Origin of the sequence: Methyloversatilis sp. RAC08 (genome assembly GCF_001713355.1) — a bacterium.
GTDB lineage: Bacteria > Pseudomonadota > Gammaproteobacteria > Burkholderiales > Rhodocyclaceae > Methyloversatilis.
Genome location: NZ_CP016448.1, coordinates 3068502 through 3183844, shown reverse-complemented (window position 1 = coordinate 3183844; position 115343 = coordinate 3068502). Strand labels below are relative to the sequence as shown.

The 115343-nt window shown below is 65.4% G+C and carries 99 protein-coding genes and 1 tRNA gene (2 of these 100 cut by a window edge); 53 read left to right on the top strand and 47 right to left on the bottom strand.

Going from position 1 to position 115343, the window contains the following annotated elements:
- The 3 genes from dnaQ to BSY238_RS14535 form a co-directional block, all read right to left on the bottom strand.
- A protein-coding gene (dnaQ, locus tag BSY238_RS14545; RefSeq protein WP_069039771.1) for a DNA polymerase III subunit epsilon crosses the window boundary here: on the bottom strand, positions 1-405 show its 5' portion. It extends 315 nt beyond the left edge of the window; only the first 405 of its 720 coding nucleotides appear in the window; the start codon lies at positions 403-405; the stop codon falls past the left edge of the window.
- 64 nt (positions 406-469) lie between these two features.
- Positions 470-907, bottom strand: coding sequence for a ribonuclease HI (rnhA, locus tag BSY238_RS14540; protein ID WP_069039770.1), 438 nt, complete (start codon positions 905-907; stop codon positions 470-472).
- A 14-nt stretch (positions 908-921) separates the two neighbouring features.
- Complete coding sequence (locus tag BSY238_RS14535) at positions 922-1668, bottom strand: class I SAM-dependent methyltransferase (protein WP_069039769.1); 747 nt, start codon at positions 1666-1668, stop codon at positions 922-924.
- A 77-nt stretch (positions 1669-1745) separates the two neighbouring features.
- On the opposite strand from BSY238_RS14535, the gene gloB reads away from it, so the two are divergent.
- The gene (gloB, locus tag BSY238_RS14530) at positions 1746-2507 is read left to right on the top strand and encodes a hydroxyacylglutathione hydrolase (RefSeq protein ID WP_069039768.1); all 762 of its coding nucleotides are present in this window, start codon (positions 1746-1748) and stop codon (positions 2505-2507) included.
- Positions 2508-2527: 20 nt separating this feature from the next.
- Here the strand turns inward: gloB and BSY238_RS14525 are convergent, their stop codons facing one another.
- Positions 2528-3490, bottom strand: a complete 963-nt coding sequence (locus BSY238_RS14525) for a GGDEF domain-containing response regulator (RefSeq protein WP_223300151.1) — start codon at positions 3488-3490, stop codon at positions 2528-2530.
- 191 nt (positions 3491-3681) lie between these two features.
- Here BSY238_RS14525 and BSY238_RS14520 point away from each other — a divergent pair, with 191 nt between their 5' ends.
- Positions 3682-5184 (top strand): transglycosylase SLT domain-containing protein, encoded by a 1503-nt coding sequence (locus BSY238_RS14520; protein ID WP_069039767.1) that lies wholly within the window; start codon positions 3682-3684, stop codon positions 5182-5184.
- Positions 5185-5488: 304 nt separating this feature from the next.
- On the opposite strand, the gene BSY238_RS14515 is transcribed toward BSY238_RS14520, so the two are convergent.
- The 4 genes from BSY238_RS14515 to BSY238_RS14500 form a co-directional block, all read right to left on the bottom strand.
- Complete coding sequence (locus BSY238_RS14515; protein WP_069040717.1) at positions 5489-7513, bottom strand: ABC transporter ATP-binding protein; 2025 nt, start codon at positions 7511-7513, stop codon at positions 5489-5491.
- The gene (locus BSY238_RS14510; RefSeq protein WP_069039766.1) at positions 7510-8958 is read right to left on the bottom strand and encodes an ABC transporter permease; all 1449 of its coding nucleotides are present in this window, start codon (positions 8956-8958) and stop codon (positions 7510-7512) included. The genes BSY238_RS14515 and BSY238_RS14510 overlap by 4 nt, the downstream gene beginning before the upstream one ends.
- Before the next feature lie 69 nt (positions 8959-9027).
- Positions 9028-10005 (bottom strand): ABC transporter permease, encoded by a 978-nt coding sequence (locus BSY238_RS14505; RefSeq protein ID WP_069039765.1) that lies wholly within the window; start codon positions 10003-10005, stop codon positions 9028-9030.
- A gap of 394 nt (positions 10006-10399) precedes the next feature.
- Positions 10400-12580 carry an ABC transporter substrate-binding protein gene (locus tag BSY238_RS14500; RefSeq protein WP_069039764.1) on the bottom strand — a complete coding sequence of 727 codons (2181 nt, stop codon included), beginning with the start codon at positions 12578-12580 and terminating at the stop codon, positions 10400-10402.
- A 135-nt stretch (positions 12581-12715) separates the two neighbouring features.
- Between BSY238_RS14500 and BSY238_RS14495 the strand changes: the two genes are divergently transcribed.
- From BSY238_RS14495 to BSY238_RS14480, 4 genes are all read left to right on the top strand, one after another.
- Complete coding sequence (locus tag BSY238_RS14495; protein ID WP_223300150.1) at positions 12716-13639, top strand: DUF6279 family lipoprotein; 924 nt, start codon at positions 12716-12718, stop codon at positions 13637-13639.
- Positions 13636-14262 (top strand): LON peptidase substrate-binding domain-containing protein, encoded by a 627-nt coding sequence (locus BSY238_RS14490; protein ID WP_069039763.1) that lies wholly within the window; start codon positions 13636-13638, stop codon positions 14260-14262. Before BSY238_RS14495 ends, BSY238_RS14490 begins: the two co-directional genes overlap by 4 nt.
- Positions 14263-14438: 176 nt before the next feature.
- Positions 14439-15578: a rhomboid family intramembrane serine protease gene (locus BSY238_RS14485; RefSeq protein WP_069039762.1), complete on the top strand. Its 1140-nt coding sequence runs from the start codon at positions 14439-14441 to the stop codon at positions 15576-15578.
- A 10-nt stretch (positions 15579-15588) separates the two neighbouring features.
- Positions 15589-16782 carry a Y-family DNA polymerase gene (locus BSY238_RS14480; protein WP_069039761.1) on the top strand — a complete coding sequence of 398 codons (1194 nt, stop codon included), beginning with the start codon at positions 15589-15591 and terminating at the stop codon, positions 16780-16782.
- Between the two features lie 169 nt (positions 16783-16951).
- Here BSY238_RS14480 and BSY238_RS14475 read toward each other — a convergent pair whose 3' ends face one another.
- The gene (locus tag BSY238_RS14475; protein WP_442922952.1) at positions 16952-17569 is read right to left on the bottom strand and encodes a PEP-CTERM sorting domain-containing protein; all 618 of its coding nucleotides are present in this window, start codon (positions 17567-17569) and stop codon (positions 16952-16954) included.
- A 263-nt stretch (positions 17570-17832) separates the two neighbouring features.
- On the opposite strand from BSY238_RS14475, the gene BSY238_RS14470 reads away from it, so the two are divergent.
- The 4 genes from BSY238_RS14470 (at position 17833) to BSY238_RS14460 (ending at position 22165) form a co-directional block, all read left to right on the top strand.
- Positions 17833-18168, top strand: a complete 336-nt coding sequence (locus BSY238_RS14470; RefSeq protein WP_190295027.1) for an HNH endonuclease — start codon at positions 17833-17835, stop codon at positions 18166-18168.
- 96 nt (positions 18169-18264) lie between these two features.
- On the top strand, positions 18265-18426 hold the full coding sequence (locus BSY238_RS18560) for a hypothetical protein (protein WP_190295026.1): 162 nt from the start codon (positions 18265-18267) through the stop codon (positions 18424-18426).
- 145 nt (positions 18427-18571) lie between these two features.
- Positions 18572-20743: a catalase/peroxidase HPI gene (gene katG / locus BSY238_RS14465; protein ID WP_069039760.1), complete on the top strand. Its 2172-nt coding sequence runs from the start codon at positions 18572-18574 to the stop codon at positions 20741-20743.
- Positions 20744-21271: 528 nt separating this feature from the next.
- Positions 21272-22165, top strand: coding sequence for a PEP-CTERM sorting domain-containing protein (locus tag BSY238_RS14460; RefSeq protein ID WP_150123952.1), 894 nt, complete (start codon positions 21272-21274; stop codon positions 22163-22165).
- A 900-nt stretch (positions 22166-23065) separates the two neighbouring features.
- On the opposite strand, the gene BSY238_RS14455 is transcribed toward BSY238_RS14460, so the two are convergent.
- Positions 23066-23947, bottom strand: coding sequence for a LysR family transcriptional regulator (locus BSY238_RS14455; RefSeq protein WP_069039758.1), 882 nt, complete (start codon positions 23945-23947; stop codon positions 23066-23068).
- 89 nt (positions 23948-24036) lie between these two features.
- Here BSY238_RS14455 and BSY238_RS14450 point away from each other — a divergent pair, with 89 nt between their 5' ends.
- Complete coding sequence (locus BSY238_RS14450; RefSeq protein WP_069039757.1) at positions 24037-25047, top strand: sodium-dependent bicarbonate transport family permease; 1011 nt, start codon at positions 24037-24039, stop codon at positions 25045-25047.
- Positions 25048-25078: 31 nt separating this feature from the next.
- On the opposite strand, the gene BSY238_RS14445 is transcribed toward BSY238_RS14450, so the two are convergent.
- Positions 25079-25549: a ribonuclease HI family protein gene (locus BSY238_RS14445; protein ID WP_069039756.1), complete on the bottom strand. Its 471-nt coding sequence runs from the start codon at positions 25547-25549 to the stop codon at positions 25079-25081.
- 172 nt (positions 25550-25721) lie between these two features.
- Here BSY238_RS14445 and BSY238_RS14440 point away from each other — a divergent pair, with 172 nt between their 5' ends.
- Together BSY238_RS14440 and fabI are read left to right on the top strand one after the other, a co-directional pair.
- On the top strand, positions 25722-26387 hold the full coding sequence (locus tag BSY238_RS14440; protein ID WP_069039755.1) for a laminin B domain-containing protein: 666 nt from the start codon (positions 25722-25724) through the stop codon (positions 26385-26387).
- 101 nt (positions 26388-26488) lie between these two features.
- The gene (fabI, locus tag BSY238_RS14435) at positions 26489-27274 is read left to right on the top strand and encodes an enoyl-ACP reductase FabI (RefSeq protein ID WP_069039754.1); all 786 of its coding nucleotides are present in this window, start codon (positions 26489-26491) and stop codon (positions 27272-27274) included.
- A 77-nt stretch (positions 27275-27351) separates the two neighbouring features.
- On the opposite strand, the gene BSY238_RS14430 is transcribed toward fabI, so the two are convergent.
- Complete coding sequence (locus BSY238_RS14430) at positions 27352-28317, bottom strand: IS110 family transposase (RefSeq protein ID WP_069037672.1); 966 nt, start codon at positions 28315-28317, stop codon at positions 27352-27354.
- Positions 28318-28802: 485 nt separating this feature from the next.
- Here BSY238_RS14430 and BSY238_RS14425 point away from each other — a divergent pair, with 485 nt between their 5' ends.
- From BSY238_RS14425 to BSY238_RS14410, 4 genes are all read left to right on the top strand, one after another.
- Positions 28803-29426: a LemA family protein gene (locus BSY238_RS14425; RefSeq protein ID WP_069039753.1), complete on the top strand. Its 624-nt coding sequence runs from the start codon at positions 28803-28805 to the stop codon at positions 29424-29426.
- A 7-nt stretch (positions 29427-29433) separates the two neighbouring features.
- Positions 29434-30276, top strand: coding sequence for a TPM domain-containing protein (locus BSY238_RS14420; protein WP_069039752.1), 843 nt, complete (start codon positions 29434-29436; stop codon positions 30274-30276).
- 64 nt (positions 30277-30340) lie between these two features.
- Entirely contained in the window at positions 30341-30838 is a 498-nt protein-coding gene (locus tag BSY238_RS14415) for a TPM domain-containing protein (protein WP_069040713.1), read from the top strand.
- 120 nt (positions 30839-30958) lie between these two features.
- Positions 30959-32836 (top strand): ABC transporter ATP-binding protein, encoded by a 1878-nt coding sequence (locus BSY238_RS14410; RefSeq protein ID WP_069039751.1) that lies wholly within the window; start codon positions 30959-30961, stop codon positions 32834-32836.
- 37 nt (positions 32837-32873) lie between these two features.
- On the opposite strand, the gene BSY238_RS14405 is transcribed toward BSY238_RS14410, so the two are convergent.
- A complete protein-coding gene (locus BSY238_RS14405; protein WP_150123951.1) occupies positions 32874-33506 on the bottom strand; it encodes a hypothetical protein in 633 nt (210 codons plus the stop codon).
- Positions 33507-33844: 338 nt separating this feature from the next.
- On the opposite strand from BSY238_RS14405, the gene BSY238_RS14400 reads away from it, so the two are divergent.
- Positions 33845-34477: a class I SAM-dependent methyltransferase gene (locus tag BSY238_RS14400; RefSeq protein WP_083224160.1), complete on the top strand. Its 633-nt coding sequence runs from the start codon at positions 33845-33847 to the stop codon at positions 34475-34477.
- Positions 34478-34663: 186 nt separating this feature from the next.
- Here the strand turns inward: BSY238_RS14400 and BSY238_RS14395 are convergent, their stop codons facing one another.
- A complete protein-coding gene (locus tag BSY238_RS14395; protein ID WP_069039748.1) occupies positions 34664-35425 on the bottom strand; it encodes a hypothetical protein in 762 nt (253 codons plus the stop codon).
- Complete coding sequence (locus BSY238_RS14390) at positions 35422-36216, bottom strand: zinc-dependent peptidase (RefSeq protein ID WP_069039747.1); 795 nt, start codon at positions 36214-36216, stop codon at positions 35422-35424. The genes BSY238_RS14395 and BSY238_RS14390 overlap by 4 nt, the downstream gene beginning before the upstream one ends.
- Before the next feature lie 78 nt (positions 36217-36294).
- On the opposite strand from BSY238_RS14390, the gene BSY238_RS18940 reads away from it, so the two are divergent.
- Positions 36295-36426, top strand: a complete 132-nt coding sequence (locus BSY238_RS18940) for a hypothetical protein (RefSeq protein ID WP_257784847.1) — start codon at positions 36295-36297, stop codon at positions 36424-36426.
- Positions 36427-36573: 147 nt separating this feature from the next.
- Positions 36574-38772: a RelA/SpoT family protein gene (locus tag BSY238_RS14385; RefSeq protein WP_069039746.1), complete on the top strand. Its 2199-nt coding sequence runs from the start codon at positions 36574-36576 to the stop codon at positions 38770-38772.
- Between the two features lie 39 nt (positions 38773-38811).
- Here the strand turns inward: BSY238_RS14385 and BSY238_RS14380 are convergent, their stop codons facing one another.
- Positions 38812-40020 carry a methyl-accepting chemotaxis protein gene (locus BSY238_RS14380; protein ID WP_190295024.1) on the bottom strand — a complete coding sequence of 403 codons (1209 nt, stop codon included), beginning with the start codon at positions 40018-40020 and terminating at the stop codon, positions 38812-38814.
- 148 nt (positions 40021-40168) lie between these two features.
- A tRNA-Arg gene (locus BSY238_RS14375) sits at positions 40169-40243 on the bottom strand.
- 82 nt (positions 40244-40325) lie between these two features.
- Between BSY238_RS14375 and BSY238_RS14370 the strand changes: the two genes are divergently transcribed.
- Together BSY238_RS14370 and BSY238_RS14365 are read left to right on the top strand one after the other, a co-directional pair.
- Positions 40326-42209 carry an ATP-binding cassette domain-containing protein gene (locus BSY238_RS14370; protein ID WP_069039744.1) on the top strand — a complete coding sequence of 628 codons (1884 nt, stop codon included), beginning with the start codon at positions 40326-40328 and terminating at the stop codon, positions 42207-42209.
- 185 nt (positions 42210-42394) lie between these two features.
- A complete protein-coding gene (locus BSY238_RS14365) occupies positions 42395-43498 on the top strand; it encodes a PEP-CTERM sorting domain-containing protein (RefSeq protein ID WP_069039743.1) in 1104 nt (367 codons plus the stop codon).
- A gap of 62 nt (positions 43499-43560) precedes the next feature.
- Here the strand turns inward: BSY238_RS14365 and BSY238_RS14360 are convergent, their stop codons facing one another.
- Together BSY238_RS14360 and BSY238_RS14355 are read right to left on the bottom strand one after the other, a co-directional pair.
- A complete protein-coding gene (locus BSY238_RS14360) occupies positions 43561-44421 on the bottom strand; it encodes an HDOD domain-containing protein (RefSeq protein ID WP_069039742.1) in 861 nt (286 codons plus the stop codon).
- A 76-nt stretch (positions 44422-44497) separates the two neighbouring features.
- Positions 44498-44719 carry a hypothetical protein gene (locus BSY238_RS14355; protein ID WP_069039741.1) on the bottom strand — a complete coding sequence of 74 codons (222 nt, stop codon included), beginning with the start codon at positions 44717-44719 and terminating at the stop codon, positions 44498-44500.
- A gap of 85 nt (positions 44720-44804) precedes the next feature.
- Between BSY238_RS14355 and earP the strand changes: the two genes are divergently transcribed.
- The 10 genes from earP (at position 44805) to BSY238_RS14305 (ending at position 57469) form a co-directional block, all read left to right on the top strand.
- Positions 44805-45965 carry an elongation factor P maturation arginine rhamnosyltransferase EarP gene (gene earP / locus BSY238_RS14350; protein WP_069039740.1) on the top strand — a complete coding sequence of 387 codons (1161 nt, stop codon included), beginning with the start codon at positions 44805-44807 and terminating at the stop codon, positions 45963-45965.
- A 102-nt stretch (positions 45966-46067) separates the two neighbouring features.
- Positions 46068-46625 carry an elongation factor P gene (gene efp / locus BSY238_RS14345; RefSeq protein ID WP_069039739.1) on the top strand — a complete coding sequence of 186 codons (558 nt, stop codon included), beginning with the start codon at positions 46068-46070 and terminating at the stop codon, positions 46623-46625.
- A 323-nt stretch (positions 46626-46948) separates the two neighbouring features.
- Positions 46949-47953: a hypothetical protein gene (locus BSY238_RS14340; RefSeq protein ID WP_069039738.1), complete on the top strand. Its 1005-nt coding sequence runs from the start codon at positions 46949-46951 to the stop codon at positions 47951-47953.
- 27 nt (positions 47954-47980) lie between these two features.
- The gene (gene recJ, locus BSY238_RS14335) at positions 47981-49672 is read left to right on the top strand and encodes a single-stranded-DNA-specific exonuclease RecJ (protein WP_069039737.1); all 1692 of its coding nucleotides are present in this window, start codon (positions 47981-47983) and stop codon (positions 49670-49672) included.
- A gap of 113 nt (positions 49673-49785) precedes the next feature.
- Positions 49786-51129, top strand: coding sequence for a M48 family metalloprotease (locus BSY238_RS14330; RefSeq protein WP_069040712.1), 1344 nt, complete (start codon positions 49786-49788; stop codon positions 51127-51129).
- Positions 51130-51309: 180 nt separating this feature from the next.
- Positions 51310-52437, top strand: coding sequence for a TRAP transporter substrate-binding protein (locus BSY238_RS14325; RefSeq protein ID WP_069039736.1), 1128 nt, complete (start codon positions 51310-51312; stop codon positions 52435-52437).
- Between the two features lie 97 nt (positions 52438-52534).
- Entirely contained in the window at positions 52535-53137 is a 603-nt protein-coding gene (locus BSY238_RS14320; RefSeq protein WP_069039735.1) for a TRAP transporter small permease subunit, read from the top strand.
- Positions 53134-55140, top strand: a complete 2007-nt coding sequence (locus BSY238_RS14315) for a TRAP transporter large permease (protein WP_069039734.1) — start codon at positions 53134-53136, stop codon at positions 55138-55140. The genes BSY238_RS14320 and BSY238_RS14315 overlap by 4 nt, the downstream gene beginning before the upstream one ends.
- Positions 55141-55214: 74 nt before the next feature.
- The gene (locus tag BSY238_RS14310) at positions 55215-56510 is read left to right on the top strand and encodes an MFS transporter (protein ID WP_069039733.1); all 1296 of its coding nucleotides are present in this window, start codon (positions 55215-55217) and stop codon (positions 56508-56510) included.
- On the top strand, positions 56507-57469 hold the full coding sequence (locus BSY238_RS14305; protein ID WP_223300148.1) for an AEC family transporter: 963 nt from the start codon (positions 56507-56509) through the stop codon (positions 57467-57469). Before BSY238_RS14310 ends, BSY238_RS14305 begins: the two co-directional genes overlap by 4 nt.
- An 84-nt stretch (positions 57470-57553) precedes the next feature.
- Here BSY238_RS14305 and BSY238_RS18555 read toward each other — a convergent pair whose 3' ends face one another.
- On the bottom strand, positions 57554-58564 hold the full coding sequence (locus BSY238_RS18555; RefSeq protein WP_190295023.1) for a PEP-CTERM sorting domain-containing protein: 1011 nt from the start codon (positions 58562-58564) through the stop codon (positions 57554-57556).
- 432 nt (positions 58565-58996) lie between these two features.
- On the opposite strand from BSY238_RS18555, the gene BSY238_RS14295 reads away from it, so the two are divergent.
- From BSY238_RS14295 to BSY238_RS14270, 6 genes are all read left to right on the top strand, one after another.
- Positions 58997-59341, top strand: coding sequence for an STAS domain-containing protein (locus BSY238_RS14295; RefSeq protein WP_069039731.1), 345 nt, complete (start codon positions 58997-58999; stop codon positions 59339-59341).
- The gene (locus BSY238_RS14290) at positions 59341-59817 is read left to right on the top strand and encodes an ATP-binding protein (RefSeq protein WP_069039730.1); all 477 of its coding nucleotides are present in this window, start codon (positions 59341-59343) and stop codon (positions 59815-59817) included. The genes BSY238_RS14295 and BSY238_RS14290 overlap by 1 nt, the downstream gene beginning before the upstream one ends.
- A 5-nt stretch (positions 59818-59822) precedes the next feature.
- Positions 59823-61118, top strand: coding sequence for a PP2C family protein-serine/threonine phosphatase (locus BSY238_RS14285; protein ID WP_150123949.1), 1296 nt, complete (start codon positions 59823-59825; stop codon positions 61116-61118).
- Positions 61119-61791: 673 nt separating this feature from the next.
- A complete protein-coding gene (locus BSY238_RS14280; RefSeq protein ID WP_190295022.1) occupies positions 61792-64860 on the top strand; it encodes a TonB-dependent receptor domain-containing protein in 3069 nt (1022 codons plus the stop codon).
- Between the two features lie 68 nt (positions 64861-64928).
- On the top strand, positions 64929-65735 hold the full coding sequence (locus tag BSY238_RS14275; RefSeq protein WP_069039727.1) for a hypothetical protein: 807 nt from the start codon (positions 64929-64931) through the stop codon (positions 65733-65735).
- A gap of 57 nt (positions 65736-65792) precedes the next feature.
- Complete coding sequence (locus BSY238_RS14270; RefSeq protein WP_190295021.1) at positions 65793-66437, top strand: HD domain-containing protein; 645 nt, start codon at positions 65793-65795, stop codon at positions 66435-66437.
- A gap of 24 nt (positions 66438-66461) precedes the next feature.
- Here BSY238_RS14270 and BSY238_RS14265 read toward each other — a convergent pair whose 3' ends face one another.
- Complete coding sequence (locus BSY238_RS14265; RefSeq protein ID WP_069039725.1) at positions 66462-68723, bottom strand: CHASE2 domain-containing protein; 2262 nt, start codon at positions 68721-68723, stop codon at positions 66462-66464.
- A 139-nt stretch (positions 68724-68862) separates the two neighbouring features.
- On the opposite strand from BSY238_RS14265, the gene glsA reads away from it, so the two are divergent.
- From glsA to BSY238_RS14250, 3 genes are all read left to right on the top strand, one after another.
- A complete protein-coding gene (gene glsA / locus BSY238_RS14260) occupies positions 68863-70743 on the top strand; it encodes a glutaminase A (protein WP_150123948.1) in 1881 nt (626 codons plus the stop codon).
- A 127-nt stretch (positions 70744-70870) separates the two neighbouring features.
- The gene (locus tag BSY238_RS14255) at positions 70871-72340 is read left to right on the top strand and encodes an NAD-dependent succinate-semialdehyde dehydrogenase (RefSeq protein WP_083224158.1); all 1470 of its coding nucleotides are present in this window, start codon (positions 70871-70873) and stop codon (positions 72338-72340) included.
- Positions 72341-72347: 7 nt separating this feature from the next.
- Positions 72348-73106, top strand: a complete 759-nt coding sequence (locus BSY238_RS14250; RefSeq protein ID WP_069039722.1) for a class I SAM-dependent methyltransferase — start codon at positions 72348-72350, stop codon at positions 73104-73106.
- 53 nt (positions 73107-73159) lie between these two features.
- Here the strand turns inward: BSY238_RS14250 and BSY238_RS14245 are convergent, their stop codons facing one another.
- The 6 genes from BSY238_RS14245 to BSY238_RS14220 form a co-directional block, all read right to left on the bottom strand.
- A complete protein-coding gene (locus BSY238_RS14245; RefSeq protein ID WP_069039721.1) occupies positions 73160-73549 on the bottom strand; it encodes a hypothetical protein in 390 nt (129 codons plus the stop codon).
- A gap of 79 nt (positions 73550-73628) precedes the next feature.
- Positions 73629-74027, bottom strand: coding sequence for an alternative ribosome rescue aminoacyl-tRNA hydrolase ArfB (gene arfB, locus BSY238_RS14240; protein ID WP_223300147.1), 399 nt, complete (start codon positions 74025-74027; stop codon positions 73629-73631).
- A 61-nt stretch (positions 74028-74088) separates the two neighbouring features.
- The gene (locus BSY238_RS14235; RefSeq protein WP_069039719.1) at positions 74089-74832 is read right to left on the bottom strand and encodes a Crp/Fnr family transcriptional regulator; all 744 of its coding nucleotides are present in this window, start codon (positions 74830-74832) and stop codon (positions 74089-74091) included.
- Positions 74833-75148: 316 nt separating this feature from the next.
- The gene (locus tag BSY238_RS14230; protein ID WP_069039718.1) at positions 75149-76522 is read right to left on the bottom strand and encodes an NAD(P)(+) transhydrogenase (Re/Si-specific) subunit beta; all 1374 of its coding nucleotides are present in this window, start codon (positions 76520-76522) and stop codon (positions 75149-75151) included.
- Positions 76523-76535: 13 nt separating this feature from the next.
- Positions 76536-76814, bottom strand: a complete 279-nt coding sequence (locus BSY238_RS14225) for an NAD(P) transhydrogenase subunit alpha (protein ID WP_223300146.1) — start codon at positions 76812-76814, stop codon at positions 76536-76538.
- Between the two features lie 24 nt (positions 76815-76838).
- A complete protein-coding gene (locus tag BSY238_RS14220) occupies positions 76839-77969 on the bottom strand; it encodes a Re/Si-specific NAD(P)(+) transhydrogenase subunit alpha (RefSeq protein WP_069039717.1) in 1131 nt (376 codons plus the stop codon).
- Between the two features lie 184 nt (positions 77970-78153).
- Between BSY238_RS14220 and corA the strand changes: the two genes are divergently transcribed.
- On the top strand, positions 78154-79245 hold the full coding sequence (gene corA / locus BSY238_RS14215) for a magnesium/cobalt transporter CorA (RefSeq protein ID WP_069039716.1): 1092 nt from the start codon (positions 78154-78156) through the stop codon (positions 79243-79245).
- Positions 79246-79269: 24 nt separating this feature from the next.
- Here corA and BSY238_RS14210 read toward each other — a convergent pair whose 3' ends face one another.
- From BSY238_RS14210 to BSY238_RS14185, 6 genes are all read right to left on the bottom strand, one after another.
- Positions 79270-80085, bottom strand: coding sequence for a PP2C family protein-serine/threonine phosphatase (locus BSY238_RS14210; RefSeq protein WP_069039715.1), 816 nt, complete (start codon positions 80083-80085; stop codon positions 79270-79272).
- Between the two features lie 100 nt (positions 80086-80185).
- Positions 80186-81040 carry an HDOD domain-containing protein gene (locus BSY238_RS14205; RefSeq protein WP_069039714.1) on the bottom strand — a complete coding sequence of 285 codons (855 nt, stop codon included), beginning with the start codon at positions 81038-81040 and terminating at the stop codon, positions 80186-80188.
- Between the two features lie 85 nt (positions 81041-81125).
- Positions 81126-82367: a glycolate oxidase subunit GlcF gene (gene glcF / locus BSY238_RS14200; protein WP_069039713.1), complete on the bottom strand. Its 1242-nt coding sequence runs from the start codon at positions 82365-82367 to the stop codon at positions 81126-81128.
- 11 nt (positions 82368-82378) lie between these two features.
- Entirely contained in the window at positions 82379-83455 is a 1077-nt protein-coding gene (gene glcE / locus BSY238_RS14195; protein WP_069039712.1) for a glycolate oxidase subunit GlcE, read from the bottom strand.
- Positions 83456-83457: 2 nt separating this feature from the next.
- Entirely contained in the window at positions 83458-84972 is a 1515-nt protein-coding gene (locus BSY238_RS14190; protein WP_069039711.1) for an FAD-linked oxidase C-terminal domain-containing protein, read from the bottom strand.
- 423 nt (positions 84973-85395) lie between these two features.
- The gene (locus tag BSY238_RS14185; RefSeq protein ID WP_069039710.1) at positions 85396-86688 is read right to left on the bottom strand and encodes a glycerate kinase type-2 family protein; all 1293 of its coding nucleotides are present in this window, start codon (positions 86686-86688) and stop codon (positions 85396-85398) included.
- Between the two features lie 143 nt (positions 86689-86831).
- Here BSY238_RS14185 and BSY238_RS14180 point away from each other — a divergent pair, with 143 nt between their 5' ends.
- From BSY238_RS14180 to BSY238_RS14170, 3 genes are all read left to right on the top strand, one after another.
- A complete protein-coding gene (locus tag BSY238_RS14180) occupies positions 86832-87398 on the top strand; it encodes a cob(I)yrinic acid a,c-diamide adenosyltransferase (protein WP_069039709.1) in 567 nt (188 codons plus the stop codon).
- 77 nt (positions 87399-87475) lie between these two features.
- Positions 87476-88279, top strand: a complete 804-nt coding sequence (gene murI / locus BSY238_RS14175) for a glutamate racemase (RefSeq protein WP_150123947.1) — start codon at positions 87476-87478, stop codon at positions 88277-88279.
- A 497-nt stretch (positions 88280-88776) separates the two neighbouring features.
- On the top strand, positions 88777-89697 hold the full coding sequence (locus tag BSY238_RS14170; RefSeq protein ID WP_069039708.1) for a LysR family transcriptional regulator: 921 nt from the start codon (positions 88777-88779) through the stop codon (positions 89695-89697).
- A 186-nt stretch (positions 89698-89883) separates the two neighbouring features.
- Here BSY238_RS14170 and BSY238_RS14165 read toward each other — a convergent pair whose 3' ends face one another.
- From BSY238_RS14165 to BSY238_RS14130, 8 genes are all read right to left on the bottom strand, one after another.
- Entirely contained in the window at positions 89884-90750 is an 867-nt protein-coding gene (locus BSY238_RS14165) for a decaprenyl-phosphate phosphoribosyltransferase (protein ID WP_069039707.1), read from the bottom strand.
- A gap of 32 nt (positions 90751-90782) precedes the next feature.
- Positions 90783-92288, bottom strand: a complete 1506-nt coding sequence (locus BSY238_RS14160; protein WP_069039706.1) for an ArnT family glycosyltransferase — start codon at positions 92286-92288, stop codon at positions 90783-90785.
- Positions 92289-92291: 3 nt separating this feature from the next.
- On the bottom strand, positions 92292-93362 hold the full coding sequence (gene aroG / locus BSY238_RS14155; RefSeq protein WP_083224053.1) for a 3-deoxy-7-phosphoheptulonate synthase AroG: 1071 nt from the start codon (positions 93360-93362) through the stop codon (positions 92292-92294).
- Positions 93363-93475: 113 nt separating this feature from the next.
- On the bottom strand, positions 93476-94021 hold the full coding sequence (locus BSY238_RS14150; RefSeq protein WP_069039705.1) for a DUF2062 domain-containing protein: 546 nt from the start codon (positions 94019-94021) through the stop codon (positions 93476-93478).
- Between the two features lie 59 nt (positions 94022-94080).
- Positions 94081-95568, bottom strand: a complete 1488-nt coding sequence (gene tldD, locus BSY238_RS14145; RefSeq protein WP_442922951.1) for a metalloprotease TldD — start codon at positions 95566-95568, stop codon at positions 94081-94083.
- Between the two features lie 48 nt (positions 95569-95616).
- Positions 95617-96387, bottom strand: coding sequence for an N-acyl amino acid synthase FeeM domain-containing protein (locus BSY238_RS14140; RefSeq protein ID WP_069039704.1), 771 nt, complete (start codon positions 96385-96387; stop codon positions 95617-95619).
- Between the two features lie 21 nt (positions 96388-96408).
- Positions 96409-97227: a carbon-nitrogen hydrolase family protein gene (locus BSY238_RS14135; RefSeq protein ID WP_069039703.1), complete on the bottom strand. Its 819-nt coding sequence runs from the start codon at positions 97225-97227 to the stop codon at positions 96409-96411.
- 84 nt (positions 97228-97311) lie between these two features.
- Positions 97312-101262 carry a YhdP family protein gene (locus tag BSY238_RS14130; RefSeq protein WP_069039702.1) on the bottom strand — a complete coding sequence of 1317 codons (3951 nt, stop codon included), beginning with the start codon at positions 101260-101262 and terminating at the stop codon, positions 97312-97314.
- A gap of 183 nt (positions 101263-101445) precedes the next feature.
- On the opposite strand from BSY238_RS14130, the gene glnE reads away from it, so the two are divergent.
- The 3 genes from glnE to BSY238_RS14115 all read left to right on the top strand — a co-directional run bounded on the left by glnE (position 101446) and on the right by BSY238_RS14115 (position 105658).
- On the top strand, positions 101446-104181 hold the full coding sequence (glnE, locus tag BSY238_RS14125) for a bifunctional [glutamate--ammonia ligase]-adenylyl-L-tyrosine phosphorylase/[glutamate--ammonia-ligase] adenylyltransferase (protein ID WP_069039701.1): 2736 nt from the start codon (positions 101446-101448) through the stop codon (positions 104179-104181).
- Between the two features lie 36 nt (positions 104182-104217).
- Positions 104218-104586, top strand: a complete 369-nt coding sequence (locus BSY238_RS14120) for a hypothetical protein (RefSeq protein WP_069039700.1) — start codon at positions 104218-104220, stop codon at positions 104584-104586.
- 97 nt (positions 104587-104683) lie between these two features.
- Complete coding sequence (locus BSY238_RS14115; RefSeq protein WP_069039699.1) at positions 104684-105658, top strand: sulfite exporter TauE/SafE family protein; 975 nt, start codon at positions 104684-104686, stop codon at positions 105656-105658.
- A gap of 138 nt (positions 105659-105796) precedes the next feature.
- Here BSY238_RS14115 and BSY238_RS14110 read toward each other — a convergent pair whose 3' ends face one another.
- Complete coding sequence (locus BSY238_RS14110) at positions 105797-106495, bottom strand: VIT1/CCC1 transporter family protein (RefSeq protein WP_150124018.1); 699 nt, start codon at positions 106493-106495, stop codon at positions 105797-105799.
- Between the two features lie 70 nt (positions 106496-106565).
- Here BSY238_RS14110 and trhO point away from each other — a divergent pair, with 70 nt between their 5' ends.
- Positions 106566-107282, top strand: a complete 717-nt coding sequence (gene trhO / locus BSY238_RS14105; RefSeq protein ID WP_069040706.1) for an oxygen-dependent tRNA uridine(34) hydroxylase TrhO — start codon at positions 106566-106568, stop codon at positions 107280-107282.
- An 18-nt stretch (positions 107283-107300) separates the two neighbouring features.
- Here trhO and BSY238_RS14100 read toward each other — a convergent pair whose 3' ends face one another.
- The gene (locus BSY238_RS14100) at positions 107301-108230 is read right to left on the bottom strand and encodes a DUF808 domain-containing protein (RefSeq protein ID WP_069039697.1); all 930 of its coding nucleotides are present in this window, start codon (positions 108228-108230) and stop codon (positions 107301-107303) included.
- A 226-nt stretch (positions 108231-108456) separates the two neighbouring features.
- Here BSY238_RS14100 and BSY238_RS18550 point away from each other — a divergent pair, with 226 nt between their 5' ends.
- Both BSY238_RS18550 and BSY238_RS14095 read left to right on the top strand, forming a co-directional pair.
- Entirely contained in the window at positions 108457-108606 is a 150-nt protein-coding gene (locus BSY238_RS18550) for a hypothetical protein (protein WP_190295020.1), read from the top strand.
- A 23-nt stretch (positions 108607-108629) separates the two neighbouring features.
- On the top strand, positions 108630-109169 hold the full coding sequence (locus BSY238_RS14095) for a glycine zipper 2TM domain-containing protein (protein WP_069039696.1): 540 nt from the start codon (positions 108630-108632) through the stop codon (positions 109167-109169).
- Positions 109170-109206: 37 nt separating this feature from the next.
- On the opposite strand, the gene BSY238_RS14090 is transcribed toward BSY238_RS14095, so the two are convergent.
- Together BSY238_RS14090 and BSY238_RS14085 are read right to left on the bottom strand one after the other, a co-directional pair.
- Complete coding sequence (locus tag BSY238_RS14090; protein WP_069039695.1) at positions 109207-109836, bottom strand: trimeric intracellular cation channel family protein; 630 nt, start codon at positions 109834-109836, stop codon at positions 109207-109209.
- Positions 109837-109966: 130 nt separating this feature from the next.
- Positions 109967-110389: a CBS domain-containing protein gene (locus BSY238_RS14085; protein WP_069039694.1), complete on the bottom strand. Its 423-nt coding sequence runs from the start codon at positions 110387-110389 to the stop codon at positions 109967-109969.
- Positions 110390-110534: 145 nt separating this feature from the next.
- Between BSY238_RS14085 and BSY238_RS14080 the strand changes: the two genes are divergently transcribed.
- Complete coding sequence (locus tag BSY238_RS14080; protein WP_069039693.1) at positions 110535-111452, top strand: DMT family transporter; 918 nt, start codon at positions 110535-110537, stop codon at positions 111450-111452.
- A gap of 34 nt (positions 111453-111486) precedes the next feature.
- On the opposite strand, the gene ssb is transcribed toward BSY238_RS14080, so the two are convergent.
- Positions 111487-112014, bottom strand: a complete 528-nt coding sequence (ssb, locus tag BSY238_RS14075; protein WP_069039692.1) for a single-stranded DNA-binding protein — start codon at positions 112012-112014, stop codon at positions 111487-111489.
- A gap of 121 nt (positions 112015-112135) precedes the next feature.
- Positions 112136-113485, bottom strand: coding sequence for an MFS transporter (locus BSY238_RS14070; protein WP_069039691.1), 1350 nt, complete (start codon positions 113483-113485; stop codon positions 112136-112138).
- Positions 113486-113720: 235 nt separating this feature from the next.
- Here BSY238_RS14070 and uvrA point away from each other — a divergent pair, with 235 nt between their 5' ends.
- Positions 113721-115343, top strand: the 5' portion of a protein-coding gene (gene uvrA / locus BSY238_RS14065) for an excinuclease ABC subunit UvrA (RefSeq protein ID WP_069040705.1). Its footprint extends 1227 nt past the window's final position; the window shows 1623 of its 2850 coding nt (coding positions 1-1623); its start codon is at positions 113721-113723; its stop codon lies beyond the right edge, outside the window.

Below are 115343 nucleotides of genomic sequence, written 5' to 3'. Positions count from 1 at the left end.
GGCCCGCTTGCCGGGGAACATGTCGCGCGCCATGCGCACGGTGTCGATCGGCGGGCCGCTGGTGATCGTGCGCAGCAGCGGCAGCCCGATCAGATTCAGTTCGTTGTCGATGAATCCGACGTCGAAGGCGGCGTTGTGGATGACCAGTTCGGCATCGCGCACGAAATCGACGAATTCGGCCGCCACGTCGCGGAATTTCGGCTTGTCGGCAAGAAATTCGGTCGTGATGCCGTGAATGGCGACGGCCCCCTCCGGCACCTCGCGTTCCGGATTGACGAAACGATGAAACTGCCGGCCGGTACGCTTGCGGCCGACCATTTCGACGCAGCCGATTTCGATCAGCCGGTCGCCGTTCTGCCATTCCAGCCCGGTCGTTTCGGTATCGAGGATGATCTGGCGCTTCATGGGAAGGGGAATCTGGAAACAGGTCGGACTGCAGCGCCGCGCATTCTACAGCCAGCCGTCGCGCTTACGCGCCGCGCGCGGGAATCGCGTCGCGCGCGAGCCGGTCGACGCGCTCGTTTTCAGGGTGACCTGCGTGGCCCTTGACCCACTTCCACTCGACTTCATGCACGCGCGCCGCCGCGTCGAGCGCCTGCCACAGGTCGACGTTCTTGACCGGATCGCCGCCAGCCGTCCTCCAGCCCTTGCGCTTCCAGCCGTGTATCCACTCGCTGATGCCCTTCTGCACGTATTGCGAATCGGTGTAGACCACGGCACGCACCGGCTTCTTCAGTGCGTTGAGCGCCTCGATCACCGCCATCAGTTCCATGCGGTTGTTCGTGGTCGCGCGCTCGCCACCCGACAGTTCGCGCTCGACGCCGCCGCACTTGAGCAGCGCGCCCCAGCCGCCCGGGCCCGGGTTGCCGCTGCAGGCACCGTCGGTGTAAATGATCACATCGTCCAAAATCTGCTCCAGGTTCAGGTACCGAACTTGCGGTCCGGCACGGTATTGCGACGGGCGCTGCCGACGCTGGCCACGGCCCGCGCGGCAGCGCGGCGGTCGCTCCATTGCGGCGTGATGAGGCGCATGCCATGCACCCGCTTGACACCCTGCAGCACATAGGCGCCACCCAGAAACGGCCACCAGCGGTCTCCGGCTGATTCGATGAAACTCCAGCGCGCCAGCCATTTTTCGCTGCGTACCGGCGGACGGTAGCAGCCGAAACAGCCCGCCTGCGTGTCCAGGTTGAGCAGCTTGAACCAGTCGCGCAGGCGCGGCACCGACAGCCAGTCGCCATTCCATGGAAAGGGATCGCGTTCCTGCAGGCGCCGCCGTGCGCCCCACAGGCTGAACGGATTGAAGCCGGTCACCAGCACCTGGCCTTCCGGCACCAGCACGCGCTCCACCTCTCGCAGCACAGCGTGCGGGTCGGCAGCAAATTCGAGCACATGCGGCAGCACCACCAGATCGATGCTGGTGGCCGGAAACGGCAGATGCACGGGATCACACACCAGCGCCGGCAACGGGCCGGGGCGCGCATCGTCGCTGTACAGCTTGAACGGCATCCGGTTTGCGCGCAGGTAGTCGTGCTGCAGCAGGCCGATCTGTACCGCGTTGTAACCGAACACATCGGCCACCATTTCGTCGACCTGCGCGTGCTCCCAACGCTGGACATACTGTCCCTGCGGGGTATCCAGCCATTCGTGCAAACCAGGAATCGACATGTTTTACGGGGCGGTGGATCGTCATGCGTGACGCCGACACATTGTCATTGCGTCAGCGTCACGCCAGAATCGGGCGCATGAAGATATATCCGATACCCGCGTTTGGCGACAATTATCTTTGGCTGGTCGCAAACGGAACGCGCGCGCTGGCGGTCGACCCGGGTGACGCCAACCCGGTGCTCGCCGCACTCGAACGCCACCGCCTCACGCTGGACACCATTCTGATCACCCACCACCACGACGACCACATCGGCGGCGTCGCCGAACTGGTGCGCCGCAGCGGTGCGCGCGTCTATGGCCCGGCCGACGCGCGCATCGCAGACGTGACCGATCCCGTGACCGAAGGCCGGCGCCTGGACCTGCCCTGGCTCGGTACGGCCCTCAGCGTGCTCGAAGTGCCGGGCCACACGCGCAGCCACATCGCCTGGTATGGCGGCGATGCGCTGTTCTGCGGCGACACGCTGTTCGCCGCCGGCTGCGGGCGGCTGTTCGAAGGCACGGCGGAACAGATGTGGCACTCGCTGTCGCGCATCGCCTCGCTGCCACTGCACACGCGCATCTACTGTGCGCACGAGTACACCGAATCCAATCTGCGCTTCGCGCTGGCGGTCGAACCGGACAACCAGGCGCTGATCGCCCGCGCACGGCGCGTCGCGAAACTCAGAGCCGCCGATCAGCCCAGCGTACCGTTCGCACTGGCCGAAGAACTGGCGACCAACCCCTTCCTGCGCGTGCGCGAAGCGGCAGTCATCCGCGCGGCCGAAGCACACGCCGGCCGCAGATTGAACAGTCCGGTCGAGGTGTTCGCGATACTTCGGGAGTGGAAAAACGCTTTTTGACGAGGCGTCGTCGCCGCAAATCACTCCACGGCGACTTCCGGCACCTTGTAGCCGACGCGGTCACGACCGCCGGCCTTGGCGGAATAGAGCGCGAAGTCGGCCTCTGCGAGCAGGCTTTGCGGACCGCCGCTTTCCTGCCCGGGTGTCGTGCTGGCGACGCCGACACTGATGGTCAGCTTGCCGCCCGGCACCGCACGATGTTCGATGCCGAGCGCGCGGATCGAGTCGCACAAACCCTCGCCGACCCGGCGCGCACCGCTCAGATCCGTTTCCGGCAGCACCAGCGCGAATTCCTCGCCACCGTAGCGCGCCACCAGATCACTCGGTCGGCGCGACACCGCGAGCAAGGCATTGGCGACGCTTTTCAGGCATTCGTCGCCGGCGATGTGACCGTAGGTGTCGTTGTACTGCTTGAAGTTGTCCACATCGACCAGTGCCAGCGCGATCGGCCGCTTGTAGCGTGCCGCGCGCCGCCATTCGCGCATGATGGTTTCGTCGAGCTGGCGGCGGTTGGCCAGCCCGGTCAGGCCGTCGAGCGAACTCAGCCGGGTCAATTCCTGATTGGCGGCATCGAGCTTGCGCGTCAGCACCACCAGCGAATAGCGCATCTGAAGGATGCGCTGCATCGCACGTACCTTTGCCGCCAGCACCACTTCGCTGACCGGCTTGAACAGGTAGTCATCTCCGCCGGCGGTGATGCCCTGCACCAGATCGGTATCGGCGGTACGCGCGGTCAGGAAGAGGATGGGCGTCCATTCGCCGGACTGCTCGATGGCGCGGATGCGTCGCGCGACCTCGTAGCCGTCGATGCCCGGCAGCACCACGTCGAGCAGCACGATGTCCGGGTTGTGTTCACGGAAAGCGGCAATGCCGGCTTCGCCGTCGGTGGCGGCAATAGGCAGAATGCCCATTCGTTCGAGATGCTGACTGATGACGGCGAGCCCCGTCTGGGAATCTTCAATGATCAGCGCTTTCATGGACATACCCTTTTTTCCGCATCATAAGCCACGGGCGCGCCGCGCGTGCGGGTGTCTGACGAAACGAAACTATGTGCAACCCATGCGGTCCGTCCGGGGTCTCTTCATCGGTTCTTCAATGCCGGCAGCGTCCGCAATCGGGTTTGACGCTGCATGCTCCGGGTGGCTAGCATTCGGGGTTTGGCTCTTTCGCAGCAATGCCGCTTCTCATCGACTCCCTCCTGCGCCGCGCCGCACTCCTGCTGTCGGGCCTGCTGCTCGCCGGCTGCGCGGCCACCAGCGTGGTCAGCGAGAATTCCGGCGACGCGCCCGTTGCACGGTCATCAGTCAGCACGCCGGATCGCAGCCGGGTGACGAAAAAACCGGGTGACACCAGCCGCACACCGGGCATCAAACCGGGCAAGGCCGAACCCATCCCCTTCCCCGAACCGACCGAAATCGTCCGGGCACCGGAAGATGAAATCAAGCCGGTCGACCTCACCCTGCCGCCGGACGACCTGTGGGAACGCATCCGCAAGGGCTTCGGCATGGCCGACCTCGACCACCCGCTGGTCGCAGAGCACCAGGCCTGGTATCTGAACCGACCCGACTACTTCCGCCGCATGTCCGAACGGGGCCGGCGCTACATGTTCCACATCGTCGAAGAGATCGAGAAGCGCGGTCTGCCGACCGAACTGGCGCTGCTGCCCATGGTGGAAAGCGCCTACAACCCCGAGGCACTGTCGGTGGCCAAGGCGTCCGGTCTGTGGCAGTTCATCCCGTCCACCGGCAAGCTGTACGGACTCGAACAGAACGCGCAGCGCGACGACCGGCGCGACATCGTCGCCTCAACCCAGGCAGCGCTCGAATACCTGCAGAAGATTTACGAAATGCACGGCGACTGGCATCTGGCGCTGGCGTCGTACAACTGGGGCGAAGGTGCGGTCGGGCGCGCCGTGCTGCGCAACCAGGCGGCCGGCCTGCCGACCGACTACGCCTCGCTGAACATGCCGGCCGAAACGCGCCATTACGTACCCAAGCTGCAGGCGCTGAAGAACATCATCGCGCAGCCCGAACTGTTCGGCATCGAACTCGAATCGGTCGAGAACAAACCCTATTTCGCCCAGGTGGCCGAAGCGCCGTCGATGGATCTGGCGACTGCCGCCCGGCTGGCAGACGTGCCATTGGCCGAAATCAAGGCGCTCAATCCGCAGCACAAGCGGCCAGTCATCCGTACCGGCAAGGGCGGCGCGCAGCTGGTGCTGCCGGCGCACGCGGTCGATACCTTCATGGCCAATCTGGACAACCGCAACCCGTCCGCCGCGCCGACCGCCGGCGCGCCCTGGCGCACCTATACGCTGGGGCCGAAGGAAACGCTGGCCACGGTGATCCGCCGCTTCGGCGTCAGCGAATGGCGGCTACGCCGTTTCAACGGCCTGTCACCGACCGTGCGCATCGGCCCGGGCAGCACTTTGCTGGTGCCGGACGAGAACAGCAGCCTGTCGCTGGACGGAGGCAGCGCCGAAGAAGCGCCGCGCCTGGGCGTCGACAAGCCCAAGTACAAGCGCGTGAAGCGCAACGGTCGCTGGGTGAATGTACCGGTCACGCCCGCCACAGGCAGCAAAGCGGTGAAGCCGGCGGTGCAGAAGAAGAAGGTCAGCACCCCGCCAGCACGGAAGACTACGGTGATCCCAGCTGGAAAATCAACGACCGGAAAGTAGCGGTCGGGCTTGCGGCAAGCCGGCGCGGCGACCTGTGGTGGCTGCCCTGTGGTGGCTGCCCTGTGGTGGCTGCCCTGTGGTGGCTGCCCTGTGGTGGCTGCCCTGTGGTGGCTGCCCTGTGGGAGCGGCGGCCTCGCCGCGATACGCACTTTGCATAAAGATAGTCGCGACACAGTCGCGGCGAGGCCGCCGCTCCCACAGGCCGCCGCTCCCACAGGCCTTCGCTCCCGCAGGGCCGCTTGCATGGCTGCTTCAGCGCGCTGCTCACCTGCCGATCTTCACCGCCCGGTTCGCCAATCCGCATTCAGTCCGCGAACCAGCACGCAACGGCCTGACGTCCGTCACGGCTTTCGAGCACCGGCGCATCGGTCTGACAGCGCGCCTGCGCGCGCGGGCAGCGCGGGTGGAAATGGCAGCCTGACGGCGGATCGGCCGGCGACGGCAGGTCGCCCGTCAGCTTCTGCGGCAGGGTTGCGGCGTCGAGGTCGGCACGCGGCACGGCCGAGAGCAAAGCCTTCGTGTAGGGATGGCGCGGCGCGCCGAGCACCTGGTCCACGCTGCCGATCTCGACGATGCGCCCGAGGTACATCACCGCCACCTCGTGCGCGAGGTGTTCGACCACCGCGATGTTGTGCGTGATGAACAGATAGGCCAGCCCCATGTCACGCTGCAGCCGGCCCAGCAGGTTAAGGATCTGCGCCTGCACCGACACGTCGAGCGCCGACGTGGGTTCGTCGCACACGATCAGCGCGGGCTGCACCGCCAGCGAGCGCGCGATGGCGATGCGCTGGCGCTGGCCGCCGGAAAACTCGTGCGGATAACGATCGGCCATGTCGGCACGCAGGCCGACCTGTTCGAGCAGGCGCGTCACCGCCACGCCGTCACCGCGCTGCTGCAGCGCGCCCATGCCTTCACCGATGATTTCGCCGACCCGCATGCGCGGGTTAAGCGACCCGTACGGGTCCTGGAACACCATCTGCATGCGCGCACGCAGGCTGCGCAGCGCGCTTCTCGAAAGGCTGCCGACGTCCTGACCATCGAGGCTCACCGTACCGCCGGTCGGTTCGATCAGACGCAGGATGGCCTTGCCCACCGTGGTCTTGCCGCAGCCGGATTCACCGACCAGCGCCAGCGTGCGACCCGGGCGGATATCGAGCGACACGCCATCGACCGCCCGCACCTGACCGACCACCCGCTGCAGCACGCCGCGACGGATCGGGAAATGCACTTTCAGATCGCGCACCGACAGCAAGGGCGTCTGCCCTGCCTCGATGCCGCCATCGGCCACGACTGGCGTCGCCGCCGTCTCCATCGGCGCAGCGCGCGCCGCCTCCGCCGGGTCGTACAGATGGCAGCGCACGCGCTGGGCCTCGCCCGCCACATGCCAGGCCGGCGCTTCGTCGTGGCAGCGCGACCAGGCCAGCGGGCAGCGGTCGGCGAAACGGCAGCCGGTAAAGACGGTGGTCAGCGGCGGCACCGAACCGGGAATGGTCGCCAGTTCGCCGCGACCGTGGCGCGCGGCATCCGGCAGCGCATCGAACAGCAGTTTCGAGTACGGATGCGCGGGCCGCGTGAAGAAAGCCGCACGCGGTGCCTGTTCGATCAGCTGACCGGCGTACATCACACCGATCTGGTGCGCCATGCGCGCCACCACGCCGAGGTCGTGCGTGATCAGCAGCACCGCCATGCCGCGCTCGCGCTGCAGCCGCGCCAGCAGGTCGAGCACCTGCGCCTGTATCGTCACGTCGAGCGCGGTGGTCGGCTCGTCGGCGATCAACAGGCGCGGCTCGCCAGCCAGCGCCATTGCGATCATCACGCGCTGCTTCATGCCGCCGGAAAACTGGAACGGGTATTCGTCGAGCCGGCGCGCCGCATCGGGAATGCCGACCGCGTCCAGCAGTTCGAGCGCCCGGGCGCGCGCCGGTGCGCCGCGCAGGCCGCGATGGGTGGCCAGCACCTCACCGATCTGCTGCAGCACGGTGAGTACCGGGTTCAGGCTGGTTGCCGGCTCCTGGAAGATCATGGCCATGTCGCTGCCGCGACTTTCGCGCATCTGCGCCTCGGTCAACGTGGTCAGCTCGCGCCCGGCCAGCTTGACCGAACCGCCGGCGATGTAACCGACGTCGGGCAGCAGGCGCATCAGCGCGCCGGCCGTCATCGACTTGCCGCAGCCGGATTCGCCCAGCAGCGCCATGGTTTCGCCGGCACGCACCTCGAAGTCGAGGCCGTCGACCGCGCGCGCAATGCCGGCCGGCGTATCCAGCTCCGCAATCAGGCCGCGCACATCGAGCAGCGGCTCGACCGCCTGTCTCACGTCGGGTCCGCTCATGCTGTCACCTTCTTCACGATGCGCCGCGCGCGCCACTGGAAGCGCGGATCGAAGGCGTCGCGCACTGCATCGGCGAACAGATTGGCCGCCAGCACCAACGCCAGCATCAGCACGAAGGCGGCTGCGAGCGACCACCACACGACCGGCTCGCGCGACAGCTCCAGACGTGCCGCATTGATCATGGTGCCGAAGCTGTTCATCGAACTGTCGACGCCGATGCCGATGTAGGACAGCACCGCTTCCGACAGCACCAGGCCGGAGAAATCCATCACCAGCGCAATCAGCACGATGTGCATCAGGTTGGGCAGGATATGGCGCGCCATGATGCGCGCGTCGCCGACGCCGAAGGCGCGCGCCGCCTGCACGTAATCGAGTTCGCGCAGCTTCAGCGTTTCCGCACGCAGCAGCCGGCACAGGCCGGTCCATGAGGTGAGGCCCAGAATGAAGCAGAGCGCCAGCAGCCGCGCGTCCGCGCGCTCGGCGGCGGTTTCGAACCATTCAGGGTGGGTATCGATGATGACCTGCATCATCAGCACCATGGCAGCGATCAGAAGCACGCCGGGGATGGAGTTCAGCACCGTGTAGAGGTACTGGATCGCGTCGTCCCACCAGCCGCCGCGGAAGCCCGCGATCAGGCCGAGCGCGACCGCCAGCGGCAGCGTCACCAGCGTGGTCAGCGTGCCGATCAGCAGCGCGGTGCGCACCGATTTGAGCGACAGATAGAGCACGTCCTGCCCGACCTTGTCGGTGCCGAACACGTGGTACCCCCCGGACCAGGCCGCGGTGATGCCGCCGATCACGCACAGCACTGCAAGCGTCGCGAACACCGCGCGCCAGGCGATCGGCCGGGTCGCCGCGGTGTCGGGCCGCCATACGGTGCGACACGTGGCGCCGTAGGCGGCGCCGCGCGCGAGCGCCATGCACCCGACTGCCACGCCGACCACCGCCGCCCATAACAGCAGACCGTAAAACGCACCGCTCAGCGCACGGCGCGCGAGATCGCTGTCGCGCCCGGCCACATCGTCAAGGTGCGCACCGCCCCACTTCAGCCGCGGGTAGTCGCGCGTCTGCACGCCGTCGCGCTCCATCGTTTCCTTCGCGAAGGCGTGCGTGGCCAGTGGCGCCGAGTAGGTCTTTTCCTTGTTGAGGCGCAGGTCCGCGACCAGCGCGTCGAGCACCGACAGCACCTCGGGCGCATATTGCGCTTCGGTGCTGCCTTCCTGCGCCGGCAGTCGCGGCTGGTAGTGCAGCGAATCGAGCAGGCCTACGCTGACGAAGGCCGCCAGTATCGTCGCCGACGCCATCGCCACACCGGACTCGCCGACCCGCCGCCACGCGCGGCGCAGGTAGTCCTGCCGCCGGCAGTAGACGGCGAGCGCGATGCAGCCGGCGACCATGGCCCACAGCAGAATGTCGGACCACAACAGGAGCGGTTTGAAATCCATGTCAGCCGTGCCTCGCGGTGCGCCGCGTCACGCAGGCGTCGGGCAGCAGACGGAATGCGCAGGTCGACATCAGTTCAGCCTCACCCGCGGATCGACCAGCGTGTAGGAAATGTCGGTCAGCAGCAGACCGACGATGTAGAGCACCGAGCCGATGAACACCATGGAGCGCACCACGGCGAAGTCCTGCGAGCCGATGGCGTCGATGGTGTAGCTGCCGAGCCCCGGGATGCCGAAGAAGCTTTCGAGCAGCAGCGAACCCATGAACAGCAGCGGAATGACCACCACCACACCGGTCAGGATGGGGATCATCGCGTTCTTCAGCACATGGCGGAACAGCACGCGCAGCTCCGACAGGCCCTTGGCGCGCGCCGTGCGCACGTAGTCCTTGTTGATCTCTTCGAGGAACAGCGTGCGGTACCAGCGTGCCGACGCGCCGATGCCGCCGATCACGCTGATCAGCACCGGAAGGACGAGGAATTTGCCTGCATCCAGCCCGCCGCTGTAGCCGGAGATGGGCACCAGATTCCACACCTTGCTGACCAGATACTGGCCGCCGATGATGTAGAACAAGCCGGATATGGACATCGCCGCCACGCACAGGACGACACCGCCGACATCGAGCGCGGTGTTGCGGAAGAACACCAGCAGCAGCGCAAAACTGACGGTGACGAACAGCCCGAGGATGAAGGTCGGAATCGCGATGGCGAGGCTGGGCCCCATGCGGCTCTTGATTTCGAGGGCGATGTCGCGGCCGTCGTCGGCGCGGCCGAAGTCGAGCGCAAACATGCGCACCGACTTGTCGAACAGGATGGTGTCGGTTGCCTTCGCCACACCCGGCGCGTCAGCGTTCCACACCAGCGGCTTGTCGTAGCCGCGCTCCGCCTTCCACTTCTCGATCGCCTCCGGCGTCACGCGCTTCGCGCCCAGTTGCATGCGCGCGATGTCGTCCGGCGAATTGACGACGAAGAACAGCAGGAAGGTAATCAGATTGACCCCGATCAGGATCGGAATGGCATAGAGCAGCCGGCGGATGATGTAGGCGATCACCGCGCGGCGCCTTCGACTGTGCACCGAAAGCACGCCTGATCAGCGACGTGCCTGAGGGACCGGTGATGGTGGGAGCTGTCCCTGTGGGAGCGGCGGCCTCGCCGCGATCGTGCAGCGATGGTCGCATTGCAAAGTGCGTATCGCGGCGAGGCCGCCGCTCCCACAGGCCGCCGCGCCCACAGGGTCGGTGCCGATCGCGGCGAGGGCGGAGCGGGGGTTTCGGCGAGCACTGCTCGCCGCCCGCGAAGCCGGCTGGCCATGTAGGGCCAGCCGTGGAACGGAGCGGGGGTTTCGGCGAGCACTGCTCGCCGCCCGCGAAGCCTGCAATGGATCGCCGCTCCCACAGGGGCCCGTGACAGTGCCACATCAATGAATGCCAGCGATGGCAGCAGGTTCATGCGGTCGCTCCCACAGCGCGCGCCTGTTCCGAGCGCTTCCAGTGACGCCACGCGGGCCACACCAGCGCGAGCAGCAGCAGTGCGCCAGCGACCAGCGGCCAGCGCACCGGGTGGTTCCATTCGGCGCGCTTCGCTTCACGTAGCGCCGGGTCGATGCGGGTGTACTTCATCGTGTTGTTGGCCACGGTCGACGGTTTGCGGTTGAACACCCAGCTGTGTTCCAGGCCATAGCTCTTCGGGTGGAAGCCCCACACCCAGGGCGCGTCGTGCTGCAGGATGGCCAGCATGCGGTCGAGGATGGCCTGCCGCTCCGGGCTGTTGTCCATCGCCTTCATCCGCTCGAACAGACGGTCGAACTCGGCGTTTTCGTAGTTTGCCGCGTTCTCGCCCTGCACCTTCACCTTGGACTGCGGGCCGTAGAGCAGGAACAGGAAGTTTTCCGGGTCCGGATAGTCGGCGTTCCAGCCCCAGAAAAAAAGCTGCGCGGCGCCCTTGCGCACCTTTTCCTGGAAGCGGTTGTAGTCGGTGCTGCGCACCACCAGTTGCACGCCGAGCTGATCGAACTGCTTGGTCAGCCAGTCGATGCGCGCCTTGCTGCCGAGACCGGTGCCCGTGGTGTCGAGATTGACCACCAGCGCCTCGCCGGTTTTCGCATCACGACCGTTCGGCCAGCCCGCTTCGGCCAGCAGCTTCCTGGCCTCGTCGATGTGCTTGCGCTGCGGCTGATCATTCACCCAGTCGTACATATTGGGGTTGGTGCCTGCACGGCCGTCGCGATAGCCGAAGATGCCCGGCGGCAGCGGCGACTGCGCCGGCAGACCGCGGCCGTTCTGGAAGATGGAGATGAACTCTTCCTGGTCGAGCGCGATGCCGATCGCCTGACGCAGCTTGCGGCCGCGCTCTTCCATGCCGCCGACCACCGGGTCGAGCATGTTGAAGCCCATGTACATGGTGGACGTCGACACTGAGGTCTGCAGCCGGATGCCCTGCGCCTGCATGCCGTCGCTCAGGCTCACTTCGCCGGTCTGGCCGAACTGCACCGCTTGGTCGAAAGAGTCGGAGCTGATGCCGGACGCGTCGTAGTAGCCCTGCAGGAACTTGTTCCAGTAGGGGATCTGTTCCTTCTCGCGCGTGAACACGATCTGTTCGACCAGTGGCAGGCGCTTGCCGCAGTCGGCCAGCAGACCGGCTGCACGGTCACCCTCCTCGCCTTCGCACGGATAGGTTTCTTCGCGGAAGTTCGGATTGCGCGTCAGCACCATGCGCGCGTTCGGATTGTTTTCGCTGAGCATGTAGGGGCCGGTGCCGATCGGGTACCAGTCGAGCGTGAGGTTGCGCTCCGCCATGCCGGGCTGGGCGTGGAACAGATCGGCTTCCCACGGCACCGGCGCGAAGAAGGGCATGGCGAGCCAATACAGGAACTGCGGATACTTGCCTTTCAGGCGGATGCGGTAGGTGTGGCGGTCGATCACCTCGACGCCAGGCAAGGCGTGCTGGCGCAGATCCAGCCAGGCGCCCGGCGGCAGGGTCTTCGCGGCATCCTTCAGCGTGTCGCCGAATTCCTTCAGACCGACGATGTAGTCGCTCATCAGGCCGAAGATCGGCGAATGCAGACCCGGGTGCGCCAGCCGCTTGATCTGGTAGGCGTAGTCGGCGGCTTCGAGCTCGCGCGAGCCGGTCTGTTCGAAGTCGTACAGCGTCAGCCGCTCGCCCGGGCCACCCGAGTGGTAGCGGTAATTGCCGGCTTCGTCGCGCGCCAGCGCCGGATGCGGCTGATAGCGGATGCCCGGCTTGATGCGGATGTCGTACACCGACTCGGCGATGTCGGCGGCCGGGGCATCAGCCGCCAGCTCACGGCCATCACGGTCATAGAAGCGCGGCTGAGGTATCGCCTCGGCCGTCGCCGTCGTCAGTTCGAACGGTCGCTTGAGATAATGGTACTGCAGCGGCGCCTCATAGATCTGCGCCGTGAAGGTGATTTCGTTTTCGCTGTACGACTGCACCGGGTCGAGGTGCTTCGGACGATCGGTGAACGCTGTGTAGAGAATGTTGCGACCGCGTTCCGCCGCCGGATACGGGTTGTTCCAGACCTCGCCGCAGCCACTGAGCAGCACGGAGGCACAGGATGCGGCCAGCAGTCGGCACAGGGTGCGGTGCAACGGTCGCAGTCGGATCATGGGCGGATTGTAGGCGGCGAGGTCCGATCTGTGAGCGGGCGAGCGGAAAAAGGTTTCCGGTGAAGCCCGGCTTACAGGCCTGGCGGTCCACTCGGCGAACCGACGGTGCGACGATCGGTCTAGGATGGAGACGATGTGTCACCTCTGCGCCCGCCGATGAACCTGTTCCGTTTCCGTGTCCACGCCCTGAAAGCGATGCTGCCCGCGCTCGCCGTCGCGCTCGCGCTCGCCGGCTGCAGCTTCGTGCAGATGGGCTACAACCAGCTCGACCGCCTGATCGCCTGGCGACTCGATGACTACCTTCCGATGTATTCGGCGCAACGTGCGGAGGTCGAGCCGGCGGTCACTCGGCTCGTAGATTGGCACTGCGCAACCCAGCTTCCTGCATACTCGGCCTGGCTGCGCACGGTCGATGCCGACATGCGCGCCGGCCTGAGCGTGGCGCGCGCCAATGTGCACATCGACCAGGCCCTGGGATTCGGCCACGACATCGCTCGCCGCGCGGCGCGTGAAGTCGGGCCGCTGATGGTGGGCGCCACGCCGGCGCAGATCGAGACATTCAACAAGCGGATGAAAAAGAGCAACCGTGACTATGTTGAAGATTGGGTCGAGCCACCGCGCGATGAGTTGGTGCGCGAGCGCGCAAAGCGCATGAAAAAGCGCAGTGAGGCATGGCTGGGCAAACTCACGCCGGCGCAGCTGGCGCTGATAGACGACTGGGCACGCGACGTACGCAGCAATGGCGAGGACGGCATGGAAAGCCGCCGTCGCTGGCAAACTGCACTGGCCGACGTGCTGGCGCGCCGCAATGCCGATCGCGGCGCCGTGATCAGCGACCTCGAAACCCTGTTCGTGTCGCCCGGCAACGTCTTCACGCCGGGCTATTCCGCCGCCTTCGACGCCAATCGTGCCCGCGCGGCCGAGGCGCTGTCGGCGCTGTCGGCCTCGCTCACGCCGACTCAGCGCAAGCACCTGCAGCGCGAAGCCGCCTCGCTCATCGCCGATATCGAACAGATCGCCTGCCGCCGCAGCGAATTCAGCCTACAGGCCCGCTCATGACGACCTCACTTTCTCCCGACGCCATTCCGCTGTTTCCGCTCGGCGTCGTGCTTTTTCCCGACGGTATGCTGCCGCTGCGCATCTTCGAGGTGCGCTATCTGACGATGATCAAGCAGTGCCACAAGAGCGGCAAGCCGTTCGGCGTGGTGGCGCTGACCCAGGGCCAGGACGTGCAGCGCCCCGGGCCGACGCCGGGCGAGCGTTTTCACGCCATCGGCACGCTGGCCGAAATCATCGACTACCAGACCCCGCAACCCGGGCTGATCGAAATCGTCACCCGCGGCACCTCGCGCTTCAAGGTGACGGCCAGCGAACAGACGCCGCATGGTCTGTGGATGGCCGACATCGAAGTGCTGCCGGACGACCCGCATGTCAAGGTACCGTCGGATCTGGCCTATGTCGCGGCCAATCTGGTGCGCATGCTCGAAGTGTTCGAATCGGCCGAGGTGTCGCCCATCCTCGAACCCCGTCGCTTCGACGCCGCCGGCTGGGTGGCCAACCGTTGGTGCGAACTTCTGCCGGTACCGGCCGAAGACCGCCAGCGCATGATGGAAATGACCGATCCGCTGCTCCGTCTCGAGCTGATCAGCGACCTGCTGGACATGACCGAATTCGGTCGCTGACTCAGCGGCGCGGCCAATCGGCTTCAGCGGTCTACGCACGCGCCGTGGTCGATGTCATTGCTGCGTACCTCTGCGACTTCCGCCCGGACAGGTCGCAAACGGATACACGATGGTGATCATCGGCGCCGGACTGGAGTGCTACGCTCGGTTCAATCCTGCATGACGCAACACCGCACGTGACCCCCACCCCCCTGCCCTTGCTCGACCAGCTGATCCGGCGCCGCCGGCATATTCCGGTCACGCTCACGCTGGTCGTGCTCAATGTCGGTGTTTTCGTGCTGATGCTGCTGTATGGCGCCGGCCTGTGGCATTCGTCGAGCGACGTGCAGTTCGCCTGGGGTGCCAATTTCGGCCCGGCGACCAAGGACGGCGAATGGTGGCGGCTGGGCAGCGCGCTGTTCCTGCACTTCGGGCTGTTCCATCTGGGCATGAACATGCTGTCGCTGTGGGATGGCGGCCGGCTGGTAGAACGCATGTTCGGTCCGGCGCGCTTCATCACGATCTATCTGGCGAGCGGTCTGGCCGGCAATCTGCTTTCACTGATTTCGCAGGGCGATCGCGCAGTGTCGGGCGGCGCATCGGGCGCCATCTTCGGCGTGTATGGCGCGCTGCTGAGCTTTCTGTGGCAGCAGCGCGATACGCTGGACCGACGCGAATTCACCCGTCTGTTCTGGGGTGCCAGCCTGTTCGCGGCCATCACCATCTTCCTCGGCTTCCAGATCCCCGGCATCGACAACGGTGCACACATCGGCGGCTTCATCGCCGGCCTGCTGGCCGGTGCGGCGCTGGCACAACCGCTGGGCGAGGGCGCAAAGCCGCTGCTTGGCCGCTATCGCACACATACCGCGTCGGCCGGGCAATGGCTGGCCGGCTTCACGCTGGTCACTGCGCTGGTGCTGATGATCATCGGCATTCCGTCGCCGCGTTATCGCTGGAGCGAAGAGGTGATGGCACGCGGCGAAATCCGCGAATTCATCGGTGAGGACAAGCGCATCGCCGACCGCTGGACGCAGCTGCTCGGCGATGCGCAGTCGTCCGGCGCGTCGTTCGACGAACTGGCCGGGCGCATCGAATCCGAAGTGGCCGACGCCTACCAGCAGCGCTTTGACGAATTGACCGACCTGCGCCTCAGTCCGGAAGCACCGTCGGCACCGACGCTGGAAAGCCTGCGTCGCTATGCCGAACGTCGGCTCGATGCCTCGCGCGCGCTGGTCGATGGCCTGCGCGCGCATGACATCGAGCGCGTACGCGAGGCGCTGGAACAGGCCAGCCAGCCGCCACCGCAGGTGGCGCCGCGAAGCGGCAAGCCGAATTGATCCGGCCGCCATGACCCGCCGCTGGATCGCCCATCTCGACATGGACGCCTTCTTCGCCTCGGTCGAGTTGCTGCGCTACCCCGAGCTGCGCGGCCTGCCGATGGTGGTGGGCGGCGGCGCCCGCCATCAGCCCGAACGGTTGCCCGATGGCACGCGCCGCTTCGCCCGTCTGCGCGACTACGCCGGCCGCGGCGTCGCCACAACCGCCACCTATGAAGCGCGCGCTTTCGGCGTGCATTCCGGCATCGGACTGATGAAAGCCGCCGCGCTGGCGCCGGATACCGTGTTGCTGCCGGTCGATTTCGACGCCTACCGACATTACTCGCGGCTGTTCAAGGCAACCGTGTCCGAGCATGCCCCGCTGATCGAGGACCGCGGCATCGACGAGATCTACATGGACCTGACCGACCTGCCGGGCGCGCAGGATGCCATTGGCGAGGACATGCACGGCGGTGTGCGCGCCATCGCGCTGCGCATCCAGCAGGCAGTGCTCGCGGCAACCGGGCTCAGCTGCTCGATCGGCATCACGCCGAACAAGCTGCTGTCCAAGCTGGCGTCCGATCTGCACAAGCCGCAAGGCATCACGCTGCTGACCGAAGCCGATGTGCCATCCGTCATCTGGCCGCTGCCGGCCAGACGGATCAACGGCATCGGCCCGAAAGCCAGTGCGAAGCTCGAAGCGCTGGGCATCGGCAGCATCGCCGAACTGGCGGCCGCCGAACCGCTCTGGCTGATCGAACAGTTCGGCCAGAGCTACGGCCGCTGGCTGACCGCCGCTGCGCACGGCCGCGACGACCGGCCGCTGGTGACCGAGCGCGAGGCGAAGTCGCTCAGCCGCGAAACCACCTTCGAGCGTGATCTGCATGCGCGCCATGACCGTGCCGAACTGGGCGAGATCTTCACCGGTCTGTGCGAGCGCCTGGCGGAAGACCTTCAGCGCAAGGGCTATGTCGCGAAATCCATCGGAGCGAAGATGCGGCTCGATGACTTCAGCATCCTGACTCGCGAACTGACGCTGCCTGTATACATATGCGATGCGCCTGCGATCCGTCATCACGCAGGACTTTGCGTCAAGCGCATGCCACTCGACCGGCGCTTCCGCCTGCTCGGTGTGCGGGCCGGCCACCTGATGCGTGCCGACGCACTGCCCCCGCCAGGTGCTGCGCCCGACAAGAAAGAAGGGCAGCTCGCGCTGCCCTTCTGAACGTAAGGCGCGGGAAGACGAGCTGGCGACGTGTTCCTGAGGGAGCAGCGGCCTGTGGGAGCGGCGGCCTCGCCGCGATACGCACTCTGATCAATGGCCGTCGCGGAATTGATCGCGGCGAGGCCGCCGCTCCCACAAGAACTTCACTGCTCGCCGTCCGCGCGCGCGATCAACCTTTCTGCGTACGCCGGCGCGCGGCTAGCGTGATCAGGCCTAGGCCGGCCAGCAGCATGGCGTAGGTTTCGGGCTCGGGCACGGCGGCGACCGGGCTGGTCAGTGCGAAGCCAACCTGGGCACCTCCGAGGTCGGGGATGCCCAGAAAGGCCGCCAGCGCGTCGCCGGCCGGGTCGGTCACCACCAGGTTCAGGCCGGACAGCGAAAACAGCGGCGCAAGCGGGATGAAGGTTGCACCCGACGTGACGCTGCCGAAAATGGTATCAACCGCAAGCGTGGTGTCGATCAGGAAGTTCTGCAGATCGACATCGACGCCGCCGCGCGACAGGCGCAAGCCGCTGCCGACATGTTCCACGGTGGCGTTCGAAAGATCGGGGTCGAGCAGCCCCCCGGTGATCGGAAACAGACCGACCAGATTGCCCGACGCATCGCTTGTCAGCGAAGCCAGGCCGAGAGCACTCACCGACACACCCGCACCGACGAGTGTGGGGGTGGCGGTAAATACGGTTACCGTAGGTCCGATGGGTTCGATCGGAAACGCCGCGCTGACCGTCATCGGGGAAGCGGCCAGGGCCGCGAGTGCTGCACTTGCTGCAATATTCCTGATCATCATGGATACGCTCCTGAATGGATAGAAGGGTCATGGGCCGGTGGGCCGGCCGCTTGTCGATGTGGTGTCGATCCTGCGTCTATCCTCCCTGCGCGTGCGGACCGGATGCGTTGCGTCACGCGCGCGGCTTCGTCCGAAGACGCAGCGTCGGATAGAAGCTTCGTGCGCTATGAAGTTCCCGTTGTCACGCGAACATCACGCAATCGTCACGCGGACGCGCCGCGCGGCCGGAACCGCGAGCGGTCCGGGTCGGTCACTGGTTCGACATGACACGCAAACCGGACCCGACCGCACACGATGGCGCCAGTAAGCGCCTGCGCGAAGACGCACCCTGCCCGCTGTGCGGACGGCCGATGCGCGCCGGATCGGTGGTGGACCAGCACCATCTGGTGCCGAAATCGAAGGGCGGACGCGTCACGGTGCTGATGCATCGCATCTGCCACCGCAAGCTGCACGCCGTGCTGAGCGAGGACGAACTGGCGCGTGACTACGCCACGCCCGAGCGCCTGCGCGAACAGCCGGACATCGCCGCCTTCATCCGCTGGATACGCCGCCGACCGCCGGAATTCGACGACCGGCATAGACCGCCGACACGCGCCTGATCGCGCGCTCCGTTGCCGCCGGCAAAAGGCGCAGGATCCGGGATACCCTCATGACTGGAGGGGCAGGACAGCGGGCTGAAACGCGCACGAATAAACATGCCGAAGCGGCACAGGGTCGAACGCCGGCATCTCGCGGTGATTGTTGAAGCCCTTCTGCAGAAAATAGCGATCGCAATCCCGAAGGCATCGACGAAGATCCGTTTGCTGCGCAATGTCTCAAACCTTATGCGCTGCACGGTGCGGGCGGCAGCGGACTGATGCAAGCCTTGTCAGAACTTTCTGGCGCCGCGATTGATCTGTCCTGATTGATCCCGATCAGAAATCACCCGAGCCATCGGCACGGGTTGTGTGCAAGGCCTCAGCCGGAGCGAACGTGCCGGGGTCACTACCAAAGGAGAGCACGATGAATGCACGAGACGAGTCCGCCGGCAAATGTCCGGTCATGCACGGCGGCGCCACATCGGCCGACATATCCGTGATGGAGTGGTGGCCCAAGTCGCTGAACCTGGACATCCTGCACCAGCACGATCGAAAGACGAATCCGATGGGCGATTCGTTCAACTATCGGGAACAGGTGAAGAAGCTCGATTTCGCAGCGCTCAAGAAGGACGTCACGGCGCTGATGACAGACAGCCAGGACTGGTGGCCGGCCGACTGGGGTCATTACGGCGGCCTGATGATCCGCATGGCCTGGCACGCGGCAGGGACCTATCGCGTCGCAGATGGCCGCGGCGGCGGCGGTACCGGCAACCAGCGCTTCGCACCGCTCAACTCGTGGCCCGACAACGGCAACCTCGACAAGGCACGCCGCCTGCTGTGGCCGATCAAGAAGAAGTACGGCAGCAAGCTGTCGTGGGCCGACCTCATCCTGTACGCCGGCACGGTGGCTTATGAATCGATGGGCCTGAAAACCTTCGGCTTCGGCTTCGGCCGTGCCGACATCTGGCACCCGGAAAAGGACATCTACTGGGGCTCCGAGAAGGAATGGCTGGCACCCAGCGACAATCCGAACAGCCGCTATTCCGGCCAGCGCGACCTCGACAACCCGCTGGCCGCCGTGATGATGGGGCTGATCTACGTGAATCCTGAAGGAGTCGACGGCCAGCCCGACCCATTGAAGACCGCACACGATGTGCGCATCACCTTCGCCCGCATGGCGATGGATGACGAGGAAACCTGCGCCCTGACGGCAGGCGGCCACACCGTCGGCAAATGCCACGGCAATGGCGATGCTTCACTGCTCGGCCCCGCACCCGAAGGCGCACCACTCGAGGAACAGGGCTTCGGCTGGATGAACCACAGCACGCGCGGCGTCGGCAGCAACGCCGTCACCAGCGGTCTGGAGGGGGCTTGGACCACCCACCCGACGCAGTGGGACAACGGCTATTTCAAGCTGCTGCTCGGCTACGACTGGGAGCTGAAGAAGAGCCCCGCCGGTGCCTGGCAGTGGGAACCGGTCAACATCCGCGAAGAAGACAAGCCCGTCGACGCGGAAAACCCGGCCATCCGCCGCAACCCCATCATGACCGACGCCGATATGGCGATGAAGGTGGACCCGGCCTACCGCAAGATTTCCGAGCGCTTCCATGCCGACCCGGCCTACTTCTCGGAGGTGTTTGCGCGCGCCTGGTTCAAGCTCACCCACCGCGACATGGGTGCGAAGGCCCGCTACATCGGCCCGCACGTGCCGCAGGAAGACCTGATCTGGCAAGACCCGGTACCCGCCGGCAACACCGGCTACGACGTCGCCGCGGTCAAGGCGAAGATTGCCGCCAGCGGCCTGTCGATCGGCGACATGGTGGCCACCGCGTGGGACAGCGCCCGCACCTTCCGTGGCTCGGACCTGCGCGGCGGCGCCAATGGCGCGCGCATCCGCCTCGCGCCGCAGAAAGACTGGGAGGGCAACGAGCCGGCCCGCCTCGCCCGCGTGCTCGGCGTACTGGAGCCCATCGCGTCGTCTGCCGGCGCCAGCCTGGCCGACGTGATCGTGCTCGCCGGCAATGTCGGCGTGGAACAGGCCATCAAGGCGGCCGGCTTCGGCATCCCGGTGCCGTTCGCGCCGGGTCGCGGCGATGCGACGCAGTCGCAGACCGACGTCGAATCCTTCGAAGTGCTCGAACCGGTGGCCGATGGCTTCCGCAACTGGCAGAAGCGTGACTACGTGGTCACCGCCGAGGAACTGCTGCTCGACCGCGCCCAGCTCATGGGCCTCACGGCGCCGGAAATGACCGTGCTGATCGGCGGCATGCGGGTGCTCGGCACCAACCACGGCGGCAGCATGCACGGCGTATTCACCGACCGCGTCGGCGCGCTGACGAACGACTTCTTCGTGAATCTCACGGACATGGCGTACATGTGGAAGCCAGCCGGCAGCAACCTGTACGAAATCCGTGACCGCAAGACCGGCCAGGTGAAATGGACCGCCACCCGGGTCGACCTGGTATTCGGCTCCAATTCCATCCTGCGCGCCTGCGCAGAGGTCTATGCGCAGGACGACAGCAAGGAAAAGGTGGTGCGCGACTTCGTCGCCGCCTGGACCAAGGTGATGAACGCCGACCGCTTCGATCTGGCCTGACGTCCGCGGCCACGGCCCAGATGCTGCTCCTGGGGGAGCGCACCCTGTGCGCGACCCGGTCGCCAAACACGCGCAGTTACATGCTCAGTGTCCGGAACGCCGACAGGTGCGCAGCAGCGAGTTGGGCGAGCATCGCTCGACGCCTGCGCAGCCGGTCGGCCGCGCAGGGCCGACCCTGGAACTGAACTGTTTTGGAACGGCATCGCGGTCAGGCGCAGCAGTGCCGTCTCAGCAGGGGCGCACCCTGTACGCGACCGGATCTCGAATGTCGCGGCGTCAGCCGAACAACGTGAGCAGGGACGTCGGCGGGCACCGCGCGCTGCCTGCATGGCCGGCTGGTGTTGCCGGGACGGACGTGGACCGACTCCTGCGCAGATCGTCGCTGTTTGCCCGTGTTCCGCACCTGCCGGGTGCCAACGTGATTTGTTGCAGTTTTGTGTTGTTCTTCATTCCCCGTGAATATATGCACACACACCCTTTCGGGTACATGGCGATCAACATGTCGATCGCCCAGGATGGACGAGTAACGTGGTCAGACCGATCGCGTTTCATCCTTTCCCGCGGAGGCAGGACATGAAAGTTTCTCGCACCCTCACAGGTATCGCTCTGGCGGCGATGGCATCGCTGCACAGTGGCACCGCGTCTGCAGTGCTGGTCAACAATGTGGGTCTGGAGGTGCGGGCGCTCATCGACACCGACGCCTTCGGCGGCAATGCACCACTGGTCAACTTGACCGAATCCGAGATCGACCTGCCGTATGACCGCTCGGTGGTGAATATTTCCGGTGGCACGGCGGGCAGCTTCTCCTACACGGCGGACGCCGACATCGGCAATCAGCTCCTGAAGATCGGCGGCAGTCTGACGAATTCAACCGGCACCGACATGTTCGGCTTCGGAGTGCCGCTGATCAACGTCTATGCCCAGGCGAAGGACGTGTTGACGCTCAGCTCGGCAGTGGCCGGCACCTACGCCGTGACGCTTGAACTCGTGGTGCATGGAAATCTGGAAACCACCGGAGTGTCGGGTGAGGTGAGTGCCAACAGCCTGCTGTCGTTCGGCCCGGTCGTCGGACTCAATACCACCGACTCCGCCCGCTACACACAGCAAGGTGCAATCGATGACACACTCAGTGTCACTCGCCAGGTGACGTTCGCATCCCCCGGTGCTGCGATAGACATGGAGTTCGAGGCCTTCATCAGCTTCACGGCAACTCGGGTGCCGGCAGGCTTCACCGTGTCGGGAGATCTGAGCAACACTGCCTTTCTGAATCTCATCCTGCCGCAGGGTCTGTCTGTGGTCGAATCGGGCTCCGGAACGTTCGGGGTGCCAATCGTCCCGATACCCGAACCAACGATCAACGCCCTCATGCTGGCCGGGCTCGCACTGGTCGGCACCGTCGCGCGGCGACGCAAGGGTTTCTGAACTGCTGCCGTCCTCGTTCCAGCTTGCGCAGGGGAATGGGGGTGCGCGCTTGATCGAACACAGCGGCCGGTGCCTGAAGTGTCACCCCTTGGTGAAGCAAGCCGCCGCTTCGGCGCAACATACAGCCGGTACTTGTTGCGTGAATGCCGTTTCGGGTAGGGATGCGCCCGCGTAACCCGATGAACCTTCCTTTTCGATCGCCAGTCAGCTGACTGCACGGCGCCAACCGCTTGATCTGCATGGGCATCGTTCACTCCGGTGGCAGTTGGATTCCAGACGACGGCAGCGCGGGCGGCGAAACATCCGGTCGTCAGGCCAGTTGAAGACGAAGGCAAAGATCAGGCAGAACACCACCAGCCCCAGATCGACGATCAGGGCCCCGAGCAGGCTGACCGCTTCGGTCTGGCCTGAGGCCAACCGCCACGCCCGCGCAACTGCAACGGATCGCTCGGGCGTGGCGCCCGATCCGGTCACGGGTCAGGCCCTTTGATCGGAGCTTGTCCCTGTGGGAGCTTGTCCCTGTGGGAGCTTGTCCCTGTGGGAGCTTGTCCCTGTGGGAGCTTGTCCCTGTGGGAGCTTGTCCCTGTGGGAGCTTGTCCCTGTGGGAGCTTGTCCCTGTGGGAGCTTGTCCCTGTGGGAGCTTGTCCCTGTGGGAGCTTGTCCCTGTGGGAGCTTGTCCCTGTGGGAGCTTGTCCCTGTGGGAGCTTGTCCCTGTGGGAGCTTGTCCCTGTGGGAGCTTGTCCCTGTGGGAGCGGCGGCCTCGCCGCGATACGCGTGCTGCAAGGTGGCCATCGCTGCACGGATCGCGGCGAGGCCGCCGCTCCCACAGGGACGCCGCGTCTGCAGTCGCCGATCGCGGGTGGTTCTACCGCACAGCGTATCCGGTCGCCAGACGCCCGCTCAAGTAGCCAGCAGATGCGCCTTGAACGCACGCGCCAGCGGCGACAGCTTCTTGCCGCCCGGATGCACGATGTGCCAGTTCGACAGCACCGGAAACCCGTCGACGTCGATCACGCTCACGCCGTGTTCGCCGTCCAGTCCGTGCAGCGCATGGCGCGACAGCACGGCGATGCCGAGGCCGCCGGCGACGGCTTCCTTGATCGCCTCGTTGCTGCCCAGTTCGAGCCGGATGTCAGGACGGAAGCGGTGGCTGCGGAAATGCTGGTCGGCCGCCATGCGTGTGCCGGAGCCGCGTTCGCGCAGGATGAAGCGGCGGCTGCGCAGCGCGTCCAGCGGCACTGAAGATGAGCTGGCGAGCGCATCGTCGGCGGGTGCCACGACGACGATGGGATTGGTCATGAAGATGTCGTCGCTCAGATCCATGTCGGCCGGCGGCATCGACATGATGTAGAGGTCATCCATGTTTTCGCGCAGGCGCTGCACCACACCGTCGCGGTTGAGCACTTCGAGCGACACGTCGATCGCCGGGTGCCGGGCGCAGAAACTGCCGAGCAGGCGCGGCATGAAGTACTGCGCGGTGCTGACCACCGCCACCCTGAGCTTGCCCCGCGTGAGGCCGCGGGCGCCGTCCGCTTCCTGCTCGAAGGCGTCCCACGACTGGGCGATGGCGCGCGCCGTCTTGGCCAGTTCCTGACCGATGTCGGTCAGATAGACCTTCTTCGCCACCACTTCGTACAACGGCAGCCCCACGGATTCACTCATGTCCTTCAACTGCATGGACGCGGTGGGCTGCGTCACATGCAGCGCCCGCGCCGCCGCGCTCACGCTGCCGGTTTCGGCCAGCGCCAGAAAAAGACGCAATTGCCTGAAGGTGATATTCATAGGGTTTTACCTATGTTGCGGAACACAAAAATCGATTTTACTCGATGACTCTTACACCCTAGCATCCGGGGCGAAAGGAGATTGCCCCCATGCACACACTGCTCGATCCCGCGATCCTGTTCTTCGTGTTCGGCGTTCTGGCCGGCGCGCTGCGTTCCAACCTCGACATTCCGGAGCCGATCAAGAAATTCCTGTCGCTCTACCTGCTGATGGCGCTCGGGCTGAAGGGCGGCTTCGCTCTGGCGCAGTCCGGCATGAATCCGGGCGTGGCGGCCGGCCTGGCTGCCGCAGTCTTCATGGCTTTCCTGGTGCCGGCGATCGGCTACCTGCTCCTGCGCCGGGTGGCGTCGCGCTTCGACGCAGCGGCCGTGGCCGCCTCCTACGGCTCGGTCAGCGCCGTCACATTCGTCACCGCCACGCAGTATCTGGACAATACCGGCACCGCTTTCGGCGGCCACATGACTGCAGCGATGGTGCTGATGGAATCACCCGCCATCATCATGGCGGTGCTGCTGGCGAACGCGGCGCGGCAGGCCGTGAGCGCGCCCGCCGTGGTGGCCACCAACGGCGGAGCGGCAGTGATGACGGCAGGCGCTGGCGCACCGGGCACACCGATCGGCCGCATCCTGCACGAGTCCTTCACCGACGGCGCGCAGCTGCTGCTGATCGGCGCAATGGTCATCGGCTACTTCAGCGGCGAAGCCGGCAAGGCCGTGATGCAGCCGTTCGCCGGCGACCTGTTCAAGGGCATGCTGGCCTTCTTCCTGCTGGACATGGGTCTGATGGTGGCGCGCAATTTCGACCTGGCGCGCAGGGCCTCACGCTGGCTGCTGGTCTATGCCACCGTGGCTCCGGTTGTGCATGCATCCATTGCCCTGGCGCTCGCTGCCGCGCTGGGCATGGGCGCAGGCGACGCCACGCTGCTGATGGTGCTGTCGGCCAGTGCGTCCTACATCGTGGTGCCCGCCGTGCTGCGTACCGCGATACCGGAAGCCAACCCGGCCCTCTATTTCGGGCTCAGTCTGGGCGTCACCTTCCCTCTCAACCTGCTCATCGGTATCCCGGTGTATGCGGCTGCGGCGGCATGGGCGCTGGGCTGAGGTCTGTTGGCATTGACCCGCAGCCCCTCGATCAACGGTGACGCGCGCGCCGACGCCCGGGTACCGGCGCAGGCTTGTCCGGCAGGCCGAGCGCGGCGCGCGACAGGCGGTCGGCGTCGCGGTTGCGGTGGCGCGGCACCCATTCCAGGCTGACCGATTCGAAGCGGGCGAGCAGCGCTTCGATGTGCACGACCCGTTCCAGCAGCGGAACGATGGCGGTGCGCTGTTCGCCGCGCAGGTGGCGGACTACGAAGTCGCTGTCGCCTGTCACGGTGAGCCGCCGCGCCCCTTCGGCGTGGGCGCGATCGAGCGCCGCCCCGAGCGCCTCGAGTTCGGCTTCATTGCTGCAACCGTGACGGCTGCCGGCCAGCGACAGCTCGATGCGCCGGCCTTCCGGCGACACCAGCAGCGCGCCCAGGCCGAGGCGGCCCGGATTGGGCAGCGCACAGCCGTCGAACCACAGTTGCCAGGCGGCGGATGCCCGGGCCGGATCCACTGACATGAGGGCGAAGCCTGAAATGCGAAAGCGCCATGATCGCACAGGGCTGGGTGTCGCCCTGCTTTACATCCTGCCTCAATGACAAAGGCAAGCAATTGAATCAAATAATTTTTTACTCAAATGGTCCGACACTTGCATGTTGTTCCGCCCACCCTGGAACGGAGGCTGAAAACCGATGACACCCACCATCCGCACACTGTACGCATTTGTTCTGCCGGCCCTGCTGGCGGTCAGCTTCACCGCAAGAGCCGACGTGCTCGCGTCAAGCACCTTCGACACCGATGCCGAAGGCTGGACCTTCATCAATGACGCCCGCAACTTCGGCTGGTCCGGCTCCAATGGCAATCCAGGCGGCAACATCGGCGCGGTTGACATCGGCAGCGGCGAAACCTGGTATTACGTTGCACCTGCGACCTTTCTCGGCGACAAGTCAGCGGCAGTCGGCGGCACGCTGAGCTATGACCTGCGCCAGGAGAGGGCGACCGGGCAGTACGACGACAGCGATGTCATTCTGGTCGGCGGCGGGCTGACGCTGGTGCTCGAATTCGACTACAACCCGGGTACCGACTGGACTTCCTACAGCGTCACGCTGGCCAGTGGTGCAGGCTGGCGTGTGGGCGATGCGTTCGGCGCGAACGCCGATGCGAACGACTTCGCGACCGTACTTGGCAATCTGACGGCGCTCTACATTCGCGGCGAATATCGCAATGTGAGTGCTTTTGACAACAGCCGCCTCGATAACGTGTTCCTGACCGCCGCACCGGTGCCGGAACCGGCGTCGGCCGCGCTGCTGCTGGCCGGTCTGGCATTGATCGGCGCTGCCGCGCGCCGCCGCAGCTGAATCCACCGTCCCCCGCCGTGCGCCACGTCGGCGCACGGGCCGGCTTCCCCTATAATCCGCCCTCCCCCAACCGGCCCGAAGCCGGAATTCTGGAGACGCACATGGGCTTTCTCGCCGGCAAGAAAATTCTGATCACCGGACTGTTGTCCAACCGCTCGATCGCCTATGGCATCGCCCAGGCCTGTCACCGCGAAGGCGCCGAGCTGGCATTCACCTACCAGAACGAGCGCTTCACCGATCGAGTCACCAAGATGGCGGGGGATTTCGGCTCGTCGATGGTGTTCGCCTGCGACGTGGCGGACGACGCGCAGATCGCCGCGCTGTTCGAACAACTTGCCGCGAAGTGGGACGGACTGGACGGGCTGGTGCATTCGATCGCTTTCGCGCCGGGCGAAGCGCTCGACGGCGACTTTCTCGATGGCCTCTCGCGCGAAGCCTTCCGCATCGCGCATGAAGTGAGCGCCTACAGCTTCCCGGCGCTGTGCAAGGCAGCGCGCCCGATGATGCAGGGGCGCAACGGCTCGGTGCTGACCCTGTCCTACCTCGGCGCCGTGCGTGCGCTGCCGAATTACAACGTAATGGGCCTGGCCAAAGCCAGCCTCGAAGCATCGGTGCGCTACCTTGCTGCCAGCCTCGGCCCGCAGGGCATCCGCGCCAACGCCGTGTCGGCAGGCCCGATCAAGACGCTGGCTGCCTCGGGCATCGGCAATTTCGGCAAGCTGCTGGCCTACAACGAGAAGAACGCACCGCTGCGCCGCAACGTGACCATCCAGGAAGTGGGCAATGTCGCCGCCTTCCTGCTGTCCGATCTTGCCAGCGGCGTGACCGGCGAAATCACCTATGTCGATGGCGGTTTCAGCCAGACCGCACTGAGCGCGGTCGACTGAGCCAGAGCCCGGCGGCAGCACCGTTGCGCCCTGTGGGAGCTGTTCCTGTAGGAGCGGCGACGGTTCTGTGGGAGATTCTATGTCTGAGCACAAGTGTTTTTGTGCTCCCTGGGTTGGTATTGCGAGCCGGTTTTCATGAGAGAGAACGCAACGCGAGCGATCTTTCTCGCGAGTGCGACGAGGGCCTGAGTGCAGGAGAATCCGCGAGCGATGCAGGCCTGATAGAAGGGTTTCCAGGTGGCTGAGCGGCTGGCTGCCATGGCGGCGTTGTGCAGGAGTCGGCGCACCTCCGGGTCGCCCTTTTTGCTCAGGGTGCCGCGGGCGTTCTGGTTTCCCGATTGGCGCACGCACACATCGAGCCCGAGATAGGCGATGAAGGCGTCTGCGCTTTTGAAGGCGCCCCGATGGAAGGTCGCGCACAAGGCGGCGGCGCTCAGCGGACCGACGCCTTCGATACCCTGGCAGCGGCGGTGATCGTCGATCCAGTCGCTGGCTTTGAGCTTTTCCACGATCTGGGCCTGAATCTGCTGGGCGAGCCGGTCGGCCTTGGCCAGCAAGGCGCGCACCTCGCGCTTGAAGCCGGGCAGATCGAACAGGCTCTGGCGCAAGATGACGGCGGTCCGGACCAGGGTGGCGCGACGACGCAGCAGTTGCTGCACGCGTTGCGTGGCCTCGGGCGGCAGCGTGTAGGGGCGCAGGTGCGAGCCCTCTTTGGCGACGTAGCGGGCGATGAGCCGGGCGTCGATCGGGTCGGTCTTGGCCCGCACGCTGGTGGCGCCGCGGTAGCGCGAGAGGCGGTAGCCGTCGATCAGGTAGAGCGGGTGCCCGGCCTTGATCACGGCGTCGCGCAGCGCGAGGTGGTAGGTGCCGGTGGCCTCGCAGCCGATGTGCAGCGGGCCGCTGGGCAAGGTGCGCAGCCAGGCCCGGATGGCTAGAGGGGTGTTGTCGATGCGCTGCACCGGGCCGTGCTCGCCCAGTGCGATATCGAGGCTGGCTTTGGATACGTCGATGCCGATGTGAATCGGCGAAGGCTGACTTGTCATGAACAGGCGCTCCCGACTAAGGTTTAGGGACTTGTCGGGACTCACCAGGCAATCGCTTGCAGGATATGGTCGATCAGGGCCGGCGAGGGCCGCGTCGATGGATTCCTCATGGGTGCTCGATGGTGAGGGGCGGGACGATATCTCCCACGGTCTGTGCAAAAGCCAGAAGCGGCGTTAGTCCCTCCACCCCGACAAGTTCTCACTACAACTTGCCGAGACAGAACATACAAGCGGCGGCCTCGCCGCGATACGCACTCTGCAATGCGACCATCGCTGCACGGATCGCGGCGAGGGCGGAGCGGGGGTTTCGGCGAGCACTGCTCGCCGCCCGCGGAGCCGGTTGGCCATGCAGGGCCAACAGTGGATCGCCGCTCCCACTGGTCACCGCTCCCGCAGATCGCCGTCACATCCAGCCTGTATCCTCCTTGCATCCGGGGCATTCGCCCCCAACTACCGTGATGGTCAAACGGTTCCGGAGGCAGGCTATGCGCAAGTTGTGGATGTCACTGTTGGCTCTTCTCACCGTCACGCTGCTGTCGGGCTGCGGCTACAACACGCTGCAGTCGGGCGACGAGCAGGTGAAGGCGGCGTGGTCGGAGGTGCTGAACCAATATCAGCGCCGAGCCGATCTCATCCCGAATCTGGTCAATACGGTCAAGGGCTTCGCAGAACAGGAAAAGGACATCCTGATCCGCGTGACCGAAGCGCGGGCCAAGGTCGGCGCCATCCAGGCCACGCCTGAACTGATCAACGATCCGCAGGCATTCGCGAAATTCCAGGCCGCCCAGGGCGAAATGGGCAGCGCGCTGTCGCGCCTGCTGGTGGTCGCCGAAAACTACCCGCAGCTCAAGTCGGACGCCAACTTCCGCGACCTGCAGGCGCAGCTCGAAGGCACGGAAAACCGCATCACCGTGGCGCGCAACCGCTACATCAAATCGGTGCAGGACTACAACGTGACGGTGCGCTCCTTCCCGAGCAATCTGACGGCGATGGTGTTCGGGCATGACGTGAAGCCGAACTTCACGGTCGAGAACGAGGCCGAGATTGCCCGCCCGCCGACGGTGGATTTCGGCACCGCACCGGCGAAACCGGCGGGCGCCACGCAGTGAGCCCGCAGTGAACCTGATGTCCGGCCTGCGCGCCGCATGCGGCGCGCTGCTGCTGTTCGCCGCACTGGCCTTTGCGCAGCTGGCGGTACCGCCGCTGAGTGCGCGCGTCACCGACCAGACCGGCACGTTGAGCCCGGCCACGACGGCCGCGCTTGAGCAGTCGCTGGCGGCTTTCGAGGCGCGCAAGGGCAGCCAGATCGCGGTGCTCATCGTGCCGACGACCGCGCCGGAAACCATCGAGCAGTACGCGCTGCGCGTTGCCGAAACCTGGAAGCTCGGCCGCCAGGGCGTCGATGATGGCGCGCTTTTGCTGGTGGCCAAGGACGATCGCACACTGCGCATCGAAGTCGGTTACGGGCTGGAAGGCGCGCTGACCGACATCACCGCCAAGCGGATCATTGCCGAAATCATCACGCCGCGCTTTCGCGAAGGCGACTTCGACGGCGGCGTGCGCGCCGGCGTCGAACGCATGGTGTCGGTGATCGACGGCGAACCGCTGCCGGCCGTATCGCAGAAGGCGGGCACATCGGCGAGCGACATCGAAGGCTACGTGCCGGTGCTGTTCGTCATCGCACTGGCGATGGGCGGCATCCTGCGCTCGGTTCTCGGCCGTCTGCCCGGCGCGCTGGTGACGGGCGGCGCGGTCGGCTTCGTCGCCTGGCTGATGGTGGGTGCGCTGGGCATCGCCATCGCCGCCGGCATCGTCGCACTGCTGGTCACGCTGTTCGGTGGCGGCGGACGCGGCCTCGGCGGCATGGGCGGCGGGCGGGGTGGCGGCTTCGGAGGAGGCGGTGGCTTCGGCGGTGGCGGCGGGGGTTTTGGCGGCGGCGGCGCGTCGGGTCGATGGTGAGCGCGCCGATGATGAAAAAGCCAATGAGCGAGCGGACGAACGAGCTGGCGAGCGGAGTGAGGTCATGAGCGTACTGCGCATGCTCAAGCATGCCTTCCATCTGCCCTGGCAGATGCACCGCGCGTTTCCGGCGGCCACGCTGCGCGACATCGAACAGGCGATCACGGCCAGCGAGACGCGCCACGCGGGCGAATTGCGTTTCGTGGTGGAGGGCGCGCAGCACCCGCTGGCGGTGTGGCGTGGCCAGACCGCACGCGAGCGCGCAATCGAGGTGTTTTCTCTGCTGCGCATCTGGGACACGGCACAGAACAACGGCGTGCTGGTCTATCTGCAGATGGCTGATCACGACATCGAAATCGTCGCCGATCGCGGCATCCGCGCGCGTGTCGGTGACGCCGAATGGGCGGCGCTTTGCGGGCAGCTGGAAACGCGCTTTGCGCGCGGCGAATTTCGCGACGGCGCGCTGGAGTGCGTCGAGGCGGTCACACAGGCACTGGCGCGCCACTTCCCGCCTGACGGCCACCCGCACAACGAGCTGCCGGACCGCGTAGTGCTGCTGTAGCGGCGGCCGACGCAACCAAGCTGCCGATCGGTTGCCCAAGCGCGGGCTGTCATGACCGGCCGGGTAAAATGCCCTTTCGGGCCTGTGCAGCGCACCCTTGCAGCCCTTTCGGAGAAAGATTTGCTGAGCTATTTCGAACGACGGGTCGATCCGTATCCGGACGGCACGCCTCCTGCGCCACCGAAAGGTCTGTTCGCCTTCCTGTGGAGCGGCACCGAAGGCATGCGCGGGCTGATCCTGCTGATGACGGCCTGTACCGCGCTTATCGGCGTATTCGAGGCGATGCTGTTCGCCATGCTCGGCAACATCGTCGACTGGCTGGGCAAGATCGAGCCGGCGCAATTGTGGACGCAGGAGCGCGAGCATCTGCTGATGCTGGGCGGCATCCTGCTCGCCAGTCCGCTGCTGATTGCGCTGCAGACGCTGATCAAGCATCAGTCGCTCGCGGGCAACTTCCCGATGCGGCTGCGCTGGAACTTCCACCGTCACATGCTCGACCAGAGCATGAGTTTCTACCAGGACGAATTCGCCGGCCGCATCGCCGCCAAGGTGATGCAGACCGCGCTCGCGGTGCGCGACACCTGGATGATCGTCGCCGACATCCTGGTGTTCGTCATCATCTACTTCGTCACCATGGTGGCGGTAGTCGGCAGTTTCGACCTGTGGCTGCTGCTGCCTTTCGCCGGCTGGCTGTCGCTGTACATGGCGGCCATGGTCTATTTCGTGCCGCGCCTGGGCAAGGTGGCGCAGTCGCAGGCGGACGCCCGCTCGCTGATGACCGGGCGCATCACCGACGCCTATACCAATATCGCGACCGTGAAACTGTTTTCGCATTCGGCGCGCGAGGCAATGTTCGCGCGCGACGCCATGCGCGAATTCATGGTGCCGGTGTACGCGCAGAGCCGGCTCGTGACCGGTTTCGAAATCGTCAATCACATCCTGAGCATGGGGCTGATCGCGAGTACTGCCGGCACCACGCTGTGGCTGTGGATGCAAGGCCAGGTCGGCGTCGGCGCGGTGGCCGCAGCCACGGCAATGGCACTGCGCCTGAACGGCATTTCGCACTGGGTGATGTGGGAACTGGCGTCGCTGTTCGAACAGATCGGTACCGTGCGCGATGGCATCAACACCTTGTCGCGGCCGCGACTGGTCAATGACCGTCCCGATGCACAGCCGCTGCAGGTCACGCGCGGCGACATCCGCTTCGAGCATGTCGATTTCGATTACGGCAACGGTCATGGCAGCGGCGAGCGGGTCATCGACGATCTGTCGCTGCACATCCGGCCGGGCGAGAAGATCGGCCTGGTCGGCCGCTCGGGTGCCGGCAAGTCGACGCTGATCAACCTGCTGCTGCGCTTTCACGACGTCGAGGGCGGCCGCATCCTGATCGACGGTCAGGACGTATCGCTCGGCACCCAGGACAGCCTGCGTGCGCAGATCGGCATGGTCACGCAGGACACCTCGCTGCTGCACCGCTCGGTACGCGACAACATCCTGTACGGCCGGCCGGACGCCGACGATGCCGACATGATCGCGGCCGCCGAGCGCGCGGAAGCCGACGAATTCATCGCCGATCTGGTCGATCCGAAGGGCCGGCGCGGCTACGACGCGCACGTCGGCGAACGCGGCGTGAAGCTGTCGGGCGGGCAGCGCCAGCGGGTAGCGATCGCGCGCGTCATGCTGAAGGACGCGCCCATCCTGCTTCTCGACGAGGCGACCAGTGCGCTCGATTCGGAAGTGGAGGCGGCGATCCAGGCCAGCCTGTATCGGCTGATGTCGGGCAAGACTGTGGTCGCCATTGCGCACCGGCTATCGACCATCGCCGCGATGGACCGCCTGATCGTGCTCGATCGCGGCCGCATCGTCGAAGAGGGTGACCACGCGACGCTGCTGGCAAGGGGCGGGTTGTACGCACGTCTGTGGGCGCATCAGAGCGGCGGCTTCCTCGGCGAGGATGTCGAAGAGCCGGCCGAAGCGGCCACTGCCGCAGTGGCCTGACCGGGCAGCAACGCCCCACCGGGGCGTGCCTGAAGTGTCAGCCGGCGGAGCGGCGATCGGGAAAATCGATGAGCACGCGATTGCGGCGACGGTCGACCCCGGGCTCCGCTGCCGCTTCATCAATCGACTGCAAGCCGACCAGACTGGCCATGCCGGCGCGCGCAAGATCGAGCGCTGCCACGTAGTCGCGCGCCAGCCGGAGAATGCGTGCGCTGTTCGGCGCGCCGAGCGGGCGGCGCACCACCGAACGGGCGGGGGCTGCATCGGCTTCGTCCGCCGTCGTGCGCCGCTCACGCATTTCGCCACGCGCCACGTCGGTCACCTCACTCTGCATGCGGAACAGCCGCTCGCGCAGTGACACGAGCGAGGTCGTCAGGCGGACCACAGTGGCCATGGTCGGCGGTTCGTTCGCGGCATCCGGACCGGCCGTGCGCGATGCATTCGATGTGCTGCGCAATCGTGTGAAGCGCGTCTCCCACACGCAGGCATCCCACTCGTTGTCGACATTGCCGCCCGCCGCCTGCCAGGCCGCGACGGCATCGAGTTCGCGTTCCCAGGGCATGCCGAGGCCGGTCTTCTCCGCCTGCAGCACGTCAAGGGGCGGGAGGAATTCCGCCGCGATGTCCTCCCCCGTTCCGGCGCCGGACCTCAACGGGCTTTCGGTGCTCATGTATGGGCCAGAGTCGGGGCTCTTTCCTGCACGTTTCATGACGGTCTCCTCCATCGGTAGTCGACGCTTCGTCCTGCGCGGCGCGTGGCCGCACGAGCGAAGCTTTCCTGGATCGCCGCTTGCAGGGCGCGGGCCTCGGGCGGTGCCGGGGTTTCTTCGTCTGCTGGCCGCTTGTTCGAATGTTGTTGGGTGGCGCAGCGGCAGGGCCTGCAATCGGCACACAATACGTACCGGCAGCAAGGCCGGCGCGCGTACCGTTACAGCGTAGAGGTTTTCGCGCAGGTTTCCCGCTGCACTGCAGCGATGTCGGCCCAAACCCCTTCATGGAAGCGCACCGCATGTCCGAGTCACCCGACGATGCAGACCTGATCACCCGCTCCACGCTGGGCCATTACGATCGCCATGCCGACGACTACTGGCAAGGTACGCGCGACCACGACGTGAGCCAGAACATCGCCGCCCTGCTGTCGTTCATCGAAGTCGAACCACCTTTCAAGCTGCTGGACTTCGGCTGCGGCCCCGGCCGCGACCTGAAAGCGCTGAAGGACATGGGCCACCACCCGACCGGGCTCGAGGGCGCTGCACGACCGGCCGCCCTGGCGCGCGAATTCAGCGGCTGCACGGTGCTGGAACAGAATTTCCTCGATCTCGACCTACCGACGGCGCACTTCGACGGCGTCTTTGCCAATGCTTCGCTGTTCCATGTGCCGGCGCGACTGCTGCCCCAAGTGCTGGGCAAGCTGTTCGCCGCACTCAAGCCCGGCGGCGTGCTGTTCAGCTCGAATCCGCGCGGCAACGGTCAGGAAGGGTGGAACGGCGATCGCTACGGCAGCTACCATGACCTCGACGGCTGGCGCCGCCACATGGGCGGCGCAGGTTTTGTCGAGCTGACCCACTACTACCGCCCCCCCGGCGTTCCGCCCGAACAGCAGAACTGGCTGGCCAGCGTGTGGCGCCGGCCGGCCGACTGAACAGGCCGCACGCAGCGTCGCGGGATCCGTGCCTGTGGGAGCGGTGAAGGTTTTGTGGGAGCGGCCTGTGGGAGCGGCGGCCCCGCCGCGATGGTACGGCGCTGGTCGCTGATCGAAGTGAAGATCGCGGCGAGGGCGGAGCGGGGGTTTCGGCGAGCACTGCTCGCCGCCCGCAGAGCCGCGGCGTCAGCGCGACCAGGCCTGCATCGCGCGACCTTCTGGCAGTTCGGTTTCGCCAGGCGGATTCAGCGGCCAGTGCCAGGTGTCGTGCTGCAGCCAGCCGGACGCGGCGAGGCGCGTCGGCAGGCCGGGCAGCAGGGGCATGTCGGCGGGACCGGGCGGCGGATGCGTCTGCGCGTATTCGATGATCAGGCAGGCGTGCGCCGCCTGCTGCAGCGCATCGACATGCGCCTGCTGGATGGCACGGCCGCGCCGCTCGACCTCGGGTTCGGTCATGCCCTGCCTCAGCCAAGCGCCGCACGGCAGCAGCGGCAACTGGCTCAGCAGGTTGACCGAGGCGCACCAGGCGCCTTCGGGCAGCGCTGGCGCACCTGTCGAGTCGCCCGAGAGGTCGGCGATCAATCCGGTCACGTCCTGCATCACGCACGCCACGCGCCCCGGGTGCCGGCGCGCCGCGTCATGGGCCGCCGGCGCGAAGGCGACGTCGACCAGATTGATGCGCTCGAACATCGTCAGCAGTTCGGCGAGCGGTACGTCGTGCAGCAGCCCGGCCCCCATGATCCAGGCCCGCTTCGGTGGCGTGCGGTCATTGGACGCGCGCTGCGCCGATGCCAGCAGCGCGGCGCGCGTGCGAGCGAGGTGATCGGCCCAGTGACGGCGCAGGCGCCGGTGGCGCACGACGAGGGCTGCCGATTCGCGCCGGTAACCCATGCGCCGGGCTTCGGGCAGGCAGTCGATGCGCCACCAGGCGAGCAGTTCGGCGATCACGGGACGGCATCGCCCCCGGGTGCGTGCAGCGCACGGGCGCGCGGCGCCGGATCCTGCCGGTAGAACAGCGCCAGCTGCGCATAGAGATCCGGCCACACGTCCTGGATCAGATCCGGAATTTCGAAGAAGCATTCCGACATGACGGCGAAGAACTCGGCCGGGCTTTCCGCGGCGTACTCGTCGATGCCGGTTTCGACACCGGCTTCGATATCGGCGCAGAAGCGCCGGTACGCGTGCGACCACACGCTCGCCCAGCGCGCCACGCTCATGCCTTCGTGCAGCGGCGGCAGGCCGTCGGCGTCGCCGTTGCGCATGTCGAGCTTGTGCGCGAACTCATGGATGACGACATTCACGCCGTCGGCCGCGTGATCGTCCGGCTGCCAGGACAGCAGCACCGGGCCGCCGGCCCACGCTTCGCCGATCAGCGGCTCCGAGTACTCATGCACCACGCCGGCGTCGTCCACGCTGTGCCGCGGCACCAGGAAGTCGCCCGGGTAGAGCACCACGCCCACCCAGTCGTCGTACCAGTCCAGCCCCAGCCTGAGGATGGGCAGGCAGGCCTGCAGCGCGATCTCGACCAGCTGGTCGTCGTGCAGCACCATGTCGTGCGCGCCGTGGAACTGCCGGCTGGCGATGAATTGGCGCGCCAGCGCGCGCAGCGCCGGCCGGTCGGCCGGATTGAGATAGTCGAGAAAGGGCAGCCGTGCCTCGATGCGCGCCCAGGTATCTGGCGTCACCTCGGGCAGGTCGGCGTCGGCCGGCGCAAGCGCGCGTCTGAGCCAATGAAACATTTGGCAATGGTCCTTGCTTGCGTAAGGTCAGGGGCGCGCCTATCGTACTGGCTCCGCAACCATGAAAGGAGGTGATCCGTGATGAAACGTCTCGCGATCCTGTTGGGGCTGGCGATGTTTGCGTCGTCCAGCGTTGTCATTGCATGCCCGGGCGAAAAGCACGGCGACGCCAAACCCCAGAGCTCCCAACCGGACAAGCCGAAGACCTGATTCGGGCAACTGTCGTGAGACAGGTGTCTGCGGGGCGACCGAGCGATCGGTCGCCCCTTTTCATTTCTGTGCCTCACGTGTCGGTGGCATCCGTCCATGCTGCTGCGCCGCAAGCCCCCGCGTCTCCGATCAGCGATAATCCCCACTATGGTTTCCGTCGTCCATTCCCTCGTCAGCGCAGATACTGCCCGCACCACGCTTGAGCTGCTGGTCGACGGTCTGGGTGACGCCGAGGCCGCCACGCTGCGCGCCGCCCACGACCGGGTGGCGGCGCTGTACGCCGGCCGCACGCTAGGCACCGGCGAGCCGATGCACGAACACGTGGTGGGTCAGGCGCTGATCTGCGCCTCGCTGCGGCTCGACCTCGAAACCCGACTCGCTGCGCTGCTGTTTCCGCTGCACGAGGTGATCGATGACGCCGATCAGCAGATTGCCGAACAGTACGGCCAGTCGGTCAGCGAACTGGTATCCGGCCTGCAGCGACTCGATCATCTGCGCCTGATCACCCGCTCGCACGCCACCAAAAGCACCACGGGTGCCGAGATCGGCAACCAGGCCGAGGTGCTGCGCAAGATGGTGCTGGCCATGGTGGCGGATGTTCGCGTCGTCATGCTGCGGCTGGCCTCGCGCGTGCAGAGCCTGCGCTGGCTCACGGTCAATCCGAACGAGCAGCGCATCGACATGGCGCGCGAATCGCTCGACATCTATGCGCCGCTCGCCAACCGGCTCGGCGTATGGCAACTGAAGTGGGAGCTGGAAGACCTGTCCTTCCGCTTTCTCGAACCCGATACCTACAAGCGCATCGCGAAGCAGCTCGACGAGAAACGCCTCGAACGCGAAGCCTTCATCGCCGATTCGATGGCGCGGCTGCGGGCCGAGCTGGCCAGCGCCGGCATCAAGGCGGAAATCCAGGGCCGGCCGAAACACATCTACAGCATCTGGAACAAGATGCGCGCCAAGCGCATCGAGTTCGCAGAGGTGTATGACGTGCGTGCGCTGCGCGTGCTGGTCGACGAGGTGCGCGACTGCTACGCCGCGCTCGGCGTGGTGCACCAGCTGTGGCAACCGCTGCCGCGCGAATTCGACGACTACATCGCGCACCCGAAGGGCAACAACTATCGTTCGCTGCACACCGCCGTCGTGGCACCGGACGGCCGCTCGCTCGAGGTGCAGATCCGCACGCGGGAGATGCACCAGCACGCTGAAATGGGCGTGGCGGCGCACTGGCGCTACAAGGAAGGTTCCGGCCAGGACAAGGATTACGACGACAAGATCGCCTGGCTGCGCCAGCTGCTGTCGTGGCGTGACGAAATCGCCGACCACTCGGAATGGGTGGAGCAGTTCAAGCGTGCCGCGCTCGACGACACGCTGTATGTGCTGACGCCGCAGGGCAAGGTGATCGACCTGCCGCAGGGCGCGACGCCGATCGACTTCGCCTACCGGCTGCACACCGATCTGGGCCACCGCTGCCGCGGCGCGCGCGTCAACGGCCAGCTGGTACCGCTCAACACACCGCTCGACAACGGCCAGCGGGTGGAAATCATCGCCGCAAAGCAGGGCGGCCCGTCGCGCGACTGGCTGAATCCGCAGCAGGGTTACATCGCGACCCATCAGGCGCGCGTGAAGGTGCGCCGCTGGTTCGCCCAGATCGAGGAAGGCGAAACGCTGGCGCAGGGCCGCAATTGGCTTACGCGCGAGCTGTCGCGCGAAGGCGCAACCCAGACCAATCTGGACGAGCTGGCGCAGAAGCTGGGCTATAACAGCGTCGACGCCATGCTGATCGCGTGCGCGCACGGCGAGGTCGGGCCGCGCGCGATTCATGTCGCACTCAAGGGCGAGGAGCCGCAGCCTGACGAGCCGCTGATCAAGCCGCGCGCACCGCGTGCCGTGGGTGAGCGCGGCGTCCTGGTGGAAGGTGTCGGCAAGCTGCTGACCCAGCTTGGACGCTGCTGCAAGCCGGCGCCGCCGGATCCGATTTCGGGCTTCGTCACGCGCGGGCGCGGCGTGGCCGTGCACCGCAGCGACTGCCCGAACTACATCAACATGGTGGCGCGCAATCCGGAACGGGTGGTCGACGCGCAGTGGGGTGAAATCGCCAGCCAGGATCCGGAATCGCGCTTCGCCGCCGACCTGCTGGTCGAGGCGCATGACCGGCAGGGTTTGCTGCGCGACATATCCGAGCTGCTGTCGCGCGAACGCATCAATGTGACGGCTGTGAGCACGCTGTCGAAAGCCGACATGGCGCGCATGAGCTTCACGGTCGAAATCGCGAGCGTCGGCCAGATCCAGAAAATACTGACGCTGCTGCGCGACGTCGACGGCGTGGTGGAGGCGCGGCGCGGCTGAGCCGCCTGCCCCGGGCCTGCGGGCAGGCGCCGCTTACGTTCAGAAAAGCTCGACTTCGCCGGTAGACATGGCTGTCTTGCCGGGCGCATTCAGGTTCATCGCCTTCGTGGCGGCGTCGGCGTCGGCCAGCAGGCGCGACAGCACCTCATTGCGCTGGGTCACGCGCGAAACGCCATCGCGCTGCTCGACATCGCGGTGCGCGTCGAAAACGCCATTCACATAGTGCGCCATCAATTGCGACTGTTCGCGCACGCGCGCCAGCACCTGATTCACCATGTCCTCGAACTGCATCGACACGATGCTCTGCATCACCGTGTCGTGAATGGCACCAGACAGTTCGTTCACCCGCTCGGCCTGCAGGGCGGCGTGGCGGTTGATGTCCTCCATCCGGCGCCGCAACTGTTCCGCGTTAGCCTCGGCCGCGCGTGCCGAACCGATGTCGGTGCTGGCCGACTGCGTGACCACCTGGCCGGTTTCGACGATGGATTCATTCACGTGCTTGAGCAGTGTGCCGATTTCCTGGCTGAAGGACTCCGTGCGTTGCGCGAGCTTGCGCACTTCGTCGGCCACCACGGCGAAACCACGACCCGCTTCGCCGGCACGCGCCGCTTCGATCGCCGCGTTCAACGCGAGCAGCGAGGTCTGGCGGTTGATTTCGTTCACCTGGCCGATGAGGCCGCGCACCTGATCGAGCTGGCTGCGCACGCCCTGAAAGCGGTCGGCGATGACGATGCTGTCGGCGCCGAGCTTTTCCGCCGTGCCGACGAATGCCGACAGCGCGGTCTGGGTGTCTCCCGCAAACCGCTCGATTTCAGCGCGGCGCTGCGCCTGTTCTTCGTCTGCGGCCAGTGCCTGCAACTGTTCCACCATCGCACGCAGCGTGCCCTGCCCGCTGCTTTCGCGCAGCCGGCTGGCCGCGTCCGACACGATGCCCTGACTGTGTTCGAGTGAGCCCTGCAGGCGCTGGAACTGTTCGCGACTGCCGGTGGCCAGCGCCGAACACAATTCGTCGTAGCGATTGACGTTGCGGTCTATGTCCGCCATGCGGGCGGCCTGACGGGCCGCATGGTGCCGACGCGCCCGACGGCTCAGTACCTGAGACGCGATCAGACTGGCGATCGCTGCCGCCAGCAGCGTGTGGATCCATCCTGTCGCCAACCCGCTTACCGACAATCCTGCTGCGGCGCCACTCAGCACCAGACCTGCCCATACTGCGACATCGTCGCCCCGCATTGACCGCATACCCATGATTGCCCGTGTCCTGTCTGTTGGAATTGTTTGACCTGAGCTTAATCGGTCGATCTGAACCAAGTCTTGAACCGGCATTCGTGAGAATTGACCGGGCACGGCAGGAATCGCGGACGGACGAGGCGGGAGGGCGGGAAGCGGACGGTGCTGGTGGCCCCAACAGGAATCGAACCTGTACCTACCCCTTAGGAGGGGGTTGTTGTATCCATTCAACTATGGAGCCGGCGGCCGCGATTGTACCCGGGTGACCGGCTTGCTGCGGTGCGGCGATATAATGCTGCGCCGCTCCACTTCCCGTGTTCCCCATGCCACTGATCACCCTCGATAACGCCTGCCTTGCTTTCGGCGACGTGCCGCTGCTTGACCACACCGCGCTGGTGGTCGAACCCGGCGAGCGACTGGCGCTGATCGGGCGCAACGGCACCGGTAAATCCAGCCTGCTGAAGATTCTCGCCGGCGACGCCGCGCTCGACGATGGCACGTTCTGGCGCCAGCCCGGCATGAAGCTGGCCTATGTGTCGCAGGAGCCGAAGTTCGAACCGGGTGCGCGCGTCTTCGACGCGATCGCGCAAGGGCTGGGCGAGCTGGCACAGCTGCTGATCGATTATCACGACGTAGCCGAAGCGATGGCGCACGGCGACGAAACCGTGTTCGACCGCATGTCCGAACTGCAGGACGCGCTGGAGCACCATCAGGCCTGGCGCTTCGAACAGCGCATCGAACAGGCGCTCGAGCGGCTGGCGCTGCCGGGCGATGCGAAGGTGGAATCGCTGTCCGGCGGCATGTTGAAGCGCGTGGCACTAGCGCGCGCGCTGGTCGCCGAGCCGGACATGCTGCTGCTCGACGAGCCGACCAACCACCTCGACCTCGACGGCATCGCCTGGCTGGAAGCGCTGCTGAACGACTTCCGTGGCGCCAGCCTCGTGATCACCCACGACCGGCGCTTTCTCGACAGCTTCGCCAGCCGTATCCTCGAACTGGACCGTGGCCAGCTGCGCAGCTACCCCGGCCGCTACGCCGAGTACGTGGCGCGCAAGGCCGACGAACTGTCGGCCGAGGCGCTCGAATCGGCGCGCGCCGACAAGTTGCTGGCGCAGGAAGAGGTATGGATACGCAAGGGTGTCGAGGCACGGCGCACGCGGGCGCAGTTCCGCGTCAAGCGACTCGACGAACTGCGCGCCCGGCGCGAGGCGCGCCGCGACCAGATGGGCCGGGCACGCCTCGAGGTCGATCGCGGCGAAGCGTCGGGCCAACTGGTGGCCGAACTGGAAGATGTCAGCAAAAGCTTCGGTGACAAGGTGGTCGTGCGCAACTTCACGGCGCGCATCGTGCGCGGCGACAAGGTCGGCTTCATCGGCCCGAACGGCGCCGGCAAGACCACGCTGCTCAAGCTCATCCTCGGTCAGCTGCAGGCCGACAGCGGTGTAGTGCGCAACGGCACGCGCATCGAGGTCGCCTACTTCGACCAGTTCCGCAGCCAGCTCGACGATTCGGCGACGCTGGCCGAGGTGATCAGTCCGGGCTCGGACTTCGTCGAAATCGCCGGCAAGCGCACGCATGTGATCGGCTACCTGGGCGACTTCCTGTTCCCGCCGCAGCGCGCGCGCGCCAAGGTCGAGTCGCTGTCCGGCGGTGAGCGCAACCGCCTGCTGCTGGCGCGGCTGTTCGCCCGCCCGGCCAATGTGCTGGTGCTCGACGAACCGACCAACGATCTCGACATGGAAACGCTGGACCTGCTCGAACAGCTGCTGCAGGACTACGACGGCACCGTGCTGCTGGTATCGCACGACCGCGCCTTCCTCGACGCCGTGGTGACGCAGACCGTTGCCTACGAAGGAGACGGACGCTGGCGCGAATACATCGGCGGCTACACCGACTGGGTGGCGCAGCGCGCCACGGTGCAGGCGGCCGCCAGTGCGGCAGCGAAAGTCGCCAGCGCGCCGGCTGCGAAAGGCGACAAGCCCTCAGCCACTGCTGCGAAGTCGAAACTCAGTTTCAAGGAACAGAAGGAACTGGACGGGCTGCCTGACCTGATCGCCACGCTCGAAGCAGAACAGACAACGCTCACCGACCGCCTGTCGGCCGGCACGGGCAGCGATGCGGCGAAGGTATCGGCGCGCCTGGGTGAGCTTGCCACGCTGATCGATCAGGCGATGGTGCGCTGGGAGGTGCTGGAAGCCCGGCGCTGACTCAGCATGGCAGTACCGACCCGAGGCATCTGTCGAATTTTTTGACAACGCTGTTCGATCGCGCTGCACCGGTTTAAGAAATCAGCAACGCCGCCATGGGCTTAGTCGAATTGGCACACGCTTTGCTGAACGCACATCAATCGGGACTTTTTCCCGGAAATCCGTTCCATAACGGGGGAGACACCATGACAACGCTTACAAAAAATACCGTTGCGCGCGGGCTGGTTGCCTTGTTGGCATCAGGTTTTGCGGCCGCGGTGCACGCTGCGCCAACAATTAGCCTTGTTAACCAGGGTTACGTGACTTACGGCGACGCGAACTCGTATTCGATTCCGGCCATGGGAAAGCAGGTTCTGGCAGGCCTCGGTCAAATTGATCTGTATGTCAGACTTGGCACGCCAACCCAACTGGACAATGCGGAAGCGGACATGGACGACGCGTTCGATCTGCCTTCTGCCAACATCACAGAGGGCTTTCGCACATCGGGGCCGCAAGCCGACCCCAACGGGACAGGTTCCTGGGATCGCGACGGTTGGTGGGACAGTTCGCTGGCAGCGATGAATTCCGCAATCGATCTTTTGACGAATTCCATCATTTTCTTTTTTGCGAACAACGAAACCGGCGGTCAGAACGCGAATCCGAATCTGGCAGCCTGGATGCGCGTCGAGGTCACCCAGATCAGTTCAGGACAGTTGCTTGGCCGATATGACCTGACCAACGATTTCAACCAGGACGGCTCATCAGTGTATGGCGGGATTCCCGATTTCACCGGTGCAAGCAACACCGGCATCGTGCTTGGCGATCCGACTTTGTATACAAGCAGCGGGGACGCCCCGAAGGTTGCAGATTTCGTCCAGTCAGGCGGCGACGTCTGTATCGACGGCGCGGGCCTGATCGTCAGTTGTTCCGGTCCCTACGCGGAAAGATTCCAGCACAACCTCGGTGGCGACCGCGCAGCTTATGCGGTGGTGATGCCTGAGCTCGACGCGTTGATTGCAGGCCTGCTCGCGACTCCGAACGTCGATCTCGGCGATTTCGCCATTCATGTCGACTTCCGCCTCGGCTGTGGCCCGGAGACGAACGCGGATGGCTCGTCGTTTCCGAGGACAGCCCAAGGCCAGAGCACGGAATGCGACCCGAACTACGCAATCAACGGTGGTGCTGAAAAACTGTTCATCGGCACCCAACTCAGAAGCGATCAACAGATTCCAGAACCTTCGACGATCGCGCTTGCTTCGCTGGGGCTGATTGCCGCGGCCATGATCCGCCGCAAAACCAGTGCGCGCTGAATCGCGCATCAGCAAACGGCAGCGGAAACAAGAAAAAGGACGCTCAAGCGTCCTTTTTCACATCATTCAGGTTGGTCTGACGCGGCGCCAGGCGGAGGCGATCCATCCATCGGCAGGCCAAGCCGGCCGAGCAGGGTTTCGTGGCTGACGCGCAGCAAGGCCTCGATCGCCGCAAAATCGTCCGGCAACGCAGGATCGTCCCAACCCTTGGCGCTGTGGCGCGCCAGATCGATGGCCAGCGACACGTTGCGGGTACGCGGAGTGGCCGCATGGCGGCCGTCCATCAGTTCGACCAGCAGCGACGGCAGTTTCCAGGCCCGCACCAGCGCGAGCTGGAGCTCATGCGCGGTGACGTTGAACACCGCCTTCTGCGCGGCGGCCGTGCGCATGCCCGGGTTGGCGCGCAGCAGGTCGCGCAGGTCGAGCGACAGCTTGGGCGCAAACACCCAGCACAGCACTTCCGCGACGTCGTGCAGCAGCGTGGCGACGGTGATTTCATCCACATCCATGTCGTGCCGCATGAGCGCCCACTCGCGTGCCCAGCTGGTGGCGCGACGCGCGCGTGCAATCACGCGCATGACACCGAGCAGCGCCTGCGGATGGCCGTGCAGATGATCTTCCAGCGTGGGCAGGCCGTCGAAATGATTGAAGAAGGGCGAAATGCCTATCATCATCAGCGCCCGCTCGATGGTCGTGATGTCGTGATGCTGGCTGTGACGGTTGCGCGATTCGATGAAGGCGAGCACCCGCAGCGTCATCAGTGGGTCGTGCAGCACGACCTGGGCGATGCTGCGCGCGCTGACCGAGTGCTCCTTCTCGCGCAGTACGGCCAGTTCGCGCACGGTACGTGCGAGAACGGGGAGGGGCTTGTCCCCCATGTACGCCACCCAGCCGTCAAGGGTGGCAATCGAAACGTCGCGCATGATTCAGGTCCTTCGTTCAGATGACCCGTTTACGGCCGCGACGCCCGCCAGCTGAATGGTGACCGCGATGCGTGGCTCAGTCCTCGTCGTCGTCGATCGCCGCGTCGTCGATCGTTGCGTTACCGGCCCAGTCATCATTGTCGGCCTCGCCATCTGCCTCGGCAACCAGCGCCATTGCGTTGATCTGGGCGATCTGGTCGAGCAGGCTCGGCATCGGCGGAATGTCTTCGCCGGCTTGCAGGGCGCGGTGGGTATGGCGAAAACCGAGTGCTTCGGACGTCGGGCGCTGCATGGGCATGACAGGACTCCTTGGGCAGGCAGGGAATGACGGATGATGTCGAATACTTTTTTCATTACGACGTCCGGATTCAGGACTTGAAGGCATGTCGCACCCTGTCACGCAAGATTCATCACGGAAGTCGTCGCCGGCCCGGCCTGACGCCGATCTGTTCTGCCGGGTCATCGACAATTTCGGTGATATCGGCGTGTGCTGGCGGCTCGCGCGCTGCCTGGCACGCGACCATGGCTGGCATGTCAGGCTGTGGGTCGATGTGCTCGATGCGCTGGCGCACATCAAGCCGCACGGCGCCTCCGAGCCGCGCGTCGAGGTGCGGCCGTGGAGCGACGCCACCCCCTGCCTGCCGGCCAGCTGCGTCATCGAAGCCTTCGCCTGCGACCTGCCGCCGGCTTTCGTGATGGCCATGGCGGCGCAACATCCGCCGCCACGCTGGATCAATCTTGAGTACCTCAGTGCCGAAGCCTGGGTCGAGGGCTGCCATGGCCGGCCGTCACACGACGCCGCGAGCGGGCTGACCAAGCACTTCTTCTTTCCCGGTTTCACCGCGCGCACCGGTGGCCTGCTGCGCGAGCGCGACCTGCCGGCGCAGCGCGACGCCTGGCTGGCCGATGCTGCCGGGCAGCAGCGCGATCTGGCGCGACTCGGCATGGCGGTCGATATCGGGGCGCTGCAGCTTTCGCTGTTCGGCTACGAGAGCCCATCGATCGCGACGCTGATCGATGCACTGGCTGCGCATGCACAGCCGGTGCAGCTGTGGGTACCGGAAGGCCGGTCGCTGAGCATGGCAGGCGGTCTACTGGGTCGGCCATTGCGCGCCGGGGACGTCGTGCAGCGCGGTGCGCTTGCGCTGCACGCGCTCGCCTTCATGGACCAGGACGACTACGACCGGCTGCTCTGGCAGTGCGACATGAACATCGTTCGTGGCGAAGATTCGTTCGTGCGCGCCCAGTGGGCCGCACGGCCCATGCTGTGGCACATCTACCCGCAGGAAGAAGATGCCCACCTGACCAAGCTCGACGCCTTCCTCGATCGCCATGCCGAAGGCCTGCCCGAAGAGGTGGCGACGCGCCTGCGCGCGCTTCATCGCGGCTGGAACAGCACGACTGCGGTGCCGGTGGATGACTGGCACGCACTGCTCGGCGACCTGCCGCGACTGGCGTCGCATGCGCGTCAGCGGGCGGTCACGCTGGGCGCTCAGGACGACCTCGCGACACAGCTTGTGATGTTTAATCAACCACCTATATAATGCCGGGTTTGCCGCGGCGGGCGTTGCAACAGGGGTTGCAAAGGTTCGAGCTGTACATCGGCGGCTTTCAATCACAACCCTCCCCACAGGAACGAACCCTGCATGAAAACCGCTCAGGAACTGCGCGCCGGCAACGTCGTGAAAATCGGCAACGAAGCCATGGTCGTGCTCAAGGCCGACTACAACAAATCCGGCCGCAATTCGGCTGTCGTCAAGCTGAAGATGAAGAACCTGCTGACCGGTTCCGGCCAGGAAACTGTCTACAAGGCGGATGACAAGTTCGACGTGGTCATCCTCGAGCGGCGCGAAGTCACCTACTCGTATTTCGCCGATCCGATGTACACCTTCATGGACGGCGACTACAACCAGTACGAAGTCGACGCCGAGAACATGGGCGACGCACTGAACTACGTCGAAGACGGCATGGCCTGCGAAGTGGTGTTCTACGAAGGCCGCGCGATTTCGGTCGAACTGCCGAACTCCGTGGTGCGCGAAATCACCTACACCGAACCGGGCGTCAAGGGCGACACCTCGGGCAAGGTGCTCAAGCCGGCCAAGATCAACACCGGCTTCGAAGTTTCGGTACCCCTGTTCTGCGAAATCGGTGACAAGATCGAAATCGACACCCGAACCGGCGAATACAAGAACCGCGTGAAGTAAGCCGTTCCATCCGTGCCGTACCGGAAAGCCCCGCCGAGAGCGGGGCTTTTCTTTTGTGCACTCGAGAGCCGGGTGCCGCACACCGCCGGAGCTTCCCCTGTGGGAGCGGCGGCCTGTGGGAGCGGCGGCCTCGCCGCGATACGCACGCTGACCATCGACCATCGCTGCACTGATCGCGGCGAGGCCGCCGCTCCCACAGGGACCGCTCCCACAGGCCGCCACTCCCGCAGACCGCCGCTCCCGCAAGGGCCGCTCTCACGGGGCCACTGCAACGGATCATGCAAGCCGCGAAGTCAGGGCGGTCGGCGGGGTACACTTGCGCGATGTCCCTGCACATCGTTCTGCCCGGCCTGCTTTGGCCGCCCTCCCCGCAACAGCCAGCCGCCCTGCAATCGCTGAAGACGCCGGCGCTGTCGCGTCTGGCCGGTTGCGGCAGCATCCTGCGGCGGCCGGCGCTGGCGGCCGAATACCTGCTGGCTTCACTGTTCGGGCTCGACGAGCGGGCACCGTTCGGCGCGCTGCGCCGTGCCGGCCAGGGCGAGGCGGTAAACAGCCGGGCGTGGCTGGCGGCCGACGCCGTGCATCTGCGCTTCGCGCGCGACGCCCTGCTGCTGACCGATGCGCCAGACGTGGCGCCGGACGCCGAGGAGGCCGCCGCGCTGAGCGCGTCGTGGAATGCCCACTTCGCCAATGTGGGCTGGCTGTACATGGGCGCCGGCGGTCACGGGCATCTGGCGCTGCATGAGGCCATTTCGGTCGACACCACTCCGCCCGGTGGTGCGCTCGGGCGCAAGATCGACATGCGCCTGCCGTCCGGTCCGGACGGTGCCAGGGTACGCCAGTGGATGAACGAGACGCAGATGCTGTTTCACAGCCATCCGGTGAATGCCGCACGTGAAGAATCCGGACGCCCGGCCATCAACAGTCTGTGGTTCTGGGGCGCAGGCGTGGCAGTCGCGCGGGCGCAGGCAAGGCCGATACAGGTGTGGTCCGACAATGCGCTGGCGCGCGGCATGGCGCTGGCAGCCGGCGTGCGCACGGCGCCGCTGCCGGCCCAGGTCGGTGTGGCGCTGCTGCCGGACAATCTCGTGGTGCTCGACAGCGCGCTGGCGCCCTCGCTCTACCTCGATGCAGAAGCCTGGGCGCAGGCTGCTACCGCACTCGACACACAGTGGATCGTGCCGGCATTGGCCGCACTCAGACGCGGCGATGTGCAGACACTCACCCTGACACTGAGCGGCGACAATGGTCGCATCGATGTCACCGTGCACCGGCGCGATCTGATGAAGTTCTGGCGCCGTCCCTTCTCCGTCGTTGCGTCGCGCTGACGCGCGGCCCCTGCCACCGGAATTCCGATGACCTGCATCAAGAACCGCCCCGTCCCGCTGCGCAGCAGCGAAATGCTCGCCCAGCAGGGCGTACACCCGTTGCTGGCTCGCCTGTACGCCGCGCGTGGCGTACAGGACCGCAGCCAGATCGACTATTCGCTCAACGCGCTGCTGCCGCCGGATTCGATGCGCGGGCTGGCCGACGCGGCCGTGATGCTGGCCGACGCGATCGAAGCCGACGCCCGCCTGCTGATCGTCGCCGACTATGACTGCGATGGAGCCACCGCGTGCGCCATCGGCATCCGCGCGCTGCGCGCCATGGGTGCCAACGTAAGCTATCTGGTGCCGAACCGCTTCGAATACGGCTATGGCCTGACGCCGGAAATCGTCGATCTGGCGGCACACGCCGAACCGGACATGCTGATCACCGTCGACAACGGCATCGCCAGCGTAGAGGGCGTGGCACGCGCGAATGAGCTGGGCATGTCGGTACTGGTGACCGACCACCACCTGCCGGGCGACGAACTGCCGGCGGCCGACGTCATCGTCAATCCGAACCAGCCGGGCTGCGACTTCCCGAGCAAGGCCATCGCCGGCTGCGGCGTCATGTTCTACGTCATGCTGGCGCTGCGCGCCGAACTGCGCAGCCGCGGCGCCTTCGACGGCCGTGAGGCGCCGAATCTGGGCAATCTGCTCGATCTGGTGGCGCTCGGCACCGTGGCCGACGTAGTGAAGCTGGACCACAACAATCGCATTCTGGTCACCCAGGGCATGCAGCGCATCCGCGCCGGCAATATGGTGCCCGGGCTGCGCGCGCTGTTCGCGGCCGCCGGGCGCGAGCCATCGCAGGCGCAATCCTTCGATCTGGGCTTCGCGCTCGGGCCGCGGCTGAACGCGGCCGGACGCCTGTCGGACATGTCGCTCGGCATCGAATGCCTGATCACCGATGACTTCACGCGCGCGCTCGGTCTGGCGCAGCAGCTCGACGCGATCAACCGCGAGCGGCGCGAAATCGAACAGGGCATGCAGGAAGACGCCGAGGCGCAACTGACCGGCATCGATATCGGCGAGTCGAAGTCGCTGTCGTTGTTCCACCCGGACTGGCACCAGGGCGTCATCGGCATCGTCGCCTCGCGCATCAAGGAGCGCGCGCACCGCCCGACCATCGCCTTTGCGCGCGGCCACGAGGGTGAAATCAAGGGCTCGGGCCGCTCGATTCCCGGCCTGCACCTGCGCGACGCGCTCGATCTGGTATCCAAGCGCGACCCCGGCCTCATCATCCGCTTCGGCGGCCATGCCATGGCGGCTGGCCTGACGCTGCTCGAACACGACCTCGACCGCTTTCGAACCGCCTTCGAACGGGCGGTCGCCGACATGGTGGAACCTTCCGCGCTGACCCGCACCATAGAAACCGATGGTGCGCTGGAAGCGTCCCTGATGAACCTCAACGCGGCGACGCTGATCGAAGCTGAAACATGGGGCCAGGGTTTTCCGCCTCCGGTTTTTTCCGACCGCTTCGAAGTGCGCAACCAGCGCCTGCTGAAGGACAAGCACCTCAAGCTCGCGCTGGTGAAGGACGGCGCAAGTTTCGACGCCATCTGGTTCAACCGAGCGGAACCGCTGCCGGCCCGTGTCAACGCGGCCTACCGGCTGGACATCAACGAATATCAGGGCGTGCGCCGGATACAGCTGATGGTCGAGCACGCCGAACCGCTGTGACGGCAAGCGCCTGACCATGCACCCTGAATCTTGTCTCTGAAGTACCGTCAGCGTCCCGCTGCATCGAATCGTTATGGTGGGCACGCCGACTGATGATCGAAAGGACGAAACACATGTCACATGACCGCTACTTCCGCCGCGAAATGTCGCGCCGCGACTTCCTCTGGTTGTCCGGCATCGCCGGCGCGGCGGTGACGCTGCCTCAGCTGACCGGCTGTGCGACCGATCCGATCACCGGCCAGCAGGTCGTTGTCGGCATGTCAGAGGAAGGTGAGCTGGGCATCGACCGCCAGCACTCGCCGAAGCAGTTCTCGGCCGACTACGGCGCGGTGCAGGACAACGCCCTGAACCGCTACGTAAATGATCTCGAACTGTCGCTGGCGCGCAAGACCCACCGGCCCGAGGTGCCTTACAACGCGCGCGTGGTGAACGCCAATTACATCAACGCCTACACCTTCCCCGGCGGCAGCATGGCGGTCACGCGCGGCATCATGCTGGACATGGACAGCGAGGACGAACTGGCGGCCCTGCTCGGTCACGAGACGGGTCACGTCAATGCGCGCCACAGCGCGAAACAGGCGGGTCGCACGATGATCGCCCAGGTCGGCGCGACGGCGGTCAATGTCGCAGTGGCGATGTCCGACTACCGCGGCGCCGCACCGCTGGCCAATATCGCGACCCAGGTCGGCGCCAGTGCGCTGCTGGCCGGCTACTCGCGCAGCGACGAGCGCCAGGCCGACGCGCTGGGCCTGGAATACATGACCAAGGCCGGCTACAACCCGGACGGCATGGTGAATCTGATGGACATGCTGCGCAGCCAGAACAAGGCCAAGCCCAGTCTGCTGCAGACCATGTTCTCGTCGCATCCGATGTCCGACGAGCGTTACGCCACGGCCGAGCGCGAGGCGCAGGGCACCTACGGTTCGCTGCGCAACAGGAAGATGTCGCGCGAACGCTACATGGACAACACGGCGTCACTGCGTCGCATCGCGCCGGCCATCAAGGCGCAGCAGGACGGCGAATCGCTGATGGCGAAGAAATCGATCGAGGAAGCGGAAGGCAGTTTCGCAAAGGCGCTGAAGGTGGCACCGGACGACTACTGCGGCAATGTGCTGATGGGCAAATGCCTCATTGCGCAGAAACAGTACGACGATGCGGATCGTCACTTCGCGCGCGCAGCAGAGCTTTATCCGGGCGAAGGCCAGGCGATATACCAGCGCGGCGTGTCCAGGCTGGCGCTGAACAAGCCGCAGGAGGCACTGGCATCGTTCAATGCCTACGACCGCATCCTGCCGGGCAACCCGTCCACATTGTTCCTGAAGGGTGTGGCTTACGAAACGATGCAGGACAAGCGCAACGCCAGCCAGCACTACGCCGCCTACATCCGCAGCGGCAACAAGGACGCGCAGGCGCAGTTCGCCTTTCAGCGACTGCAGCACTGGGGTCTGGTGAAGTAAGGAAACCGTAAGGCAGAAAATATACGGTGCGCCCGCCTGCGCAGCGTCGCTGCGGTGCGCCTTGTCGTGGCCGGTAAAGCGGGGTTAGCATCCCGGCACGTCGTCTCTGTACGACACACGGCGAACATTGCACCGCACGGCATGATGCGGTCACAACAACGACGATGAGGAGAGCACCACATGTCCGAACAGAACAAACCCCAGTCAGCCCGCAGAAACTTCCTGGCCAAAGCCGCCGGCACCGCAGCCGGTACGGCGGCGGTGGCGTTCCCGAGCATTTCGGTCGCCCAGTCGCCTATCACGTTGCGCTTCCAGTCCACCTGGCCGGCGAAAGACATCTTTCACGAATTCGCGCAGGACTACGCCAAGCTGGTCAATGAAATGTCGGGTGGCCGCCTGAAGATCGACGTACTGCCCGCCGGTTCGGTGGTGAAGGCGTTCGACTTGCTGGATGCGGTCAACAAGGGCACGCTCGATGGCGGCCACGGCGTGATCGCCTACTGGTACGGCAAGAATTCCGCGCTCGCGCTGTGGGGCTCCGGTCCGGCCTTCGGCATGGACGCCAACATGCTTCTCGCGTGGCACGAGTTCGGTGGCGGCAAGGCGCTGCTGGAAGAGATCTACAAGAGTCTGAACATGGACGTCGTGTCCTACATGTATGGTCCGATGCCGACCCAGCCGCTGGGCTGGTTCAAGAAGCCGGTATCGAAGGCGGAAGACATGAAGGGCCTGAAGTTCCGCACCGTCGGTCTGTCGATCGACGTGTTCACCGACATGGGCGTGTCGGTCAATGCACTGCCCGGCGGCGAAATCGTGCCGGCGATGGACCGCGGCCTGCTCGACGCGGCCGAATTCAACAACGCGTCCAGCGACCAGGTGCTCGGCTTCCCCGACGTGGCCAAGGTGTGCATGCTGCAGAGCTTCCACCAGGCGTCGGAACAGTTCGAAATCCTGTTCAACAAGAAGCGCCTCGATGCCCTGGCACCCGACCTGCGCGCCATCATCGCGTCGGCCGTTCCGGCTGCCTCGGCCGAAATGTCCTGGAAGGCGATCGATCGCTATTCCACGGCCTACATGGAGATGCGCGACAAGCAGGGCGTGAAGTTCTACAAGACGCCGGACCCGATCCTGAAGGCGCAGCTTGCCGCGTGGGACAAGGTGACCGAGAAGAAGGCGTCGGAAAATCCGCTGTTCGCCAAGGTGCTCGAATCGCAGCGCACGTTTGCGAAGCGCGCCGCGGCCTGGCAGAACGACACCACCGTCAATTTCCGCATGGCTTACGACCACTTCTTCTCGAAGAAGGGCTGAGCCCGGTCGGTAGGTGACAGACCGGCGCTCCGGGACGGGGCGCCGGTTTTTTCATTGCAGGCATCGATGCGCGTGCCTGCCGGATCAGGAAACCGCCATGCAACAACTGCTGCTGCGCATAGATCGATTCAACACCTTGGTCGGCCACGCCTTCGCGTGGACTGTTGTGCTGCTGACACTGGTCATCACCTGGGAAGTGTTTTCCCGCTACGTGCTGAATTCGCCGCACGCCTGGGTGTTCGACGCCACCTACATGCTGTACGGCACGCTGTTCATGATGGCGGGCGCCTACACGCTGGCGGCGAGCGGCCACGTGCGCGGCGACGTGCTGTACGGCTTCTTCCGGCCGCGCACCCAGGCGACGCTGGACCTCATCCTGTACTTCGTGTTCTTCATCCCGGGCGTGCTGGCACTGTGCTGGGCCGGCTGGGACTTCGCATCCGAATCGTGGGTGATCAACGAACACTCTTCGGTGTCGGCCGACGGCCCGCCGATCTATCCGTTCAAGGCCATCATTCCGCTGGCGGGTGCCTCGCTGATGCTGCAGGGCGTGGTGGAAATCCTGCGCTGCATCATCTGCATCCGCCAGGGTGAATGGCCGTCGCGCGTGCGCGACGTGGAGGAAGTCGACGTCGAAAAGCTGCGCCACATGGTGCATGCCGATCTGCCCGAACAGGCGCCGGCCGGGAGCGCGAAATGAGGAAGGAACTGCGTTTCGGCTTCGGCCTGATGGCGATCATCATCACCGCCACGGCCATCCTGATGCCCGCGCCGTCGGAATGGACCAGCGGACACCTGGGCCTGCTGATGCTGGCACTGGTCGTCGTGGCCATCATGCTGGGCTTTCCGACCGCCTTCACGCTGATGGGCATGGGCGTCATTTTCGCCTGGCTGGCCTACCGCTCGCAGAATCCGGGCATCGCGACCCAGCAGACGCTGGACCTGATGGTGCAGCGCGCGTTTTCGGTCATGACCAACGACGTGCTGATTTCGATCCCGCTGTTCGTGTTCATGGGCTATCTGGTCGAGCGCGCCAACCTGATCGAAAAGCTGTTCAAGAGCCTGCATCTCGCGATGTCGCGCCTGCCCGGCTCGCTGGCCATCGCCACGCTGGTGACCTGCGCCATCTTCGCGACCGCCACCGGCATCGTCGGTGCGGTGGTCACGCTGATGGGCCTGCTGGCGCTGCCGGCCATGCTGCGCGCCGGTTACGACGTACGGCTATCGGCCGGCGTCATCACGGCCGGTGGCTGCCTGGGCATCCTGATTCCGCCGTCGGTCATGCTGATCGTCTATGGCGCGACGGCCGGCGTGTCGGTGGTCAAGCTGTACGCCGGCGCCTTCTTCCCCGGCCTGATGCTTGCCGGCCTTTACATCGTGTATGTGATCATCATGGCCAAGCTGCGCCCGGACTGGGCGCCGCCGTTGCCCGAGGCCGAACGCCACGTTCCGCTGCCGGCACTCGCTGCGCAGGTGGCGCGCCAGTACGGCTCGCGTGCCCTGCCCTCGCTGCTGGCTGCGTTGAAAGGCCCGCGCAACGCCGATGTGCCGATGGGCAATCTGCTCGGCCAGCTCGGACTCGCGCTGCTGCCGCTGATCGCGGTGACGGTATCGCTGTTCGCCATCCACGGCTCGATGACGGCGGTGAAGGTGATCGACGAAGTGCCGGCCGGTCTTGAATCGTTCGAAAGCAGCTATTCATCGTCATCACTGGCCGAACCGGACAGCGATGGCGGGCTGGCAGAGCCGCCGGCCGAAGGCGGACTGGGCGAACCACCGCTCGAATCGGGACTGTCCGAGCCGCCTGAGGCGGGCGTATCCGAGCCACCGCAGGAAGCAGGTCTCGCGGAACCGCCCGGAGCGGCGCCCATGGCCGCAGAAGCGCCGGCTCCGTCACTGGCCGAACCGGGTGCCGAAACGCCTGCCGCGAACGACGCCGTCGCCGCACCGACCGCCCCATCGAGCTTCTGGATTGCCTGCGCCATCTGCGCCGTGCTGCTGATTGCGTTCTACGCCATCCTCAGTTTCGAGCGGCTGGAAATCTTCAAGATGCTGCTGTCGTCCTTCTTTCCGCTGGCCGTGCTCATCCTGGCGGTGCTCGGCTCCATCGTGTTCGGACTGGCGACACCGACCGAGGCGGCGGCGATCGGCGCCTTCGGCGGCGCGCTGCTGGCGGCGGCCTACGGCCAGCTGAATTTCGGGGTCGTCAAGGAGTCGGTCTTCCTGACCGCCAAGACCTCGGCCATGGTGTGCTGGCTGTTCGTCGGCAGCGCGATCTTCTCGGCCGCGTTTGCGCTGCTGGGCGGACAGGAGCTGGTGGAGAATTTCGTGCTGTCGATGGATCTGACACCGATCCAGTTCATGATCCTCGCGCAGTGCATCATCTTCATCCTCGGCTGGCCGCTCGAATGGACCGAAATCATCGTCATCTTCATGCCGATCTTCGTGCCGCTGCTGGCGCACTTCAACATTGATCCGCTGTTCTTCGGCCTGCTGGTGGCGATCAACCTCCAGACCGCCTTCCTGTCGCCACCGGTGGCGATGTCGGCCTTCTACCTGAAGGGCGTCGCGCCGTCGCACGTGACACTGAACCAGATCTTCGCCGGCATGCTGCCCTTCATGGGCATCCAGGTGATCATGCTGATCCTGCTCTACATGTTCCCCGGCATCGGCTTGTGGCTGCCGAACTATCTGTACAACTGACGTAACCGTCACAGCACGCCGCGGAGGTGCCGATGCACCTCCGCATTCCTGCGGCGCCACGTAAAATCCGATCGATGCCTCCTGCAGAACCGAATCGCCTGCTGGTCCGCCTGCGCTGGACCGCCTTCCTGCTGCTCGCCTGTTCGTATGTGCTGGTGTTCTTCCACCGCACCGCGCCGGCCGCGATTGCCGGCGAGCTGACACGCGACTTTGCGGTCGGCCCGGCATCGCTGGGCATCCTCGCGGCCAGCTACTTCTGGATCTACACGGTGATGCAGATCCCGACCGGCGTGCTGATGGACACCCTGGGGCCACGGCGCATCGTGGCCTTCGGCGGCGTCATCGCCGGCATCGGCTCGATCATCTTCGCCCAGGCGGATTCGCTGTACGTCGCGGTGGTCGGTCGGGCACTCGTCGGCCTGGGCGTGTCCTTCCCCTTTCTCGCGCTGCTCAAGATCAACGCTGCCTGGTTTCCGGAAAGCCGCTTCGCCACGATGAGCGGGCTGACCCAGTTCATCGGCAACCTCGGCGCGGCTGTCGCTGCGACGCCGCTGGCCTTGCTGGTCGGCGTGGTGTCGTGGCGTTCGGTATTCGTGGCGCTCGGCCTGCTGTCGATGCTGCTGGCCGTGCTGACCTGGCTGCACGTGCGTGACCGGCCGGAAGACGCCGGCCTGCCGTCGCTGCGCGAACTGTCCGGCAAGCCCGCTCATGCGCCGCTGGCCGACGACTGGAAGGCCGGACTGCGGCGCGTCGCCGGCAACCGCTCGACCTGGCCCGGGCTGTTCGTCAATCTGGGCATCGCCGGCAGCTTCTTTTCGTTCGCCGGCCTGTGGTGCGTGCCCTGGCTGATGAAGGTTCAGGGCATGGATCGCGCGCTGGCGGCGCAGCACGCCACCCTGATGCTGGTCGCCTTCGCCTTCGGCGCATTGTTCATCGGACGGTTGTCCGACCGGCTGCGCCGGCGCAAGAGCGTCATGCTGGCGGTCGGCACGGTGTATCTGCTGTGCTGGCAGCCACTCACCCAGGGCATGCCGCTGACACCGCTGGCCAGCCATGCGCTGTTCGCGCTGCTCGGCATGTCGGCCGCCGCCTTCACATTGAGCTGGGCCAGCGCGAAAGAGGTGAATCCGCCGGCGCTGTCGGGCATGGCCACCAGTGTGGTCAATGTCGGTTGCTTTCTGGGCGCCGCCATTCAGCAGCCGCTGGTCGGCTGGGTGATCGAACGCGAGATCGGCGGGCCGGGCGAGCCGACCGCTGCCGCCATGGCGTCCGGCATGTCGGTATTCGTCGTCGCTGCGCTGATCGGGCTGGCCGGTGCGGCCCTGGTGACCGAAACGCGCGGCCGCAATCTGACCGAGGTGCAGGTGTGACGCTGGGCAGCAATCTGCTCGGGCTGATGGTGCAGGTCATGCTGCCGCTGTCGCTGCTGGTCGCGGCCGGCGGTTGGTGGGCGACACGCATGGGCGAAGGTCACGATGCAGGCGTGCTGCGCGCGCAGCTGAACCGGCTGGTCCTTTATCTGTTCTATCCGGCCATCCTGTTCGCGGTCGCCGCCAGCACGCCGATCAGCTTCGAACTGCTGACGGTGCCGCTGCTGGTCGGCATCGGTACGCTGGCCAATGGCGCGCTGCTCTATGTGTTGCTCTGGAAGACGCGGCTGGGCGCCGGACTTCACGACACGACGCGCGCCTCGCTGATGCTCGGCGGCATGTTCGGCAACACCTTCAACGTCGGTGCGCCGGTGCTGGAATTCTTCTTCGGCGCCGGCGCCATGCGCTACGCGATCTTCAACGACATGTTCATGACCATGCCTGTCGTATGGACGCTGGGCGTGTGGATCGCCACCCGGCTCGGCTCGCATGCGGACGGCGAGCGCCCGGACGTTCTGCGCACGGTGCTGATGATGCCGCCGATCTGGGCGTTTGCGCTCGGACTGGGCGCGCAGTACAGCGGACTTGCCTATCCGCCGCTGATCGAGGCGGCGCGCTTCATCGGCCAGGCGGCCATCCCGGTCATCATGTTCGTACTCGGCATGACCATTCCATGGCGCCGGCTGGTGCCGCGCACCGAAGTGCTGGTCGCCGCGTCGGTCAAGCTGCTGGTCGCACCGCTGCTGATCTGGGCCATCGTGCTGCTTTGGTCCGACGCTCCGACCGAAGCGCAGCGCGCCTCGCTGGTCGAATGCGCCACGCCGACCTTCATGACATCGCTGCTGCTGGCCGAGCGCTTCAAGATCGATGCTGCCGCCTCGGCGCTGCTGATCGGCTGGAGTACGCTGCTGTTCTGGCTGTCGCTGCCCTTACTGATGGCGCTCGGGCTGTTCGGCTGAAACAAGTTGCGAGCTGCGAGACCAAAGCTGAAAGCGGCTGAACATTTCCTGGCGTCGCAGCCTCCAACTTGAGTCTTGAATCTTTCATCCGACTGGATTGCGACGCCTCGCAATACCGGCGCACAGCATCAAGCCCGCAATCAGCATGGCCCACGTTTGCGGTTCGGGTACCGCGGTCACGCTGTACAGGCTGCCGGAACTGAAGGCCAGCGACTGCCCTGCCTGCACCTGGATGCCGGTCAGCGTCGCGGTGCCATAAAGATCCATTGCGCCATCCCAGATCGCGAAAGCACTCAGCGACACGATGAACGCGTACTGCAGGCCGTCCTCGAGCTGTGCCGCGAACGAAAAGTTTTCGACACCATCATCGACTCCGATGTCGAAAGTCTCCCGGCTGACCAGAAGCGGCGCGGCGCCGTCGAGCCTGTACAGCATCACGTCAAGCGCACCTTCTGCGTTGGCGTCGCCGAAAAGTGATCGGTAGTAGGTGAAGGATTTGACCGGGTCGCTGAAGCTGATCAATCCGTCCGGACCCCGCGCCACAGCATGCCGTTCAACCGCAAACTGGAATGTCGCCTCGCCTGACCCGGACGCAACGAACGGCTCGTTATAGGAGCTTTCCGCGCGCGCTCGCGACCAGGACGATCCGGTGCTGGCGTAGGTCACATTGCCACTCTGGTCGAGCAGTTCGAAATCGAATTCCGAACTGTCACGGGCAATCGCATAGGCCTTGTTCGAACCGAGGCTGGTATTCGCCCGGGCCGACGCCCACGCCGTATCAACTCTCAGCAGGGGCGAGCCGGAGACGCTGTCCTCCACGACCACGTTGGCGAGCGCAGTCGATGACTGTTCCCATTGATCCGGATAGACCTCTTCCCAGCACCAGTCGCTCGAAGCGCCGCACGGCGGCGAATCAACAACCAGTCTTTCAAGAACGATCGCGTAACGTTCCGCGCTGGACCATGAGTAGGTCCAGGCGGTCGATGTCGCAACACTACCGAATGAGAGCGTTCTGGCCGGCGATGCGGTCGCGCACAGCAACGCGCCAACCGCAGCCACAACGTGAATCAGGTGTGCCTTTCGTGTTGCATCCATGTCTGTCCTCGCGCGAATTGTCTCGTCCGACCACCCAACAGAGCAAGCAAGATAGGTGCTAGAACGATGCGGCTACCCCGGCGTTACTCGCACCCGCCCCAGCGTCGATCTGCGGCGCTTGCACGCAGCGATCTGATTAAAAAGAACTTCCTGTATGTGGATCAAGTTCCGCGCGTGCACCAAAAGCCGACCCGACCGGGGTCTTCAATCTTTCCGCCGCGCGCAAGCTTGCCGCTTCTTCATGCCCGCGCCGTGACCGTGTAAATATCTTCGACAGCGGGCGGAACATCAGGTGGCACACCCATCCTTGCGCCATACGCGATTCGGCCGCGCGCATGGCGCTCCGGTTCATTCACAAATTCTTCATCTGCGTGTCACGTGCAGTTAGCAGACTTGCCTGTTGCGCTCCTTAACCAAAAAACCGGAATCCCAATGTCCATCGAATTCGAAGACGTGACTGAAACCCTTCGGTGCATTTCGATCAGCGGTCGCCTCGACGTTCCGGGCACCGATGCGATTGCAACCCGTTTCACGGCGCTTGCTGCATCGGTCGAGCGCCGCATCGTAGTGGACATCAGCGAGGTCAGCTTTCTGGCTTCGATGGGCATTCGGGCATTGATCATGAATGCGAAGGCGCAGCAACAGCGCGGCGGGCGGCTGGTGCTGTTCATCGGCGGCAATCAGGCGGTGGGCTCGGTACTGGAAAGCACCGGCATCGACGCACTGATTCCGATCTGCAAGGACATGGCGGAAGCACGGGTTGCCGCGCTTGCCTGATGAATACGTCGGCGCAGCGCTGCCCCAGCCTGCATTCGGAGTGCGTCATCCGGGCTGTCATCGATGATCTTCGAATTGCGTCCGCCTGGCTCGCAGCGACAGGATCGGATCACGGCCTGCCTGTCGAACAGATCATGCGACTCGATCAGTGCCTGGACGAAGCACTAGCAAACGTAATCGCGCACGGCGGGCCGGCCGCGCATGAGCATGAGGTGCGCCTTGTTTTCGTCACTCGAAGCGAGGGCTGCCGAGGTGAAGCTTCGGTTACGGTGATCGATTCGGGGTTCGCCTTCGACCCGCTGTCGGTCCGGCAAAAACCACGCCCGGCCAATCTTTACGATGCCGAACCGGGTGGACTTGGTCTCACGATGATGCGCGCCTTCGCGGATGCGCTGGAATATGGCCGCCACTCAGATCGCAACCATCTGACTTTCAAGGTTTGCTGGGACGAGCCGGCGAGCGGAAAACAGGACTGATTTCCGTGCCGATCCAGACCACGCGTTTCGGACGCTCCCGTGATCGTCGCTCCGAAGCACTGCACCGCGAACCGGACAACCGCATCGGGACCGCGGAGCGGCGTCTTTCAGGCATCGCATCTTTCGCCCTCTTCCGAAATGTCGACGCATCGATCGTCCAGGAGGCGATTGCGGACTGCGAGGTACTGACGCTGCTGCCGGGCATGCCCCTGCTGCACCCAGGTAGCTTGAACGACAACGTCTTTCTCCTGTTGTCGGGCGAACTCGGAGCGTTCGTGAGCGACAACCTGACTGCCGGGCCGGCGGTCACGATCACGCCAGGTGAGACCGTCGGCGAACTGTCCGCAATTGACGGCCAACCCGTCTCTGCGCTGGTCATGTCGATGACCACGTCGCGCGTGCTGCGTCTGCCGCAGACTGTCTTCTTTCAGCGACTGAGCGTCATTCCGGAGCTTGCCCGCAATCTGCTGACCATCCTTGCCGCGCGGATGCGCCGAAGCAATCTGGTGATGCTGGAGTCGCAACGCCGGCGACTGGAGCTCGACTATCTGCGCCAGGAACTCGACATCGCACGTCAGTTGCAGGCGAGCATGCTGCCGCATCAGCGCCCGCTGTTTCCCGACCGGGAGGACATCGATATCGCAGCGCTCATGGAACCGGCCTCCGCCGTGGGCGGCGACCTCTTCGATGCCTTTTTTCTCGACCACCGACAACTATTCTTCTGCGTCGGCGATGTCTCGGGCCATGGCGTTCCGGCTGCCCTGTTCATGGCTCGGGTAGTTGGTCTGATGAGGGTGACCGCGATGGGAGTGCGGGAGCCCGGACGCCTCATGCAGGAACTTAACGAGCAACTATGTGCCGGCAACGACACGAACATGTTCGTGACCCTCTTCTGCGCCATCCTCGAGGTGGATACGGGTCGGCTCGCATACGCCAACGGCGGGCACTGTGCACCGTTACTGGTTCGCCACGGCACGCCTTCTTTCCTGCCGCTGCCGAAAGGCGCCCTGATTGGTGCCATTCCAGGCGCAGCCTACGCGACACGGGAGATCGTGCTCGGTTCCGATGAGACGCTGCTCTGCTTCACGGACGGCGTGACGGAAGCCGAGTCCCCCGACCGGCAGGAATTCGGCAGCGAGCGTCTTGTCGAGGTGGTCACGCTACGGGCCATGGACACCCTCGAGGGCCTGATCGAGGGAATACGCAAGGCAGTCGCGGATTTCTCGGCACCGCATCAGCCCGAGGACGACTGCACGCTTCTGGCGCTGCGTCGCACCACTCGCGCACCGGGTGCTCGATGAACACGGACACATCGGGCGCAGCAACGGCGAAACACCCAGCCCCAGGATGAGGCGCATACCCATGAAAACGCACCATTCAGAGGCATCGATCCGTGCCGAACGATTGCAGGCGGCCACGACACCGGTGAAACCAGCCGCTTGGAACATGAATTTTTGTGTCCGATTTCACGCTGCGGTGCAGACACTTCAAATTTCAGGACCTAGTCCCTTGCTCTCCTCAACTGATAAGGAAACGCGGCCGAAAAGGGCTCAACCGGATGATCTCGAGAAGGTGGGTCAGGGGCTTGAGCGACCAGATCCTTCACGAATCCACGGCGCCGGGAACGGGTCTCCCATCCTCTATGCCGGGGATGGAAGCCCGCGACCTCAGATCAGAAATCTGTTTGGCAGGATTCTTGCGGAGCATGGGGCTCAAAACAAAAAGGCGGGGAGACACTGCGTGCGCACATCAGCTGGGGGCCCATCAGCCTTGCTTCTGTCGGTCGTTTTCTCATCCTTCCCGCTTTCCTCACTCGCGGCCGGCACCTGCAAGGAACCTGCCGGACGCCTTGCATCCATCGAAGGCCAGGTACAGGTGCAAACGGGCGCGCAGACTGGCTGGCAACCAGCGAAGCCGGAACAGATCCTTTGCCGCGGTGATTCGATCCGGGTGGGCAAGTCTGGGCGTGCCGCCGTGGTGCTGGCTAACGAAGCGGTGATGCGGCTGGACCAGAACACGACCATCCGTCTGCTCGAAATCAGCGGCAAGAAGGAAGAGCGGTCCTTCGTCGAGCTGGTCAAGGGCGCGCTGCAATCATTCAGCCGCAAGCCACGACTCATGTCAGTCAACACGCCCTACCTGAACGGGTCGATCGAGGGGACCGAATTCGAAGTACGGGTTGACGATGAACAATCTTCCATTCTGGTTCTGGAGGGCCGCGTCGTCGCGGCCAACGAGCGCGGCTCGGTCGCGCTCAAGCCAGGCGATCAGGCCGCGACCCGCGCGGGCGATGCGCCGACCGTGCGTACGCTTGTCAAGCCACGCGACTCAGTGCAGTGGTCGCTCCATTACCCGCCGATCCTGGCTGCAGGCGGCGAAGCGAATTCACCGCTGGAACGCGCAGCGCAGTTGCTCGCCGTCGGGCGGCAGGACGAAGCGGCGCGCGAAATCGACGTTGCACTGGCACGCGATAAGCAGTCCGGTCTTGCGTACGCGCTGCGGGCCATCATCCATGTGGTGCGCAATGAACGCAGCCTGGCGCTTGCCGCAGCCGAAAAGGGGGTGGCGCTGAACGACACTCCGGCGACGCGCATCGCGCTTTCTTACTCGCAGCAAGCGGACTTCCGCATCGAGGCGGCGCGCGACACGCTGCTTGCAGCAGTCGAGCGTTCGCCCGACGCCGCGCTGGCCTGGGCGCGTCTGAGCGAGCTGCAGCTGATGCTGGGCGAAAAGCACCGTGCGCGGCTTTCCGCAGGCAAGGCGGCGGAACTCGCCCCGGAGCTGGCCCGCGCCCAGCTCGTACTGGGTTTCGCATCGCTTGCGGAGTATCGCGATGACGCCGCCGACGTTGCCTTCCGGCGCGCCATCGAACTCGATCCGTCGGATCCTCTGGCCCGTCTGGGCCTCGGTCTGGCCCGCATCAGCAGCGGCGAACTGGAAGCCGGACGCGCCGACCTGGAGCTGGCCGTGGCGCTCGATCCGAACCAGGCATTGCTGCGCGCCTATCTGGGCAAAGCTTATTTCGAGGAGCGGCGCGACGCGCTGGACGACCAACAGTTCGACATCGCCAAGTCGCTCGACCCATTCGATCCGACAGCCTTCCTCTATGACGGTATCCGCAAGCAAACCGCAAATCGGCCGGTGGATGCGCTGATCGATCTGGAAGCGTCGGCCGCGCTCAACGATCAACGTGCCGTGTACCGCAGTCGACTGCTGCTCGACAAGGATCAGGCAGCACGCGGCACCAGCGTGGCGCGCGTCTACAACGACCTTGGGTTCCCCGACCTGGGCGCCGTTGAAGCCAGCCGATCACTGGCACTCGATCCGGCCGATGCCTCGGCCCACCGGTTCCTGTCGGACATTCACCAGAACACCCGACGGCGCGAGATTGCTCGGGTCAGCGAACTGACGCAGGCCATGATGCTGCAGGACCTGAACATCAATCCGGTCCAGCCGAGCACCAGCGAAACCAACCTCAACATCGTTACCTCGGGCGGTCCGGCCGGTGCCGGCTTCAACGAATTCACCCCGCTGTTCCAACGCAACCAGGCCCAGTTCAGCGCATCGGCGCAGGCGGGCAGCAACGGCACGCGTGGCGGTGAAGCGGTGGTTTCGGGTCTGTACGACCGCTACTCTTTCAGCCTGGGCGCACTCAATTATGAAACGGACGGCTGGCGTCGCAACAACGGGCTTGAGCAGGATGTGTACACCGCGTTTGCACAAGCTGCATTGAGCGACACGCTGAATGTGCAGGCGGAGTACCGCCACCGCGAATCGACCGAGGGCGATCTGGCCTTCAACTTCAACCCGGACGATTTCATCGCCAGCCGGCGCATCGGGCGCAAGCAGGAAACCACCCGTGTAGGCCTGCGTTACTCGCCGGCGCCGCAGACGCACTTGCTGCTGTCCTACATCCATGGCACGCGTGAAGAGAACCTGAGTGAAGTCATCGATCTGCCTCCGTTGCTTGGCACGACGACCTCGACCAACAGGCAACGCTCCCGTTCAAAGTCGGACCAGGTCGAAGGCCAGCTGCTGCATGCCATGGACACGTCGAATCTGGTCATAGGTGCCGCATGGAACAAATCGCGCCGGACCGACAACGTCGATCTGTCGATCGACGACTCGATTCTGGGCAACCTGCTGGCCATTTCGGGCCAGGAACAGTTTCCGACCCGCCACCCGCGGGCCTACGCCTATGTGAACCTTAGGCCGAACCCGTCAGTGGTCTGGACGCTGGGCGCCAGCTACGACAATTTCGAGCAGGACTCCTTTCAGGACCGGCGCCTGAACCCGAAATTCGGCGTGCAATGGGACGTGAATCCCGCGCTGCGGCTGCGCGCAGCCGCGTTCCAGGTGGTCAAGCCGGCGCTGACAGGCAATCGCACGCTCGAACCGACCCAGATTGCCGGCTTCAACCAGCTGTTCGACGACCTCAACGGCACGCGCTCGAAGCGCTACGGCATCGGGCTGGACTGGCGCGCGCATCAGCAGGTGCGCACCGGCGTGGAATTCACGCACCGCGACATGGACGAGCCGCTGCTCGATGCGCTTGCCGGCTCGTGGATAACCGAAGAACGCTCGGAACAGCTGCACCGGGTCTATGCGGACTGGACGATCACCTCGCGCCTTGCGCTGCACACCGAGCTGGCCTACGACCGCTATCGCAGCGAGCGCGGCATCGCGACCGCGGACAGCAACCTGCCGGAAAGCGTCGTGACCTGGAGCGTGCCGGTGCGCCTGAGCTATTTCGCGCCTTCTGGCTGGTTCGCCGGGCTGTCGGCGACCTATGTCGACCAGGAAGTGCGCCGTTCGCTGACCGCGACCCAGGCATCGGGCAACGACCAGTTCGTCGTTGTCGACACGTCGATCGGCTACCGGCTGCCACAGCGTCGTGGCGTGCTCAGTCTCGCCGTGAAGAACCTGTTCGACAGTGATTTCCGTTACCAGGACGACAGCTACCGCGAGTTCCGCGACGAGCCGGTCATCGGCCCGTACTTTCCGGAGCGCATCGTCATGGCCCGATTCACAGCGGGTTTCTGATTCCGAATTCCGGATTCGTCCGGATTGACACCGTCGTCACCACATCACAAATAAAGAGGTCACACACCATGCATACACTCGGCAGGAATCTGATCACCGCACTGATCATGAGCCACGCAACATTCACCCTCGCCTCGGACAAGGCAGTCACCGTGTTTCCGGCGGAAGGAAACAAGCAGTGTGCCGACTACGCCGCCAATAATCTGATCATTCAGATGGGCACGAATTCGCCCCAGACCTCCGGCGTGGTCATCGGCAGTGAAAACCCGCGCGATGCCGACACGGTGGGCGAATCGGCGAGCTATACGGTCTCCGGCGGGAAGGTTGTCGGCTTTTCCGCCGCGACGACGCCGGTCGATTTCGCGATCCTCAAATCCAACCGCAACGTTTCGGTCATCATCTATCCCTCCGGCGGCGTCACAGCCGACTCGAACATGCAGCTGGTGGTCGGCGGCGTTCCGCAGACCGTCAGCGCCATCAGCCTGTGCTACGGCCTGGGCAACGCGGCACCGCAGCCGCCGCTCGCCACCCCCATCAAGTCGTGCAACCTCGAAGCGACGCTCGATCAGACCGGTGTGTCCTGTCCCACCGGCGGACGTGCGCTGGTCTGCAATTTCGAACTGGATCAGCCGTTCTACGGTTTGAACGACGGCAGTGACACATGCTGCGTGTGTAACGACCCGAATTCGGTGCTGCAGGAGTGCAACCCCGAGCTCGCGGCCGGTGAGGAAGGTGCCTGTGTTCTGACAGCGGCGGAAAAGGCAGATCGCCAGCCGCCGCTGCCCGCAGGGGAAGTGACGACACACATCGAGCTGAACAACGACCCGTATTTCTGCACGACAGTCGCAGGTATCCGGAAGTGCTATCTGTACTGATCGGCGGTAAGGGCCCGGTCACCCGGGCCTGCATCGCCCGCCATGGCGGAAGACAATGTGACCCCGCTTCGAACCGATGCACAGCCCCAACCTGACTACGCAGGCGCCGTGGCCTACGCGCTGCAGCGCCTGCGTGCCGAGCTGCCCCCGTTTTTTTCCTATCATGACGTCAGTCACACAGAACACGATGTACTGCCAGCAGTGTCACGGCTGGCCCGGCTGGCAGGTCTGACCGACGCCGATCGGCAAGTGCTCGAAGTTGCAGCGGCCTATCACGACCTGGGCCACGTGCAGAACCACATCGGGCATGAGCAGATCGGCGTAAGTGTCATTGATGACGTACTGCCTGGTTTCGGTTTCGGCGCCCGCGACATCGAACGGATCTCCGGCATGATTCTGGCGACCCAGCTCCCGCAGTCGCCGCAGAACGCGCACGAAGCACTGCTTGCCGACGCGGACCTGGATTCACTCGGCCGGGAGGATTTCTTCGACACCAGCGAGGCACTATGGCGGGAGCGCGCAGCGCTCGGCTATCCGGTGTCGTGGCCCGAGTGGCTGGCGACCCAGCTCGCGTTTCTCGCGAGCCACCGCTACTTCAGCGACGCCGCACGCACGCTCCGTGACGCGGGCAAGCAGCGCAACATCGCCCGGCTTGAACAGCTGATCCGCGAACAATGCGATGCCAGTGCCCGGCAGGGTTGATCGCTGACGGGGCGGCCAGCGTGGCTATTTGGCATCCATCCTGATCACGCGCGCATCCTCTGGCGCAGGCGTACCGGCGCTATACATGCCGCAGCGCGTGCGATAGAAAAGGCTCGGTCCATCGTCCGGAAACGCCTGCAGCAGCGCTTCGAACGCGGCGGTGGCGGCATCCCAGCGGGCGCTGTGAAAGATCGCGAGCGCCCCCTCGAACTGGCGCGACAACGCGCGCTGCATGTCCGACACGGTGGTCTCGGTACCCATCACCTCGAAGATCGGAATGGCGCCCGACTTGCCGACAAACTGAAAATCGCCGAGCGGGCGCAGCAGGAAGCCATCCAGGCCATCGACAACCGCCTGCGTGGCGAGAATCTGCGTGCCGATGTGCTTGTTCAGACCCTCGATACGCGATGCGGTGTTGGCTGTGTCGCCGACGATGCTGAATACGAAGTGACCGCCACCACCTGCGTGGCCGACGTAGAAATTTCCCGCCTCCAACCCCACGCGCAGCGACGCCTTAAGCATCGGATGCCGCTGTTTGAAGCCGGTGATCGCGTCCGACGCCCCCAGCGCGGCCAATACCGCCTGACGGCGCACGGCTGCATCGGGCTTGTCAGCGGTCCAGGCACACATGATGGCATCGGCCCGGAATTCAGTTACATCGACTTTCTGTCGCTTCAGCGCACCGGCAAGCGTATCGAAGTAGTCGTTGAGGAATACCGCCAGCTGATCCGGCGGCAACTGTTCGGAAATGGTCGAAAAGCCGGACATGTCGGTCGCCAGGCAGGTGCCATAGACCACGCGATTGAAGGCATGCGGATCCACCTGGCGGTCAGTCAGGTCGCGAGCGACGTTCTCCGGCACGTAGTAGCCGAGCGCCTTGCTCATGCGTCGGCCGCGGCCGCGTTCCAGCAGGTACTGAGCCGACAGACCGAGGAAGAGCGCGAGCGGAAGCTGCACCAGCAGCGGCGTGGCGAGCGGCATCCACAGATCCGTGGCGTTGAACGACAACTGCGCGGCCAGCGCATAGAGTCCGGCCAGTGCGATGACCAGCGGTACTCCGGCGAGCGCCGGCAACAGATAGGCCAGCGCACCGGCGAAGAGGCCGAAGGCAAACAGCACCCCCGCGGTCTGCGCGCTGTCGAGCATGCGGATGCTGCGGTCGGTCATCAGGTTGCCGAACGCCGTGGCGGCGATCTCCACCCCGCTCAGATCGACGCCGTCATCGTTCGTGAACACCGTGTAAAAACGATCCGGGTGACCCGGGTCGTACAGGTCGGCGAAACCCACGAAAACCGTCCTGCCGCGGAAATCGAAAGTGCTGCGGCCAGTACCCGAGCCCTGCGCATCAACCAGATCCTGATAAAACACGGTCGGCACGGTACCCGGAGGGCCATAGAAATTCAGCAGGCGGTGCGGGTCGCCGCTGTACAGCGCACACAGTGCGCGCAGCAGATCCCGTTGGTCCGTCGGTAGGTCGGAGCGGGCTTCGATTAGGGCCAGCAGGCGTTCGCCTGCCGTTGGGTCATTTTCGAATCGTTCGCGAAAACGCCCCATGATGGTGCGCAGGCTGGCCGCCTTGCCAAGCCCGGCCAGATCAGCAGGCAGGTCATCAAGACCGGCGACGCCCAGTTCGCGCAGCATGCCCATCCAGATCGGGTAAAGCTTCAGCGCGTGCACCTGCAGCGCAGCTGCCGGCAATGTCGGCGCGTCGCCGACGCTTTCCTTGAACACCCAGAACTCGTAGACGGCTGCATCGATCTTGGGCAGCGGGAAGGTAGCCAGCCCCTTTGCGGCGTCGACCAGTGATGGCAACGGCTGGACTAGCTGCTCGACCCAGATCGATCCCGACGGGCGACCTTCGGCGTCGGTGACCGGCTGACGCTTGCCGGTCACCAGTTCGATCAGCACCACACGATCGGAACGGTCGACGGCCGCGGCAAATGCAACGTCATCGGCGCTCACCCTAGACTTGTCGAACTGCATGTCGAACACGATGGCCGACGCACCACGACGGGTCAGTTCGTCGACCAGACCAGCATGCACGGTGCGCGGCCAGTCCCGCGGCTGACTGGGCAGACCGAGATGTTCACCCGTGCGGCCGTCGATAGCGACCACCACGACCTCCTGCGGCGGGGTGACCGGACCACGGAGACGGAATAGCCACGACAGGCCGGCGCTGCGCTCGAAGCTGCCGCCACTGTCGATCACGCTGACGGTGATGCCCACCAACGCAGTCAGCAGACCGATCGCCAGGCCCTTCTGCGCACGTCTTTTGCGGCTATTCATTGATTGCGTATGGAGCCATCTGTCGGAGTTGAATCGGATCATACGGCAGGGCGCATCCCGTCCGGCACGGGTGGGTGGCGCCGCGATCACCAGCAATCGATCATGCTGCCATGCCATCCGTCTGCACCGATGAAGTGCAGTGGGCACGGGATTTGCCTTAACCCATGGTCACAAGGGAGAAAAGGACTACCTCACCATGCAATCTCCGATCCAGGCCTACCTGGAATGCTTGCACAACCGTCTTGCCGGTATTCAGGACGGCGCGCTTGCCAGCTACATCCCTGAACTCACCAAGGCCGACCCGGCCTGGTTCGGCATCTGTCTGGTGACCATGGATGGCACGGTCTATTCGGTCGGCGATGCCGACGAGGTGTTCACGATCCAGTCGATTTCCAAGGCTTTCGTATATGGCACGGCACTGGCCGACCGCGGGCTCGATTTCGTCAGCAGCAAGGTCGGCGTCGAACCGAGTGGCGACGCCTTCAATTCAATCAGTCTTGATCCCCAAACTGGTGCGCCGATCAACCCGATGATCAACGCCGGTGCAATCGCCACCACGAGCCTTGTTTGCGGTGACACTCCCGAAGCTCAATGGCAAAGGATAGAGGACTCGATCTCTACCTTCGTGGGCAGGAAAGTCAGCGTTGATGAGTCGGTATACCGCTCGGAAAGCGCGACCGGCTTTCGCAACCGCGCGATCGCCTGGATGCTTAAGAACTTCGGCATCATCGACGGCGAACCGATGGCGTCGCTTGAAAATTACTTCCGCCAGTGCTCGATCGAAGTGAGCTGCCGCGACCTGGGCTTCATGGCCGCCACGCTGGCAAACGGCGGGGTACACCCGGTCACAGGCAGGCGCGCGCTGCCGGCCGAGCACGTCGAACGCGTGCTCAGCGTCATGGCAACCTGCGGCATGTATGACTATGCGGGCAGCTGGCTTTACGAAATCGGTCTGCCGGCAAAGAGTGGCGTCGGCGGCGGTATCATCGCCGTGCTGCCGGGGCGCTTCGGCATCGCCATCTTTTCCCCGCTGCTGGATGAAAAAGGCAACAGCGTGCGTGGGATCGAGGCGTGCAAGCATCTGTCGAAAGACTTCAACCTGCACGTATTCACCCCGGCAGGCGACCCGCGCATGACGCTGGGCCGCCTCTACACCGCTGCCGACGCGCCGTCTCGCCGGCAGACCTCCGGCGATACGCGGGTCTGGCTCACTGCCAACGCGCATCGCATCAAGTACCTCTGCCTGCACGGCTTTCTGGGGGTGGATGGCATCGAATACGTCATCCGGCGCATGATAGGGCTCGCGGCCGAAACGCACAGTTTCATCCTGGACATGAATCAGGTAGATGGCATGTCCGAGAGCGCGGCCACGCTGCTGCACCAGGCGCGACTCGGTCTGATGGACGAGGGCATCGCCGTCGTGTGCTCGCGCATCCGTGATGGCTCTCCCGTAAAGGAACGTCTGCGCAAGACGACACCCAGTGGCGACCGAGGCGTACTGCACTTCGAAGACAACGATCTGGCGGTCGAATGGTGCGAGAACCGCTTGATCGGTGAGGCATCCTGCAGCGCGATGTCGTATCGACCGCTGGCGGACTCGCTGTTATTCACCGGCATGCCCGAAGCACTCATGCAAAAGGTGCATGAGGCTGCCTACCCGCAGCAGTTCGCCGCTGGCGCGCAGATTCTAACGGTGGGCGAAGCGTGCGACGGCCGCGTGTACTTCATCGAAGCGGGTCAGATCAGCGTGTTGATACCGACGGAAGACGGCAAGCACCAGCGCATTTCCTCGCTCGGTCCGGGTACGAATTTCGGCGAAATGGTGTTACTGGGCCAGAAGACGCGTACTGCCACCGTTTATGCCGACAGTGATGTACGGTGCAGCGTTCTCGAGGTGCGAGATTTCGACCGCATTTCGTTGGAAAACCCCGAATTCCGGAGCGTCATACTGGAGAACCTTGCGCGGGATCTCGCCGACAAGTTGCGTCGCTCCACACAGTGCGTGTCGGCATTGGCCTGAAAGGCTGACTTTCGCCGACACCTTAGGGGCAACGAGCGTCGCATGCCCTTGAAGGGCATCGCGTTCGGATGGCCCGTCAGTCGTTCCGTTACCATGCGACCTCCGGCCTTCCGCGTAAATGAACGCCATGATGTTGCAAGACCCCGGATTGCGGCGCAGCACCAACCTCGTCGACAGCCAATGGATCGCTGCCGACGACGGCGCGACGCTGACCGTGCGAAATCCGGCGACAGGCGAATGGCTGGCCGACGTACCCCGCTGCGGCGCGGCGGAAACCACGCGGGCGATCGAAGCGGCGGCACGCGCCCTGCCCGGCTGGCGCGCGCGTACCGCGGCAGCCCGCGCCGTCGTGATGCGCGACTGGTTTGCGCTGATCCTGGCGCACGAAAAGGACCTCGCAGCGCTGATCACGGCCGAAGGTGGCAAGCCGCGCGCGGAAGCGCTCGGCGAGGTGAAATACGGTGCGTCCTTCGTCGAGTGGTTTGCCGAAGAAGGCCGACGGGTCTATGGCGAAACAATCCCGTCGCCGGCGCCCGACACCCGACTGCTGACGCTGCGCCAGCCGGTCGGTGTGTGCGCCGCCATCACGCCGTGGAATTTCCCGCTTGCGATGATCACGCGCAAGGTTGCACCGGCGCTGGCGGCCGGCTGCACGATCGTCGTGAAGCCGTCGGAACTGACGCCGCTGACCGCGCTTGCGCTGGCTGAACTGGCCACGCGCGCAGGCGTGCCGCCGGGCGTGCTCAACGTGATAACCGGTGATCCGGCACAGATCGGCGATACGCTGTGCGCCGACCCGGCGGTGCGCAAGCTGTCCTTCACCGGTTCGACCGCGGTCGGCCGGCGGCTGATGGCGCAATGCGCCCCGACCCTGAAACGACTGTCGCTCGAACTGGGCGGCAATGCGCCCTTCATCGTGTTCGACGACGCCGATGTCGATTCCGCAGTGCAGGGCGCGCTGGCAGCCAAGTACCGCAACAGCGGCCAGACCTGCGTGTGCGCCAACCGCTTCATCGTGCAGTCGGGCATTCATGAAGCTTTCGTCGCCCGGCTGGCCGACGCATCGGCTCGGCTGGTGGTCGGCGATGGCGCCGATCCGGATGTCGAACAGGGGCCGCTGATCAACATGGCAGGGCTTGAGAAGGTCGAGGCGCTGATCGCCGATGCAAAGGCGAAGGGTGCCCGCGTGCTGTGCGGCGGGCGCCGGCATGCGCTCGGTGGCACGTTCTTCGAACCGACCGTGCTGGCCGATGTGACCCCTGCGATGCAGATCGCACGCGAAGAGGTATTCGGCCCGGTGGCACCGGTGTTCCGCTTCGATAGCGAAGTCGAAGCCATCGCGCTGGCCAACGACACCGAATACGGACTCGCCGCGTATCTGTATACGCGAGACATCGGCCGCGGCTGGCGCGTCACCGAAGCGCTGGATTTCGGCATGGTCGGCCTGAACACCGGACGCATTTCCAACGAGGTGGCGCCATTCGGCGGCATCAAGCAGTCCGGCTTCGGCCGTGAAGGGTCGAAACACGGCATCGAGGACTATCTCGACATCAAGTATCTGTGCGTCGACATCGGTCAGGCGCCCATCGGGTCATGATCAGGCCGTGACCCGCGCATTCGCCGATCACTTCGCCACGCTCGCCAGCCAGTACGCGAGCAGCCGCCCGACCTATCCGGCGGAACTGTTCGACTGGCTGGCCGACCATTGCGCCGCGCGCGATTGCGTGTGGGACTGCGGCACCGGCACCGGTCAGGCGGCGATCGATCTCGCCCGCGTGTTCGGGCGGGTCATCGCAACCGACGCCAGCACCGCGCAGATCGCAGAAGCCACCCCGCATGCGCGCGTCGACTACCGGGTTGCACCGGCCGAGGCGTCGGAGCTGGATGATGCATCGGTCGATCTGGTCGTCGTCGCCCAGGCGCTGCACTGGTTCGATCTTGACCGCTTCTACCCTGAAGTGCGGCGGGTGCTGAAACCGGGTGGCGTGATCGCGACATGGTGCTACGGCGTACTGCACGTCGGCGGCGAGGGTGATGCGGTGGACCGTCTCGTGCAGCACTTCTATCGCGACGAGGTCGGCCCCTGGTGGCCGGCCGAGCGCCTGCATGTCGAAACCGCTTACCGCGACCTGCCCTTCCCGTTCCCGCTGCTGCCCGCGCCGGACTTCGCGCTGTCGGCGCGGTGGACGGCGGCGCAACTGCTTGGCTACCTGCAAACCTGGTCTGCCACCGCGCGCTTCAGGGCCGCGAATGGCTTCGATCCGGTCGAACGGCTGTCGGTCGCCCTGCTCGCGGCGTGGGGCGACCCGGCGCAGGCACGGACGGTCAGCTGGCCGCTGTCGCTGCGCGTCGGGTTGCGTTAGGGCCTGTTTGACATTGAATCGTGATCGCGTTTGCAGCGTACGTTCCGATGCGCTCAGCGATGCGTGAAGCGGGCGCTCACGGCGGGCGCCCAGCTCGACGCAATGACTGCGCCGGCGAGCATGAATTCGAGATTGACGAACAGATATTCCAGCGGCGGATAGACGGTCGCCCCGTCCCACGGCACGCTGCCGGCCAGCGCAACGACGGCGAACAGCGGGCGCGCCCAGCGCCGGAACAGCAGCAGGCCGGCGGTCGAGATCGATGCCAGCGCCAGATACACCATGCCGCCGATGCCGGTCATCCAGCTCGTCGCGTCCTGCGCTGCAACGTAGCCGCGGAGTGGCTCGGGCAGGTCAGGTGCGGTGGCGATGTGCGACACGACCGCCAGCACCACGCACAGCAGGTAGAGCGCGATGAGCATGCGGAAGATTTTTGGTGTCATGGCTTTTCGGTGCGGTGGATGAAACGCGACGGAAGCACGCACGGCGCGGCACGATTCGGCAAGGGGTGTCCCGGTGCGCTCATTCTTCGCCGCCACGGCGAGCGGCCTTGATCGCCGAACGGTGGGTCTTGCCGGCCAGCCGTCGTTCGACCGCCGCGCGACCGGGCCGCGTCGGACGGCGAATCTTCGCGACATGGGCGGCCGAGGCAATCAGTTCGTCCAGCCGGCGCAGCGCCTCGGCACGGTTCTTTTCCAGACTGCGGAAGGTCTGCGCCTTGATCACCACGACGCCCTCGTTGGTGATGCGCTGGTCTCCGAGCGCAAGCAGTCGCGCCTTCAGTTCGTCCGGCAGCGACGAGGCGCCGATATCGAAGCGCAGATGCGCCGCACTCGACACCTTGTTGACGTTCTGCCCGCCTGCCCCCTGGGCGCGAATGGCGGTGAATTCGATTTCATCGGGCAGCAGGGTGTAGGGCATGCGCATGACGGAAGGCGACCGAGGCGGCGATGCCGGATTGTGCCCCGGACCGGGACGGTTTTCAGTTCCTGCGTTTGCGGGCGGGCAATAGACGGTCGTACTCCTCCTTCACGACGCCGTAGCACTCGCACACACGCTTTTCCATCTTCGAGCGCTTGACGACGGTGATGAGGCCGCGCGAGCGCGCGATCAGCCCTTCCTTCTCGAGCAACCCGAGCGTCTGTGTCACGCTTTCGCGCCGCACACCGAGCAGCTTGGCGACCCGCTCCTGGGTGACGGCCAGTTTGCAGCCGTCCAGCCGGTCGATGCTCATCAGCAGCCAGCGACACATCTGCTGGTCCAGTTCATGGTGCTGGTTGCACACCGCGTTCTGCGCCGTCTGGCTGATCATCGCCTGGGTGAACAGCAGCGACAGGGCCTGCAGATGACCGCCCAGCCCGAACTCGTTCTGCATCACCTTGCGGCTCAGACGGTAGGCCTGTCCGGCGCTCTGCACTTCGGTGCTGGTGGGCATGCTTTCGCCACCCATGAAGATCGAAATGCCGACCATGCCCTCGTTGCCGACCAGCGCGGTCTCGCTCGAAGAGCCGTCTTCCAGCGAATAGAGCAGCGACACGATGCCGGAAACCGGAAAGTGCAGGAAATTCACATGATCGCCGGATTCCGACAGGGTCCAGCCGATCGGCATGTCGACCAGTTGAAGATCGGGCAGCAGGCGCGCGAGGTCCTTGTCAGGCAGTGACGCGAGGATCCGGTTCGCCGTCGGATCGGGCGGCGATGCACTTTCGGCATCTTTGGTCGACATGGCCTGTCCCTTCGAGGGTGGGTTGGAGTATCTGGAGGTACGGAAAACCGCGTGAATGGAAGGCCGGTCGCACTGCACCGCAGGCCGCTGCAGGCGACGCTGCGGAGATGATCCGCGCCGCCGCCCGTCATGCGTATAGCCCGTATCCGGCCGGGTGACAACTCGCAGAGTCCCCGGGCCGGCTTTCGAGTCACGAAGGTCGTCCGCCACGAGCCGATCATTGGCCTTCGCGGCGAGCGCGCACCGGGCATTCCAGACAGAAAAAAACCGCGTGTCCGCCATGGCGGACCCGCGGCTTCACTGGCCTGCGGTCCGATCAGCTGAGCGACTTCACATGACCGATCATTTCCGACACGACGCCCTGCGCCGAGCCGTAGCACAGGCGGCAGTTCTCTTCGAAGAACAGCGCGTTCTCGATGCCGGAATAGCCTGCGCCCTTGCCGCGCTTGATCACGATGACGTTCTGCGCCTTGTCGGCATTCAGGATGGGCATGCCGTAGATCGGGCTGGTCTTGTCGGTGCGGGCAACCGGATTCACGACGTCGTTGGCGCCGATGACCAGTGCCACGTCGGCCTGCGAGAACTCTTCGTTGATTTCTTCCAGATCGAAGATCTGCTCGTAGGGCACGCCGGCTTCGGCCAGCAGCACGTTCATGTGACCCGGCATGCGGCCGGCCACAGGATGGATGGCGAACTTGACCTCGACGCCCGCCTCTTCCAGCAGCTTGGTCATCTCATAGACCTTGTGCTGGGCGCCGGCCACCGCCATGCCGTAACCCGGCACGATGATGACCTTCTGCGCGTAGCGCATCATCGACGCGGCATCCATCGCCGAGCACTCCTTCATCGTGCCTGTCGGACCCGAACCCGCCTGCGCTTCGCCGGTGATCGGCGAGAACAGGATGTTGGTGATCGGGCGGTTCATCGCCTTGGCCATCAGCTGTGTCAGCAGCGTACCCGCTGCCCCCACCACGATGCCTGCGATGATCAGCGCCGGAATGCCCAGCACATAGCCCTCGAAGCCCACGGCAAGACCGGTGAAGGCATTGAACAGCGAAATGACCACCGGCATGTCGGCGCCACCGATCGGCAGCGTGATGATGACGCCCAGCACCAGCGACAGCACGAAGAACGTGATGATCTGGGTCGGTGTCGGGTCGCCGCTGACCACGATGCCGACGCCCACCAGAACCGTGACGAGGGCCAGCACGATGTTGACGGCGTTCTGCGCCGGCAGCCGCCAGGCCTTGTTCATCAGACCCTGCAGCTTGGCAAATGCCACGCAGGAGCCCGAGAACGACACCGCGCCAATCAGCGCGCCAAGTGTGGCGAGCGTCGTGAACACCACACCATGCACGCCGCCGCGCGCAAATTCGAGCGCGGCGATCGCTGCGGCAGCACCACCGCCCATGCCGTTGTAGATGGCAACCATCTGCGGCATGTCGGTCATCTTCACCACCTTGCCCGACCACCAGGCTGCGACGCCGCCGATGACGATGGCGAGGATGATGAGCCCGAAATTCTGCATGCCGGGCGTGAAGAAGGTGACCAGGGTGGCCACCACCATGCCGATGCCCGCCCACACGATGCCCTTGCGCGCAGTGACCGGCGAGGCCATGGCCTTCAGGCCGAGGATGAACAGTACGGCGACGACGAAATAGGATGCGTCGACCAGGAGTTTTGCAGTCACGTTGTCGGCTCCCTCAGTTCTTCTTGGTGAACATGGCGAGCATGCGCTCGGTCACGACGTAGCCGCCGGCAGCATTCGCCGCGCCCAGCACCACGGCGATGAAGCCGATGGCGAGCTGCAGCGGATCTTCCGGATCGGCATGGCCGAGCACGACCATGGCACCGACGAGCACGACGCCGTGCACGAAGTTGGAACCCGACATCAGGGGGGTGTGCAGGATGACCGGCACACGGGCAATCACCTCATAACCGGTGAAGGCGGCGAGCATGAAGATATATAGCGCTTCCATCATTCGATCCTTTCTTTTTGGGCGGGCTCAGAGGCCGAACACCTTCTTCACCATCGTGTGACGTACCTCGCCACCGTGGGTCAGCGCGGTACCGGAGATCACATCGTCTTCCCAGTCCGGCACGAACTGGCCGTCCTTGACGAAAGGTGACAGCAGGTTGAAAAGATTCTTGGCATACATGTCCGACGAATGCACCGGCATGCGCGACGTGATGTTGGTCGGGCCGATCACCAGCGCATTGCCGACATGCACCGACTGGCCGGCGATCGTGCCGTCGACGTTGCCGCCGGATTCGCACGCCATGTCGACCACGATGGCGCCGGCCTTCATGCCCTGCACCATGTCGAGCGTGATGATGCGCGGCGCGCGCTTGCCCGGAATGGCCGCGGTCGTGATGAGCACGTCTGCGTTGGCCACCGCCTTGCCCAGCTTCACGGCCTGCTGCGCCTTTTCCTCTTCGGTCAGCTCGCGCGCATAGCCGCCTGCTCCGGCCGCCGACACGCCGGTATCGACGAACTTGGCACCCAGCGATTCGATCTGTTCCTTGGTCTCCGGCCGCACGTCATAGGCTTCGACGATGGCGCCGAGCCGCTTTGCCGTGGCGATGGCCTGCAGACCGGCGACGCCGGCACCGATCACCAGTGCGCGGGCCGGGCGGATCGTGCCCGCGGCGTAGGTCAGCATCGGAAAGAATTTCGGGCACTGGCCGGCGGCTATCAGCACGCACTGATAGCCGGCCACGGCCGCCTGCGACGACAGCGCATCCATGCTCTGGGCACGCGAAATGCGCGGCACCAGTTCGACGGCGAAACTCGTGATGTTGCGTTCGGCCAGCCGCATGGCCCGCGCGCGGTCTGCATAGGGCTGCAGGAAGCCGGTCAATACGGCGCCCGGCTTCAGCGACTCGATCTGCATATTGGTCGGCACGCCGACCCGCAGCACGATGTCGGACTGCGTGTGGATCGCTTCGCTGCTGTCCGCGATGGTCGCGCCGGCGGCGACATAATCCTCGTCGCTGTAATGGCTGCTTGCGCCCGCGCCGGTCTGCACCTGAATCGCGGCGCCCAGTGCGGCAAACTTCTTGACCACTTCGGGCGTCAGCGCCACGCGCTGTTCGCCCTCGGCCGACTCCTTCGGCACACCAATGGTGACTGCCATGTACCCTCCCCCGTAATGAACTTCCTGCGCTGAACATCGTGCTGCCCGACCGCGTCGATGACGCGGCGGCGCCGATGTTTCTGAATGCCCGGTAGGTCGCGGAAGCTGCCCCCCCGGCCGGCTTCGCATACTATCCTCAGGCAGCGCGGTGCGCAGGGGGGTATACCAAAATAAAGGTTTACTTATGAATCGACAAACCACGCCGAAACGCATGCGCGGCGCGGCACGCCGCTCCAGCAAACGTGGCCTGGCACCTGGGTCGGTGGTGTTCATCGGCGCGGCGCGCGAACAGGCGGCCGGCATTTCGCTGATCGAGTTCGGACCGGACGCGTTGCGCGAAACCCGCTTCACGTCGCTCGAACAGTCGCGCCTGCACGAGGCGACGCTGCCACTGCGCTGGCTGAATGTCTATGGCGTGCACGACACGAGCGTACTGGCCGAGATCGGTCAGCGCTTCAATCTGCATCCGCTGGTGCTGGAAGACATCGCCAATACCGAACAGCGGCCGAAGGTGGAGGACTACGGCGACCAGTTGTTCATCGTTGCCCGCGTGCTGCAGCTGTCCGATGACGGCCGGACACTGTCGTCGGAGCAGTTCAGCCTGGTGCTCGGCCGGGACTTCCTGCTCAGTTTCCAGGAACGTCCGACCGGCAGTTTCGAACCGGTGCGCGAGCGGCTGCGCAAATCGCTCGGCAGCCTGCGCGGCAGCGGCATCGACCTGCTGGCCTACAGCCTGATCGATGCCGTGGTGGACAATTATTTCGGCGTGATCGAACGCATCGACGATCGACTGGATCGGCTGGAGGAAGCGCTGTTCGAGCGCCCGGCGAGTGCGCAGATCGCGACGCTGCACGAGGCGAGGCGCGACACCATGGCGCTGCGCCGCGCGTTGTGGCCACTGCGCGAAGTGATCAGCAGCCTGCAGCGCGGCGACCATCCGCTGGTGACGCCGGAGACGCGCGTCTATCTGCGCGACGTGCAGGACCACTTGACCTACCTGATCGAATCGGTCGATTCGATGCGGGAAACGTTGTCCGGTCTGCTGGATGTGTACCTGTCGGCGATGAGCCAGCGCGTGAATCAGGAGGTGCGCATCCTGACCGTGATCACCACGCTGTTCATGCCGGCCGCGCTGGTGGCCGGTGTGTTCGGCATGAATTTTCGCCATATGCCGTGGCTGGATTCACCCAATGGCTTTCTACTGGCGCTGGCGTTGATGGCCGGCATAGCGGCGCCACTCGGCATGCTGTTCTGGCGCCGGCACTGGCTGGATTGACCCATGGCTGCGCCGGAACCCGGTTCAGTCCTTCATGCTGCCCAGCCTGCGCCGGGCGGACTCCAGCCGTTCGCGTTCGGCCTTCTCGCGCGCTTCGACATCGATCAGCTTGATGAGGATGAGCGATACATTGTCGCCGGTCGGTCGGCCCCGATCCCGTGCGCGCTTGATCAGCGTTTCCGCCGCCTCGCGGGCGGAAAAGACGGACAGCACGCCGCCGATTTCCTCGTCGGAAAAGTAGGCCCAGAGACCGTCCGAACAGATCAGGAAGCTGTCGCCGTCGGTCAGGTCGGTGGCGCCGCCATAGTCGATCATCGGCTCCTTCTGCGCACCGAGGCAATGCAGCAGCAGATTGCGCTGCGGATGCGTCTTGGCACCTTCCTCGTCGAGCCGGCCCTGGCGGATCAGTTCCCCGACCAGTGAGTGGTCCTGACTGATGGCCACGCGCCGGTCGTGGCGGAAATGGTAGATGCGCGAATCGCCGCAGTGCGCCCAGTCGACACGACCCGACTGCATCAAAAGCACGCAGGCGGTGGAATGCGGGTCCTGCTCGGTCGTGAAACGGGTGAGCTTGATCACCACGTGCGCTTCCTCGACCACGCTTCGCAACAGGTCTGTCGGCGTTTCGACCGCGGGCGCGTAGGCCTCGAAGTTGTCGCGCGCCTTCATGACCACCTGCTCGGCCGCCATCGCTCCGCCGCTGTGCCCGCCCATGCCGTCGGCGAGCACCGCCATCAGCATGCCCTTGTGGCGGCTGTGCGGAAAGACTGCGGCGCGGTCCTGCTGTTCCTTGCGGTCACCGATGTGCTGCGCAACGCAACTGTCTAATTTTAGTGCCATGAAGGTTTCCGGGTACGTCCCCTGATTCTAGCCGTGCAGGCGGGTCTGCTGCGACCCGCGTCACCCGGCGTCACAATCACCGGAGGATTGTGACGAATATTCACACCGCGAGACTGACGTGCCGCTCGTTGATTTCATCGATGTACTCGTCCAGCGCTGCTGCATGGATGCCCAGTTCGGCGAGGATTTCCGGCCCGCGCACCGCCCACGACGGGTCGCCCAGTCCCTTGTTGCGCAGATAGATGTGAGTGGCGAGCGCGACGATGCCTATCGTACTGCGCAGCCCGAAGGTGTCGTCGTCCGGCATGGTGTGATGGTGCTGGATCGCCTGCACGATCAGTTCCGGCAGGCCCCAGTTGCGGGCAACCCAGTAACCGACCGTGGCGTGATCCAGGCGATAGCTCGTGTTTTCGAGCGCGAGATCGACCCAGGCCGCGTCGTCATCGAGATTGAGCCGCTTCCAGTACTCCGGGAAGCGGGTGCACAGCAGCGGCACGCCACAGTCGTGGAACATCGCCGCCAGGTAGGCCTGGTCGGGGAATACATTGCACACCGCCACACGTTCGCTGGCGATCTGCGAGGCGATGGCGGCGATTTCGTCGCAACGCGCCCAGAAATGCGTCATCTGCGGACCGGCTCCGCTCGCCACCTGACGGATCGCGATGCCACGCACGAGATTCACGGTCTGCGACAGGCCGACCAGCATCAGCACCTGCTCGGCATTGCTCGGTGCGCGTCCGCGGCTGTAGGCCGGCGACCGGCACAGTTTGAACAGGGCTGACAGCACCCCGGGATCGCGCGAAATCGATTCGGCCAGATCGCCCACTTCGAAATCCGGCGTACGCATCAGGTTGTCGATTTCCATCAGCAGGTGCGGCTTGGCCGGCAGCAACACGGCGGTGGAATCGAGCAGGGCTTCTGCGGTGTCGGGAATCGTGCTGCGAGCGTTTTGCATGGTGCGGGTTCTCTCTTCCGGATCTATTGCGGGTTACGTCAATCAACGGCAGGAATTGCCGAAACTTGAACCGGAAATCATGCGCTCATGCAGTGGCCGACAGCGCCTCCTCAACCCATTCGATCCAGTGGCGCACCGGCGTTCCGGTACCGGTCTGCAGGTGCGCGATACAGCCGACATTGGCACTGGCAATCCCGCTCACCGGCGCGGCCTGCAGCGCATCCAGCTTGTTGTCGCGCAGCGTGCGCGACAACTGCGGCTGAAGCAGCGAATAGCTGCCGGCCGAACCACAGCACAGGTGGCTGTCGGTGACCGGTACAAGGTCATAGCCGGCGGCACGCAGAAGACTTTCGGCCAGACCTCGCACCTGCTGGCCGTGCTGCAGCGAACAGGGCGGGTGATAGGCAAGCGCTTTGAGCGATGGCTGCTGCGCCGCGAACAGCCCTTCTACCTGCACCCGCTCGGCGTGCAGGATTTCCGACAGGTCCTTCGTCATCGCGCCGACCCGTGCCGCGCGTTGTGCGTATTGCGGGTCATCGGCCAGCAGGTGACCGTACTCGCGTACCGTGGTGCCGCAGCCGGAGGCGGTCATCACGATGGCTTCGATCTCGCCGCTGTCGATGGCGGGCCACCAGGCGTCGATCAACGCGCGCATGTCGCGCCGTCCGCCGTCCTGATCATTCAGGTGAAAGCGCAAGGCGCCGCAACAACCGGCGCGCGCTGCCTCGACCAGCGAAACGCCGACCAGATCGAGCACCCTCGCCGCAGCGGCATTGACGTCCGGCATCAGCGCCGGCTGCACGCAGCCGGCCAGCACCAGCATGCGGCGTGCGTGACGCACCGGCGGCCAGTTGCCGGCATCGCGCCGAGGCGCCACCTTGGCGGCCAGCGAGGCGGGCAGCAACGGTCGGGCGAGCCGGCCGAGCGCCAGTGCCGTGTTGAACACACCCGGTCGAGACAGGCCTTCGCGCAGCACCCAGCGCGCTGCGCGTGCGGCCAGCGGTCTTTGCGTGCGTCGCTCCGCCACGGCACGGCCGATGTCCACCAATTCGCTGTAACGCACGCCGGACGGGCAGGTGGATTCGCAATTGCGACAGGTCAGGCAACGGTCGAGGTGGGGCAGCACGGTTTCAGCCGGTACGGCGCCCTCGAACATCTGCTTCATCAGGTAGATGCGGCCGCGCGGACCGTCGAGTTCGTCGCCCAGCAGCTGATAGGTCGGGCAGGTTGCGTTGCAGAAACCGCAGTGCACGCACTTGCGCAGCACTGCCTCGGCAGCGTCGCCCTCCGGCGTGTTGCGGATGAAATCGGCCAGTCCGGTCTGCATCGGGATCGCTCTTAAAGTTCGGGGTACAGCCGTCCCGGACTGAACACGCCGGACGGGTCGAAAGCCTGCTTCAGGCGCTGGCTGACTGCCATCACTTCGGGCTTGAGCGGTTCGAACACGCCAAGCGCCCGGTCCACGGTCCGGCCACCGCGGAACAGGGTGGCATGGCCACCCAGCGCGCCGACCACGTGACGCAGCGCGTCCGCGTCGGTATCGCTGCGCAGCCAGCGCTGCAGGCCATTCCATTCGGTCAGGCTGTCGCCATCGAACGCGAGATGCGGCGCAGTCGGCGGCAGCGCGACGCGCCACAGCGGTGCATCGCCATCGAAGAAGGCGTGCGTGTGATTGCGCACGCTCCGCCACAGCGCTGCCGCGTCGACGGCGTCAACCGCGTCGCCGCCGATCAGCTGAGCCGCAGCATCGAGCGCGACTTGCGCGCCAGACAGCCTGACGTGCAGCCGGCCGCCATGCCAGCAGGTGGCGGAAATCGGCAACGGTTCGGCGCCCCACTCGCGCAGGCGCAGCAGCGCCATCGCATCGTCGAGTTCGAGCAAGCGGGTCTGTTCCGCCTGGGGCAGCGGCAGCACCTTCAGGGTCACGTCGAGAATGAGGCCCAGGGTGCCGAAACTGCCAGCGATCAGGCGCGATACGTCAAAGCCTGCAACATTCTTCATCACCTGACCGCCGAAGTGCAGCACGCGGCCCTGGCCATCCATGACGGTGACGCCGAGCACGAAGTCGCGCAGGCTGCCGGCGGCCATGCGGCGCGGGCCGGACAGGCCGCTTGCCACCATGCCGCCCAATGTGACGCCCGGTCCGAAGTGGGGAGGCTCGAACGCCAGCATCTGCTGCCGGCCGGCCAGCAGCGCTTCGATGTCGGCCACGCGGGTGCCGGCGTGCGCCGTGATGTAGAGCTCGGACGGCTCGTAGGCGATGACACCCTGCGCACCGCGCATGTCGAGCGGCGCGCCGGCGAGCTGCTGCGCGAGAAAGTCCTTCGAGCGGCTGCCGTGCGGGCGCAGCGTGCGGCCTTGCGCGGCTGCATCCAGCACCATCTCGCGCAGCGTCGAATGGAAAGGATGGGTCATCGTCAGAAGCGCGGCAGCTCGGGGTGCGGCAGCTCGCCGTGGTGCACGTGCATGCCGCCCATTTCGGCGCAGCGGTGCAGCGTCGGCACCGCCTTGCCCGGATTCATCAGACCGGCCGGATCGAAGGCCGCCTTGACGCGATGGAACATGTCGAGTTCGCCGGGTGCGAACTGCACGCACATCTGGTTGATCTTCTCCAGCCCGACGCCGTGCTCGCCGGTGATGGTGCCGCCCAGCGCAACCGACAGTTCGAGGATTTCGACGCCGAAGGCTTCTGCGCGGTGCAGTGAATCCGCATCGTTCGAATCGAACAGGATCAACGGGTGCAGATTGCCGTCGCCGGCATGGAATACGTTCAGGCAGCGCAGGCCGTACTTGTCGGACATCGCATTCATCGCCTCCAGCATGTCGGCCAGCTTGCGGCGCGGAATGGTGCCATCCATGCAGTAGTAATCGGGCGAGATGCGGCCGGCTGCCGGAAAAGCCGCCTTGCGGCCGGCCCAGAAACGCAGCCTTTCGGCTTCGCTGTCGGACACGCGTATTTCGGTGGCACCGGCTGCGTCGAGCAGCATGCGCACGCGGGCAATCTCGTCTTCCACTTCTTCCGCCGTGCCATCGGACTCGCACAGCAGAATGGCTGCGGCATCCAGCGGGTAACCGGCGTGCACGAACGCTTCGACGGCCACCGTGGTCGCCTGGTCCATCATTTCCAGGCCAGCCGGGATGATGCCGGCCGCGATGATGTCGGCCACCGCCTGACCGGCGCGGCGCACATCGTCGAAGGCGGCCAGCACGCAGCGCGCCACACGTGGCCGGGGTACCAGCTTCACGGTCACTTCGGTGACGACGCCGAGCAGGCCTTCCGAGCCGATGGTGACGGCCAGCAGGTCATAACCCGGACAGTCCGGCGCGGCGCTGCCCACCTCCAGCACGTCGCCGGCCATGCTGACCATGCGCACACGCAGCACGTTGTGCACGGTCAGCCCGTATTTCAGGCAATGCACACCGCCGGAGTTCTCCGCCACATTGCCGCCGATGCTGCAGGCGATCTGCGACGATGGATCCGGTGCGTAATAAAGGCCGTGCGGCGCAGCCGCTTCCGACACCGCAAGATTGCGCACACCCGGCTGCACCACCGCCTGCTGCGCCAGCCGGTCGACCGACACGATGCGGTTCATGCGCGCCGTCGACAGCACCAGGCCGTGCTTGTGCGGTGTGGCACCACCGGACAGGCCGGTGCCGGCGCCGCGCGGCACCACCGGCACACCGAGCCGGTGACAAGTGCGCAGTACCGCGATCACCTGCGCCTCGGTCGTCGGCAGCGCGACGGCAAGCGGCATTTCGCGCATCAGCATAAGTCCGTCGCACTCGTAGGCACGCAGGCGGCCGATGTCGGTGATCAGACAGTCGGCCGGCAGCACGCGCGACAGTTCGGCGATCAGGGCCGCCCTGGAAATCACTGCGGGAGCGGCGGCAGCGGAGTGGGTGTTGGCGTGGGCCTGCGGCAATGCGCTCATGACTCGGCTTACGGTGCGATCAGGCGATCGATGATACCCGCAGACATGCACGACCGCGGACGGTTGCAGCGAAGCGACCCGGCCACACCGGACACCGTGCGTTTCGAGCGGTGCCCTGTGGGAGCTGTTCCTGTGGGAGCTGTTCCTGTGGGAGCTGTTCCTGTGGGAGCTGTTCCTGTGGGAGCTGTTCCTGTGGGAGCTGTTCCTGTGGGAGCTGTTCCTGTGGGAGCTGTTCCTGTGGGAGCTGTTCCTGTGGGAGCTGTTCCTGTGGGAGCTGTTCCTGTGGGAGCTGTTCCTGTGGGAGCGGCGGCCTCGCCGCGATACGCACTCTGTACAACGATGGTCGCTGCACGATCGCGGCGGGGCCGCCGCTCCCACAGGGAGGGCGCCTCCTGATGCCTTCTGCCAAAAAGTGAATACGCTTCAGGCCTTCTTTTCGACGTAGATGGCGCGGAAGTCGTTCACGTTGGTCAGCGTCGGTCCGGTCACGATCAGGTCTTCGATGCCATGGAAGAAACCGTACGCATCGTGCACGTCGAGCATGTGGCGGGCGTCGATGCCGGCAGCGCGCGCGCGGGCGAGCGTATCGTCTGTCACCAGGGCACCTGCGTTGTCCTCGCTGCCGTCGATCCCGTCGGTATCGCCGGACACCGCATGGATGCCGGACATGCCGTCGAGCGCAATCGCCAGCGACAGCAGGAATTCGGAATTGCGGCCGCCGCGCGGCTTCTGCCCCGGCTTGATCTGGCCCAGCGTCACCGTGGTCTCGCCGCCGGACAGCAGCACGCAGGGCGGCGCCAGCGGCGTGCCGTTGATCGCGCACGCCTTGGCGATGCCGGCCAGCACCTTGCCGGCATCGGCTGACTCGCCCTCTATCATGTCGCCCAGCACCAGCGGCGTCACGCCATGGGCGCGCGCCACCTCGGCGGCCGCCAGCAGCGATGCCTGGGCAGTCGAAATGGTGCGCGTTTCGCAGCGTGCCAGACGCGGGTCATCCGCCTTCGGGGTTTCGGATTCAGGGCGCGACAGCCAGTTCATCACCGCGGTCGGCACTTCGATGTTGTAGCGGCGGATGATGGCCAGCGCATCCTCGCGCGTCGTGGTGTCCGGCACCGTCGGACCAGACGCGACCACCGCCGGGTCATCGCCCGGCACGTCGGAAATGACCAGCGTAAACACGCGCGCCGGATAGCAGGCCTGCGCCAGCCGGCCACCCTTCATCGACGACAGGTGCTTGCGCACGCAATTCATTTCCTGGATCGCCGCACCGCTGGCCAGCAACGCGCGGTTGACCGCCTGCTTGTCCTCCAGCGTCAGCCCCTCGGCCGGTGCCGACAGCAGCGCCGAGCCACCGCCGGATATCAGCGCGATCACCAGATCGTCTTCGGTCAGTCCCTGCACCGACTGCAGGATGCGCTTCGCCGCCTGCTGACCAGCCGCATCCGGCACCGGATGCGAGGCCTCGACCACTTCGATGCGCCGGCACGGCGCGCCGTGACCGTAGCGCGTCACGACCAGTCCGGACAGCTCACCCGGCCAGTTCTTCTCGACCGCCAGCGCCATCGACGCGGCCGCCTTGCCGGCGCCGACCACCAGCGTGCGCCCATTGGGCGGCGGCGGCAGGTTGGCCGGCACGCACAGGTCCGGGTTGGCGGCGTCGAACGCCGCCTGGAACAGCTTGCGGAGGAAGTCTTTCGGGTCGGTTTTCGGGGTCATACTTGCAGTCGCTCCATGCGTTGCTTCCGTTCGGCACGCAGCGCGCGTGGCCTTCGGAATATATGAAGAATTCTAACTGGTGCGGCCTTATATATAAGCCGACTTATAATCAATAGCTCTTATCCATCTCATCACGAGCAGCCATGGCAAACCGACTTTCAAAGATCACGACACGTACCGGCGACGGTGGCGAAACCGGCCTGGGCGATGGTACGCGGGTGTCGAAATACAGCGCCCGCGTGCACGCGCTTGGCGATGTAGATGAACTGAACAGTGCGCTCGGCGTGCTGCTGTGCGAACCGCTGCCGCCCGATCTTGCCGCGCTGCTGACCGACATCCAGCATGATCTGTTCGACCTCGGTGGCGAACTGGCCGTACCGGGTTACAACCTGGTCAAGCCCGAACAGGTGGCGCGCCTGGAAACCGAACTGGAGCGACTGAACGACGAACTCAGGCCGCTGAAGGAATTCATCCTGCCGGGCGGCACGCGCGCGGCCGCACTGTCGCACCTTGCACGCACGATCTGCCGGCGCGCCGAGCGCGCGGTGATCGCCGCCGCCGCCGAAGGTCAGGTGCCGGACGCCAGCCGCCAGTACCTCAACCGCCTGTCCGACCTGCTGTTCGTCATCGGCCGCACCTTCAACCGGCTCGATGGGCGAGGCGACGTGCTGTGGCAACGCGGCCGTGCGCATGATGACAAGGCCGGCTGAACGCCGCTGCCATGGATGGACGGTGAATCTGCTTTCAACCGCTCTGTGAGCGGCCCGCCTCGGCTGACCAGCCCAACGTGATTCCGACCCACGACGCACCGATAGGCGTATTCGACTCCGGCCTCGGCGGCCTGTCGGTGCTGCGCCACGCACGGGCGCGCCTGCCCGCCGAAGACTTTCTTTACGTCGCCGATTCGGGCCATGCGCCCTACGGCGAGCGCAGTGCCAACTGGATACGCGACCGCAGCCTGACGCTCGGCGAATTCCTGATCGGCCACGGCGCGAAGGCGCTGCTGATCGCCTGCAACACGGCCACGGCAGCCGCTGCACCCGCGTTGCGAGAACGCTGGCCAGGCCTGCCGGTCCTCGGCATGGAGCCGGCAGTCAAACCCGCCGCCGCCGCCACGCGCTCCGGTGTGGTTGGCGTACTCGCCACAACGGGCACGCTCGCCAGCGCGCGCTTCGCGGCGCTGCTCGACACCTTCGGCCGCGACGTCCGCGTGATCACCCGGCCCGGTACCGGCCTGGTCGAGGCGGTCGAACGTGGCGAACTGGACACTCCTGCCACGCGGGCGCTGATCGCGTCGCATGTCGAACCGCTGCTGGCCGGCGGTGCCGACGTGATTGTGCTGGGCTGCACGCACTACCCTTTCCTGCGTGGGTTGATCCAGCAGCAGGCCGGAGCGACGGTGCAGGTGATCGACACCGGCGATTCGGTGGCCCGCCAGCTGGCGCAGCGTCTGAACGATGCCGGACTGCTGCGCGGCGGCAAGGCGGCAGGAACCGAAAGCTTCTGGTCCACGGCTGCCTCGGACACCGCTGAGCGGGTACTGCAACGGTTATGGCATGCGGATGCGCGACTCGCGCCCTTGCAGGGATAAGCGACAAAAAAATCCCGCACACCTGACGGATTCGTTGAGGAATCAGACACGTGTGCGGGTAAGACCGAAGGGTTGGCCAAGGGAAGCGGTGGCCGGGGCGCTGTAGCCGCCCCGGTTCAGTCCCGCGGGCGGCGTCAGCCGGTAAGCCGCAGCGGGTTGTCGGGTCGCAGGGGTGATATATGAGGCGGGAGTGACGAACAAGGCCGACTCCACATCCGGTGGGCGCCCTCGCTCGCTTCAGCGCCCGGCAGGAAACCGGCCAGAACGAGCCGGCGCCGCACAGCATCGTCCATGCACAGAATTGCAATCATCCGTGCATGCCCCAGGGCGGTCAGACGAGAGGTGCGCCACCCGGATTGTGGTTGGCGGACAAACTGGCTGGGCACGAGGGCGATTGACACGGACGATTCGGGTTGCAGTGATTGACGCGAGATGCTAAAAACTTTGATCCATTAGTACAAATATTATTTTTTTCTTGATTTGATAATGAAAAGGTTATGAACATAACGCTGCGGCAGTTGCAGGTGTTTGCCAAAGTGGCTGAAACCGGCAGCTTCACGCGCGCGTCGGAGCAGCTTTTCCTGACCCAGCCGGCGGTGTCGCAGCAGGTGCGGCAACTGACCGAAACGGTGGGCGAACCCTTGTTCGACACCATAGGGCGACGCACCTTCCTGACACCCGCCGGGGAAGAGCTGCTGTCGGCATGGAAGGGCATACAGCTGCAGTGGCAGCAATTCGAGGAAAACCTTCAGGCCACACGCAGCCTGCACCGCGGCACGCTCAGGCTGGCCGCGGTCAGTACCGCGAAGTACTTCGTGCCGCGTGTGCTCGGTCCTTACTGCGCGCAGCACCCGGGTATCGATGTGAAGCTGGAAGTGGCAAACCGGGACCGTCTGATCGAACGCATGCAGGCCAATCTCGACGATATGTACGTCATGACGAAGCCACCCGAGGACATGGATCTCACCTGTGATTCATTCCTCGACAATCCGCTGGTCGCGATTGCGCCGGCGTCGCACCCGCTGGCCAATGCGGGCATTCTGAAGTTGCAGGATCTCGCGGAAGAGCGCTTCATCATGCGCGAGCAGGGCTCGGGCACGCGCATCGCGATCGAGAACTATCTGTCGCAGCAGGGCGCCACGCTGAATGTGCGGATGGAACTGGGCAGCAATGAAGCCATCAAGCAGGCCGTGGCGGGCGGACTGGGCTTGTCCATACTTTCGCGCCACACGCTGCACCGCGACCCGCTGCTCGAGGATGAGGTGGTCATCCTCCAGGTAGAGGGGTTTCCGCTGATGTCACGCTGGCAGGTGGTCAGGCTGCAGCAGCGCCGCCTGTCGCGGGCAGCAGAAGCCTTCCTCGAATTGCTGCAGGCCTGGATACCCGCCTATCTGGGCACCAAGGGCATGGGGATCTGACGACTTCGATTTCCGGACAGGCGGAGCAAGCGCGCGCACCAGAGGTGGGAGCGAGCCGACCAGAACCCGCTTTACGCGCAATTTGAACTTGCGTCAGGGATATGCCATCCAGAGGTTGTGCAGTTCGACCGATGGGATGCCGGCGCTTGTTCCACATTCCCGCAACAGCCATGAGAAGCCGTGCAGTCAGCGCAGCAGGAAAACCGTAACTGCCAGCCAGCCGGCCATTGCGACGATCAGGTGCGGGTCGCGGAACAGGTCATACGACGGATCACCGCCGCCACCGCGCCGGTGCAGCATGTACAGGTAGCGGAACAACCCGTACAGCACGAAAGGCAGCGTGTAGATGAGATCCGCCGTGCCATGGATGCGCACCGTGTCCTCATCGACGGTGTACAGGGAGTACGCCACCACGGCGCAGGCGCCGGTGATGGTGATGAACTGGTCGAGCAGCGCAGGCGAATACAGATCAAGCACCTTGCGGTGCGCTCCACCCGCCTCGTCCATCAGCATCAGTTCGGCACGCCGTTTCGAAAAGCCCAGGAAGAGCGTCAGCAGCAGGCCGCACATCAGCAGCCAGTTCGACGGAGGAATGTCCAGCCCGGTGGTGCCGGCAAGCAGACGCAGCATGAAGCCGGCACTGATCAGGAACACGTCGAGCACGACGACGCGCTTGAGGCCGTAGCTGTAGCCGAAGTTGATCAGGCCATAGACGCACAGCAGATAGACCAGCGTGTCGCCGACCTGCCAGGCCAGCAGCAGTGAGCTGATCGAGCAGGCCGTCATCAGCAGGATGGCAACCGACGGCGACAGCGCGCCGGATGCCAGCGGCCGCTGCCGTTTCGCCGGATGCAGCCTGTCCTGCTCGATGTCGCGCAGATCGTTCAGCGCATACACCGCACTCGACATCAGGCAGAAGGCGAGGAAGGCAACGATGGCGGCCTGCACCGTGGCGCTGTTGTGCCAGGCGTGACCGAACAGCAGGCCGAAGAACACGAAGCCGTTCTTCACCCACTGGTGCGGTCGCAGCAACTTGAACGCAGCGGCAATCATGATCGGCGGCCGGATGGCAAACCTTCGGGCATTCAGCGGAAGTAACGTTCTTCGAAAAAGCAGCCCTGTTGCGGCAGCCAGCCTGGAATCGCGTACCAGTAACGGCGCGCCGGTTCGAGCACGCCGGCATGATAGGCCGCGAAATCGAAGCCGTGGCCGCGGATGCGCCAGAACTTCGCGCCGCGTACCGTCAGCACGTCGACCTGCACGTCGCGGAAATACGGCGTGTAGTCGGTCAGCACCGGCGCTTCCTTGCTGAGCACCAGCACATCGCGGCCGTCGAGGCGGCGGAAGTCGGTCAGCATGTCATCGTGCCGCGCATGGCTCGACGCCGGGCCGAACACCGGCCAGTAGCGGCGGTGGTTGTAGCCGACGGTGACCGAAGGCGAGTAGCCGTCGGTCATCAGTTCGTAGCGATTCACGTCGTCGCCCAGTGCGGCGATCACCTCATCGGCCTTCACCGTCTGCACCACGCCTGCGTATTTGCGTTCGCCCAGCAAGGAGGACCAACGCTCGACCGGCTGGCTGGCCACGGCCAGCACGGCCGCCACATGCACGGCGGCGATCACGGCAGCGAACCTGATTGTCCGCTGCAACGTCAGGTCTGACACGCTGCGGCCGTACAGCAGGAACACCAGCGGCACGAAGGAAAACACCCAGTGCAGGCCGATCGTCTTGACCAGCGACAGCAGCCCGAAAATCGACAGCGGCACGGCGACCAGCCAGGGCAGCGCCGCCTGACGCAACCAGGCGCCCGGCGTGCGCAGCAGGCCCCAGACAACCATCGGGGTCAGCAGCCACACCATCATCGCAGCGTAAAGCAGCGGCGTTTCCCACGACAGGTGGGCGTTGCCGTGACGGTTGAACACGTTGAACATCACGTTCGCCCAGCAGTGCTGACTGTTCCACCAGGCGTTGTACAGCCCGGCCGGCAATGCGCACAGCACGACCAGCGCCAGCGCCTTCCACTTCCAGACTGCCGGTCGCCACAGCGCCCATGCGATGTAGGCAAAGCCGAGCAGCACGGCGAAATACTTCGACAGGAAGGCGCCACCCAGCAGAAGACCGCTCACCGCGAACAGCCAGCCGGCGCGGCCGCGCACGGCACTCAGGAACACCAGCGCCGACGCCACGCTGAAATACACGAGCGGAATGTCGGTCGTGATGAGCACGTCGAGCACGCTGGCCGGCGCAAGCAGTACCAGTGTGGCCACCCCCCAGCGTGTCGCGTGCGGGTCGTCGCGCAGAAAGGCGAGCAGCATGAAGGACAGCAGCGCCGGCTGCAGGATGGCCGGCAGGCGCAACCACCACTCGGCCTCGGACACGGCGATCAGGCCGGCCAGCCACCAGCCGACCATGGGCGGGTGGTCGTAGAAGCCGCCGGCGGGAATCCTGCCCCACCAGTAGAAATACGCTTCGTCGCCGGTGAAGGGCAGCGCTGCGCCCAGCCAGCCACGGAACAGCAGCGTGAGCAGCAGCGCTGCAAAGTAGAAGCGGCGCCAGTTGTGGGCTGGCGCCGCTGCGGCAAACAGGCTCACCGATCAGTCGCGGTCGGCAATCGCACGACGACGCGCACGCACGGCTTCGGCCAGCGTGTCGAGCAGCTCTATGCTTTTCTCCCAGCCGAGGCAGGCGTCGGTGATGCTCATGCCGTACTCCGGCTCCTTGCCGGCTATCAGGTCCTGACGGCCTTCCTTCAGGTGCGATTCGACCATGACGCCGAAAATGCGCTCTTCGCCGCAGGCAAGCTGGGCTGCAACATCGCGCGCCACGTCCATCTGCAGCGCGCACTGCTTGCGGCTGTTGGCGTGCGAGAAGTCGATCATCACCTTGGCCGGCACACCGGCTGCCGCCAGTTCGCGGCACACCTTGTCGACCGCCTCGGCGTCGTAGTTCGGTTCCTTGCCACCGCGCAGGATGACGTGACAGTCTTCATTGCCCGCCGTCGTTACGATGGCGGAGTGACCCGCCTTGGTGACCGACAGGAAAACGTGCGGCGCCTGCGCCGACTTGATTGCGTCGGAAGCGATGCGCACATTGCCGTCGGTGCCGTTCTTGAAACCGACCGGGCATGACAGGCCTGATGCCAGTTCGCGGTGCACCTGGCTTTCGGTGGTGCGCGCGCCGATCGCGCCCCAGGCGACCAGGTCACCCGTGTACTGCGGCGTGATGGTGTCGAGGAATTCGGTACCGGCCGGCAGGCCCATCTCGTTCACTTCGAGCAGGATGCGCCGCGCCAGGCGCAGGCCATCGTTGATCTGGAAGCTGTTGTCGAGGTACGGATCGTTGATCAGACCCTTCCAGCCCACGGTAGTACGTGGCTTTTCGAAATAGACGCGCATGACGATTTCGAGGTCGGCCGACAGACGTTCGCGCTGTGCCCTCAGCAGCTTCGCGTACTCCATGCCCGCCTTGTAGTCATGGATCGAACATGGCCCGATGACGACCAGCAGCCGGTCATCGGCGCCGCGCAGGATGCGGTGAATCGCCTGACGCGCGCCGAACGTGCTCTGCGCAGCGACATCGCTGGCCGGCAGGTCGTCGAGCAGCTTCATCGGCGGGATGAGTTCGCGGATGTCCTTGATGCGGACGTCGTCGGTGATCATTTGCATGTGAGCGTTCATGGCCTTCAGTTCGGGGGACCGCGCGGGCACGGGAGCCGGTAAAAAGTTCGGGATTCTACCCCGGCGAGCGTTTTCGTTCGATGACGGCGCTGCCGCAGTCGTCAGTGCGGGCTGTCGTGCTTACAGTCGTGCTTCGAATCTCGCCACAGCAGATGGACCGCCAGATAACCGAGGATCGCTCCGGTGCACGCCATGATGAACAGCCCGGTGACCAGCGGCATGCCGGCCGCACCGAGCCAGATCCAGAACCCTTCCAGCCAGCCGGTCGCCAGTTCGCCGATCTTTTCGGCCGACTGTTCGATGTTCTGCACCTCGCGGTCGGAGCCGGGCCGGTCGAGCACGAAACTGCCCAGTTCGTAGGCGGCCCAGTAGATCGGCGGGAAAGTGAATGGATTGGTGATCAGCGTACAACCCGCGCTGATGGCCACGTTTGCCCGCATTGCAAACGCCGTCGCGATCGCGAACAGGAACTGTGCGAACGGAATCAGCAAGCCGAAGAACAGGCCGATCGACACTGCCTTGGCGACACTTTGCCGGTCGGCATGCCAAAGCCTGTCGTCGGACAGATAGCGGGCAAACGGCGCCAGCCAGCGTATCGCGAGCAGTTGTTCGCGGGTGGGCATCCAGCGGGCGAGAAAGGGGGGCATGGGGTAGGCGCCGCAATCCAGGGGATGCGGCGGCAGTCAGTCAGTGATCGGAATGTCGCTCAGGCCGTGCCGCCCACGGTCAGTCCGTCGATGCGCAACGTGGGCTGACCGACGCCGACCGGAACGCTCTGGCCTTCCTTGCCGCAGGTGCCGACACCGCTGTCCAGTGCCATGTCGTTGCCGATCATCGACACGCGGGTCAGCGCGTCCGGACCATTGCCGATCAGCGTTGCCCCCTTGATCGGATAGGTCACCTTTCCGTTCTCGATCATATAAACCTCCGCCCCTGAAAACACGAACTTGCCGCTGGTGATATCGACCTGACCACCGCCGAAATTGACGGCGTAGAGGCCTTTTTTTACCGAGCGGATGATTTCTTCCGGCTCGCGGTCACCATTGAGCATGTAGGTGTTGGTCATGCGTGGCATCGGCAGGTGGGCGAAGCTTTCGCGCCGGCCGTTGCCGGTGGGCGCGACACCCATCAGGCGCGCGTTAAGGCTGTCCTGCATGTAGCCGACCAGAATGCCGTCCTCGATCAGCGTCGTGCAGCGGGTCGGATTGCCTTCATCGTCGATCGTCAGCGAACCGCGGCGATCCGGCAGCGTGCCGTCGTCAACCACGGTCACGCCGCGCGATGCCACCTGCTGGCCGATGCGCCCGGCGAAGGCCGAACTGCCCTTGCGATTGAAATCGCCCTCCAGGCCATGACCGATCGCCTCGTGCAGCAGGATGCCCGGCCAGCCCGGACCGAGCACCACACTCATCGTGCCGGCCGGCGCCGGACGCGCATCGAGGTTCACCCGCGCCTGATGGACCGCCCTCGCCGCGTAGTCGCGCAGCACCGCGTCGGTGAAGTAGCCGTAGTCGAAGCGGCCGCCGCCGCCGCTTGAGCCCTGCTCGCGGCGCGTGCCGTCCTGCATGATGACGGTGACCGACACGCGCACCAGCGGCCGCACGTCAGCCGCCATGTGACCGTCGTTGCGCATCACCAGCACGGTTTCATGGGTGCCGGCGATGTGCGCCATCACCTGCGTGACGCGGCTGTCTTCCGCGCGGGCATAGCTTTCGAGCCGTTCCAGCAGTTGCACTTTCGCGGTGTCGCTGAGCGAGGCATGCGGGTTGGCGGCCGAATACAGCGGTCGCGGCAGCTTCGCCTTGTTGGTCAGCGTGCGCGCAGTCAGGCTCTGGCCCTGCGATGCGATTGCGCGCGTCGCGCGTGCTGCCGCTTCCAGCGCCGGCGCGCTGATTTCGTCCGAGTAGGCGAATGCGGTCTTTTCGCCCTGGATCGCGCGCACGCCTACGCCCTGCTCGATATTGAAGCTGCCGGACTTGACGATGCCCTCTTCCAGGCTCCAGGCCTCGCTGCACTGGTGCTGGAAATACAGATCGGCGTAATCGATGCGGTGGGAGGCGAGCAGACCGAACACCCGGTCAAGGTCATTGCGCGCCAGATCGAAGGGTGCGAGCAGCGTTGACCGCGCGGTGTCCATCAGATCGAGGCGGGGTGCTGCGGCCTGGATGCCGGTCGTGCGGGTGGAACCTGTCATGGGTCAGTGCTTCCTCTTTGAAATTTGCGGCCAGCGTCTCTGGCCAGCCTAGCGTCCGAGCCTGTCCGCGATGGCATCTTCTTCCTGTCGCGGGAAAAAATATTTGTACATCGACTTCTCTTCCTTCAGATCGCGCCAGCGCCCGCCCAGTTCATCGACCCGGCTGCGATACATCTCGCGCGTCAGCCTGAGCAGCACGGCGGGTGCGCCAACGCGGCTGCACATGCGTTCCTCGGCGGCCGGCACGAAGGACAGATATTTCTCGTAGAACACACGGTGGCGCGGGTTCACCTCGATCAGCACGTCGTCGCAGTGCTGCAGCCGGAAGGCGTAGATGCACATCAGGTGGAACAATGTGCCCATAAGCCGCTTCGACTTGACCGACTGTTCCACCGCAAACTTGCCGAATTCGCACACGCGACGTCCGTCCCCGCGCAGCGCCGCCATCACGTCGGGGTAGGTTTCGTCGGCCGACAGACCTGTGTCGGAATCGAGATTGACCGTTATCGTTCCATAGATGTGGCCATCGAACTCGGCCACAAGGGTGATGCGGTTCGGCACCTCGTCGATCTGCTTCTTGGTGTGGTAGCCACGCCACGAGTACATCTTCTCGATCAGCAGGCTGGTGCCTTCACGCTTCTCATTGTCGCTGCTCAGCAAGCGCACCCGGAACTTGTCCTTCTGCTGCGCCATTTCGCGCGTGCCGGCGATGTCTTCCTGCTCGATGCACATTGAGCGCAGCCGGTCGACGTCCATGACCGTGACTTCAGCCAGCGTGTGCGGAAACTGGGAATGGGGGCGGGTAGGTTGATCAGCCATGATGACCTCAGCAACAAATGTTCAGCATGAAAGGCGTCGATGCCCCAGAGCAGGAAGATTTTGACGGATTTCAACGAGATAGTCTTCGTTCAGATCGCCTAGGACAACGCCCGGGCCACGCGTCAGACGATTCAGCACCTGACCCCACGGATCGATCAGCATCGAATCGCCGAACGTACGTCGTCCCGACGGATGCACGCCACCTTGCGCAGACGCCAGCACATAACACTGGTTTTCGACTGCGCGCGCGCGCAGCAGCAGTTCCCAGTGCGCACGACCGGTCGTTTCGGTGAAGGCAGCGCCCAGCACCAGCAGCTTCATGTCGCCCAGCGCGCGGAAGAACTCCGGAAAGCGCAGGTCGTAGCAGATCGACAGACCGACCCGCCCGAATGGCGCCTCGAAGGCGACCGGCGTGCTGCCTGCCTCGATCGTGCGCGCCTCGTCGTAGTTTTCAGCACCGCGCGTGAAGGCGAACAGGTGGATCTTGTCGTAACGCGCCACCTGACGGCCATCCGGTCCGTAGGCAAGACAGGTGTTGCGTACCTTGTCCGGCCGGTCGGCAACCAGGGGCACCGAACCGCCGACCAGCCAGACGCCGTGCCGCTGCGCAGCCTCCGACATGAAGCGCTGGATCGGGCCATCACCCTCGGTTTCGCGAATCGCAATCTTGTCCGATTCGTCACCCGAAATCAGCGCGAAATACTCGGGCAGCGCCACCAGCTTCGCACCCTGACGGGCGGCTTCGGCGATCCAGTGACCCGCCTCATCGAGGTTGTCGGCAACATTCGGCCCGGACACCATCTGCACGGCAGCAACGCGGGTCATGGCGGAAGTATTCATGGCAAGCCTTTCAGTTTGATGATGCGCCGCCCCAGCACGCCGCGGCAAGCAGCGCATCCGAAAACCCGATCGCGCCGCCGGACATCATTTTTCCGCCTGCTTGCCAGCGGGTGGCACCGCAAGCTTGGCCACGACCGGGTCGTCCCAGGAACCGGTCACGCCGTACTGGAAGGCGAAGATCTGGCCGAGCGGGTCGCGCAGCACCTTCTGCGCAAGGTAGGTCGCCACACCGACCGCCGGATTGGCGATCAGCACGCCGACCGACACGCTGTCGCTGAGCGCGGGCTGCACGCGCACGACCAGATTCTGCGTTTCGGCCGCGATGTCCGCACTGCCGCTGATCCGCACGCGCGCGGCCGGCCCGGCCAGTTCGAAGTCGTCGGTTTTCATGATGCCACGCTCGACCGCCACATTGCCTTCGATCAGGTCGAACGCGAAACCTTCGCTGAACACGTCCCGGAAATCCAGCGTGATGCGGCGCGGCAGCGCCTGCAGACTGAGGATGCCGAGCAGACGTCCGGCACCGGGGTTGATCTTGCTGAATTGCCCCTTGCTGACCGACAGCTTGAATGCACCGGACAGCGACGGATAGTCGATCGACAGCGGGTTGCCGTTCCAGCGCAGACTGCCCTGCATGTCGGCGGTACCCCGGCGCAAGGCGTCGGCGTGGCCGAGCCGGTCCAGCAGCTTGCCGGCATCGTCCGCCCTGATCGAAAAATCGAGCCGCGTCTCGCGCACGCCACCTGGCGCACCGAGCGGCTTGCCCCAGGCACCGCTGGCATCGAAACTGCCTTCCGGCAGTTCGAGCGCCAGACGGTCTATCAGCCAGGCGCGCCGCTCGTTGCTGGCTTGCAGCGCCAGCTTGCCCAGCGTCTTGCCGTCGAGCACGAAGCGCGCGGCTTCGATGTCCAGCGCGGGCAGATCCTCGAGTACGTCGGCCGCTTCCGCTTCTGCATCGGGCAACGCCTGCACGCCCGGCTCGTCAGCCGTATTGATCAGCAAGTGGTCGAAGCGCGCCTGCAGACGGCCCTTGCCCTGACCGGACCAGTTGATGCGGCCGCGCGCCTGCGTGCTCGCCAGATCGATCTCCCAGGCGTCAGCCTGACGCTGCGCATCGGCCTTGACCGCGTCGAGCCAGTGGCCCATCAGACGCACATGCTTTGCATCGAGCCGCACGCGGGAAAGCGGAAGCTCGTCGTCGCTGCCCGCCGCATCTGCTGCCACTTCGGGCGCCGGACGCGGTGCGAAAGCGCGGCGCAAGGCATCGAGGTCCAGCGTGTCGGCACGCAGAGACAGCGCCAGCCCGCGTTCGGGCATCGCCGGCTGTTGCGGCAGCCCGATTGCGCCCCGCTCGATGACCCAGCCGGTCGGCGTCGCGCGCCGCACGATGTCGGCGCTGGCCAGTTCGCCGAGCGTGATGTGCAGCAATTCGCGGTCCGGACCGATGACGGGCAGGCCGCGTCGGGCCGATTCACGCGCATCGAGCGCACCGGTACGTTCGATCCGGAGCGCCATGGGCTCGCCGGCCGCCTTGCCAAGCGGTGCCGGCAAAGTAGAAGCAAGCTGGGCCAGATCGGCTTCCAGCGTCATGTCCATGCCGTTGCGGCGCACACCGAGGCGGGCCTGCCAGGCCGCCGTGCCGGCAAGTGCCGCCAGCCACGGCTGACCCATCTGGGCGCGCAGCGCCTCCATCGATGCGCGTCCGCTGGCGGTCACATTCACCACGCCACCGCCCGCCGACGCGACATCGAGCGTCATCGGAAAGCCGAGTGCCGTTGCCTGCGCGCCGCGCACGGTCAGCGCACTTTCGGTGAACGAAATCCTGCCCGCCGCATCGGTCAGCGGCGGCAGCGCATCGTCGATGACCAGACGGTTGCCGGCGAAGGTGAAATCGCCTTCGATCTTTGCGTCCTGCGAGTGACGAAGCGGTATGGCCAACGACACATTGAGGCGGCCATTGCCTTCGGCGCGCATGCCGCGCGTGAAGCCGTCAATGCGTCCGGCCACCGGACTGATGTCGATGTAGCGCAGGAATTCCGACGTGACGCCGCTGGCGGAACCGCGCACCAGCAACAGTTCCTCGGCCGCCTCGAGGTCAGGGATTTCCGCTGTCGTGGTGCCCAGCTTCGTGTTCAGGATGCGACCGTCGCGCGACGTGATCAGCATGCGTTTGCCTTCGAACAGCACATCGGCGTCGAGGCCGGTGATGGCCGGCCAGGTGCCGCCGAAGGCGACGGTCACATCTTCGGCCTTCACCTTGACCAGGAAGACGCCCGGTTGTCCGCGATCGAACGGAAAATCGTCGAGCTTGCCGCGCAGCTTCAGCGTCGCGTCGGGAGAGCCGCCTGCCACCAGGGCATCGCGCAGCCAGTCGCGCGTATCGGCGCCAATGGTCAGCGGCAGGTAGCGCCAGATCGCCCGTGCGTCGCTGCGCTGCAGGCGGCCGTCCAGATCGAGTTCGCCGGCGGTACTGGCCAGCGTACGGTAGCGCCCGGTGAATTCGCCTTCGGTATCGGCGTTCTGGAACACCACGGATTCGAGTGCGACGGTGGTTTCGCCGTCGCTGCGCACCCAGCCGGCGCGCAGCTTGAAGCGGGCAAAGGTGATCTGAGGCTCGGCGAACACCGCCGGCAGGTCGAAGGTCAGTCCCGGCGCATCGACCACCACGCTGCCGCGCGCATCGCTGCCCTCGAGCTTGCCGCTCAGTCCGGCCACACCGGGCACGTCGCCGCGCGCATTGAAGCCGATGCGGTCGAGCCCCGCGCTGACGCGAAAACCGAGCGGCGCCGACAGCTCGCCGGTCCAGCCGGCGTCAAGGTCGGTCAGCCGACCATGTGGCGCATGATCCCGCAGCCGCTCACGCAGAGGGTCCGGCAGCGGAATGAAGTCGGACAGCCGGGTCAGCGCGGCGAGGTCGAGCACGCTGGCCGATATTTCGCCCTGCCCGGCACGACCGTCGGCGGCGGCCTGCCAGTTCAGATCGATGCTGGTCGGCCGCACGCGCACGCCGTCACGGGTCAGCAATTGCAGCTGACGCGCGGTGGCGCTCACTCGCGTGCGGCTGAGGTGCTCGGCACTGATGCGACCGGACAGACTGACCAGATCGAGTTGCGGCAGATCGGGCAGCAGGCGCAGCTTCACGTCCGACAGCGCCACCTCACCGGTCACGGCATTCAGCGTGGCGCCGTCGAAATTCGCCCACGCGCGCACGGCACCGCGCCCCTGGGGCAGATCGACCGGGTAGTCGACCCAGCGCTGCCAGATCGCGAGGTCAGCGTTGTCCAGCGACACGTAAAGTTCACCCGACGCACCGGCCGGCTGGTCGATGTCGGGCAATTCCACGTCGCCACGCAGCTCAAGTTGCCGGGCCAGTTCCGCCGGCGGTGTGGCGAGCAGGCCGAAGCGGTGCCGGTCGCCCGAATTGTCCAGCCGCAGATTGACCTGGGTCAGCTTCAGTGGCGGCGCACCGGCCCGGGTTTCGTCGTGCCACTCGAGCTCGGCATCACGGATATTGATCTGCCCCTGCGCGAGCAGCCACGGCAGAAAGCCACCCCGCGTGCCGTCCTGCCGCAGCGCGAGCCCGGCGACGTGGAGTACGCCGGCCGTATCGCGGCGGACCTGCAGCGCAGGGCCGTTGATGTCGAGCCGGTGCAGATGCATGCGCCCGCGCACCAGCGACGAAAAGCCAAGCGCGGCATCGACCAGTTCCAGCCGCAACGCCGGCTGGCCGGCTTCGTCGAGCAGGGTGACGCCGCGCAGCGCAAGATGCGGATGCAGGCCGCTCCAGTCGGCGTGGATGCCGTCGATGCGCACCTCGCGCTCCAGCGCCTCGCCCACCGCGGCTTCGATCTGCGTGCGGTAGGTATCCACCTGCGGCAGCAGCAGGTGACGCGCGCCGAGCACGACCAGCGCCACGACAATCCAGGCGAACAACAGCACGTCGAACGCGCGGCCGGGCAATCGCCGCCACAAGGGCCGCGCAGGGCGTATGTCTGCGGACGGGTGGGTGACGTCAGCGGAGGAAGAATCAGACAAGATCTGGACCTGCAGTCAAAAGGAAGATGACTGCGTTTGTGGGACGATGAGAGAGTTTACCCGCAACGTCGCACCGGGCGCGTTTCACAGGGATTCCTTGCAACAGGCGGATACGGATCAGGGCGGGTGGCCAGACCGCGGAGCCGGTCCGGCTTTCATCACGACACATCGCAGAGACGACACATGGACGCACCAACCGCCATTGCCCACGCCCGCCGGCACAGCCGCTACCTCGACCGCCTGCTCGATGCCCGACCGGCCCTCATCGACGCGCTGACCGCCACCCTGCAGGCGCATGCCAGCGCGGCCATGCTTGAAGACTGGCTCACTCAGACACCGTTCGAGCCGGATGACGAAGCCGGCATCAAGCGCGCGCTGCGCCTCCTGCGCGCCCGCGCGATGGCCCAGCTGATCGTGCGCGATCTGGCGGGCCTGGCCGATCTGGACGAAGTGACCGAGGGCATGACGCTGCTGGCCGAATTGACGGTGCGCGTGGCGGCCGATCAGGCGCGCATCCCGCTCGTTGCTCGTTTCGGCGAGCCACGCGGCGAGTCGGAGGATGGCAGCGACGGCGCGGTGCAGCCCTTCGTCTGCATCGGCATGGGCAAGCTCGGCGGGCGCGAGCTGAATGTGAGTTCCGACGTCGATTTCATCTTCGTCTATCCGGAAAGCGGCGAAACCGATGGCCAGACACCGAACGGGCTGGGCAAGCGCATCGACAATTTTGATTTCTTCACCCGGCTGAGCCGCAAGGTGATCGAACTGCTGTCCGAAGTGACTGCCGACGGCTTCGTGTTCCGGGTCGACATGCGGCTGCGCCCGAATGGCGACAGCGGCCCGCTGGCGGTCAGTTTCGACATGCTCGAAAACTACTTCTTCACCCAGGGCCGGGAGTGGGAGCGCTACGCCTGGATCAAGGCGCGCGCGCTGACCGGCAGCCGGCACGACGAGCTGGAATCGCTGCGCAAGCCCTTCGTTTTCCGCAAATACCTCGATTTCGGCGCCATCAACGCAATGCGCGACCTGCACGCACAGATCCGCCGCGAAGTGGCGCGGCGCGACATGGCCGACAACGTGAAACTCGGCCCGGGTGGCATCCGCGAAATCGAATTCATCGCCCAGGTGTTCCAGTTGATCCGAGGCGGACGCGAAAGCGCGCTGCAGATCCGGCCGACGCAGAAAGTGCTCGACCGGCTGGCGATGCGCGGCGTGATGACGGAAGAAGCGGTGGACGAACTGCACGCGGCCTATGTGTTCCTGCGCCGACTGGAACACCGGCTGCAGTACCTCGACGACGCGCAGACGCACAAGCTGCCGGCCGACGCAGCCGACCAGGCGCTGATCGCCAGCGCCATGGGGTTCGATGATTACGCGGGCCTGCTGACCGAACTCGACACCCACCGCGGACGGGTCAGCCGTCATTTCGACGCCGTGTTCGGCGCACAGGAATCGGATACCTCCGCGCCGCGCGCGCTGTGGCAGGACGCCGACCAGGGCGACGACTGCCGCAGCGCGCTGGCCACGCTGGGCTTCAGCGAGCCGGACGAACTGTCGAACCGGCTCGCGGCGTTCAAGTCTGGCAGCCGCTACCGGCAACTGCCCGACACGTCGCGCAGCCGGGTCGACGCACTGGTGCCCAAACTGCTCGAAGCGTGCCGCGAAACGCCGCAGCCGACGGCGACCGCGCTGCGCGGGCTCGATCTGCTCGAAGCCATCAGCCGGCGCGCCGCCTACCTTGCGCTGCTGGCCGAGTTCCCGCAGGCGCTCGGCCAGGTGGCGCGGCTGATCGGTGCATCGAGCTGGGCCGCCAGCTATCTGGTACGCCACCCCATCCTGCTCGACGAACTGCTGGACGCCAGGCTGCTGACCGCCGAACCGGAGTGGCCGGCCTTCGAAGCGGCGTTGCGCGTGCAGCTCGACGAACTGGGCGACGATACCGAACGCCAGATGGACACCATGCGCGACGCCCACCACGCGCAGGTATTCCGGCTGCTGGCGCGCGATCTGGCGGGCGAACTGTCGGTCGAACGGCTGTCCGACCACCTGTCGGCGCTGGCCGATGTGATGCTGCGCGTCACGCTTGACCTGTGCTGGCGCAAGCTGGCGCGGCGCCACCGCGATACACCGCGCTTCGCGGTCATCAGCTACGGCAAGCTGGGCGGCAAGGAACTGGGCTACGCATCCGATCTCGACGTGATCTTCCTGTTCGACGACGATCACGAATCGGCCCCCGAAATCTACGCGAGGCTGGCGCAGCGTCTGCTGACCTGGCTGTCCAGCCACACCAGCGCCGGCATGCTGTTCGAAACCGACACCCGCCTGCGGCCGAATGGCGAATCGGGCCTGCTGGTCAGTTCGGTCGAAGCCTTCCGCGACTACCAGCAGAAATCGGCCTGGGTGTGGGAGCACCAGGCGCTGACCCGCGCCCGCTTTTCGGCCGGCGACGCCCAGGTCGGCGAACAGTTCGAAGCCATCCGCAACGAGGTGCTGACGCGCGTGCGTGACCTCGCGACGTTGCGCGGCGAGGTGCTCGACATGCGGCGCAAGATGCGCGAAGGCCACGCGAACAAGTCCGACCTGTTCGACATCAAGCACGATCCGGGTGGCCTGATCGACCTCGAATTCGCGGTGCAGTATCTGGTACTGGCGTACGCATCGCGCTACCCCGAACTGACCGGCAACCTGGGCAACATCGCGCTGCTGCGCATCGCCTCGCAGGTCGGCCTGCTGCCGGCGCTGGACGCGGTCGCCGCCGGCAACGCCTACCGCCGCCTGCGTCACCTGCAACATGGCCTGCGCCTGAACGACGCACCGAAGGCCCGCGTCGACCCGGCCCAGGTGATCGTCGAGCGGGCAGCGATCACCGCCATCTGGACGCGGCTGTTTCCGGATGCCGCGAACTTGACCACCGCGTCGTGACTCTTATGGTCACAAACCGATGCCGGAGCACCTGACATGCCGATGACCCGCTGGATACTTGTCGCCCTGCTTGCAGTGACGCTCGGGGGCTGCGCGACCTCTCCACCGCGCCCGCCGGCACCGACCACCGACGAAATCGTGCAGATGTCGAAGGACGGACTGACGCCGGCCGAAATCATCCAGCGCATCGACGAAAGCGGCGGACTTTATGCGCTCAAGGCATCGGAGCTGGCAAATCTGCGCGAACAGGGCGTATCCGACGAGGTGATCGACCACATGCAGCTCACGCTGCTCGAAGCCACCCGGGCACGTGAGGCCATGCGCGAGCGCGAACGCATGTGGATGTTCGGCTACCCCGGCTATCCCGGCTATCCGTGGGGTTACTGGCGGCGGCCGTTCTATTGAGTTGAAATGCACTTCAGAGCTATCGTTATAATCAAATATCACTTTTTGAGATAACTATTGCTGGCTAGACTGCGCCCTCCTCAAGGAGTGCCGCGCAGTGAAAATCCGCCACATCGACACCCGCCCGACCGCGGTCGGGCAAGCCCACGAAGCCCTTGGCCTGCCGCCGGTGGAACAGGTCATCGACCGCGCGCAGGCGCACCCGCTGGTCACCGTCGCGACCTGGCTGATCGGCTTCACGCTGTTCGGCCTCGCCGCGTTCCTGCTGGTGCGCGGTCTTCCGATGAGCGATCCGGCCGCCGCGCTGGCCATCGTCATCGAGGTCGTCACGTCGGAGGAATTCCTCACGGCCGCCGCCGTCGGCTTCGTTGCGCAGAGCATCGACGGTGCGCTCGGCATGGCCTACGGCATTTCCGCCACCACCTTCCTGCTCGGCACCGGCGCGTCGCCCGCGGTGGCCAGTGCCAGCGTACACATCGCCGAAATATTCACCACCGGCCTGTCCGGCCTGTCGCATCTGCGGCTGGGCAATGTCGATCGCAAGCTGATGCTGCGCCTGCTGGTGCCGGGCGTGATCGGCGGCGTGCTGGGTGCGCTCTTCGTCACCCAGCTCGACGGCGCCGCCCTCAAGCCGTGGATTTCCGGCTACCTGCTGCTGATGGGCGTCTACGTGCTGACCAAGGCCTGGCGCCACCGGCGCAAGCCGGCGCAGGAGCCCAAGCATGTCGCCAAGCTGGCGCTGTTCGGCGGTTTCGTCGATGCCGCCGGCGGCGGCGGCTGGGGCCCGGTGGTCACAACCAGTCTGGTCGGTGCCGGCCAGGACCCGCGACGCACCATCGGTTCGGTGAATTTCGCCGAGTTCTTCATCGCCATCGCCAGCGCTGGCGCCTTCGTGCTGTTCATCGATGCCGCACCGTGGGCCACCGTCGCCGGACTGGTTGCCGGCGGCATGTTCGCCGCGCCGCTGGCCGCCTTCCTGTGCCGCGCTCTGCCGGCGCGCGCGCTGCTCGTGCTGGTCGGCACGCTGATCAGCGCACTGAGTGCCTACAACCTGGTGAAGGCGCTCGGATGAGTGCAGTGGCTAGACGACATCTTCAGGTTGCAGCGGTTGAATCGACGCGTTGAAATGTGACCGGAACCGCGATCGCCGAAGCCATGGCGATCCGGGGGATGTGCGTCCAGCCGACCCATGAGCCACTCGGGATTCGGCTCAGACTGCAACACCGAACCAGGATCCGACCAGCGCAGTCAGTGCCATGGCCGCAGCGCCCCAGAACGTGACGCGGAGCGCACCGCGCAGCGGTGACGCGCCGCCCACGCGCGCCGCGACCGCACCGAGCAGCATCAGCGAAACCAGTGACGAGACGGTCACCACCGTGGTCATGGTGTCTTCCGTGGCCAGCACCACGGCGAGCAGAGGGATGCCGGCGCCCGCCGCAAAGGCCAGCGCCGATGTCAGCGCGGCCTGCAGCGGACGCGCCTGGCCGTCGACCGGAATGCCCAGTTCGTCGCGCGCATGCGCCTGCAGCGCGTCACGCTTCATCAACTGGCGGGCCACTTCGTCCGCGGTCACCGGATCGAGCCCTCGCCCGACGTAGATGGCTGCGAGTTCGCTCATTTCGTGCACCGGATCACTTTCCTGTTCGCGCCGTTCCTGCTCGATGTCCGCCCGTTCCGTGTCCGCCTGCGAATGGACCGACACGTATTCGCCAGCCGCCATCGACATCGCGCCAGCCACCAGCCCGGCCACGCCGGTCAGCAGCACGACCTGGGGCGTCGCGTGCGCCGCCGCCACGCCCGCGATCAGGCTGGCGGTCGACACCACGCCATCGTTGGCCCCGAGGACGGCAGCGCGTAGCCAGCCACTGCGGTGGCTGCGATGCATTTCCTTGCGCGGGGCACGAATCATCATGGTTCAGCCATCGATATTGTCTAAAGACCACACGGTATACTTTCCCGCCGTGCTGACCGAGTCACTCATGCCCCGTTTCGCCAATATCGCCGCCTATCGCTTCGTACGACTTGACGAGCGCGACACGCTGCGTAGGCGCATCCATGAGGCCGCGCAGGCACGCAGTCTGCTGGGCACCGTTCTGCTGGCGACCGAGGGCATCAATCTCTTTCTCGCCGGCGCGGCCGACGATCTTCGTGCCTTCCTTGCTGAACTGGCGCAAGACCCGCGTCTGGCCGGGCTCGATGCGAAATGGAGCTATTCCGACACGGTGCCTTTCAAGCGTCTGCGCGTGCGCCTGAAGAAGGAGATCGTCACCGTTGGCGCGCCGGATTTCGATCCGGCCGAGACGCCTGCACCCTATCTGCCGCCGGCGGAACTGAAGCGCTGGTATGACGAGGGGCGCCGTTTCGTCATCATCGACACGCGCAACCGCTGGGAAGTGGAACAGGGCAGCTTCGACCATGCACTCGACCCGGGTGTCGACAGCTTCGGCCAGTTCCCGGCGGCGCTCGAACGGTACGCCGACCTGAAGGACACGCCCATCGTCACATTCTGCACCGGCGGCATCCGCTGCGAAAAAGCCGCGCCGCTGATGAAGAAGGCCGGCTTCACGCAGGTGTATCAACTCGAAGGCGGCATCCTGCGCTACTTCGAAGAAGTGGGCGGCGCCCACTGGCACGGTCACTGCGTCGTGTTCGACGAGCGCGGCGCACTGAAGCCAGACCTCACTCCCGCTGGCTGAGCGCGCTTGCGCCGAACCTCATGCGGCCTGGGGGCCGCGCAGCTTCCTGACGCCCAGCACAACGGCCAGCGTGAGCGCGCCGGCGACGATGCCGGTCAGCGCGTCGGCAACAAAGGGCAGCAGCACGCCGGCCACCGTGCCCGCAGACTGCGTTACCGTTTCGGTCAGGTGGCCGATCGCGTCGTGCAGCGGCGCAATGCCGTGCGTCAGGATGCCGCCGCCGACCAGGAACATCGCCGCCGTGCCGGCGACCGACAGGAATTTCATCAGCCACGGCGCGGCCGTCAGGATGCCGCGCCCGAAGGCGCGCAGCGGCGCCGAGCCTGAACGACTGAGGTAAAGCCCGCCGTCGTCCAGCTTCACGATACCCGCCACCAGACCGTACACGCCGATGGTCATGATGGCGGCGATGCCCGCCACCACGGCGACCTGGGTGCCGAAAGGCGCATCGGCAACGGTGCCGAGCGTGATCGCGATGATTTCCGCCGACAGGATGAAGTCGGTCCGGATCGCGCCCTTGATCTTGTCCTTTTCCAGCGCCACCAGATCGATTTCGGCATCCGCAAGCGCCGCCAGATGTTCCTTGCGCTGCGCCACATCCTCGTCCGGGCTGTGCAGGAACTTGTGCGCCAGTTTCTCGAAGCCTTCGTAACAGAGGAACAATCCGCCCACCATCAGCAGCGGCGTGACCGCCGCCGGCACGAAGGCGCTGATCGCCAGCGCTGCCGGCACAAGTATGAGCTTGTTGCGCACCGAACCCAGCGCGACCGCCCACACCACAGGCAATTCGCGATCCGCCTTCACGCCCGCCACCTGCTGCGCATTCAGCGCCAGATCGTCGCCCAGCACACCGGCGGTCTTTTTTGCGGCAACTTTGGTCAGTACCGATACGTCGTCCAGCACGCTGGCGATGTCGTCGATCAGTGCAAGAAGGCTGGCGCCAGCCATATCGATATCCCGTTGTGGAGGTTTGCCGCGCGGATCCGCCCGGCATGAGACGCGCCGCATCCTACCCGAAGACCGTCTGCACCGGCGCCCGAGCATCCCTGTAGGACGTCGCCGACAGCAGGTGCGCCCGATGCTGACGGGCTGCCCGCAGCGCCACTCTTAAGCTCTGGTCACGGCTTCATGCCATCCACTTCACCACCCGATTGAATACCGACCGGAGAGATCGATGTCCGCCGCCCAACTTCTGATGTGCGCATTGATGGTCATTGCCACCGTCGCGCTGATCGTAACCGGCCCGGACGACGGTCCGGTCGAGCAGGCCGCCGCAGCGGCCAGCGAAAGCCTGCTGTCACTGACCCGGATCCTGAATCACTGAACCTGACCACGAGACCGACATACATGAAACAGACCGCCAGAAAAATCGCCGGCTGTGCCGGCCTGATCACCTGTTGCGTCATGCTCGCCGCGTGCGATCCGCAATCCACCTTCCCGATCGGCCCGCAGTCCGGTTCCACGGAGCCGGAAAGGCAGGAACGCGCAGCCTCGGAAACCCGGAAGTCGGGCGAGCCGCGCACGGTTGCTGCAAAGCCGGCACCCGCTGTTCGCGCCGATCTGGGCGAAGTGATTGCGGTGGAGCCCATCGTGGCAGAGGGTGAAGCCAGCGGTGTCGGTGCAGCCGTGGGCGGTGTCGTGGGCGGCCTGCTCGGCAACCAGATCGGTAGCGGCAGCGGCCGCAAGGTCGCCACTGCAGTCGGCGCGGTCGGTGGTGCTGTTGCCGGCCATACGATCGAAAAGAACCGCAACGAACATGTATCCGGCTACCGCGTCAGCGTGCGCATGGACAACGGCGAGCAGCGCAGCTTCACCGAGGGCGCTGATACCGCTGTGCGCGCCGGAGACCGGGTGCGCGTGGTCGACGGCAGCCTGCAGCGAACCTGACGTCGGCACCTGCGCAAGTCAGCCGATGCGTCCGGGATCAGTCCTCGCGCCAGCCCGGGACAGACCAGCCGGTCAGCACCGCCAGCAGGCGCAGACCGGCGATCAGCATCACCGCCACGCCAAGCGACACCAGCGGCGTGACGTCCAGCGCGTTCATGCCCAGATAGGCCCAGGCGCCGACGAATGCGCACAGCGCATACGGCCGGTGGTCGCGGAACACATAGGGCACCTCGTTGCAGATCACGTCGCGCATGACGCCGCCGAATACGCCGGTGATGACGCCCATCATGGCCGACACGAAAACCGGCATGCCCGCCTCGTAAGCCAGGCCGACGCCGGTGACGGTAAACAGGCCGAGCCCGAGCGCATCGGGAATCAGGATGGCGCGCTCGGTGAAGCGGTGGTGGCGCGCGCGCAGCCATGGCACGGCGGCCAGCGACAGCAGGAAGATCAGCCACACATGGGCCTGATGTTCGACCCAGAAGAAGGGCCGGCGGTCGAGCAGCACGTCGCGCACCGTACCACCGCCGAACGCGGTGATGAAGGCGACCGCGAACACCCCGACCACGTCCATTCGACGGCGCGCCGCTTCGATGAAACCGGACAGGGCAAATGCAAGGGTGGCTGCGAATTCGATCGCGGCGATCAGGAGCTGGAATCTGGGCATCGCGCGATTCTAGGGCCTGTTCGCATTTGATTCGTGCATCACGCTTGCAGGCAGAAAATCACGGTCCGCAATCCGCCTGCGCCTGGCGCAGGCGGATCAGAGGTTCCGGATTGCCAGCCACCTCCTTCAGTCAGCAGATGCGTTCCCACAGGCTGGTTTCGTCACCCAGGCGCTCGAATTCCACGCCATTGAAGTCGCCGCGCGACACCACGCCAAGAATGCGCCCGCCCTCGACCACCGGCAGGTGGCGGTAGCCGCCGTCACTCATCGCGCGCAAGGCGTCGAGCGACGTTTCGGCCGGACCGATGGTGCGCGGATTCGGCGTCATCGCGACCGCCAGACGGGTGTCCGGGCCATCGTGCGCCTCGGCCAGAATGCGCACTGCATCGCGGCCGGTGAAGATGCCGGCCAGCGCCCCCTGATCATTGACGACCAGCACGGCACCGACGCGACGTTCCCACATGCGGCGGCAGGCGTCGCCTACCGTCTGTCCGGTGCTCAGCAGCAGCGGATCCTGATCCTTGATGACAAGTTCGATGCAACGCTTCTTCATGTCTGCTCCCGCTTGAATCGGAGCCCATGCCCCGTGATCAAACAATAGTCCGGACTACGTTTCATATCTTGAGCCTGATCAGCTTCCGGCCCTTCCGGGTGCCGGCTCGGCTAAGCTCTCGTCCGCCCGCCCCTTCCTTCATGCCATGAGTTCCACCGAAGCCTCCCCGTCATCCCGTCTGGGCGGCTATCTCGCCGCCGCCGGCACCGTTGCCATCTGGACCGGCTTCATCCTCGTGTCACGCATGGGCGGAAAAAGCGCCCTGACGCCCTATGACACGCTGGCGTTGCGTCTGGGCACAGCCGCCTTGATCCTGCTGCCGTTCGCCGGTAGCCTGCCACGCGGCGCCTGGCGCGACGTCAGGCTTTGGGTGCTGGCCATGATGGGCGGCCTGCTCTACGGCGTGCTCGCCTTCGCCGCCTTCAAGTTCGCCCCGGCCGCCCACGGCGCCATCCTGCTGCCCGGCATGCAGCCCTTCCTGATCGCCGCCGTCGCCTGGGCAATCAGCGGCGCACGGCCCGGCAGCGCCAGCGTCGCCGGACTGGTGTTCATCGCCGTGGGCATCGCCTGCGTGGCGCGACACGAACTGGTCGGTCATGGCAGCTGGACACCCGATCTGCTGTTCGGCGATGCGCTGCTGCTCGGCAGCTCGCTCGCCTGGGCCATCTACTCGGTGCTGGCCAGGAAATGGGCCTACGACCCATGGACGCTGACCCGCTTCGTCGCACTGGCGTCCGCCCTGGTATTCCTGCCGGTCTATCTGCTGTGGCTGCCGAAAGCGCTCGACGCCGTACCGCCGTCGATGCTCGCGTTGCAGGGCCTTTACCAGGGCGTGGCGGTCACCATCGTCGCCATGGTGCTGTTCCTGAAGGCGGTGGCAGTGCTGGGGGCTCAACGCACCGGCGCGCTGGTGGCGCTGGTGCCGGTAATCGCCGGCGTGCTGGCCGCGCCACTGCTGGGCGAGGCGCTGTCCGGCTGGCTGATCGCCGGCCTGCTGTTCGTATCGGCCGGCGCCTTCGTGGCGGTCAGACCGGGGCGCAAAAAGACAAATGGCGCGCCCTGAGGCGCGCCATCCCGTTGATCCGGTGCAGGCCGGATCAGAACGGGATGTCGTCGTCCATGCCGCCGAAGCCGCCCGAACTGCTGGCCGGAGCGGACTGCGGAGCAGGCTTCTGCGGCGCACGTGCGGCGGGCGCCTGGCGCGGCGATTGATCGAAATCGTCGCCACCACCGCTGCCGCCGGCACCGCCGCTGTAGCCTTCGCTGCCGGCACCGCCGCCGCCCATGCCCTGGCGACTGCCCAGCATCTGCATCTGGTCGGCGCGAATTTCGGTCGTGTAGCGGTCGTTGCCGTCCTTGTCCTGCCACTTGCGGGTGCGCAGGCTGCCTTCGACGTACACTGCCGAGCCCTTGCGCAGGTACTGACCGGCGATTTCGGCCAGCCGGCCGAAGAAGGCGACGCGGTGCCACTCGGTCATTTCCTTCTTTTCGCCGGTCGCCTTGTCCTTCCAGCTGTCGGTCGTCGCGACGGTGATGTTGCAGATTGCGTCGCCATTCGGCGCGTAGCGGGTTTCCGGGTCTTTCCCGAGATTGCCGACCAGAATGACCTTGTTCACTGAAGCCATGATTTGTCCCCCGGAGTGTCTTGAGCGCGGGTCCCGACGGGGCCCACGGACTGCTTGATCAAAACGGCGCTGCGCGCCGCATCTTGCTACGCGTCGGACAGATTACGCCCTTTGCATAATTTCAGGTACCGGCGACCGGCTGGTCGAGCAGCCTGCGCACGACGTCTTCGTCCCACAGTTCCAGATTCACCTTCAGGAAAGCCATGCGCCGCTCTGCCTCGATGCGCACCTCGCGCAGGCCGGGCAGGTCGTTGATCTGGTCACGCAGACGGTCCAGATCGACATGGTCGCCAATCGCATACTCGCGCAGTGCGACCACCGGCGGCGGCTTCATGCTGCGTGCCCACAGCAGCCACACGACCGCCAGCACGGTACAGAACAGATAGACGCCATCTTCGCCGAAGCGCAGCGCAATGGCTCCGCCGACCGCGCTGCCGGTCGCCGCACCGAAGGACTGCGCGGTGTTGAACACGCCCAGCGCCGCACCCTTCGCGTCCGGCGGCGCGATGCGCGACACCAGCGACGGCAGCGTGGCTTCGAGCAGGTTGAACGCCACGAAAAACACGAACAGGCCGCCGATCAGCACCAAGGCGAGGTCGAGATGCAGCAGGAACATCACCTGCGACACGATCAGCGTGACAATGGACGCGAGAAATACGGTCTTCACGCGCGACTTGCGTTCGGCCCAGATGATGGCCGGAATCATGCAGATGAAGCTGGCGATCACGATCGGGAAGTACAGTGTCCAGTGCTCGGCGACCGGCAGGTCCATCACCTGCACGAGTGCGAGCGGCACCATCAGGAACATGGCCATCTGCACCATGTGCACGACGAACATGCCGAAATTCAGCCGCATCAGCTGGCGGTCACCCAACACCCGCGCGAACGGCGCGGGCTTCACGACCGGCGCATGTTCCGGGTCCGGCACCACGAACAGCAGCAGCGGGATGCCGGCCAGCGCGAGGCCGCCGATCAGCAGGAAGATGCCTTCCATGCCGATCCAGCCGTAAAGCGCCGGTGCCAGCACCAGTGAGCCGGCGAACACCAGCCCGATCGACGTACCGATGACCGCCATGATCTTGGTGCGATGTTCGTCGCGCACCAGATCGGCCACCAGTGCGGTGGCCGCGGCCGAAATGGCGCCGCTGCCCTGCAGGATGCGGGCAGCGATCATCCAGTTGATGTCGGGCGCCCACGCGGCCATCGCGCTGCCTGCGGCATACAGCAGCAGGCCGATCACGATGATGCGCTTGCGACCGAAGCGGTCCGAGGCCGCGCCGAGCGGAATCTGCATCACGCCCTGCGCCAGACCGAACATGCCGAACGCCAGGCCGACCCAGAAGATGTTGTCGCCGCCCGGCAGCGTGCGCGCGAACACCGCAAACACGGGCAGCACGAGGAACAGCCCCAGCATGCGCAGGGAAATGATGAATGCCAGCGCTGCCCCCGCGCGCAGTTCCGTGCGGGTCATGCGGTCTTTTGTCGGGGGAGTCATGTGAGGCAGGAAAACGATCAGCCGGGATTCTAGCAAGCCGGCAAGGTCTGATGCGCCCGACCGGACTCTTTTCTGCGCGCGACGCCGACGCGCGGACAAGCCGATCGCGCGATGCCCCTTGCACTTGAATCCTGAATCTTGATTCCTGCCCTTCTCGCCTTTCCCGGCAAAATGGGTTCTCATAGCCGGTTGCATGAAACCGGGCGGGCTGATGGACTGGATACGCATTCGTGGGGCGCGCACCCACAATCTGAAGAACATCAATATCGACATCCCGCGCGACCGGCTGACCGTGATCACCGGGCTTTCGGGCTCCGGCAAGAGTTCGCTGGCGTTCGACACGCTGTACGCCGAAGGCCAGCGCCGCTACGTGGAATCGCTGTCCGCCTACGCGCGGCAGTTCCTGCAGCTGATGGAAAAGCCGGATGTCGACCTGATCGAGGGGCTGTCGCCGGCGATTTCGATCGAACAGAAGGCGACCAGCCACAATCCGCGCTCCACCGTGGGTACGGTGACCGAAATCCACGACTATCTGCGTCTTCTGTTCGCGCGGGTCGGCACACCCCACTGCCCCGAACATGGCGCACCGCTGGCCGCGCAGAGCGTGTCGCAGATGGTCGATGCGGTGCTCGAGATGCCGGAGGAGAGCAAGGTGGCCATCCTCGCGCCGGTGGTGAGCGAGCGCAAGGGCGAGCAGGTCGAGCTGATTTCGGAGCTGCGTTCGCGCGGCTTCGTGCGCGTGCGCCTCGACGGCAGGATGATGGATATCGATGCCCTGCCGAAGCTGGACAAGAACATCAAGCACACCATAGACGTCGTCGTCGACCGGCTGAAGGTGCGCCCCGACATGCGCCAGCGCCTCGCCGAATCGATCGAAACCGCACTGCAGCAGGCCGAAGGGCGCGCCATTGCGCTGGACATGGACAGCGACGCCGAACAGCTTTTTTCGGCCCGCTTCGCCTGCCCGGTGTGCGGCCACAGCGTGTCGGAACTGGAACCGCGCTTTTTCTCGTTCAACAACCCGGCCGGCGCCTGCACCAGTTGCGACGGTCTGGGCATGGTCACCTTCTTCGACCCGGTGCGCATCGTCGCCCACCCTCACCTGTCGCTGGCCTCCGGCGCCATCCGCGGCTGGGACCGGCGCAACCAGTTCTATTTCCAGCTGCTGTCCAGCCTGGCCGGCTTCTACAAATTCGACATCGACACCCCGTTCGACGAGCTGGATGCAACGTTGCAGGCCATCGTGCTCAACGGCTCGGACAAGGTCCGCATTCCGTTCCGCTACCTGTCGGAATCCGGCCGCGCGACGATACGCGAGCACGTGTTCGAAGGTGTGGTGCCGAATCTGGAACGCCGCTACCGCGAAACCGATTCGGTCGCGGTGCGCGAGGAACTGGGCAAATACCGCAATACCAAGGTGTGCCCGGACTGCAAGGGCACACGGTTGCGCAGCGATGCGCGCCATGTGCGGGTGGCCGACCACACGCTGCCGGAACTGGCCGGGCTGCCGCTGCGCGCCTGCAAGGCCATCTTCGACGACATGGAACTGGATGGCGCACGCGCCGCGATCGCCGCCCGCATCATGCGCGAGGTCGCTGCCCGGCTCGGCTTCCTGATCGACGTCGGGCTGGACTACCTCAGCCTCGACCGTTCGGCCGAATCGCTGTCCGGCGGCGAGGCGCAGCGCATCCGGCTGGCCAGCCAGATCGGCTCCGGCCTGACCGGCGTCATGTATGTGCTCGACGAACCGTCGATCGGCCTGCATCAGCGCGACAACGCACGCCTGCTCGGCACGCTGTCGCGCCTGCGCGATCTCGGCAACACGGTCGTCGTG

Excerpts from the sequence above, each read along its gene's own strand:
- BSY238_RS14140 (WP_069039704.1), bottom strand. The coding sequence starts at position 96,387 with ATGGCTGATCAACCTACCCGCCCCCATTCCCAGTTTCCGCACACGCTG.
- katG (WP_069039760.1), top strand. The coding sequence starts at position 18,572 with ATGAATGCACGAGACGAGTCCGCCGGCAAATGTCCGGTCATGCACGGC.
- BSY238_RS14225 (WP_223300146.1), bottom strand. The coding sequence starts at position 76,814 with ATGATGGAAGCGCTATATATCTTCATGCTCGCCGCCTTCACCGGTTAT.
- BSY238_RS14235 (WP_069039719.1), bottom strand. The coding sequence starts at position 74,832 with ATGTCGACCAAAGATGCCGAAAGTGCATCGCCGCCCGATCCGACGGCG.
- BSY238_RS14385 (WP_069039746.1), top strand. The coding sequence starts at position 36,574 with ATGGTTTCCGTCGTCCATTCCCTCGTCAGCGCAGATACTGCCCGCACC.
- BSY238_RS14085 (WP_069039694.1), bottom strand. The coding sequence starts at position 110,389 with ATGAAGAAGCGTTGCATCGAACTTGTCATCAAGGATCAGGATCCGCTG.
- BSY238_RS14390 (WP_069039747.1), bottom strand. The coding sequence starts at position 36,216 with ATGTTTCATTGGCTCAGACGCGCGCTTGCGCCGGCCGACGCCGACCTG.
- BSY238_RS14520 (WP_069039767.1), top strand. The coding sequence starts at position 3,682 with ATGCCGCTTCTCATCGACTCCCTCCTGCGCCGCGCCGCACTCCTGCTG.
- BSY238_RS18550 (WP_190295020.1), top strand. The coding sequence starts at position 108,457 with ATGTCCGCCGCCCAACTTCTGATGTGCGCATTGATGGTCATTGCCACC.
- BSY238_RS14480 (WP_069039761.1), top strand. The coding sequence starts at position 15,589 with ATGACCCGCCGCTGGATCGCCCATCTCGACATGGACGCCTTCTTCGCC.
- BSY238_RS14090 (WP_069039695.1), bottom strand. The coding sequence starts at position 109,836 with ATGCCCAGATTCCAGCTCCTGATCGCCGCGATCGAATTCGCAGCCACC.
- BSY238_RS14500 (WP_069039764.1), bottom strand. The coding sequence starts at position 12,580 with ATGATCCGACTGCGACCGTTGCACCGCACCCTGTGCCGACTGCTGGCC.
- BSY238_RS14440 (WP_069039755.1), top strand. The coding sequence starts at position 25,722 with ATGACACCCACCATCCGCACACTGTACGCATTTGTTCTGCCGGCCCTG.
- glcF (WP_069039713.1), bottom strand. The coding sequence starts at position 82,367 with ATGCAGACCGGACTGGCCGATTTCATCCGCAACACGCCGGAGGGCGAC.
- efp (WP_069039739.1), top strand. The coding sequence starts at position 46,068 with ATGAAAACCGCTCAGGAACTGCGCGCCGGCAACGTCGTGAAAATCGGC.
- BSY238_RS14355 (WP_069039741.1), bottom strand. The coding sequence starts at position 44,719 with ATGCCCATGCAGCGCCCGACGTCCGAAGCACTCGGTTTTCGCCATACC.
- BSY238_RS14120 (WP_069039700.1), top strand. The coding sequence starts at position 104,218 with ATGCCGATGACCCGCTGGATACTTGTCGCCCTGCTTGCAGTGACGCTC.
- gloB (WP_069039768.1), top strand. The coding sequence starts at position 1,746 with ATGAAGATATATCCGATACCCGCGTTTGGCGACAATTATCTTTGGCTG.
- BSY238_RS14220 (WP_069039717.1), bottom strand. The coding sequence starts at position 77,969 with ATGGCAGTCACCATTGGTGTGCCGAAGGAGTCGGCCGAGGGCGAACAG.
- BSY238_RS14310 (WP_069039733.1), top strand. The coding sequence starts at position 55,215 with ATGCCTCCTGCAGAACCGAATCGCCTGCTGGTCCGCCTGCGCTGGACC.
- BSY238_RS14380 (WP_190295024.1), bottom strand. The coding sequence starts at position 40,020 with ATGGGTATGCGGTCAATGCGGGGCGACGATGTCGCAGTATGGGCAGGT.
- BSY238_RS14080 (WP_069039693.1), top strand. The coding sequence starts at position 110,535 with ATGAGTTCCACCGAAGCCTCCCCGTCATCCCGTCTGGGCGGCTATCTC.
- BSY238_RS14360 (WP_069039742.1), bottom strand. The coding sequence starts at position 44,421 with ATGCGCGACGTTTCGATTGCCACCCTTGACGGCTGGGTGGCGTACATG.
- BSY238_RS14525 (WP_223300151.1), bottom strand. The coding sequence starts at position 3,490 with ATGTCCATGAAAGCGCTGATCATTGAAGATTCCCAGACGGGGCTCGCC.
- BSY238_RS14275 (WP_069039727.1), top strand. The coding sequence starts at position 64,929 with ATGCATACACTCGGCAGGAATCTGATCACCGCACTGATCATGAGCCAC.
- BSY238_RS14070 (WP_069039691.1), bottom strand. The coding sequence starts at position 113,485 with ATGACCCGCACGGAACTGCGCGCGGGGGCAGCGCTGGCATTCATCATT.
- BSY238_RS14365 (WP_069039743.1), top strand. The coding sequence starts at position 42,395 with ATGACAACGCTTACAAAAAATACCGTTGCGCGCGGGCTGGTTGCCTTG.
- BSY238_RS18555 (WP_190295023.1), bottom strand. The coding sequence starts at position 58,564 with ATGGATGCAACACGAAAGGCACACCTGATTCACGTTGTGGCTGCGGTT.
- BSY238_RS14210 (WP_069039715.1), bottom strand. The coding sequence starts at position 80,085 with ATGGCACTAAAATTAGACAGTTGCGTTGCGCAGCACATCGGTGACCGC.
- BSY238_RS14535 (WP_069039769.1), bottom strand. The coding sequence starts at position 1,668 with ATGTCGATTCCTGGTTTGCACGAATGGCTGGATACCCCGCAGGGACAG.
- BSY238_RS14490 (WP_069039763.1), top strand. The coding sequence starts at position 13,636 with ATGACGACCTCACTTTCTCCCGACGCCATTCCGCTGTTTCCGCTCGGC.
- BSY238_RS14445 (WP_069039756.1), bottom strand. The coding sequence starts at position 25,549 with ATGTCAGTGGATCCGGCCCGGGCATCCGCCGCCTGGCAACTGTGGTTC.
- BSY238_RS14470 (WP_190295027.1), top strand. The coding sequence starts at position 17,833 with ATGACACGCAAACCGGACCCGACCGCACACGATGGCGCCAGTAAGCGC.
- BSY238_RS14450 (WP_069039757.1), top strand. The coding sequence starts at position 24,037 with ATGCACACACTGCTCGATCCCGCGATCCTGTTCTTCGTGTTCGGCGTT.
- BSY238_RS14165 (WP_069039707.1), bottom strand. The coding sequence starts at position 90,750 with ATGATTGCCGCTGCGTTCAAGTTGCTGCGACCGCACCAGTGGGTGAAG.
- BSY238_RS18560 (WP_190295026.1), top strand. The coding sequence starts at position 18,265 with ATGCCGAAGCGGCACAGGGTCGAACGCCGGCATCTCGCGGTGATTGTT.
- BSY238_RS14150 (WP_069039705.1), bottom strand. The coding sequence starts at position 94,021 with ATGCCCCCCTTTCTCGCCCGCTGGATGCCCACCCGCGAACAACTGCTC.
- tldD (WP_442922951.1), bottom strand. The coding sequence starts at position 95,568 with ATGACAGGTTCCACCCGCACGACCGGCATCCAGGCCGCAGCACCCCGC.
- BSY238_RS14515 (WP_069040717.1), bottom strand. The coding sequence starts at position 7,513 with ATGAGCGGACCCGACGTGAGACAGGCGGTCGAGCCGCTGCTCGATGTG.
- BSY238_RS14405 (WP_150123951.1), bottom strand. The coding sequence starts at position 33,506 with ATGAGCACCGAAAGCCCGTTGAGGTCCGGCGCCGGAACGGGGGAGGAC.
- BSY238_RS14100 (WP_069039697.1), bottom strand. The coding sequence starts at position 108,230 with ATGGCTGGCGCCAGCCTTCTTGCACTGATCGACGACATCGCCAGCGTG.
- BSY238_RS14185 (WP_069039710.1), bottom strand. The coding sequence starts at position 86,688 with ATGACCCCGAAAACCGACCCGAAAGACTTCCTCCGCAAGCTGTTCCAG.
- BSY238_RS14205 (WP_069039714.1), bottom strand. The coding sequence starts at position 81,040 with ATGCAAAACGCTCGCAGCACGATTCCCGACACCGCAGAAGCCCTGCTC.
- fabI (WP_069039754.1), top strand. The coding sequence starts at position 26,489 with ATGGGCTTTCTCGCCGGCAAGAAAATTCTGATCACCGGACTGTTGTCC.
- BSY238_RS14430 (WP_069037672.1), bottom strand. The coding sequence starts at position 28,317 with ATGACAAGTCAGCCTTCGCCGATTCACATCGGCATCGACGTATCCAAA.
- BSY238_RS14290 (WP_069039730.1), top strand. The coding sequence starts at position 59,341 with ATGAATACGTCGGCGCAGCGCTGCCCCAGCCTGCATTCGGAGTGCGTC.
- BSY238_RS14170 (WP_069039708.1), top strand. The coding sequence starts at position 88,777 with ATGAACATAACGCTGCGGCAGTTGCAGGTGTTTGCCAAAGTGGCTGAA.
- BSY238_RS14265 (WP_069039725.1), bottom strand. The coding sequence starts at position 68,723 with ATGAATAGCCGCAAAAGACGTGCGCAGAAGGGCCTGGCGATCGGTCTG.
- BSY238_RS14190 (WP_069039711.1), bottom strand. The coding sequence starts at position 84,972 with ATGAGCGCATTGCCGCAGGCCCACGCCAACACCCACTCCGCTGCCGCC.
- BSY238_RS14415 (WP_069040713.1), top strand. The coding sequence starts at position 30,341 with ATGAGCGTACTGCGCATGCTCAAGCATGCCTTCCATCTGCCCTGGCAG.
- BSY238_RS14455 (WP_069039758.1), bottom strand. The coding sequence starts at position 23,947 with ATGAATATCACCTTCAGGCAATTGCGTCTTTTTCTGGCGCTGGCCGAA.
- BSY238_RS14135 (WP_069039703.1), bottom strand. The coding sequence starts at position 97,227 with ATGAATACTTCCGCCATGACCCGCGTTGCTGCCGTGCAGATGGTGTCC.
- glnE (WP_069039701.1), top strand. The coding sequence starts at position 101,446 with ATGGACGCACCAACCGCCATTGCCCACGCCCGCCGGCACAGCCGCTAC.
- BSY238_RS14370 (WP_069039744.1), top strand. The coding sequence starts at position 40,326 with ATGCCACTGATCACCCTCGATAACGCCTGCCTTGCTTTCGGCGACGTG.
- BSY238_RS14425 (WP_069039753.1), top strand. The coding sequence starts at position 28,803 with ATGCGCAAGTTGTGGATGTCACTGTTGGCTCTTCTCACCGTCACGCTG.
- BSY238_RS14320 (WP_069039735.1), top strand. The coding sequence starts at position 52,535 with ATGCAACAACTGCTGCTGCGCATAGATCGATTCAACACCTTGGTCGGC.
- BSY238_RS14510 (WP_069039766.1), bottom strand. The coding sequence starts at position 8,958 with ATGGATTTCAAACCGCTCCTGTTGTGGTCCGACATTCTGCTGTGGGCC.
- BSY238_RS14330 (WP_069040712.1), top strand. The coding sequence starts at position 49,786 with ATGTCACATGACCGCTACTTCCGCCGCGAAATGTCGCGCCGCGACTTC.
- BSY238_RS14400 (WP_083224160.1), top strand. The coding sequence starts at position 33,845 with ATGTCCGAGTCACCCGACGATGCAGACCTGATCACCCGCTCCACGCTG.
- BSY238_RS14340 (WP_069039738.1), top strand. The coding sequence starts at position 46,949 with ATGTCCCTGCACATCGTTCTGCCCGGCCTGCTTTGGCCGCCCTCCCCG.
- glcE (WP_069039712.1), bottom strand. The coding sequence starts at position 83,455 with ATGACCCATCCTTTCCATTCGACGCTGCGCGAGATGGTGCTGGATGCA.
- arfB (WP_223300147.1), bottom strand. The coding sequence starts at position 74,027 with ATGCCCTACACCCTGCTGCCCGATGAAATCGAATTCACCGCCATTCGC.
- ssb (WP_069039692.1), bottom strand. The coding sequence starts at position 112,014 with ATGGCTTCAGTGAACAAGGTCATTCTGGTCGGCAATCTCGGGAAAGAC.
- aroG (WP_083224053.1), bottom strand. The coding sequence starts at position 93,362 with ATGCAAATGATCACCGACGACGTCCGCATCAAGGACATCCGCGAACTC.
- BSY238_RS14245 (WP_069039721.1), bottom strand. The coding sequence starts at position 73,549 with ATGACACCAAAAATCTTCCGCATGCTCATCGCGCTCTACCTGCTGTGC.
- BSY238_RS14475 (WP_442922952.1), bottom strand. The coding sequence starts at position 17,569 with ATGATGATCAGGAATATTGCAGCAAGTGCAGCACTCGCGGCCCTGGCC.
- trhO (WP_069040706.1), top strand. The coding sequence starts at position 106,566 with ATGCCCCGTTTCGCCAATATCGCCGCCTATCGCTTCGTACGACTTGAC.
- BSY238_RS14255 (WP_083224158.1), top strand. The coding sequence starts at position 70,871 with ATGATGTTGCAAGACCCCGGATTGCGGCGCAGCACCAACCTCGTCGAC.
- BSY238_RS14095 (WP_069039696.1), top strand. The coding sequence starts at position 108,630 with ATGAAACAGACCGCCAGAAAAATCGCCGGCTGTGCCGGCCTGATCACC.
- earP (WP_069039740.1), top strand. The coding sequence starts at position 44,805 with ATGTCGCACCCTGTCACGCAAGATTCATCACGGAAGTCGTCGCCGGCC.
- corA (WP_069039716.1), top strand. The coding sequence starts at position 78,154 with ATGAATCGACAAACCACGCCGAAACGCATGCGCGGCGCGGCACGCCGC.
- BSY238_RS14180 (WP_069039709.1), top strand. The coding sequence starts at position 86,832 with ATGGCAAACCGACTTTCAAAGATCACGACACGTACCGGCGACGGTGGC.
- recJ (WP_069039737.1), top strand. The coding sequence starts at position 47,981 with ATGACCTGCATCAAGAACCGCCCCGTCCCGCTGCGCAGCAGCGAAATG.
- BSY238_RS14110 (WP_150124018.1), bottom strand. The coding sequence starts at position 106,495 with ATGATTCGTGCCCCGCGCAAGGAAATGCATCGCAGCCACCGCAGTGGC.
- BSY238_RS14295 (WP_069039731.1), top strand. The coding sequence starts at position 58,997 with ATGTCCATCGAATTCGAAGACGTGACTGAAACCCTTCGGTGCATTTCG.
- BSY238_RS14325 (WP_069039736.1), top strand. The coding sequence starts at position 51,310 with ATGTCCGAACAGAACAAACCCCAGTCAGCCCGCAGAAACTTCCTGGCC.
- BSY238_RS14315 (WP_069039734.1), top strand. The coding sequence starts at position 53,134 with ATGAGGAAGGAACTGCGTTTCGGCTTCGGCCTGATGGCGATCATCATC.